95 protein-coding genes (2 of these 95 cut by a window edge) are annotated in these 115,343 nt (G+C 71.0%); 53 read left to right on the forward strand and 42 right to left on the reverse strand.

Features of this window, described 5'->3' with window-relative positions; all coding sequences use genetic code 11:
* Both ACFUO4_RS26035 and ACFUO4_RS26040 read left to right on the forward strand, forming a co-directional pair.
* On the forward strand, positions 1 to 850 hold the 3' portion of the coding sequence (locus tag ACFUO4_RS26035; RefSeq protein WP_383488955.1) for an NAD(P)/FAD-dependent oxidoreductase. 311 nt of this gene lie to the left of the window's left edge; the window shows 850 of its 1,161 coding nt (coding positions 312-1,161); its start codon lies beyond the left edge, outside the window; it ends in the stop codon at positions 848 to 850.
* A gap of 43 nt (positions 851 to 893) precedes the next feature.
* Positions 894 to 2,024, forward strand: a complete 1,131-nt coding sequence (locus ACFUO4_RS26040; protein WP_383488958.1) for an aromatic ring-hydroxylating dioxygenase subunit alpha — start codon at positions 894 to 896, stop codon at positions 2,022 to 2,024.
* Between the two features lie 12 nt (positions 2,025 to 2,036).
* On the opposite strand, the gene ACFUO4_RS26045 is transcribed toward ACFUO4_RS26040, so the two are convergent.
* Entirely contained in the window at positions 2,037 to 2,783 is a 747-nt protein-coding gene (locus ACFUO4_RS26045) for an IclR family transcriptional regulator (RefSeq protein WP_383489788.1), read from the reverse strand.
* 202 nt (positions 2,784 to 2,985) lie between these two features.
* Between ACFUO4_RS26045 and betA the strand changes: the two genes are divergently transcribed.
* Together betA and ACFUO4_RS26055 are read left to right on the forward strand one after the other, a co-directional pair.
* Positions 2,986 to 4,662: a choline dehydrogenase gene (gene betA / locus ACFUO4_RS26050; RefSeq protein ID WP_383488961.1), complete on the forward strand. Its 1,677-nt coding sequence runs from the start codon at positions 2,986 to 2,988 to the stop codon at positions 4,660 to 4,662.
* 3 nt (positions 4,663 to 4,665) lie between these two features.
* Positions 4,666 to 5,502 (forward strand): methylenetetrahydrofolate reductase, encoded by an 837-nt coding sequence (locus ACFUO4_RS26055; protein WP_383488964.1) that lies wholly within the window; start codon positions 4,666 to 4,668, stop codon positions 5,500 to 5,502.
* A gap of 61 nt (positions 5,503 to 5,563) precedes the next feature.
* On the opposite strand, the gene purU is transcribed toward ACFUO4_RS26055, so the two are convergent.
* Entirely contained in the window at positions 5,564 to 6,436 is an 873-nt protein-coding gene (purU, locus tag ACFUO4_RS26060) for a formyltetrahydrofolate deformylase (RefSeq protein WP_383488967.1), read from the reverse strand.
* A gap of 216 nt (positions 6,437 to 6,652) precedes the next feature.
* Between purU and ACFUO4_RS26065 the strand changes: the two genes are divergently transcribed.
* The 9 genes from ACFUO4_RS26065 to ACFUO4_RS26105 all read left to right on the forward strand — a co-directional run bounded on the left by ACFUO4_RS26065 (position 6,653) and on the right by ACFUO4_RS26105 (position 20,825).
* On the forward strand, positions 6,653 to 8,122 hold the full coding sequence (locus ACFUO4_RS26065) for an aldehyde dehydrogenase family protein (protein WP_383488970.1): 1,470 nt from the start codon (positions 6,653 to 6,655) through the stop codon (positions 8,120 to 8,122).
* A 20-nt stretch (positions 8,123 to 8,142) separates the two neighbouring features.
* Positions 8,143 to 9,228, forward strand: a complete 1,086-nt coding sequence (locus ACFUO4_RS26070) for a glycine betaine/L-proline ABC transporter ATP-binding protein (protein ID WP_079312768.1) — start codon at positions 8,143 to 8,145, stop codon at positions 9,226 to 9,228.
* Positions 9,228 to 11,231 carry an ABC transporter permease gene (locus ACFUO4_RS26075; RefSeq protein WP_383488974.1) on the forward strand — a complete coding sequence of 668 codons (2,004 nt, stop codon included), beginning with the start codon at positions 9,228 to 9,230 and terminating at the stop codon, positions 11,229 to 11,231. The genes ACFUO4_RS26070 and ACFUO4_RS26075 overlap by 1 nt, the downstream gene beginning before the upstream one ends.
* Before the next feature lie 13 nt (positions 11,232 to 11,244).
* Positions 11,245 to 12,207 (forward strand): ABC transporter substrate-binding protein, encoded by a 963-nt coding sequence (locus ACFUO4_RS26080; protein WP_079312772.1) that lies wholly within the window; start codon positions 11,245 to 11,247, stop codon positions 12,205 to 12,207.
* Positions 12,208 to 12,402: 195 nt separating this feature from the next.
* Positions 12,403 to 14,841 carry an FAD-dependent oxidoreductase gene (locus ACFUO4_RS26085; RefSeq protein ID WP_383488977.1) on the forward strand — a complete coding sequence of 813 codons (2,439 nt, stop codon included), beginning with the start codon at positions 12,403 to 12,405 and terminating at the stop codon, positions 14,839 to 14,841.
* A gap of 13 nt (positions 14,842 to 14,854) precedes the next feature.
* The gene (locus tag ACFUO4_RS26090; protein ID WP_383488980.1) at positions 14,855 to 15,715 is read left to right on the forward strand and encodes a bifunctional methylenetetrahydrofolate dehydrogenase/methenyltetrahydrofolate cyclohydrolase; all 861 of its coding nucleotides are present in this window, start codon (positions 14,855 to 14,857) and stop codon (positions 15,713 to 15,715) included.
* Positions 15,712 to 16,944 carry a sarcosine oxidase subunit beta family protein gene (locus ACFUO4_RS26095; RefSeq protein ID WP_383488983.1) on the forward strand — a complete coding sequence of 411 codons (1,233 nt, stop codon included), beginning with the start codon at positions 15,712 to 15,714 and terminating at the stop codon, positions 16,942 to 16,944. Before ACFUO4_RS26090 ends, ACFUO4_RS26095 begins: the two co-directional genes overlap by 4 nt.
* A 25-nt stretch (positions 16,945 to 16,969) precedes the next feature.
* A complete protein-coding gene (locus ACFUO4_RS26100; RefSeq protein WP_383488986.1) occupies positions 16,970 to 20,242 on the forward strand; it encodes a sarcosine oxidase subunit alpha family protein in 3,273 nt (1,090 codons plus the stop codon).
* Positions 20,235 to 20,825 carry a sarcosine oxidase subunit gamma gene (locus ACFUO4_RS26105; RefSeq protein WP_383488989.1) on the forward strand — a complete coding sequence of 197 codons (591 nt, stop codon included), beginning with the start codon at positions 20,235 to 20,237 and terminating at the stop codon, positions 20,823 to 20,825. The genes ACFUO4_RS26100 and ACFUO4_RS26105 overlap by 8 nt, the downstream gene beginning before the upstream one ends.
* Positions 20,826 to 20,927: 102 nt before the next feature.
* On the opposite strand, the gene ACFUO4_RS26110 is transcribed toward ACFUO4_RS26105, so the two are convergent.
* Positions 20,928 to 21,725: an IclR family transcriptional regulator gene (locus ACFUO4_RS26110; protein ID WP_383488992.1), complete on the reverse strand. Its 798-nt coding sequence runs from the start codon at positions 21,723 to 21,725 to the stop codon at positions 20,928 to 20,930.
* 184 nt (positions 21,726 to 21,909) lie between these two features.
* Here ACFUO4_RS26110 and glyA point away from each other — a divergent pair, with 184 nt between their 5' ends.
* Together glyA and ACFUO4_RS26120 are read left to right on the forward strand one after the other, a co-directional pair.
* Positions 21,910 to 23,166: a serine hydroxymethyltransferase gene (gene glyA, locus ACFUO4_RS26115; RefSeq protein ID WP_383489791.1), complete on the forward strand. Its 1,257-nt coding sequence runs from the start codon at positions 21,910 to 21,912 to the stop codon at positions 23,164 to 23,166.
* A gap of 70 nt (positions 23,167 to 23,236) precedes the next feature.
* Positions 23,237 to 24,619: an L-serine ammonia-lyase gene (locus ACFUO4_RS26120; RefSeq protein WP_383488995.1), complete on the forward strand. Its 1,383-nt coding sequence runs from the start codon at positions 23,237 to 23,239 to the stop codon at positions 24,617 to 24,619.
* 118 nt (positions 24,620 to 24,737) lie between these two features.
* Here ACFUO4_RS26120 and ACFUO4_RS26125 read toward each other — a convergent pair whose 3' ends face one another.
* Together ACFUO4_RS26125 and ACFUO4_RS26130 are read right to left on the reverse strand one after the other, a co-directional pair.
* Positions 24,738 to 25,280 carry an ATP-binding protein gene (locus ACFUO4_RS26125; protein WP_383488998.1) on the reverse strand — a complete coding sequence of 181 codons (543 nt, stop codon included), beginning with the start codon at positions 25,278 to 25,280 and terminating at the stop codon, positions 24,738 to 24,740.
* A gap of 187 nt (positions 25,281 to 25,467) precedes the next feature.
* The gene (locus ACFUO4_RS26130) at positions 25,468 to 25,791 is read right to left on the reverse strand and encodes a hypothetical protein (protein ID WP_059196871.1); all 324 of its coding nucleotides are present in this window, start codon (positions 25,789 to 25,791) and stop codon (positions 25,468 to 25,470) included.
* A 350-nt stretch (positions 25,792 to 26,141) separates the two neighbouring features.
* Between ACFUO4_RS26130 and ACFUO4_RS26135 the strand changes: the two genes are divergently transcribed.
* Positions 26,142 to 27,275 carry a PLP-dependent cysteine synthase family protein gene (locus ACFUO4_RS26135; RefSeq protein ID WP_383489001.1) on the forward strand — a complete coding sequence of 378 codons (1,134 nt, stop codon included), beginning with the start codon at positions 26,142 to 26,144 and terminating at the stop codon, positions 27,273 to 27,275.
* A gap of 120 nt (positions 27,276 to 27,395) precedes the next feature.
* On the opposite strand, the gene ACFUO4_RS26140 is transcribed toward ACFUO4_RS26135, so the two are convergent.
* Both ACFUO4_RS26140 and ACFUO4_RS26145 read right to left on the reverse strand, forming a co-directional pair.
* Complete coding sequence (locus ACFUO4_RS26140; protein WP_383489005.1) at positions 27,396 to 27,866, reverse strand: SRPBCC family protein; 471 nt, start codon at positions 27,864 to 27,866, stop codon at positions 27,396 to 27,398.
* Positions 27,867 to 27,937: 71 nt separating this feature from the next.
* On the reverse strand, positions 27,938 to 28,750 hold the full coding sequence (locus ACFUO4_RS26145) for a DeoR/GlpR family DNA-binding transcription regulator (protein WP_383489008.1): 813 nt from the start codon (positions 28,748 to 28,750) through the stop codon (positions 27,938 to 27,940).
* Between the two features lie 271 nt (positions 28,751 to 29,021).
* Here ACFUO4_RS26145 and ACFUO4_RS26150 point away from each other — a divergent pair, with 271 nt between their 5' ends.
* On the forward strand, positions 29,022 to 31,307 hold the full coding sequence (locus ACFUO4_RS26150; RefSeq protein ID WP_383489011.1) for a hypothetical protein: 2,286 nt from the start codon (positions 29,022 to 29,024) through the stop codon (positions 31,305 to 31,307).
* Positions 31,308 to 31,314: 7 nt separating this feature from the next.
* On the opposite strand, the gene ACFUO4_RS26155 is transcribed toward ACFUO4_RS26150, so the two are convergent.
* From ACFUO4_RS26155 to ACFUO4_RS26170, 4 genes are all read right to left on the reverse strand, one after another.
* Positions 31,315 to 33,753 carry a right-handed parallel beta-helix repeat-containing protein gene (locus ACFUO4_RS26155; protein WP_383489014.1) on the reverse strand — a complete coding sequence of 813 codons (2,439 nt, stop codon included), beginning with the start codon at positions 33,751 to 33,753 and terminating at the stop codon, positions 31,315 to 31,317.
* A gap of 109 nt (positions 33,754 to 33,862) precedes the next feature.
* A complete protein-coding gene (locus ACFUO4_RS26160; protein ID WP_383489016.1) occupies positions 33,863 to 34,468 on the reverse strand; it encodes a hypothetical protein in 606 nt (201 codons plus the stop codon).
* Positions 34,469 to 34,642: 174 nt separating this feature from the next.
* Entirely contained in the window at positions 34,643 to 35,470 is an 828-nt protein-coding gene (locus tag ACFUO4_RS26165; protein WP_383489019.1) for an MOSC domain-containing protein, read from the reverse strand.
* A 42-nt stretch (positions 35,471 to 35,512) separates the two neighbouring features.
* On the reverse strand, positions 35,513 to 35,947 hold the full coding sequence (locus ACFUO4_RS26170) for a DUF6643 family protein (protein ID WP_383489022.1): 435 nt from the start codon (positions 35,945 to 35,947) through the stop codon (positions 35,513 to 35,515).
* Between the two features lie 296 nt (positions 35,948 to 36,243).
* Here ACFUO4_RS26170 and ACFUO4_RS26175 point away from each other — a divergent pair, with 296 nt between their 5' ends.
* Positions 36,244 to 37,557, forward strand: a complete 1,314-nt coding sequence (locus tag ACFUO4_RS26175; protein ID WP_383489794.1) for a TerD family protein — start codon at positions 36,244 to 36,246, stop codon at positions 37,555 to 37,557.
* A gap of 7 nt (positions 37,558 to 37,564) precedes the next feature.
* On the opposite strand, the gene ACFUO4_RS26180 is transcribed toward ACFUO4_RS26175, so the two are convergent.
* Positions 37,565 to 38,740: a glycosyltransferase gene (locus ACFUO4_RS26180; RefSeq protein ID WP_383489026.1), complete on the reverse strand. Its 1,176-nt coding sequence runs from the start codon at positions 38,738 to 38,740 to the stop codon at positions 37,565 to 37,567.
* Between the two features lie 57 nt (positions 38,741 to 38,797).
* On the opposite strand from ACFUO4_RS26180, the gene ACFUO4_RS26185 reads away from it, so the two are divergent.
* Together ACFUO4_RS26185 and ACFUO4_RS26190 are read left to right on the forward strand one after the other, a co-directional pair.
* Entirely contained in the window at positions 38,798 to 39,583 is a 786-nt protein-coding gene (locus tag ACFUO4_RS26185) for a glutamate racemase (protein ID WP_383489029.1), read from the forward strand.
* A gap of 85 nt (positions 39,584 to 39,668) precedes the next feature.
* Positions 39,669 to 40,214, forward strand: coding sequence for a hypothetical protein (locus ACFUO4_RS26190; protein WP_383489032.1), 546 nt, complete (start codon positions 39,669 to 39,671; stop codon positions 40,212 to 40,214).
* A gap of 2 nt (positions 40,215 to 40,216) precedes the next feature.
* Here the strand turns inward: ACFUO4_RS26190 and ACFUO4_RS26195 are convergent, their stop codons facing one another.
* Positions 40,217 to 41,287 carry an O-antigen ligase family protein gene (locus tag ACFUO4_RS26195; protein ID WP_383489035.1) on the reverse strand — a complete coding sequence of 357 codons (1,071 nt, stop codon included), beginning with the start codon at positions 41,285 to 41,287 and terminating at the stop codon, positions 40,217 to 40,219.
* 348 nt (positions 41,288 to 41,635) lie between these two features.
* On the opposite strand from ACFUO4_RS26195, the gene lnt reads away from it, so the two are divergent.
* The 4 genes from lnt to ACFUO4_RS26215 all read left to right on the forward strand — a co-directional run bounded on the left by lnt (position 41,636) and on the right by ACFUO4_RS26215 (position 46,583).
* Positions 41,636 to 43,246, forward strand: coding sequence for an apolipoprotein N-acyltransferase (gene lnt / locus ACFUO4_RS26200; RefSeq protein WP_383489038.1), 1,611 nt, complete (start codon positions 41,636 to 41,638; stop codon positions 43,244 to 43,246).
* A 9-nt stretch (positions 43,247 to 43,255) separates the two neighbouring features.
* Positions 43,256 to 43,735, forward strand: a complete 480-nt coding sequence (locus ACFUO4_RS26205; RefSeq protein ID WP_383489041.1) for an NUDIX domain-containing protein — start codon at positions 43,256 to 43,258, stop codon at positions 43,733 to 43,735.
* A 54-nt stretch (positions 43,736 to 43,789) separates the two neighbouring features.
* On the forward strand, positions 43,790 to 44,590 hold the full coding sequence (locus ACFUO4_RS26210; protein ID WP_383489044.1) for a 3-hydroxybutyrate dehydrogenase: 801 nt from the start codon (positions 43,790 to 43,792) through the stop codon (positions 44,588 to 44,590).
* 67 nt (positions 44,591 to 44,657) lie between these two features.
* On the forward strand, positions 44,658 to 46,583 hold the full coding sequence (locus ACFUO4_RS26215) for a helix-turn-helix domain-containing protein (protein ID WP_383489047.1): 1,926 nt from the start codon (positions 44,658 to 44,660) through the stop codon (positions 46,581 to 46,583).
* Between the two features lie 43 nt (positions 46,584 to 46,626).
* On the opposite strand, the gene ACFUO4_RS26220 is transcribed toward ACFUO4_RS26215, so the two are convergent.
* The 4 genes from ACFUO4_RS26220 to ACFUO4_RS26235 all read right to left on the reverse strand — a co-directional run bounded on the left by ACFUO4_RS26220 (position 46,627) and on the right by ACFUO4_RS26235 (position 51,412).
* Positions 46,627 to 48,021: an MFS transporter gene (locus ACFUO4_RS26220; protein ID WP_383489050.1), complete on the reverse strand. Its 1,395-nt coding sequence runs from the start codon at positions 48,019 to 48,021 to the stop codon at positions 46,627 to 46,629.
* Between the two features lie 146 nt (positions 48,022 to 48,167).
* Entirely contained in the window at positions 48,168 to 49,190 is a 1,023-nt protein-coding gene (locus ACFUO4_RS26225) for a TolB-like translocation protein (RefSeq protein WP_383489053.1), read from the reverse strand.
* A gap of 82 nt (positions 49,191 to 49,272) precedes the next feature.
* Entirely contained in the window at positions 49,273 to 50,538 is a 1,266-nt protein-coding gene (locus ACFUO4_RS26230; protein ID WP_383489057.1) for an MFS transporter, read from the reverse strand.
* 25 nt (positions 50,539 to 50,563) lie between these two features.
* Positions 50,564 to 51,412, reverse strand: coding sequence for a glycosyltransferase family 2 protein (locus tag ACFUO4_RS26235; RefSeq protein WP_079309868.1), 849 nt, complete (start codon positions 51,410 to 51,412; stop codon positions 50,564 to 50,566).
* A gap of 365 nt (positions 51,413 to 51,777) precedes the next feature.
* On the opposite strand from ACFUO4_RS26235, the gene ACFUO4_RS26240 reads away from it, so the two are divergent.
* The 8 genes from ACFUO4_RS26240 to ACFUO4_RS26275 all read left to right on the forward strand — a co-directional run bounded on the left by ACFUO4_RS26240 (position 51,778) and on the right by ACFUO4_RS26275 (position 63,033).
* Positions 51,778 to 53,217, forward strand: coding sequence for a sugar transferase (locus ACFUO4_RS26240; protein ID WP_383489060.1), 1,440 nt, complete (start codon positions 51,778 to 51,780; stop codon positions 53,215 to 53,217).
* A gap of 41 nt (positions 53,218 to 53,258) precedes the next feature.
* Positions 53,259 to 54,308 carry a Gfo/Idh/MocA family protein gene (locus ACFUO4_RS26245; protein ID WP_383489063.1) on the forward strand — a complete coding sequence of 350 codons (1,050 nt, stop codon included), beginning with the start codon at positions 53,259 to 53,261 and terminating at the stop codon, positions 54,306 to 54,308.
* A 32-nt stretch (positions 54,309 to 54,340) separates the two neighbouring features.
* Positions 54,341 to 55,315, forward strand: a complete 975-nt coding sequence (locus ACFUO4_RS26250; protein ID WP_383489066.1) for an SDR family NAD(P)-dependent oxidoreductase — start codon at positions 54,341 to 54,343, stop codon at positions 55,313 to 55,315.
* Complete coding sequence (locus ACFUO4_RS26255) at positions 55,312 to 56,451, forward strand: DegT/DnrJ/EryC1/StrS family aminotransferase (RefSeq protein WP_383489069.1); 1,140 nt, start codon at positions 55,312 to 55,314, stop codon at positions 56,449 to 56,451. The genes ACFUO4_RS26250 and ACFUO4_RS26255 overlap by 4 nt, the downstream gene beginning before the upstream one ends.
* A complete protein-coding gene (locus tag ACFUO4_RS26260; RefSeq protein WP_383489072.1) occupies positions 56,448 to 57,137 on the forward strand; it encodes an acetyltransferase in 690 nt (229 codons plus the stop codon). The genes ACFUO4_RS26255 and ACFUO4_RS26260 overlap by 4 nt, the downstream gene beginning before the upstream one ends.
* The gene (locus tag ACFUO4_RS26265) at positions 57,134 to 58,255 is read left to right on the forward strand and encodes a DegT/DnrJ/EryC1/StrS family aminotransferase (RefSeq protein ID WP_383489075.1); all 1,122 of its coding nucleotides are present in this window, start codon (positions 57,134 to 57,136) and stop codon (positions 58,253 to 58,255) included. The genes ACFUO4_RS26260 and ACFUO4_RS26265 overlap by 4 nt, the downstream gene beginning before the upstream one ends.
* A gap of 92 nt (positions 58,256 to 58,347) precedes the next feature.
* Entirely contained in the window at positions 58,348 to 61,911 is a 3,564-nt protein-coding gene (locus ACFUO4_RS26270) for a DUF4082 domain-containing protein (protein ID WP_383489078.1), read from the forward strand.
* 75 nt (positions 61,912 to 61,986) lie between these two features.
* On the forward strand, positions 61,987 to 63,033 hold the full coding sequence (locus tag ACFUO4_RS26275; RefSeq protein ID WP_383489081.1) for a glycosyltransferase family 2 protein: 1,047 nt from the start codon (positions 61,987 to 61,989) through the stop codon (positions 63,031 to 63,033).
* A gap of 14 nt (positions 63,034 to 63,047) precedes the next feature.
* On the opposite strand, the gene ACFUO4_RS26280 is transcribed toward ACFUO4_RS26275, so the two are convergent.
* Complete coding sequence (locus ACFUO4_RS26280; protein WP_383489084.1) at positions 63,048 to 63,719, reverse strand: hypothetical protein; 672 nt, start codon at positions 63,717 to 63,719, stop codon at positions 63,048 to 63,050.
* 89 nt (positions 63,720 to 63,808) lie between these two features.
* On the opposite strand from ACFUO4_RS26280, the gene ACFUO4_RS26285 reads away from it, so the two are divergent.
* Complete coding sequence (locus ACFUO4_RS26285) at positions 63,809 to 65,836, forward strand: O-antigen ligase family protein (RefSeq protein WP_383489088.1); 2,028 nt, start codon at positions 63,809 to 63,811, stop codon at positions 65,834 to 65,836.
* The gene (locus ACFUO4_RS26290) at positions 65,833 to 66,732 is read left to right on the forward strand and encodes a glycosyltransferase family 2 protein (RefSeq protein WP_383489091.1); all 900 of its coding nucleotides are present in this window, start codon (positions 65,833 to 65,835) and stop codon (positions 66,730 to 66,732) included. Before ACFUO4_RS26285 ends, ACFUO4_RS26290 begins: the two co-directional genes overlap by 4 nt.
* Positions 66,733 to 66,790: 58 nt before the next feature.
* Here ACFUO4_RS26290 and ACFUO4_RS26295 read toward each other — a convergent pair whose 3' ends face one another.
* From ACFUO4_RS26295 to ACFUO4_RS26365, 15 genes are all read right to left on the reverse strand, one after another.
* On the reverse strand, positions 66,791 to 67,768 hold the full coding sequence (locus ACFUO4_RS26295; RefSeq protein ID WP_383489094.1) for an SAM-dependent methyltransferase: 978 nt from the start codon (positions 67,766 to 67,768) through the stop codon (positions 66,791 to 66,793).
* Positions 67,762 to 68,439 (reverse strand): hypothetical protein, encoded by a 678-nt coding sequence (locus ACFUO4_RS26300; RefSeq protein ID WP_079309877.1) that lies wholly within the window; start codon positions 68,437 to 68,439, stop codon positions 67,762 to 67,764. Before ACFUO4_RS26300 ends, ACFUO4_RS26295 begins: the two co-directional genes overlap by 7 nt.
* Positions 68,440 to 68,496: 57 nt before the next feature.
* Positions 68,497 to 69,282, reverse strand: coding sequence for a glycosyltransferase family 2 protein (locus ACFUO4_RS26305; RefSeq protein ID WP_383489098.1), 786 nt, complete (start codon positions 69,280 to 69,282; stop codon positions 68,497 to 68,499).
* Positions 69,279 to 70,403, reverse strand: a complete 1,125-nt coding sequence (locus tag ACFUO4_RS26310; protein WP_383489101.1) for a hypothetical protein — start codon at positions 70,401 to 70,403, stop codon at positions 69,279 to 69,281. The genes ACFUO4_RS26305 and ACFUO4_RS26310 overlap by 4 nt, the downstream gene beginning before the upstream one ends.
* A 5-nt stretch (positions 70,404 to 70,408) precedes the next feature.
* A complete protein-coding gene (locus ACFUO4_RS26315) occupies positions 70,409 to 72,004 on the reverse strand; it encodes a lipopolysaccharide biosynthesis protein (RefSeq protein WP_383489104.1) in 1,596 nt (531 codons plus the stop codon).
* Positions 71,967 to 72,830: a chain length determinant protein gene (locus tag ACFUO4_RS26320; RefSeq protein WP_079309880.1), complete on the reverse strand. Its 864-nt coding sequence runs from the start codon at positions 72,828 to 72,830 to the stop codon at positions 71,967 to 71,969. The genes ACFUO4_RS26315 and ACFUO4_RS26320 overlap by 38 nt, the downstream gene beginning before the upstream one ends.
* A 48-nt stretch (positions 72,831 to 72,878) precedes the next feature.
* Positions 72,879 to 74,012: a non-hydrolyzing UDP-N-acetylglucosamine 2-epimerase gene (gene wecB, locus ACFUO4_RS26325; protein ID WP_383489108.1), complete on the reverse strand. Its 1,134-nt coding sequence runs from the start codon at positions 74,010 to 74,012 to the stop codon at positions 72,879 to 72,881.
* 3 nt (positions 74,013 to 74,015) lie between these two features.
* The gene (locus ACFUO4_RS26330) at positions 74,016 to 75,275 is read right to left on the reverse strand and encodes a nucleotide sugar dehydrogenase (protein WP_079309882.1); all 1,260 of its coding nucleotides are present in this window, start codon (positions 75,273 to 75,275) and stop codon (positions 74,016 to 74,018) included.
* Positions 75,275 to 76,045 carry a WecB/TagA/CpsF family glycosyltransferase gene (locus ACFUO4_RS26335; RefSeq protein WP_079309883.1) on the reverse strand — a complete coding sequence of 257 codons (771 nt, stop codon included), beginning with the start codon at positions 76,043 to 76,045 and terminating at the stop codon, positions 75,275 to 75,277. The genes ACFUO4_RS26330 and ACFUO4_RS26335 overlap by 1 nt, the downstream gene beginning before the upstream one ends.
* Positions 76,042 to 77,208, reverse strand: a complete 1,167-nt coding sequence (locus tag ACFUO4_RS26340; protein ID WP_383489111.1) for a hypothetical protein — start codon at positions 77,206 to 77,208, stop codon at positions 76,042 to 76,044. Before ACFUO4_RS26340 ends, ACFUO4_RS26335 begins: the two co-directional genes overlap by 4 nt.
* A 283-nt stretch (positions 77,209 to 77,491) precedes the next feature.
* A complete protein-coding gene (locus tag ACFUO4_RS26345; RefSeq protein ID WP_079309885.1) occupies positions 77,492 to 78,085 on the reverse strand; it encodes an acyltransferase in 594 nt (197 codons plus the stop codon).
* Positions 78,086 to 78,212: 127 nt separating this feature from the next.
* A complete protein-coding gene (locus tag ACFUO4_RS26350; RefSeq protein WP_383489115.1) occupies positions 78,213 to 79,070 on the reverse strand; it encodes an SDR family oxidoreductase in 858 nt (285 codons plus the stop codon).
* 130 nt (positions 79,071 to 79,200) lie between these two features.
* Positions 79,201 to 83,427 (reverse strand): FxSxx-COOH system tetratricopeptide repeat protein, encoded by a 4,227-nt coding sequence (gene fxsT, locus ACFUO4_RS26355; protein ID WP_383489118.1) that lies wholly within the window; start codon positions 83,425 to 83,427, stop codon positions 79,201 to 79,203.
* Entirely contained in the window at positions 83,424 to 84,512 is a 1,089-nt protein-coding gene (locus ACFUO4_RS26360; RefSeq protein ID WP_383489121.1) for an AAA family ATPase, read from the reverse strand. The genes fxsT and ACFUO4_RS26360 overlap by 4 nt, the downstream gene beginning before the upstream one ends.
* A 40-nt stretch (positions 84,513 to 84,552) precedes the next feature.
* Positions 84,553 to 86,271, reverse strand: a complete 1,719-nt coding sequence (locus tag ACFUO4_RS26365) for a DUF4062 domain-containing protein (protein ID WP_383489124.1) — start codon at positions 86,269 to 86,271, stop codon at positions 84,553 to 84,555.
* Positions 86,272 to 86,481: 210 nt separating this feature from the next.
* Here ACFUO4_RS26365 and ACFUO4_RS26370 point away from each other — a divergent pair, with 210 nt between their 5' ends.
* Positions 86,482 to 88,542: a discoidin domain-containing protein gene (locus ACFUO4_RS26370; protein WP_383489127.1), complete on the forward strand. Its 2,061-nt coding sequence runs from the start codon at positions 86,482 to 86,484 to the stop codon at positions 88,540 to 88,542.
* Positions 88,543 to 88,599: 57 nt separating this feature from the next.
* The gene (locus ACFUO4_RS26375) at positions 88,600 to 89,193 is read left to right on the forward strand and encodes a TetR/AcrR family transcriptional regulator (RefSeq protein ID WP_079309892.1); all 594 of its coding nucleotides are present in this window, start codon (positions 88,600 to 88,602) and stop codon (positions 89,191 to 89,193) included.
* Here the strand turns inward: ACFUO4_RS26375 and ACFUO4_RS26380 are convergent.
* Positions 89,190 to 90,554 (reverse strand): Tat pathway signal sequence domain protein, encoded by a 1,365-nt coding sequence (locus tag ACFUO4_RS26380; RefSeq protein WP_383489131.1) that lies wholly within the window; start codon positions 90,552 to 90,554, stop codon positions 89,190 to 89,192. The two genes, ACFUO4_RS26375 and ACFUO4_RS26380, sit on opposite strands and share 4 nt — an antisense overlap.
* Positions 90,555 to 90,720: 166 nt before the next feature.
* Positions 90,721 to 92,166, reverse strand: a complete 1,446-nt coding sequence (locus tag ACFUO4_RS26385) for a glyceraldehyde-3-phosphate dehydrogenase (RefSeq protein ID WP_383489798.1) — start codon at positions 92,164 to 92,166, stop codon at positions 90,721 to 90,723.
* A 147-nt stretch (positions 92,167 to 92,313) separates the two neighbouring features.
* On the opposite strand from ACFUO4_RS26385, the gene gndA reads away from it, so the two are divergent.
* The 9 genes from gndA (at position 92,314) to ACFUO4_RS26430 (ending at position 101,737) form a co-directional block, all read left to right on the forward strand.
* Positions 92,314 to 93,753, forward strand: coding sequence for an NADP-dependent phosphogluconate dehydrogenase (gene gndA / locus ACFUO4_RS26390; RefSeq protein WP_383489134.1), 1,440 nt, complete (start codon positions 92,314 to 92,316; stop codon positions 93,751 to 93,753).
* Positions 93,754 to 93,904: 151 nt separating this feature from the next.
* Positions 93,905 to 95,980: a molybdopterin cofactor-binding domain-containing protein gene (locus tag ACFUO4_RS26395; protein ID WP_383489801.1), complete on the forward strand. Its 2,076-nt coding sequence runs from the start codon at positions 93,905 to 93,907 to the stop codon at positions 95,978 to 95,980.
* Between the two features lie 17 nt (positions 95,981 to 95,997).
* Positions 95,998 to 96,456: a (2Fe-2S)-binding protein gene (locus ACFUO4_RS26400; RefSeq protein WP_079311242.1), complete on the forward strand. Its 459-nt coding sequence runs from the start codon at positions 95,998 to 96,000 to the stop codon at positions 96,454 to 96,456.
* A 49-nt stretch (positions 96,457 to 96,505) separates the two neighbouring features.
* Positions 96,506 to 97,978 carry a purine-cytosine permease family protein gene (locus ACFUO4_RS26405; RefSeq protein WP_383489138.1) on the forward strand — a complete coding sequence of 491 codons (1,473 nt, stop codon included), beginning with the start codon at positions 96,506 to 96,508 and terminating at the stop codon, positions 97,976 to 97,978.
* Positions 97,975 to 98,526, forward strand: a complete 552-nt coding sequence (locus tag ACFUO4_RS26410) for a cysteine hydrolase family protein (RefSeq protein ID WP_383489141.1) — start codon at positions 97,975 to 97,977, stop codon at positions 98,524 to 98,526. Before ACFUO4_RS26405 ends, ACFUO4_RS26410 begins: the two co-directional genes overlap by 4 nt.
* Positions 98,523 to 99,227, forward strand: a complete 705-nt coding sequence (locus ACFUO4_RS26415) for a Type 1 glutamine amidotransferase-like domain-containing protein (protein WP_383489143.1) — start codon at positions 98,523 to 98,525, stop codon at positions 99,225 to 99,227. Before ACFUO4_RS26410 ends, ACFUO4_RS26415 begins: the two co-directional genes overlap by 4 nt.
* 10 nt (positions 99,228 to 99,237) lie before the next feature.
* Positions 99,238 to 99,897 (forward strand): hypothetical protein, encoded by a 660-nt coding sequence (locus ACFUO4_RS26420; protein ID WP_383489146.1) that lies wholly within the window; start codon positions 99,238 to 99,240, stop codon positions 99,895 to 99,897.
* A gap of 102 nt (positions 99,898 to 99,999) precedes the next feature.
* Positions 100,000 to 101,229 (forward strand): acyl-CoA dehydrogenase family protein, encoded by a 1,230-nt coding sequence (locus tag ACFUO4_RS26425; protein WP_383489149.1) that lies wholly within the window; start codon positions 100,000 to 100,002, stop codon positions 101,227 to 101,229.
* 103 nt (positions 101,230 to 101,332) lie between these two features.
* Positions 101,333 to 101,737: an SseB family protein gene (locus tag ACFUO4_RS26430; RefSeq protein ID WP_079311238.1), complete on the forward strand. Its 405-nt coding sequence runs from the start codon at positions 101,333 to 101,335 to the stop codon at positions 101,735 to 101,737.
* A 250-nt stretch (positions 101,738 to 101,987) separates the two neighbouring features.
* Here the strand turns inward: ACFUO4_RS26430 and ACFUO4_RS26435 are convergent, their stop codons facing one another.
* The 7 genes from ACFUO4_RS26435 to ACFUO4_RS26465 form a co-directional block, all read right to left on the reverse strand.
* A complete protein-coding gene (locus tag ACFUO4_RS26435) occupies positions 101,988 to 102,983 on the reverse strand; it encodes an AraC family transcriptional regulator (protein ID WP_383489153.1) in 996 nt (331 codons plus the stop codon).
* Between the two features lie 118 nt (positions 102,984 to 103,101).
* A complete protein-coding gene (locus tag ACFUO4_RS26440; RefSeq protein WP_079311237.1) occupies positions 103,102 to 103,491 on the reverse strand; it encodes a MarR family winged helix-turn-helix transcriptional regulator in 390 nt (129 codons plus the stop codon).
* Between the two features lie 46 nt (positions 103,492 to 103,537).
* Positions 103,538 to 103,882: a VOC family protein gene (locus ACFUO4_RS26445; RefSeq protein ID WP_079311236.1), complete on the reverse strand. Its 345-nt coding sequence runs from the start codon at positions 103,880 to 103,882 to the stop codon at positions 103,538 to 103,540.
* Between the two features lie 98 nt (positions 103,883 to 103,980).
* Positions 103,981 to 105,012 (reverse strand): LacI family DNA-binding transcriptional regulator, encoded by a 1,032-nt coding sequence (locus tag ACFUO4_RS26450; RefSeq protein ID WP_383489157.1) that lies wholly within the window; start codon positions 105,010 to 105,012, stop codon positions 103,981 to 103,983.
* Entirely contained in the window at positions 105,009 to 105,914 is a 906-nt protein-coding gene (locus ACFUO4_RS26455; RefSeq protein ID WP_383489160.1) for a carbohydrate ABC transporter permease, read from the reverse strand. Before ACFUO4_RS26455 ends, ACFUO4_RS26450 begins: the two co-directional genes overlap by 4 nt.
* The gene (locus ACFUO4_RS26460) at positions 105,911 to 106,834 is read right to left on the reverse strand and encodes a carbohydrate ABC transporter permease (RefSeq protein WP_383489163.1); all 924 of its coding nucleotides are present in this window, start codon (positions 106,832 to 106,834) and stop codon (positions 105,911 to 105,913) included. The genes ACFUO4_RS26455 and ACFUO4_RS26460 overlap by 4 nt, the downstream gene beginning before the upstream one ends.
* On the reverse strand, positions 106,831 to 108,159 hold the full coding sequence (locus tag ACFUO4_RS26465; protein WP_383489166.1) for an ABC transporter substrate-binding protein: 1,329 nt from the start codon (positions 108,157 to 108,159) through the stop codon (positions 106,831 to 106,833). The genes ACFUO4_RS26460 and ACFUO4_RS26465 overlap by 4 nt, the downstream gene beginning before the upstream one ends.
* A 183-nt stretch (positions 108,160 to 108,342) precedes the next feature.
* Between ACFUO4_RS26465 and ACFUO4_RS26470 the strand changes: the two genes are divergently transcribed.
* The 8 genes from ACFUO4_RS26470 to ACFUO4_RS26505 form a co-directional block, all read left to right on the forward strand.
* A complete protein-coding gene (locus ACFUO4_RS26470) occupies positions 108,343 to 110,364 on the forward strand; it encodes a beta-galactosidase (RefSeq protein WP_383489169.1) in 2,022 nt (673 codons plus the stop codon).
* 134 nt (positions 110,365 to 110,498) lie between these two features.
* Complete coding sequence (locus ACFUO4_RS26475) at positions 110,499 to 112,058, forward strand: glycosyl hydrolase 53 family protein (protein WP_383489172.1); 1,560 nt, start codon at positions 110,499 to 110,501, stop codon at positions 112,056 to 112,058.
* A gap of 192 nt (positions 112,059 to 112,250) precedes the next feature.
* Entirely contained in the window at positions 112,251 to 112,538 is a 288-nt protein-coding gene (locus ACFUO4_RS26480; RefSeq protein ID WP_079311230.1) for a helix-turn-helix domain-containing protein, read from the forward strand.
* 29 nt (positions 112,539 to 112,567) lie between these two features.
* Positions 112,568 to 113,530, forward strand: coding sequence for an SMP-30/gluconolactonase/LRE family protein (locus ACFUO4_RS26485; protein ID WP_383489176.1), 963 nt, complete (start codon positions 112,568 to 112,570; stop codon positions 113,528 to 113,530).
* Between the two features lie 61 nt (positions 113,531 to 113,591).
* The gene (crcB, locus tag ACFUO4_RS26490; protein ID WP_383489179.1) at positions 113,592 to 114,050 is read left to right on the forward strand and encodes a fluoride efflux transporter CrcB; all 459 of its coding nucleotides are present in this window, start codon (positions 113,592 to 113,594) and stop codon (positions 114,048 to 114,050) included.
* Positions 114,047 to 114,445, forward strand: coding sequence for a DUF190 domain-containing protein (locus ACFUO4_RS26495; RefSeq protein WP_079311228.1), 399 nt, complete (start codon positions 114,047 to 114,049; stop codon positions 114,443 to 114,445). The genes crcB (ACFUO4_RS26490) and ACFUO4_RS26495 overlap by 4 nt, the downstream gene beginning before the upstream one ends.
* A complete protein-coding gene (gene crcB, locus ACFUO4_RS26500; RefSeq protein ID WP_383489183.1) occupies positions 114,442 to 114,795 on the forward strand; it encodes a fluoride efflux transporter CrcB in 354 nt (117 codons plus the stop codon). Before ACFUO4_RS26495 ends, crcB (ACFUO4_RS26500) begins: the two co-directional genes overlap by 4 nt.
* Positions 114,796 to 114,843: 48 nt before the next feature.
* Positions 114,844 to 115,343, forward strand: partial view of an undecaprenyl-diphosphate phosphatase gene (locus ACFUO4_RS26505; RefSeq protein ID WP_079311226.1) — the 5' portion only. 337 nt of this gene lie beyond the right edge of the window; only the first 500 of its 837 coding nucleotides appear in the window; it begins with the start codon at positions 114,844 to 114,846; the stop codon falls past the right edge of the window.

The raw sequence follows: 115,343 nt of genomic DNA on the forward strand, positions 1-115,343 counted from the left end.
GACCGGCGCCGCGGCCCGCACCCTGCCCGGCTCCGAGGGCCTCGCCGGGGTGCACACGCTGCGTACCCTGGACGACGCCCGCGCCCTGCGCGACGAACTGGCCCGCGGCGGACGGCTGGTGGTGATCGGCGGCGGGTTCATCGGCGCCGAGGTCGCCTCCACGGCGTACTCCCTCGGCCTGGAGGTGACCGTCGTCGAGGCGGCCCCGACCCCGCTCGCCGGCCCGCTCGGCGAGACGATGGGCGCCGTCGTCTCCGGTCTCCACGCCGACCACGGCGTACGACTGGTGTGCGGCGTCGGGGTGAAGGGGCTGAGCGGCGAGCACCGCGTCGACGCCGTCCTGCTGGAGGACGGCCGCGGCCTGCCCGCCGACATCGTGGTCGTCGGCGTGGGCGCCCGCCCCAACGTCGAGTGGCTGGAAGGCTCCGGCATCGCCCTCGACAACGGCGTCACGTGCGGCGCCGACGGCCGCACCAGCCTGGCCGGAGTGGTCGCGGTCGGCGACTGCGCCAACTGGTACGACCCGCGCGCGGGCCACCACCGCCGGGTCGAGCACTGGACCGGCGCCCGCGAGCGTCCCGACGCCGCGATCGCCACCCTGCTGGCGCAGGGCGCGGTGGAACCGGGGGTGCCCCGGCCTCCGTACTTCTGGTCCGACCAGTACGGCGTGAAGATCCAGTTCGCCGGTCACGCCGCCGTTGCCGACAGCGTGACCGTCGAGGCCGGCAGCGCGGACGGCCGTGACGTGCTGGCCGTCTACCGGCGGGCCGGCGATCCGGTCGCCGTGCTCGGGATGAACCAGCCGAGGCTGTTCACGCGCTGGCGCAAGCAGCTCGCCGCGACCTCTTGACACCGCCCACGTGAATGCCCCCTCCATGACGCAGGAGTGCACTGTGACCTCGACCAGCCTGCCGGACAGTCTGATCGCCACCCTTCCCGGCTCCTCCTACACGGATCCGGCGCTCTTCGCCCAGGAGCAGGAGCGCATCTTCGAGACCATGTGGTTCTGCGTCGCGCGCGCCTCCGAACTGGCCAAGCCCGGCGCGTTCCGCACCGTCGACGTGGGCCGCGAGAGCATCCTCGTCACCCGGGCGCGGGACAACACCGTCCGCGCGTACTTCAATGTGTGCCGCCACCGCGGCGCCAAGCTCTGCACGGAGGAGACCGGCGAGGTCAAGCGGGCCTTCCAGTGCCCGTACCACGCCTGGACCTACGACCTGAACGGCAAGCTGGTCGCGGCCCCCAACCTCACCAAGATGCCCGACGTCGGCCGCACCGAGTACGGCCTGGTGAGCGTGGCCGTGCGCGAATGGCTCGGCTATGTGTGGGTGTGCCTCGCGGAGAACCCCCCGTCCTTCGAGGAGGACGTGCAGGGCGCGGTCGTCGAGCGTCTCGGTGACGTCGAGTCGATCGAGCGCTACGACATCGACAACCTCTCGGTCGGCAGGCGCATCACGTACGACGTGAAGTCGAACTGGAAGCTCATCATCGAGAACTTCATGGAGTGCTACCACTGCGCCACGATCCACCCCGAACTCACCGAGGTACTCCCGGAGTTCGCGGACGGTTACGCCGCCCAGTACTACGTGGGCCACGGTGCGGAGTTCGGCGAGGAGGTGCGGGGCTTCACCGTCGACGGCTCCGAGGGCCTTGACCGCATCCCGGGCGTCGCCGAGGACCAGGACCGCCGCTACTACGCGATCACGGTCAAGCCGCAGGTGTTCATCAACCTCGTGCCCGACCATGTGATCTTCCACCGGATGTACCCGGTGGCCGTCGACCGCACGATCGTCGAGTGCGACTGGCTGTATCTGCCGCATGTCGTCGAGAGCGGCAAGGACGTCAGCCGGTCGGTGGAGCTGTTCCACCGCGTCAACCAGCAGGACTTCGACGCCTGCGAGCGCACCCAGCCCGGGATGAGTTCCCGTATGTATGCCAAGGGCGGTGTGCTGGTGCCCAGCGAGCACCACATCGGTGCCTTCCACGACTGGGTGAACGAGCGCCTGGGCCTGTCCCAGGGCTGACCGCGGGCCGGTTCAGCCCAGGTAGCCCATGCGGTGGCTGATCTCCTCGGCGCCCTTGACCAGCACGGGTGAGAGTTCGTGCAGCCGCTCCTCGGTGAAGCGGTAGGCGGGGCCGGAGGCGCTGAGCGCGGCGATGACCTCGCCGTCCCGGTTGCGGATCGGGGCGGCCATCGCGTGCAGGCCGATCTCCAGCTCCTCCAGGGTGAAGGCGTAGCCGCGCTCGCGCGCCTCGGCGAGGTTCTTCTCCAGCTTGGTCTTCGCGGTGATGGTGTGCGGCGTGACCTTCTTCATCCCGGACTCGGCGAGCAGCGCGGCGCGCTCCTTCGCGGGCAGGTGGGCCAGCAGGATCTTGCCGCTGGAGGTGGCGTGCAGCGGGGTCAGCTGGCCGACCCAGTTGTGCGCGGTGACCGCGCCCGGGCCGCGCACCTGGTACAGGTTGATCGCGTAGTGCTCCTGCATGACGGCGATGTTCACCGTCTCGCCGATCTCCTCGGCGAGCCGCTCGCACACCGGGCGGCCCTGCTGGGTGATGTCGATACGCCCCGTGACCGCGCCGGCCAGGCGCACGATCCCGAAGCCGAGCCGGTACTTGCCCCGCTCGCCGGCCTGCTCGACCAGACCGCGCGCCTCCAGGGCGCCGAGCAGCCGGAACGCGGTGGACTTGTGGACGTCGATCTCACCGGCGACCTCGCTCACGCCCGCCTCGCCACGCTGCGCGAGGATCTCCAGGACGCTGATCGCCCGGTCGACCGACTGCACCCCGCCGGCGTGTGAATTCGACGTTTCCGTTTCACTGCTGTAGTTGCTCACAGTGAAACTATACGCGCAGTAAACAACACGCCTGCAAGTAACGCACCCGAAACCAAGTCGTTTGAAGTTGCGCGGTTCGCAACCTGGTGCGTATAGCGCTACCAGCGTTAGCATGCCTCGCATATCTACGGCGCGAGCGAGACGAGGCACCATGGCTCCTGTGCAGTACGACTTCGTCATCGTCGGCGGCGGGTCCGCCGGCAGTGCACTGGCGAACCGGCTCTCCGCAGACCCGGCCAACCGGGTGCTGGTGCTGGAGGCCGGCCGGTCCGACTACCCGTGGGACGTCTTCATCCACATGCCCGCGGCGCTGACCTACCCGATCGGCAGCCGCTTCTACGACTGGAAGTACGAGTCCGAGCCCGAGCCCCACATGGGCGGCCGCCGCGTCTACCACGCCCGCGGCAAGGTGCTGGGCGGTTCCAGCAGCATCAACGGCATGATCTTCCAGCGCGGCAATCCCATGGACTACGAGCGCTGGGCCGCCGACCCGGGCATGGAGACGTGGGACTACGCGCACTGCCTGCCGTACTTCAAGCGCATGGAGAACTGTCTCGCCGCCGACCCCGACGACGAGTTCCGCGGCCACGACGGCCCGCTGGTGCTCGAACGCGGCCCCGCCACCAACCCGCTCTTCGACGCCTTCCTCAAGGCCACCGAGGAGGCGGGGTACGCGCCGACGAACGACGTCAACGGCTACCGGCAGGAAGGTTTCGCCAAGTTCGACCGCAACGTCCACCGCGGACGCCGGCTGTCGGCCTCGAAGGCGTACCTCAAGCCCGCCCGCAAGCGCCCCAACCTCACCGTCAGGACCCGCGCCTTCGTCACCCGTGTCCTGTTCGAGGGCAAGAAGGCCGTCGGCGTCGAGTACCAGCGCGGCAAGGGCGCGCCCCAGCAGGTTCGCGCCAAGGAGGTCATCCTCTGCGGCGGCGCCATCAACTCCCCGCAGCTGCTCCAGCTCTCCGGCGTCGGCAACGCGGACGAGCTGCGCGCCCTCGGCATCGACGTCGTCCACGACCTGCCGGGCGTCGGCGAGAACATGCAGGACCATCTGGAGGTCTACATCCAGTACGCCTGCAAGCAGCCCGTCTCCATGCAGCCGTACCTGGCGAAGTGGCGCGCCCCCTTCATCGGGCTGCAGTGGCTGTTCCGCAAAGGCCCCGCCGCCACCAACCACTTCGAGGCCGGCGGCTTCGCGCGCAGCAACGAGGACGTGGACTACCCCAACCTGATGTTCCACTTCCTGCCGATCGCGGTCCGCTACGACGGCTCCGTGCCCGCCGGCGGACACGGCTACCAGGTGCATGTCGGGCCCATGTACTCCGACGCCATCGGCTCGGTGAAGATCAAGAGCAAGGACCCGCGCGAACATCCCGCCCTGCGCTTCAACTACCTCTCCACCGAGCAGGACCGGCGTGAGTGGGTGGAGGCGATCCGGGTGGCCCGCAAGCTCCTCAATCAGCCCGCGCTCGCCCCTTACAACGACGGCGAGATCTCGCCCGGCCCGTCCGTCGAGACGGACGAGGAGATCCTCGCCTGGGTCGCCAAGGACGGCGAGACCGCCCTGCACCCGTCCTGCACCTGCAAGATGGGCCCCTCCTCCGACGAGATGGCCGTCGTCGACCCCCTGAGCATGCGGGTGCACGGCGTGGAGGGACTGCGCGTGGTCGACGCCTCCGTCATGCCCTACGTCACCAACGGCAACATCTACGCCCCGGTCATGATGATCGCCGAGAAGGCCGCCGACCTGATCCTCGGCAAGGAGCCTCAGGCGCCGTCGAAGGTCGCGTACTACCGGCACCGCGACGCTCAGAAGCAGGCGGGGTAGACGTTGGCCGCCGCAGGACTCGGGGCGCTGCTGGAGAGCGTCCGTTACGAGGTGCTGCCCGCGAAGGCCACCGAGGACAAGGTCCTCGCCCATGTCCCGCGCGACGTCGTCGTCACCGTGACGGCGTCGCCGGTCAAGGGCCTGGAACCGACCCTGGATCTGGCCGGCCGGCTCGCCGCGCACGGGTACCGCGTCGTCCCGCACGTGCCCGCGCGGCTGCTGCGGGACGACGCCCATCTGAAGGATGTCGTCGACCGGCTGGCCGAGGCGGGCATCGCCGACGTCTTCGTCCCGGCCGGCGACGCCGACCCGCCCGCGGGCGGCTACGACGGGGCGCTGCCGGTGCTGCGCGGGCTCAGCGAGCTGGGCAGCCCGTTCGCCCGCGTCGGCGTCACCGGCTACCCCGAGAGCCATCCGCTCATCCACGACGACGTCACCGTCCAGGCGATGTGGGACAAGCGCTCGCACGCCACGTACATCGTCAGCAACCTCTGCTTCGATCCGCGGGTGCTGGGGGAGTGGCTCGTCCGTATACGGAACCGGGGCATCACCCTGCCCGTCCACGTGGGCGTCGCCGGGCCCGTGCAGCGGGCGAAGCTGCTGGCGATGGCCACGAAGATCGGGGTGGGGGAGTCGACGCGGTTCCTGACGAAGCACGCCTCGTGGTTCGTGCGGTTCGCGACGCCCGGCGGCTACGCCCCCGAGCGGCTGCTGTCCCGCGCCGAGGCGGCCCTCACCGCGCCCTCGGCCGGGGTGGCCGGCCTGCACCTGTTCACGTTCAACCAGATCGCCGAGACGGAGAAGTGGCGGCGGGCGCTGCTGGACCGACTGGGCGCGTGAAGTCGTATACGAAGAGGGGGGCGGGGCCGCGATCGGCCCCGCCCCCCTCGTCACGGGTCGCTCAGCGGAAGACCACCGTGCGGTTGTCGTCCACCATCACCCGGCTCTCGCTGTGCCACTTCACCGCGTGCGCGAGTACCTGCGCCTCCACGTCCCGGCCCACCGTGACCAGGTCGCCGGGGTCGAGCGAGTGGTCCACGCGGACCACGTCCTGCTCGATGATCTGGCCCTCGTCGAGGTCGCTGGTCACATAGTGCGCCGTCGCGCCGATCAGCTTCACGCCGCGCTGGTAGGCCTGGTCGTAGGGCTTGGCGCCCTTGAAGCTGGGGAGGAAGGAGTGGTGGATGTTGATGGCCTTGCCCTCCAGCTGCTTGCACAGGTCGTCCGAGAGGATCTGCATGTAGCGGGCCAGCACCACCAGGTCGACCTCCAGGTCCCGGACGAGTTCCAGCAGCCGTGCCTCGGCCTCCGGCTTGGTGTCCCTGGTGACCGGGACGTGGTGGAAGGGGATGCCGTAGGTCTCCGCGAGCCCCTCGAAGTCCCGGTGGTTGGAGACGATCGCGGGGATCTCGATGTTGAGAGCGCCGGTGCGCTGCCGGAAGAGCAGGTCGTTGAGGCAGTGCCCGAACTTGGACACCATGATCAGCGTCCGGGTCGGTGTCGACGCGTCGCTGAGCGCCCAGGTGAAGTGGTAGGCCTGTGCCACCGGGCCGAACCGGTCACGCAGTTGATCGAGGCCGGTGTCGGGGTCGGAGACGTCGAAGTGGACCCGCATGAAGAAGCGGCCCTGAAGTCGGTCGTCGAACTGCTGGCTTTCCAGGATGTTTCCGGAGTTCCTGACGAGAAAGCCGCTCACGGCGTGGACCAGCCCGGCGCTGTCGGGACAGGAGACGGTGAGGACGTATTCGCGGCCAGGTTGCGGTCGAGGGGACATCGGAGCCTCCGTCGGTGCGTATTGCACAACACAGTGAGCGATACGCAACATAGTTGGCCGGAAGAGGGCTGGCGGTCAAGAGAGAGGGGTCGATGAAGGCCGTGCGAAATCGTCATCAGCCAACCCCTTGACGGCTGTCTGGACATTCGCCAGGGTGTTCCATCACAAGCAATCGGGTGCACAATGCGCAACGGCTTCCCTGGAAAGGCTCGGCGCGTGGCAGACCTGTACGTGGATGGACAATGGCGGGACGCGGTGGCCGGCGGCCACCGGGAGATCCGCTGCCCCGCAGACGGCACGGTCGTGGCGACCGTCTCGGAGGGAACCCGCCCGGACGCGGAGGCGGCGATCGCCGCGGCCCGCCGCGCCTTCGACGAAGGACCCTGGCCGGGCACCCCCGAGCGGGAGCGCGGCGCCCTGCTGCTGCGCACCGCCGACCTGATCGAGCGCGACGCCAAGGAATTCGCCCGCGCCGAGTCGCTGGACACCGGCAAGCGGCTGGTGGAGAGCGAGTACGACATCGCCGACGTCGTCTCCTGCTTCCGCTACTACGGCGGCCTCGGCGGCACCGACGCCGGCCGGGTCATCGACACCGGCCGGGACGACGCCGTCAGCCGCGTCGTCTACGAGCCGATCGGCGTGTGCGGACTGATCACCCCGTGGAACTACCCGCTTCTGCAAGCCAGTTGGAAGGTCGCCCCGGCCCTCCTGGCCGGCAACACGATCGTCCTCAAGCCCAGCGAGCTCACCCCCTCCACCTCCGTCCTGCTCATCCGGGCCCTGGAGGAGGCCGGGCTCCCGGCCGGCGCCGCCAACCTCGTCCTGGGCACCGGCCCCGAGGTGGGCGCCCCGCTCTCCGAGCACGGGGACGTCGACATGGTCTCCTTCACCGGCGGCCTGGAGACCGGCAAGCGGATCATGGCGACCGCCGCGGCGAGCGTGAAGAAGGTGGCGCTCGAACTCGGCGGCAAGAACCCCAACGTCGTGTTCGCCGACGCCGACTTCGAGACGGCCGTGGACTTCGCCCTCACCGCCGTCTTCCTGCACTCGGGCCAGGTCTGCTCGGCCGGCGCCCGGCTGATCGTCGAGGACTCGCTGCACGACCGCTTCGTCGACGAGGTCGTCCGCCGGGCCCGGCTGATCCGGCTCGGCGGCCCCTTCGACACCGAGGCCGACACCGGGGCGCTGATCTCCGCGCAGCACCGGGACAAGGTCGAGGCCTACGTGGCCGCCGGGATCGCCGAGGGCGCCGTCCTGCGCTGCGGCGGCGCACGCCCCACCGAACCGGCGCTCGCGGACGGTCACTACTACCCGCCGACCGTCCTCGACGAGTGCCGCCAGGACATGCGGGTGGTGCACGAGGAGTCCTTCGGCCCGGTCCTCACCGTGGAGCGCTTCGCCGACGAGGACGACGCCGTACGCATCGCCAACGACACCGAGTACGGACTCGCCGGAGCCGTCTGGACGCAGGACGCCGGGAAGGCCCAGCGGGTCGCGCGGCGGCTGCGGCACGGCACGGTGTGGATCAACGACTACCACCCCTATGTGCCGCAAGCGGAATGGGGTGGCTTCGGGCATTCGGGCGTGGGCCGGGAACTGGGACCGACCGGCCTCGCGGAGTACCGAGAGCCCAAACACATCTGGCAGAACATCCGACCCCGGCCGCAGCACTGGTTCCGCGGCTGAACGCCGAAAGAAGGTCGAACGTGACCACACAGACCGAGGTGCCGCAGCGGGGCAGCACCCCTCAGGACTCGGGCGCGACCCCGGTCATCTCCGTGCGCAGGCTGTGGAAGGTGTTCGGACCGAAGGCCGACCAGGTGCCGGACTCCGAGGAACTGTGCGGCCTGACCCGCCGCGAGCTCATGGACCGCACCGGCTGTACCGCCGCCGTGCGTGACGTCCACTTCGACGTCTCACCCGGCGAGGTCTTCGTCGTCATGGGCCTGTCCGGCTCCGGCAAGTCCACCCTGGTGCGATGTCTCACCCGGCTGATCGAACCCACCGCGGGCGAGGTCGTCTTCGAGGGCGAGGACATCCGCCAGGCCGACGCGGCCCGCCTGCGCGACCTGCGCCGCCGCAAGTTCTCCATGGTCTTCCAGCACTTCGGACTGCTGCCCCACCGCCGCGTCGTCGACAACGTGGCCTTCGGACTGGAGATCCGCGGGATGAGCCGGGCCGAACGCACCAAGCGGGCCCAGGAGGTCGTCGAACTCGTCGGCCTCGCCGGCTACGAGAACTCCTACCCCGCCCAGCTCTCCGGCGGCATGCAGCAACGCGTCGGCCTCGCCCGGGCGTTGGCCGGCGACCCGGACGTGCTCTTCTTCGACGAACCGTTCTCCGCCCTCGACCCGCTGATCCGCCGGGACATGCAGAACGAGGTCATCCGGCTGCACCACGAGGTCGGCAAGACCATGGTGTTCATCACCCACGACCTCTCCGAGGCCCTCAAGCTCGGCGACCGCATCCTCATCATGCGCGACGGCAAGATGGTCCAGTGCGGCACCGGTGACGAACTCGTCGGCGCCCCCGCGGACGACTACGTACGGGAGTTCGTGAAGGACGTGCCGCGCGGTGACGTCCTCACCCTGCGCTGGATCATGCGCCCGCCGGCCGACGGCGACGCACTGGACGGCCCCGAGCTCGGTCCGGACGTCGTGGTCAAGGAGGCCACCCGCGCGGTCCTCGCGGCCGACAAGCCGGTCAAGGTCGTCGAGAACGGCAAGCTGCTCGGCATCGTCGGCGACGAGGAGATCCTCGCGGTGGTCGCCGGGCAGGAAGGCGGCCACTGATGACCGTCGCGATCGAGAAGCCGGAGAAGACCGAGAGCGTAGGGAAACCGGCCGCTCCCGCGAAGAGGGAACGCAAGGTCAACCGGTCCACGGTGGTGGCGGCGATCTTCGTCGTCTGGCTGGTCCTCTTCGTCGTGCTGCGCGGCAGGCAGACCCTCGCGCTGGCCGCGGCCGACCTGACCGACCTGCACCGCTGGTTCAACGACGTCAACGACTCGATCGGCGCGAACCGCAACTCCAACCCGCTCTTCCTGTACTTCTTCAACGAGATCCGCCTGGTCATCGACAACCTGGTGACCTTCGTCCAGGACCTGATCTCGCAGCCCACCGGTGACCGCCCGGTCCCGCAGATCGGCTGGCTCGGGGTGGTCGGCATCGCCGGCTATGTCTCCTGGGCCGTGGGCAACTGGCGGGTGGCGCTCCTCGCGGTGGCCGGCTTCACCTTCCTCGGGCTCCAGGGCCTGTGGCAGGCGAGCATGGACACCCTGGCGCTCACCGCCTCCGCCGTCCTCGTGGCGCTGCTGTTCGCGATCCCGCTCGGCGTGTGGGCAGGGCTGTCCGACCGGTTCAACGCGATCATGACGCCCTTCCTGGACCTCATGCAGACGATGCCGACCTTCGTCTACCTGGCCCCGCTGACGCTGTTCTTCCAGATCGGCCCGGCCTCCGCCACGATCGCCACCCTGATCTACGCGGCCCCGCCGACGATCCGCATCACCGCCCACGCCATCCGCTCCGTACCGGAGACGACGGTCGAGGCGGCCGACTCGCTCGGCGCCACCCGACGGCAGTCCCTGATCAAGGTCCTGCTGCCGATGTCCAAGCGGACCGTGGTGATGGGCGTCAACCAGACGATCATGGCCGCCCTGGCCATGGTGACCATCGCCGCCCTGATCGACGCGCCCGGCCTCGGCAAGACCGTCGTCCAGGCCCTGCAGTCGCTCGACGTCGGCACCGCCTTCAACGCGGGTCTGGCCATCGTCGTCCTGGCGATCGTGCTGGACCGGGTCACCACCGCCGCGAGCGCGCGCGAGGAGGCGGCCCGCGGTTCCGGCAGCCGGTTCCTCGCCTGGCGCCGGCCGCTGCTGGGGGCGGGCGCGGCGGTGACCGCCGTACTGATCTACCTGTCGCACACCTACGTGTGGGCGGCCGAGTTCCCCGGCGACGGCAGCCTCGGCAGCAACATCGCGAGCGCCGCCGGCGACGCCACCACCTGGGCGCAGGACAACCTCTCGGGCCTCACCAACGGCTTCCGTGACGCGATCACCAACGGTCTGCTCAACCCGTTCCAGACCCTCCTCACCGACTCCCCGTGGTGGCTCGTCGGCGCCGCCCTCGTCGCGCTCGGCGTCGTCCTCGGCGGCCGGACCGCGGGCATCACCACCGCGGTCTGCGTGGGCCTGCTGGTCGGCACCGGCGTCTGGTCGGACAGCATGACGACACTCGCCTCCACCGTCGTCGCCACCGTCCTGGTCATGGTGCTCGGCATCGGCTTCGGGGTGTGGATGGGACGCAGCCAACTCGTGGACCGGCTGCTGCGTCCGACGCTGGACGCCGCCCAGGTCATGCCGCCCTTCGTCTACCTCGTGCCGTTCCTTGCGCTGTTCGGCGCGACCCGCTTCACGGCGATCGTCGCGGCTGTCGTCTACGCCGCGCCGGTCGCCATGAAGATCGTCGCGGACGGGGTGCGGAACGTGCCCGCCACCACCGTGGAGGCGGCCACCGCCGCCGGGTGCAACACCTGGCAGATCATCACCAAGGTCCAGCTGCCGATGGCCCGCAGTGCCCTGACCCTCGCCACCAACCAGGGCCTGATCTACGTGCTGTCGATGGTCGTGGTGGGCGGCCTGGTGGGGGCGGGCGCCCTCGGCTACGACGTCGTGGCCGGTTTCTCGCAGGGCCAGCTGTACGGGAAGGGGCTCGCCGCGGGGCTCGCCATCGTCCTTCTCGGAGTCATGTTCGACCGGATCACTCAGGCAGCGGCTCGCCGCGCCGGCGCTTAAGGAGCACCACACCATGGCAAGACACTGGCGGGCCGGCGCGGCCGGCATGGCGATACTCGGCCTCACCCTGACCGCCTGCGGCGGGGCGAAGGTCGGCGACGACAGCGCCGGCGGCTCGGGCGAGTCCGGCAAGTGCGGCACCTTCAACCTCGCGGTCAACCCCTGGGTCGGCTACGAGGCCAACGCGGCGGTCCTCGCCTACGTCGCCGAGAACGACCTCCACTGCAAGGTCAACCAGAAGGACCTCAAGGAGGAGATCGCCTGGCAGGGCTTCGGCACCGGTGAGGTCGACGCCGTCGTGGAGAACTGGGGCCACGACGACCTGAAGAAGAAGTACATCACCGACCAGAAGACCGCCGTCGAGGCCGGCGCGACCGGCAACGAAGGCCTCATCGGCTGGTACGTGCCGCCGTGGCTGGCCAAGGCGCACCCCGACATCCTCGACTACAAGAACCTCAACAAGTACGCGGCGAAGTTCAAGACCTCCGAGTCCGGCGGCAAGGGCCAGCTCCTCGACGGCGACCCGTCGTACGTCACCAACGACGAGGCGCTGGTGAAGAACCTCAAGCTGGACTTCAAGGTGGTGTACGCGGGCAGCGAGACCGCCCTCATCCAGGCCTTCCGCAAGGCGGAGAAGGACAAGGAATGGGTGATCGGCTACTTCTACGAGCCCCAGTGGTTCATGTCCGAGGTGCCGCTGAAGAAGGTCAAGCTCCCCGCGTACACGTCGGGTTGCGACGCGAACGCCGAGAAGGTCGCCTGCGACTACCCCGTGTACAAGCTGGACAAGATCGTCAGCGCGAAGTTCGCCAAGTCCGGGAGCCCCGCCTATGACCTGGTGAAGAACTTCACCTGGACGAACGACGACCAGAACACGGTCGCCAAGTACATCGCCGTGGACAAGATGAAGCCCGAGGCCGCCGCGAAGAAGTGGGTCGAGGCCAACCGCTCGAAGGTCGACGCCTGGATCAAGTGACCCGCAGGTCACACCCCGGTCGAACACGCCCGGTGGGCGGCGCGCACCCCCTGCGCGCCGCCCACCGGGCGTTCCCGTTTCCCGGCCGTTCCCCGACGTCACCGGACCTCTTGACACCCACCTGCACGGCAGGCACATTGAGTTGCGCAACCTGAATCACGTTGCGTCAAAAGCAACTCAAGCGGAGGTGCGGCGATGGCGGGACCCCGAGTGGTGATCATCGGAGCGGGTGTCGTGGGAGCGGCACTCGCGGACGAGATCTCCGCGCGCGGCTGGACCGAAGTGACCGTGGTCGACCAGGGCCCGCTGCCCGCCACCGGGGGCTCCTCGTCACACGCCCCGGGCCTGGTCTTCCAGACGAACTCCTCCAAGACCATGACCGAACTGGCCCGCTACACCGTCGAGAAGTTCTGCTCCCTCGACGTCGACGGCAAGCCCTGCTTCCTCCAGGTCGGCGGTCTGGAGGTGGCGACCACCCCGGAGCGCCTCGCGGAACTGCACCGCCGGCTCGGCTGGATCACCGCCTGGGGCATCGAGGCCCGCCTGCTGACCGCCGACGAGTGCGTCGAGCGGCACCCGCTGGTGGACCGCGACAAGGTCCTCGGCGGCCTGCTGGTCCCGACCGACGGCCTCGCGAAGGCCGTCCTCGCCGTCGAGGCGCAGATCCGCCGCGCGACCGAGCGCGGCGTGCGCTTCCTCGCCCGCCACGAGGTCCTCGACATCCTCAAGACCGACGGTGAGGTCACCGGCGTCCTGACCGACCAGGGCGAGATCCCGGCCGACATCGTGGTGTGCTGCGCCGGCATCTGGGGCCCGAAGATCGCCCGCATGGCCGGGATGAACCTCCCGCTGACTCCGCTGGCCCACCAGCTCGCCTGGACCGGCCCGGTCCCCGCGCTCGCCGGCCAGACCGAGGAAGCGGTCCGCCCGATCCTGCGCCACCAGGACGCCGACCTCTACTACCGCGACCGCTACGACGCCATAGGCATCGGCTACTACGGCCACCGCCCCATGCCCGTCTCCGCCGACGACATCCGCGCCTTCGACGACGACGCCGAGATGCCCTCGGTCCTGAAGTTCACCGAGGAGGACTTCGAGCCGGCCTGGGCCGAGACCCAGTCCCTGCTCCCCTCCACCCGCGAGGCGAAGATCGAGGAAGGCATCAACGGCCTGTTCTCCTTCACCACCGACAACTTCCCGCTCCTCGGCGAGTCCCCGGACGTCAAGGGCTTCTGGGTGGCCGAGGCCGTCTGGGTCACCCACTCCGCGGGCGTCGGCCGGGCCATGGCCGAATGGCTGGTCGACGGCCACTGCTCGTCCTTCGACCTGCACGAGTGCGACGTCAACCGCTTCGAGCCGCACCAGCTCTCCCCGGAGTACGTCCTCGCCCGCGACTGCCGGAACTTCGAGGAGGTCTACGACATCCTCCACCCCCTCCAGCCGTCCGGGGACCCGCGCCCGATCCGCACCAGCCCCTTCCACGCCCGCCAGCAGGAGCACGGCGCCTTCTTCCTGGAGGCCAACGGCTGGGAGCGCCCGCAGTGGTACGAGGCCAACGCCCCGCTGGTCGAGGGCCGCACCATTCCCACCCCCAACGACTGGGCCGCCCGGTTCTGGTCGCCCGTCGTCGGCGCCGAGGCGCAGGCCACCCGAGAGACCGTCGCGATGTACGACATGACGGCCCTCAAGCGCCTGGAGGTGAGCGGCCCCGGCGCCGCCGACCTCCTGGAGCGCCTGTGCACCGGCAAGGTCGCCAAGTCCGTCGGCTCGGTGACGTACACCCTGCTCCTCGACCACGACGGCGGCATCCGCAGCGACATCACCGTCGCCCGCCTGGCCCGCGACCTCTTCCAGGTCGGCGCCAACGGCAACCTCGACCTCGACTGGTTCACCCGCCACCTCCCGGCCGACGGCACCGTCCAGGTCCGCGACATCACGCCCGGCACCTGCTGCATCGGCCTGTGGGGCCCGCTCGCCCGCAAGGTCCTCCAGCCCCTGACGGACGAGGACTTCAGCAACGACGGCCTGAAGTACTTCCGCGCCAAGCGCGCCTACATCGGCAGCGTCCCGGTCACGGCCATGCGCCTGTCCTACGTCGGCGAACTCGGCTGGGAGCTGTACACCACCGCCGACCAGGGCCAGAAGCTCTGGGACACCCTGTGGCAGGCGGCCGAGCCGCTCGGCGGCGTCATCGCCGGCCGCGGCGCCTTCAACAGCCTCCGCCTGGAGAAGGGTTACCGCTCCTTCGGCACCGACATGACCTACGAGCACGACCCCTACGAGGCCGGCGTCGGCTTCGCCGTCAAGCTCGACAAGGGCGACTTCATCGGCAAGGCCGCCCTGGAACGCCGCAAGACCGACGTACGGCGCAAGCTCACCTGCCTCACCATCGCCGACCCGCACGCGGTCGTCCTGGGCAAGGAGCCGGTCTACGACGGCGACCGCGCCGTCGGCTACGTCACCAGCGCCGCCTACGGCTACACGATCGGCAAGGGCATCGCCTACGCCTGGCTCCCGACGGAACTGACCACCCCCGGCACGGCCCTGCACATCGGCTACTTCGACCAGCGCGTGGAGGCGGCCGTCGCCGAGGAGCCCCTGTTCGACCCGACCATGTCCCGCCTGCGCGGCTGACCGGGGGGAGACGATGACCGCCCAGCTCCTCGACGGCAAGGCGACCGCCGCCGCCATCCGCCGCGAACTCACCGAGCGTGTCGCCAAGTTGACCGCCCTCACCGGCCGCCCGCCGGGCCTCGGCACCGTCCTGGTCGGCGACGACCCCGGCAGCCACGCCTACGTCGGCGGGAAACACCGCGACTGCGCCCAGGTCGGCATCGCGTCCATCCGCCGGGACCTTCCGGCCGACGCCACCCAGCAGCAGGTCGAGGAGGTCATCGACGATCTCAACGCCGACCCGGCCTGCACCGGCTACATCGTCCAACTCCCGCTCCCGAAGCAGCTGGACGCCAACGCCGTACTGGAACGCATGGACCCGGCGAAGGACGCCGACGGCCTGCACCCCGTCAACCTCGGCCGTCTGGTCCTGGGCGTCGACGCCCCGCTGCCGTGCACCCCGCGAGGCATCGTCGAGTTGCTCCGCCGCCACGACGTCCCCCTCGCCGGCGCCCGCGTCTGCGTGATCGGCCGCGGCATCACGGTCGGCCGCCCCATCGGCCTGCTGCTCACCCGCCGCTCCGAGAACGCCACGGTCACCCTCTGCCACACCGGCACCAAGGGTCTGGCCTGGCACGTCCGCGAGGCCGACATCGTCATCGCCGCCGCCGGCTCACCCGCCCTGATCACCCCCGACATGCTCCGCCCGGGCGCGACCGTCCTGGATGTCGGCATCACCCGCACCGACCAGGGCCTGGTCGGCGACATCCACCCGGACGCCGCCCGGGTCGCCGGCCGGCTGGCGCCGATGCCGGGCGGAGTGGGCCCCATGACCCGCGCGATGTTGCTCGCCAACGTCGTCGAGGCCGCCGAGAGGAACGCGAACACCGTATGAGCCCCCGAACTCCCGGCGCCGAGCTGCCGGAACACCCCGACTGGCTCTGGCGCACACCCGAGCCCAAGCGGTCGTACGACGTCGTCATCGTCGGCGGCGGCGGCCACGGTCTCGCGACCGCCCACTACCTCGCCAGGAACCACGGCATCACCAACGTGGCCGTCCTGGAGAAGGGCTGGCTCGCGGGCGGCAACATGGCCCGCAACACCACGATCATCCGCTCCAACTACCTGTGGGACGAGAGCGCGGGCATCTACGAGCACGCGCTCAAGCTCTGGGAGGGCCTGGCGGACGAGCTCGACTACCCGATCCTCTTCTCCCAGCGCGGTGTGCTGAACCTCGCCCACAGCCTCCAGGACGTCCGCGACAGCGTGCGCCGCGTGGAGGCGAACCGCCTGAACGGCGTGGACGCGGAGTGGCTGGACGCGGACGGTGTGCGCGAGGTCTGCCCGATCGTCAACACCTCGCCGGACGTGCGCTACCCGGTCCTGGGCGCGACGTACCAGCCCCGCGCGGGCATCGCGAAGCACGACCACGTCGCCTGGGGCCTGGCCCGCTCGGCGGACGCGGCGGGCATCGACATCATCCAGAACTGCGAGGTCACGGGCCTGGAGGTGGTCGGTAACCGGGTCGTCGGAGTCCAGACGAACCTGGGCCCGATAGCGGCGGGCAAGGTGGCCCTGTGCTCAGCGGGCCACACGTCCGTCCTGGCGGCCATGGCAGGCATAGAACTCCCGCTCCAGAGCCACCCGTTGCAAGCACTGGTCTCGGAGCTCCTGGAACCCGTCCACCCCACGGTGGTCATGTCCAACGCGGTCCACGTGTACGTGTCCCAGGCCCACAAGGGCGAGTTGGTGATGGGCGCGGGCATCGACGCGTACAACTCCTACACCCAGCGCGGCGCCTTCCACATCATCGAGGAACAGATGGCGGCGGCCCTGGAGCTCTTCCCGGTCTTCGCCCGCGCCCACGTCCTGCGCACCTGGGGCGGCATCGTGGACGTGAGCCCCGACGCCTCACCGATAGTCGGCCTCAGCCCGGTGGACAACCTCTACCTCAACTGCGGCTGGGGAACGGGCGGTTTCAAGGCGACGCCCGGGGTGGGCTGGGTCTACGCCCACACGATCGCCCACGACGCCCCCCACCCCCTCAACGCCCCCTTCTCGCTCGACCGTTTCACCACCGGCGCGCTCGTCGACGAGCACGGCGCCGCCGCGGTGGCCCACTAAGGGATCCTCAAGGGAGCCGAACGACATGCTGCTGATCCCCTGCCCGTGGTGCGGGCCCCGCGACGAGGCCGAGTTCCACTACGGCGGCCAGGCCCACGTGGCCTACCCGGAGACCCCGTCGTCCCTCACCGACGAGGAATGGGCCCGCTACCTCTTCTTCCGCGACAACCCGAAGGGCCCGTTCGCGGAACGCTGGACCCACGCGGCGGGCTGCCGCCGCTGGTTCAACGCGATAAGGGACACGTCGACGAACGAGATCCTGACGGTGTACAGAACGGGCGAGGAACGCCCGGAGACCCCTGAACCGAGGCCGGTGACCTCCCAGCCGAGGCCGGCCATCCCAGCCCGTCCGGCGTTTGAGGACGAGGCCCCTTCAGGGCCGACGGGGGTCCAGGGGGCGGAGCCCCCTGGCGGGGTCGAAGGGGCAGCGCCCCTGGAGGATGGGACGGGTAGGGGCGGCGGGGGCGAGGAAACCCAACCGTTCCGCCACCCCACCCGAGGCCGAATCACCCGCACCACCCCCCTCACCTTCACCTTCGACGGCACCCAATACCAGGGCTATCAGGGCGACACCCTCGCCTCCGCCCTCCTCGCCAACGGCGTCATCCAGACCGGCACCAGCATCAAACTCGGCCGCCCCCGAGGCATCTTCTCCGCCGGCGTCGAAGAACCCAACGCGGTCATCCAGATCGAGGAACCCTTCCCCGAGCCCATGCTGCCCGCGACGACGGTCGAGCTCTACGACGGTCTCGTCGCGACGAGCCTCCCCGGCCAGGGCCGCCTCGCCACCACCCCCGACCCCGCCCGCTACGACGCCGTACACGCCCACTGCGACCTGCTGGTCGTGGGCGCGGGCCCGGCCGGCCTCGCCGCAGCCGCCGCAGCCGCCCGCAGCGGCGCCCGCGTCATCCTCGCCGACGACCAGCCGGAACCCGGCGGCAGCCTCCTCGGCACCGCCGAACACCTCGACTGGGTGAGGGAGACCACCGCCCACCTCGCCACCGCCCCCGAGGTCCGCGTCCTGTCCCGCACCACCGTCTTCGGCTACTACGACGACAACCACCTCCTCGCCGTCGAACGCCGCACCAACCACCTCGGCGCCGCCGCCCCCGAGAAGACCTCCCGCGAACGCGTCTGGCGCATCCGCGCCCGCAGGGTCGTCCTCGCCACCGGCGCCCACGAACGCTCCCTCGCCTTCCCGGACAACGACCGCCCCGGAGTGATGCTGGCCTCCTCCGCCCGTACGCACATCAACCGCCACGGCGCCCTGCCGGGCCGTCGCGCGGTCGTCTTCACCGCCAACGACAGCGCCTACGCGGCGGCGTTGGACATCAAGGCGTCCGGCGTCGAGGTCACCGCGATCGTCGACACCCGTCCGGCGCCGGGGGAGTGGGCCGACCGCGCCCGCGAGGCCGGCATCGAGATTCTCCCCGCCCATGCCGTCGTCGGCACGGAGGGCGACCCGCGCATCACCTCCGTCACCGTCGCCCCGTACGGCGAGTCCGTGGGCCGGCAACAGTTCGCCGTCGACCTCCTCCTGGTCTCCGGCGGCTGGAACCCCGTCGCCCACCTGTTCAGCCAGTCCGGCGGCAAGCTCCGCCATGACGAGGAACTCGGCTCCTTCGTCCCGGACTCCGGCCGCCAGGCGGTCGAGGTGGCGGGCGCCGCGAGCGGAGTGTTCGACCTCGCCGGAGCCCTGGCCCAGGGCGCCGCCGCGGGCACCCGAGCGATCGAGGCCGAGGGCTACACCGCGGAGGCCCCCCGCCTCCCGGCCGTGGCCCCCCAGCCGTCGCCCACCCCGCCCCTGCACGTGTACGTGGTCCCGGGTCCCTCGGACGCGGACGCCTCACGGTTCGTCGACCTCCAACGTGACGTCACCGTCGCCGACCTGACCCGCGCGACCGGTGCCGGCATGCGCTCGGTGGAGCACACCAAGCGCTACACCACGGCCGGCACCGCCAACGACCAGGGCAAGACCTCCGGCGTCCTGGCCAGTGGCGTCGTCGCCGAACTGCTCGGCGTGGACATCTCGACCCTCGGCACGACGACCTTCCGCCCGCCGTACACCCCGGTCTCCTTCGCCGCCCTGGCGGGCCGCGACCGGGGCGTCCTGAGCGACCCGGTCCGCACGACCGCCCTCCACGCGTGGCATGTCGAGCACGGCGCCCTGTTCGAGAACGTCGGCCAGTGGAAGCGCCCTTGGTACTACCCCCAGGACGGCGAGGACATGGAGGCGGCCGTCCTGCGCGAGTGCGCCGCGACCCGCGAGGGCGTGGGCTTCATGGACGCCTCCACCCTCGGCAAGATCGACGTCCAGGGCCCGGACGCCGGCGTCTTCCTGGACCTGCTCTACACCAACATGATGAGCACCCTGAAGGTCGGCATGATCCGCTACGGCGTCATGTGCCGCCCGGACGGCATGGTCTTCGACGACGGCACCGTCATCCGCGTCGCCCAGGACCGCTTCCTGGTCACCACGACGACCGGCAACGCCGCGACCGTACTGGACTGGATGGAGGAATGGCTCCAGACGGAGTGGCCGGAGCTGAAGGTCCACTGCACCTCGGTCACCGAACAATGGGCGACCGTCGCCCTGGTCGGCCCGAAGTCCCGCGAGGTGCTCGGCGCCCTGGCACCCCGACTGGCCGTGGCCAACGAGGACTTCCCCTTCATGGCCTGGCGCGAGACGACGGTCGCCGGCATCGAGGCCCGCGTCTGCCGGATCAGTTTCTCCGGTGAACTCGCCTACGAGATCAACGTGTCGCCGTGGCGGGCGCGCGCCCTCTGGGAGGCGCTGTACGAGGCCGGTGCCCCGTACGGCATCACCCCGTACGGCACCGAGACCATGCACGTCCTGCGTGCCGAGAAGGGCTACCCGATCATCGGCCAGGACACCGACGGCACCGTCACCCCGCACGACCTCGGCATGAGCTGGGCGGTCTCCAAGAAGAAGCCCGACTTCATCGGCAAACGCTCCTTCGCCCGCGCCGACACCGTCCGCCCCGACCGCAAGCACCTGGTCGGCCTGCTCCCCGAAGACCCGGCGGCGTTCCTCCCCGAAGGCACCCACCTGGTCGCCGACGGTGTCCTGCCCGCCCCGCCCGTGCCGATGCTCGGCCACGTCACCTCCAGCTACCGCAGTGCCGCCCTCGGCCGGACCTTCGCGCTCGCCCTGATCAAGGGCGGCCGGGACCGCATCGGCGAGCGGCTCTACGCCCCCGTCGGCGACCAGCTGGTCCCGGTGACCGTCGCAAGCCCCGTCCTCTACGACCCCGAGGGAGCCCGCCGCGATGGCTGACACCGCACTCATCAGCCCCCTGGCCCACGCCACCGGCCGTCTGGCAGCCGCCACCCGCGGCTCCGGCGGCGCCGTCCGGCTGGCCGAACTCCCCTTCCTGACCCAGCTGAACGTGCGCTTCGACGCCAAGGGCCCGGCAGCGGAGGCCATCGGGCTGGCACTGGGCCTTCAGCTGCCCCTGCAACCCAACACCGTGGTGCGCGCGGGGGCGTTGAGGGCGCTGTGGCTCGGCCCGGACGAATGGCTGCTGGTCGGGCAGCCGGGCAGCGAACGTGACCTGGAGACCCGGATCCGGGAGGCTGCGGGCGCCGAACCGGTCTCCGTCACCGACGTCTCGGCGCAGCGCACCACACTCCTGGTCAGCGGCCCCCGCGCCGTCGACCTGCTGGCCCACGGCTGCGCCCTGGACCTGCATCCACGGGCCTTCGGCCCAGGCCGCTGCGCCCAGACCACCCTCGGGCGAACGCAGGTGGTCCTGGTAGCCCGGGACGAACCCCGGGCCGGATTCTGGGTCCTGGTCCGCTCGTCGTTCGCCGGCTACCTGGCGGACTGGCTGCTCGACGCGGCGACCGAATACGTCTGAGCTGCTGCTCGGTCGAGGAGGAGGCGCCTGCCACGCGCTCAGCCGTCCCGGGATCACGGGCGCCTCACATGAGTCGCCCGTCCGACGGCTGATCTCGTGGGCTCAGCCCAGATGGCCCATCCGATGGCTGATCTCCCGGGCGCCTGTCAGGAGCAGCGGTGCCCGTTCGTGAATGCGTTCCTCGGTGAAGCGGTACGCCGGTCCCGAGGCGCTGAGGGCGGCCACGACCTCGCCGTCCCGGCCCCGGATCGGGGCCGCGACGGCGTGCAGCCCGATCTCCAACTCCTCCAGCGTCACGGCGTATCCACGCTCGCGCGCCTGGGCGAGGTCCTTGTCCAGCTCCGCCCTGGACGTCAGCGTGTGCGGCGTCAGCCTCTTCATGCCGGACGCCGCCAGCACGTCGTCGCGCACCTTCTCGGACAGGTGGGCCAGCAGGACCTTGCCGCTCGACGTGGCGTGCAACGGGGTGAGCTGGCCGACCCAGTTGTGGGTGCCGACGGCGCCGGGACCGCGTACCTGATGGAGGTTGACCGCGAAGTGCTCCTGCAGGACGGCGATGTTCACGGTCTCGCCGATGTCCGCACTGAGCCGCTCGCACACCTGCCGGCCCTGCTGAGTGACATCGAGCCGCCCTGTGACCGCACCGGCCAGCCGTACGATCCCGAAGCCCAGCCGGTACTTGCCCCGATCACCGCTCTGCTCCACCAGCCCGCGCGCCTCCAGGGCGCCGAGCAGCCGGAAGGCGGTCGACTTGTGGACGTCGATCTCGGCGGCAACCTCACTGACCCCCGCCTCGCCGCGCTGGGCCAGGATCTCCAGGACGCTGACGGCACGGTCGACGGACTGCACGCCGGCCGACGCCGGAGCCGTTGTTTCGCTATCCGCGTGTGCGTTGCTCATGACGCAACTCTACGCGAGTGACCAGGTCTGGCGTGGGCCGTTGCCGCGACCAACAGGAATAGAGCACGACCGTTCCCTTGACAACCCCTGTGCCGCACAGAAACCATGTTGCGTATAGCGATCGAGGTTGTGTTATACGAGACGACACCGATCAGGAATCCGCATGAGCAGCAGGAGACCGTCGATGACCCTGTTCAACACGCCCCTGCATGAGCTCGACCCGGAGATCGCCGCGGCGGTCGACGCCGAGCTGGTCCGGCAGCAGTCCACCCTCGAGATGATCGCGTCGGAGAACTTCGCTCCGCTCGCGGTCATGGAGGCGCAGGGCTCGGTCCTGACCAACAAGTACGCCGAGGGCTACCCGGGCCGGCGCTACTACGGCGGCTGCGAGCACGTCGACGTGGCCGAACAGATCGCCATCGACCGGATCAAGGAGCTGTTCGGCGCCGAGTACGCCAACGTCCAGCCCCACTCCGGCGCCTCCGCCAACCAGGCCGCCCTGTTCGCGCTGGCCTCCCCCGGCGACACGATCCTGGGCCTGGACCTGGCGCACGGCGGCCACCTCACCCACGGCATGCGCCTGAACTTCTCCGGCAAGCAGTTCAACGTGGTCGCCTACCACGTCGACGACGCCGGTCTGGTCGACATGGCCGAGGTGGAGCGCCTGGCCAAGGAGCACCGCCCGAAGGTGATCATCGCCGGCTGGTCGGCGTACCCGCGGCAGCTGGACTTCGCCGAGTTCCGCCGGATCGCCGACGAGGTCGAGGCGTACCTGTGGGTCGACATGGCGCACTTCGCCGGTCTGGTCGCGGCCGGGCTGCACCCCAACCCGGTCGAGCATGCGGACGTGGTCACCTCCACCACCCACAAGACCCTGGGCGGCCCGCGCGGCGGCATCATCCTGGCGAAGAAGGACTTCGCGAAGAAGCTGAACTCGTCCGTGTTCCCGGGCTTCCAGGGCGGCCCCCTGGAGCACGTGATCGCGGCGAAGGCGGTGTCCTTCAAGGTCGCCGCGAGCGAGGAGTTCAAGGAGCGCCAGCGGCGTACGGTGGAGGGAGCGCGCATCCTCGCCGAGCGTCTGACCGCTGCGGACGCCCGCGAGGCCGGGGTCAACGTGCTCTCCGGTGGCACGGACGTGCACCTGATCCTGGTGGACCTGCGCGAGTCCGAGCTGGACGGGCAGCAGGCCGAGGACCGTCTCCACGAGGTCGGCATCACGGTCAACCGCAACGCCGTCCCCAACGACCCGCGCCCGCCCATGGTGACGTCGGGCCTGCGCATCGGCACCCCGGCGCTGGCCACCCGCGGCTTCACGGCCGAGGACTTCGCCGAGGTTGCGGACGTCATCGCGGCGGCCCTGAAGCCGTCCTACGACGCCGAGGCACTGAAGACCCGGGTCAAGGCCCTGGCCGACAAGCACCCGCTGTACCCCGCCCTGTAACCGTCACCCTCCCTCAGGGGCGTGCCCGCGTGACCCGTCGGCGCGTCCCTCCCGTCCCACGGAGCATGGCGTGGCAATCAGCGTCTTCGACCTGTTCTCCATAGGCATCGGACCGTCCAGTTCGCACACCGTCGGACCCATGCGCGCCGCCGCGCTGTTCGCCGCCCGGCTGAAGACGGACGGCCTGCTCGCCCAGACCGTGGCGGTCCGCGCGGAGCTCTTCGGCTCCCTCGGCGCCACCGGCCACGGCCACGGCACGCCCAAGGCGGTGCTGCTCGGCCTGGAGGGCAACGAGCCCCACACGGTCGACGTCGTCCAGGCCGACGCGGACGTCGAACGCATCCGCGGCACCGGCCGCATCCGGCTGCTCGGCGCGGAGATCGGGCCGGCCCACGAGATCGACTTCGACGCCTCGGCCCACCTGGTCCTGCACCGGCGGCGATCGCTGCCGTACCACGCCAACGGCATGATCCTCTTCGCGTACGACGGCGACGGGGTGCCGCTGCTGGAGAAGACGTACTACTCGGTGGGCGGCGGGTTCGTCGTCGACGAGGACGCGATCGGCGCGGACCGCATCAAGGTCGACGACACCGCCCTGACGTACCCCTTCCGCACCGGCGACGAACTGCTGCGCCTGACGAAGGAAACGGGCCTGTCGATCTCCGCCCTGATGCTGGAGAACGAGAAGGCCTGGCGCACGGAGGACGAGATCCGTGCGGGGCTGCTGGAGATCTGGCGGGTCATGGAGGCCTGTGTCGCCCGCGGGCTGGGGCGCGAGGGCATCCTGCCCGGCGGTCTGAAGGTACGGCGCCGGGCCGCCGCGGCCGCCCGCCAACTGCGCGGCGAGGGCGACCCGTCGGCCCGCGCGATGGAGTGGGTGACGCTCTACGCGATGGCCGTCAACGAGGAGAACGCGGCGGGCGGCAGGGTCGTCACCGCGCCCACCAACGGAGCCGCGGGCATCATCCCGGCCGTTCTGCGCTACTTCATCAACTTCGTGCCGGGAGGGGACGAGGACGGCATCGTCCGCTTCCTGCTCGCCGCCGGCGCGATCGGCATGCTCTTCAAGGAGAACGCCTCCCTCTCCGGCGCCGAGGTCGGCTGCCAGGGCGAGGTCGGCTCGGCCTGCTCGATGGCCGCGGGCGGTCTCGCCGAAGTGCTCGGCGGCTCCCCGGAGCAGGTCGAGAACGCCGCCGAGATCGGCATGGAGCACAACCTCGGGCTGACCTGCGACCCGGTCGGCGGCCTGGTCCAGATCCCGTGCATCGAACGCAACGGCATGGCCGCGGTGAAGGCCGTGACCGCCGCGCGGATGGCGCTGCGCGGCGACGGACGGCACCACGTCTCCCTCGACAAGGTCATCAAGACGATGAAGGAGACCGGCGCCGACATGAAGATCAAGTACAAGGAGACCGCCCGCGGCGGCCTCGCCGTCAACGTCATCGAGTGCTGACGCCGGGCGCCCCGGCTACGGCGGACGTGTGCACGGCGGTCCGACGCCCACGCCGGCGCCAACGCGAGCACCGGCTTCAGCCGGCGTTCCGAGGGTGGCAGGGTCTGTCACCGCCCGGTCAGCCGGCAACGGCCGACCGGGCGGGAGCATGTTCGGCCCTGCGGCCGTCGACGGTGTGTTCGATCTCGGCGAACACCCGCCCGCTCTTCTCCCCGCCCGCGCGCCGCGACGGCCGCGACATGCCGGCGCCCACGACGGCGGGCGCGGACAGCGCGAACCAGACGACCTTTCCCTCGTCGCCCTCCGCGCGCACCCCCCAGCTCTCACTGACGGCGGCCACCATCGCGAGGCCACGTCCACACGTGGCGAGCGAGTCGTCGTCCGTCATGGTGTCCACGGCCGGCAGACGCGGGTCGTGGTCGTGCACCGAGACCGTGAGCCGGTCGAGCAGCAGCTCGATCTCCACGGTGCACATCTTGTCGGGCTGGGCGTGCCGGTGGACGTTCGTGAGCAACTCCGTCACACCGAGCGCCGCCCGGTCTATGAGGGGGTCCAGATGCCAGTAGCGCAACTGCGCAGAGACGATTCTGCGGACCTGGCCGATCCGCGACGGCAGGGCTTGCAGCTCCACCGTGCAGTGCCTGCTTGGGTGACTGATCACGGCTGCGACTCCCCGACTGAAGAGGTCCGGAAGAACACGGAGTTCGGATCGATCCAGCAAGGCGCCTGGTGAGACGGCCGCCTGCTGCCATGCCCGGCGGGCTGGTTCGCAGCGTTATCGCCGGTAAACCCAGAGTGACGTGAGAACAGCGTGGCTCAAGGGGTGAGGTGCCGCAACTCGCGGTGCCTCACCTGTTGCGTCCCGCAGCCTTCCGCACCGCCTCGATGAACCGTCGCGCCGCCGGTGGCCCCGGCTCGCCCGGGGCGGGGTCGTGGTCGCCGAGTGTCAGCAGGTACCGCTTGCCGTTGAGGTCGGCGAGCGCTCGGTCGTCGGCGGCGAACCAGGGCTTGGAGGCCCGCACCGCCTGCACCGGCGCGCTGTCGATCTCGCTGCCGTAGCTGGTGAGCAGTTCCAGTCTGCCGTCGCTGATCCGGACCTGACCGGCCCGGGTGAGGGAGCGCAGCCGCTTCCCGATCCGCACGCCCGTGGCCTTGAACTCAGGTTCCGCCATGCCTCCCCGCCCCCTAGTGCGCCCTCGTCGGTCCGGCTCCTGATCCCGCGCGGGTCGAGAACCGGCTGTCTGCATGATCCAGTGTGCGCCCCCGTGGGGACCTGCGTCCCGTCCGGTGAAGTCTGCCCGCACCAGGCGTCGAGCACCAGTGCGCATGACGGGCTCGCGCCGAGCGCCCGGAGCACTCGCCCGAATGCGCCCCCAGGGCCCTTGCGATGCGCGCCCTACAGGGTGGTCTTTGGGGTCCTCAAAGGAGTGTTTATGCAGGTGAGAAGCGTGCGGAAGCTGTTTATGATCGGTGCGTCGACAGCGCGGTCCGCCGTCGATGCCACCCCCTTAGGAGCCCCGCTGTGAGCACTCCCCAGCAGTCCCGGACGGGCGAGACCCTCGACACCCTCGACGTCGACCGCAGCGACGCGACCTACCGCGGCTGGCTGAAAGAGGCCGTCCGCAAGGTCCAGGCCGACGCCAACCGCTCGGCCGACACCCATCTCCTGCGCTTCCCGCTGCCCGAGCGGTGGGGCATCGACCTGTACCTGAAGGACGAGTCGACCCACCCGACCGGCAGCCTCAAGCACCGACTGGCCCGCTCGCTGTTCCTCTACGGTCTGTGCAATGGCTGGATCCGGCCGGACCGGCCGGTGATCGAGGCGTCCAGCGGCTCGACGGCGGTCTCCGAGGCCTACTTCGCCGGGCTGATCGGGGTGCCCTTCATCGCCGTCATGCCGCGCACGACGAGCGCCGAGAAGATCCGCCTGATCGAGTTCCACGGCGGGCAGTGCCACTTCGTGGACGACTCGCGCAAGATGTACGAGGAGTCGGCCCGCCTCGCGGTCGACACCGGCGGCCACTACATGGACCAGTTCACCTACGCGGAACGGGCCACGGACTGGCGCGGCAACAACAACATCGCCGAATCCGTCTTCCGTCAGCTGGAGCTGGAGCGGTTCCCGGAGCCCGCGTGGATCGTCGCCACGGCCGGCACCGGCGGCACCTCGGCGACCTTCGCCCGGTACGTCCACTACACGCAGCGGGACACCCGCATCTGTGTCGCCGACCCGGAGAACTCCTGTTTCTTCGAGGGCTGGACCACCGGCGATCCGGACGTCACCTGTGACTGCGGCTCCCGTATCGAGGGCATCGGCCGGCCGCGCATGGAGCCGAGCTTCGTGCCCGGCGCCGTCGACCGGATGATGAAGGTGCCGGACGCGGCCAGCGTCGCCGCCGTCCGCGCGCTGGAGAAGGCGATCGGCCGCAAGGCGGGCGGTTCGACCGGGACCGGGCTGTGGAGCGCGCTGAAGATCGTCGCCGAGATGGTGGCCGAGGGGCGGCAGGGCAGCGTGGTGACACTGCTGTGCGACCCGGGCGACCGCTACCTCGACAAGTACTACTCGGACACGTGGCTGGCCGAACAGGGCCTGGACATCGCGCCCTACACGGCGGCGATCGATGCGTTCCTGGAGACGGGGACCTGGCCGAGCTGAGCAGGAGGGCGAAGTCGACGCGGGCCCGGCAGCGCCCCTGAGGGGCGCGGGGCTGTATCGATGTGCGGCTCCGCCGCGTGGGCGCGACCAGCCACAACGGCGCGGCACCCGGCCCCGGCGTCAGGAGGCCAGTCGCCGGTCGAGCGCGCCGGCCGCATCCCTGAACGCCCGCCCCAGTCCCGGAGCGGCGAGCCTCATGACAGCGCGGAACGCGGCCGTGCCGTCCGTGGCGAACGTCCAGCGCACCCGGGTGCCCGCCCCCGCGGGGGTGAGCCGCCACTCCTCGACGAGGGCCCGGACGCCGGGCACGTTGGCGACGTCCACGCAGTAGGCGTACACCTCCGGCTCCTTCGCCGCGATGATCGTCTCCTGGAAGCGGCCGCCGCCCCTGAGGTGTATCTCGCGGGTGGTGCCGTCACCGGTGGGCCGGGCCAGGGTCACCGCGGCGAACCACTCCGTCCAGCCCGGCACGTCATCGGCGAGCGCGTGGAAGACCTTCTCGGGCGGGGCGGACATCTCCCGTGCGAAGACCAGCCGTACGGGTGCGGACTCGGCGAACTCGAGCCCCACCGCGCGCAGTCGGTGCGCCATGGCCGACACCCTCCTCGTGGCGGACGGAGGGTGTCACCGTAGCTGACGCACCATCAACTGTCTGTACCGGATCAGGCCTCTCCGGCCACCACCAGCCGCCGCAGATGCTCGGCGACCTCCTCGCGCGCCGCCGTCGGCAGTCCCTCGTCCGTCACCAGTGTGTCGACCTGCTCCAGCGCCGCGAACGAACTCAGGCCCACCGTGCCCCACTTGGTGTGGTCGGCGACCACCACGACCCGGCGCGCCGACTGCACGAGACGGCGGTTGGTCTCGGCCTCCGCGAGGTTCGGCGTGGACAGGCCGGCCTCGACCGATATGCCGTGGACACCGAGGAAGAGCACGTCGAAGTGGAGCGCCGCGATGGCCTGGTCGGCGACCGGGCCCACCAGCGAGTCGGACGGGGTGCGCACACCGCCGGTGAGCACGACCGTCGCCGCGCCCTGCCGCGGACCGGAGGTGCGCTGTGCCGCGTGGAACACGTCGGCCACCCGCACCGAGTTGGTGACGACCGTCAGATCCGGCACGTCCAGCAGATGCTGGGCCAGCGCATACGTCGTCGTACCGCCCGACAGGGCGATCGCGCTGCCCGGCGCGACCAGTTCGGCCGCCGCGCGCGCGATGTCCTCCTTGGCCGTCAGCTCCAGGCCCGACTTGGCCTCGAAGCCCGGCTCGTGGGTGCTCGCCTCGACCACCGGCACCGCACCGCCGTGCACCTTCTCCAGCACACCCTGCCGGGCCAGCGCGTCGAGATCGCGGCGCACCGTCATGTCCGACACGCCGAGCTTGCGCGTCAGCTCATTGACCCGGACGCCGCCGCGTCGCCGCACCTCGTCCAGGATGAGGGCGCGCCGCTGCTCCGCGAGGAGGTTCTGATTCTCACTCACGTACGCTCCGGTCCTTTCGCCGCAATCCGTCCGACACGCCCGGCGCACCGGCTCCCACCAGCCCGCGGGCGTCCCATCCTCGCACGTGACGGTACGGGCCGCGGCACCGACTGTCACGACGCGCGCATGCCACCTCCACCCCACCGTCCTCCCCGTGTGTCACACGGATCGGGGAGATTCCGTGACGAGGGGTGTACGAGCCCGTCCCGGCGGAGATCCTTGAGCCCGCACGACACATGCCGACGGCGCGTCACGGGGGAAGTGCGAAACAGTGGAACGTGCTCAGGAACGTGCCTCGACGACCGGCTCCGCCCTGGAGCTGCTGGTCCACGGGGTGGGCGGGACGACGCCCGAGAAGATGCTCGACGATCCGCGGACCGTGCGGATCACCGGCGACGACACGGCGGCCGTGTTCCGGCGCGCCGAGGACGTCGACGCCGACACCGGACGACCGGAGGGACGCCGTGCGGAGCCGGTGCCCGAGGCGTACGTCTGGTGCAATCTGACCTCCGGCAACTCCTCCCGCGCGCTGTGGCTGTTGCTGCTGCCGTTCATGGTGGTCAACCTCGCCCACTGGATGCGCCCCAGCGCCCGCGGCCGTACCCGCACGGTCCGTCTGTACGGACTGCTGGTGCGACTCGCCGCCCTGACCTTGACGGTGCTGCTGGTCGCGGCGGTCTGCGAGGTCGCCCTCGACCTGACCGCCTGGCAGTGCGCGGGCACGCGCGCGTGCGCCGACCGGCACTCCTGGCTGGGCTTCCTGTCCCCGACCGTCTCCGACGGCGGCTGGTGGAGCCGCCCCGGCCGCCGCCTCGCCGTCGCCGCCCTGCTGCCCACCGCGCTGACGGGCCTGCTCTGGTACCTGTCCCACCGCACCTGGAACGCGTACGAGTCCCAGCAGCCCCTGACCCACCCGGCCGAGCACGACGAGGACACCGCCCGCACCGCGCTGGGCCGCCCCGGCTTCTGGTACGGCCGCCGGCTGGTGGCCCGGCTGCGCGCCGCGCACACCGCCGCGGCCCTGCTGACCGTCGCCGCGGCGGTCGCCTCGGCGGCGGCCGGCTTCGACCGCCGCACGGGCGGGCCCGCCGCGCTCGACACGCTCGGCCGGCTGCTGCTCCTGGCGCTCGCCGCCGGCGGGGTGGTCGTCGTCTGGGTGGTGTGCCGCCGGGGCCGCAGCGAGCACCGCCTCGACCGGGAGCTCGACGAGCATCTCGTACGACGTCTGCCGCTCGCCGCGCTCGGCCTGCTCCTGCTCACCCTGGTGTACGCGGGCTGGGAGCGGCCGGGGTGGGAGTCGCGGGGACGGCTGCCGGGGGACGCGACCTTCGGCGGCATCGCCCTGGGCCAGGGGCTGATCGTGATCGTCATGGCCGTCGTCGCCCGCCTCCTGTACCGCACGCATCCCGACCCGCGGGCCGCGATGCGCGGCCTCGGCGGCCCCGCGGTCGCGATGCTGGCCTGCGCGCTCGGCGGGGTGATGTCCGGCGGGGTCTCCCAGCGGGTCGCCGACTGGCTGGACGGCACCGGCGCCTCGATCCCCGGCCCGCCGGTCCTGCTGACCTGGCAGGCCTCCGTGATCCCGCCGCTCCTCGTCGTCCTGCTGGTGCTCGGCGGCTGGCTGGGCCGACGCGCCTGGCGGCTGCGGCGGGCCGAGCTGACCGCCATCGACACCGACTACCCGGGGGAACCCAAGGACCGGACCCGCACCCGGAGCATCGCCACCGCCCGGGCCCTGGCCACCCTCACCGACCGGGCCCCGCGCGTCCTGGGCGTCATCTCCGCTGTCACGCTGGTCCTGGGCGCGGGCGCGCTGGTCGGCGCGCTGACGACGCAGGAGGTGCCGGCCGAGGCGGCGGGAGACTCGTACGCCTTCCTCCAGGGCGCCGCCGACACCGCGCAGGCGCTGGGCTCCTGGCTGATCGGGTTCGGCTTCATACTCTTCGTCACCTGGGGCAGGCGCGCCTACAAGGACCCCTCCGCGCGCCGCACCATCGGCATCCTGTGGGACGTCGGCACCTTCTGGCCGCGCGCCGCCCACCCCTTCGCACCGCCCTGCTACGCCGAGCGCGCGGTACCCGACCTCACCTGGCGGGTGGCCACCTGGACCCGCGCCACCGGCGGCCGCCTGGTGATCTCCGGGCACTCCCAGGGCAGCGTCCTCGCCGCCGCGGCGGCCTGGCAGCTGACCCCCGCCGACCGGCGGCGGGTCGCCCTGCTCACCTACGGCTCACCGCTGGAACGCCTCTACGGCCGCTGGTTCCCCGCCCACTTCGGGCCGGCCGCACTGAGCGCCCTCCACCACGACGTCGCCTGCTGGCGCAATCTGTACCGGCCCACCGACCCGATCGGCGGCCCCATGCGCCTGTCCGGCGACTGCGGCCCCGAGGTCGACCACGAACCCCTCAAGGACCCCCTCGCCTACGGCCGCACCGACCAGCATCCGCTGCCCGCCCCGATCCTCGGCCACTCCGACTACCAGGCCGACCCGGCGTTCGCGCAGGAGCGGGCGAGACTGCTGGCGAGGCTGCGACCGGACGTACCGGCGCAGCGATAACGCCAGGTCAGGGCAGTTCCGGCAGGTCCTCCGCGAACAGCAGCGTCAGGTCGTCCTTGCTCGGCTCCTCGACCTGGGCGACTCGGCTCGCGTGCCGTTCCACCATCGCCTCGAAGGTCTGGCGGGCGGTGCGGCCGTTGCCGAACGCGGGGCCTTTCGGGATCGCCGTGAAGTACTTCAGGAGGGCCTCCGGCGCACCCGGGGCCAGCCGGTACTCGTGCTCGTCCGCCTGCTGCTCGACGATCCTCAGCAGTTCGTCGGGCGCGTAGTCGCCGAAGGTGATGGTCCGCGAGAAGCGGGACGCCACACCGGGGTTGACCGACAGGAAGCGCTCCATCTCGGCCGTGTAGCCCGCGACGATGACGACGACCGCGTCCCGGTGGTCCTCCATCAGCTTCACGAGCGTGTCGATGGCCTCCTTGCCGAAGTCACGGCCGGAGTCCTCCGGTGACAGCGCGTACGCCTCGTCGATGAACAGCACTCCGCCGCGCGCCCTGTCGAAGGCCTCCTGGGTGCGGATCGCCGTCGAGCCGATGTGCTCGCCGACCAGGTCGACGCGGGACACCTCGACGAGATGGCCCTTCTCCAGCACCCCCAGGGAGGCGAGGATCTCGCCGTAGAGCCGGGCGACGGTGGTCTTGCCGGTGCCGGGGGAGCCGGTGAAGACCAGGTGGCGTTTGACGGACGCCGCCTTGAGGCCCGCCTGCTGCCGGCGGCGGCCGACCTCGATCATGTCGGTGAGGGCCCGCACCTCGCGCTTGACGCTGTCCAGGCCCACCAGCGCGTCGAGTTCGCCGAGGACGGCCTTCGAGGTGCGCGAGGGCTGCTCCGGCTCGGCCGGGGTGGCCGGCGGCTCCTGCTCGGTGGTGCGCTGCCCGGGGATGCTGCCGAGCAGGCCGGGGGACTGGCTCGCCGTCTGCACGGCGGTCTCCAGGGCGGCGGGGGACCTGAGCCCCGTGCTCTCGTCGCTGGTGCAGTCCTTGACGACCGGGCCGGTCCCGGAGCCGGTGTCGGGCCCCGCGTCCGCGAACTCGTAACCGCCGCGCGCGCACCGCTCCGTGCGGCATTTGCGCAGGGTCGCGCGGCAGCCGTCTATGACGTGGAAGCCGTAGCCGGAGCTGCCCGTGACCCGGCAGTTGAGGAAGCTGCCCCGGCCGCCCGCGGAGACGTAGAAGCCGGCCTCGGCGGGGGAGTCGACCGTGCAGCGCTCGATGGTGGGGTCGGCGCCCTTGGTGACGATCACTCCGGTCTGGGTGCCGTCCACCGTGCAGTTGTTGAGGGTGCCGCCGCTGCCGTGGTCGCGGAACCAGGCGCCGGTCGCGGCGTCGCGGATGCGGCAGTCGTCGAGTTGGGCGGTGGCGCCGTCGCTCACCGACACGGCCGTGTTGCGGACCTGGGAGAGGTCGCTGTCGACGACGTCCGCGCGGGAGCCGCGGTCGAGGACGAACAGCGCGTCCGGCACGTCGTGCACCCGGCAGGAGTCCAGCACCGCGGTCGCGCCGTCGCTGACCCACACCGCCGGGTAGTCGCCGGTGCTGTCGAAGATCTCGCACTGGTTGGCGTCCACGCGGGTGCCCGGGTCCCACACCGACAGGCCGTTGCGCCCGAACTGACGCACGGTCGTGCGCGTCAGCGTCAGGACCGAGCGCGAGCGCAGGTCCACCGCGTTCTCGGGGATGTCGTGGATGCGGCAGTCGGCCAGGGTCAGCACGGCGTCCGTGTCGAGGGTGACCCCGTCGGCGGTGGTGCGGTGCACATCGCAGTCGGTGAGATGCGCGGTGGCCCGGCCGGTGACCTGGACGCCGCTGCCCCGCACCTCGTAGATCTCGCAACCCACCGCTTCCAGCGCGGAGTTGTCGCCGGTCGCCGAAAGACCCACCCCCGAGGCGTGGTGCACCCGGCAGCGCTCCAGTCGCGGGTGGGCGCCGCCGCGGACCGCGACCCCGGCCTGACCGGCGGCGACGACCTCGCACTCCTCGAACACCCCGCCCCCGCCGTCGAGTACGGCGATGCCGACCCCGGCCGGGTTGTCGACCGTGCAGCGCCGCACGGTCGGGCGGGCGCCGCCGCGCACCTCGATGCCGGCCGCGGACCGGGTGACGATCCGGATGTCCGTCAGCTCGGGAGTGCCCTCCTCGACGAGCAGTGCCGGTGCCGCCGCGTCCTGGCCCTCCACATGCAGGTCCTGCACCACGGCTGAGGCCCGCACGGTGAGCGGCACCCCGTCGACCGGCGCGATCCGCACCGAACCGGGCGAGCCCTCGGGACCGCGCAGGGTCACCGCCCGCTGCACGACGAGGTTCTCCCGGTAGGTGCCGGGGGCGACGGTGAGGACGTCGCCGTCGGCCGCGGCCTCCAGGGCGGCGGCGAGCGACGCGTACTCACCCGTGCGGCGCCGCCACCGCGATGTGCCGGTGTGCGTCACCTGGACCGTGCCCTGTGCCATGGCGTTGCTGTGCCCCCACCTCGTGGTACGCGGGTCTGGATGCCGAATGCCTCGGCCGGTCCACCGTAGCGTGCGTGCGGGTGGTGGGTTGACCAGAGTGGGAAGGCTGTCAGCTGCCCGTCCCGGTCCTGCCCCAGTCCGGGCCCGCCTTGGCCCAGGCCTGGTCCCAACGGGCGTACCGGCGACGGACCATGCGCCAGACGATCAGCCGCCTGCAGGTCTCGACGAGACCGATGCCGAGCAGGGCCGCGCCGACCCCGGCGAGGACCGCGTGCGTGGTGGCCGTCGCGGAGTCCAGCGGGCGGGCCACTATGCGGCCGTGGGCGTCCGTCCACAGGGAGAAGTGGTCGCCCCTGTGCGGGTGTTTGAGGTTCGCCAGCGCCGGGCCGTGCTGTGCGGTGCCGTCCGGCGCGGTCCAGTCGGCGAGGACCCGGCTGCGCAGATCCCTGCCGGTGGTCGTCTCGGGATCGGCGTCCAGCGGGGAACGGCCCAGCGCGCGCGTCACGGTGGCCGTGACCTCGTGGCGGGACGTCTGCTGCTGCCGGACGGACCGCTGCAGGGCGTCCTGGGCCACGCCGCCGACGACAGCGCCGGTCAGTGGTGTGACGACCAGGATCAGCAGCAGTGCCACGAGTGCGACCCAGGCCTCGGCGAGGTCGGTCGCACGGCGCAGCGGATTGTGCCGCCAGCGCCAGAGTCCCTTGATCGCTCGCACCGTCCGCACCCCCTTCCCGCTCCGTGATAACTCTCGGGACGGCAGAACACCCGCGAGGCCGGGCGAAGAGAGAGCGAAATCACCCCGCCGGGCCGTTCTAATGAACTTCTCACACCTGCCAACGCCATGCCCCTCGGCGGTAGTTCCCGCGAGCGGTCCTCGAACGGATCTCTTCTACTCCAGGACCGTGACCGGGTCGCCGACGCGGATCACGCCCGGTGCGAGGGGGACGAGGTTCTGTCCGAAGACCAGCTTGCCGCCCAGGCGCCGATGGCGGCCGAGCGTGAGCAGCGGCTCGCGGCCGCGCTCGGCGCTGTCCTGGTCGGTGGTGGTCACGACGCAGCGGCCGCAGGTCTTGGCGACGCGGAACTCGACCTCGCCGATCGCGAGGCGCGACCAGTGGTCCTCGGCCCAGGCCTCGGTGCCGGACACGACCGCGTTGGGCCGGAACCGGTTCATCGGCAGCGGTCCCTCGGCCGCGTGATCACCTTGCGCGATCAGGGAGTTGAGGGCGTCGAGGGAGGCGGTCGTGGTGACCAGCAGCGGATAGCCGTCGGCGAAGCTGACGGTCTCGCCCGCGCGCGCGAACTCGGGGTCGACGGGCCGGCGCGTCGCGGGATCGTCCATGTGCACCAGCCGGACGTCCGCGCCCAGATAGGCGCTGCACCAGGCGTGCGCGGCCGGGTCCTCGGCCGGGACCGCCTCCACCTTGTCCCGGAAGATCTGCATCGGCACGGTACCGGCCTGTCGCGGCACCGGCACCGACAGCGGCTCCATGCCGGGTGCGGACAAGCGAACGCCGCCGCCGGGCAGAAGCTCGGCGGCGGCGAGCGCGATACGCGGTTGCTGCCGTTGCGTGACGACCTTTCCCCCGTCGTCGATCAGCGCCCAGCGCCGATCCCCGGCCAGCCCCCAGGGCTCCACGACGGCTTCCCGGGGCGCCAGGCCCCGGAACGCCTTGACCGGATGGACGTGAATCGACTGCAGCTGCGCATTCCCCATGCACCCATCGTGCCAGCAGGCACGGACGGGTCCGGGGTCGGCTCAGTAGCCGCGGTACTGCTGGTTGTTGTACGGCTCCTGGTAGGGCGCCGGAGCGGGCCGGGGAGCCGCGGGGCGCATCGCCTCGTAGCCCATGCCCTGGTTCATGGGACGCGGCGGCTGCTGCTGCGGCCCGGGGTAACCGCGAGGCGCGGAGGCCTGCTGCGGGATGTAGGCGGCGGGCGCCTGCTGCAGCGGCGAGGGCTGCTGCGCCTGCGGATAGCCGTAGGAGGGCTGGGACGGTCCCGCCGGGAGGGCGGGCAGCGCGGACGGCAGCGCGGGCAGATTGCTGCTGCTCGGCATGGCGTACTCGGCCGGGACCCGGATCGGGGCGATCTGCGGGGTGCCCCGCTCGGCCACGAGCGAGTCATAGATCGGAGTGTCCGGGAAGGAGGCGGAGTAGTAGCCGCCGCCATAAGTGGAGCGGGGGGAGGTCATGGCACATAAGTTAAGCCCACGATGTGCTGGTTGGGGAGACCGATAAGAGGGTTGTTTTCCGTGTCGGCAGTGACCCGGGATCCCCAATGCGAGCGAACTCGGCAAAAAGGGACTGCGACCTGCGTTCGGATCCTGTAAAGGCCGAGTTCCGGGCGGGTTACCGGCGGTTGGAGAACGATCTTTCTGTGCGCGCCATGGGAGTTCGCTGTCGCGGGGAATAGGTTGACCCTGTAGAGCATCAATGGGCTGCCGGGACATGCCTGGCGCGGTGACACGTGATGGGGGCGGACATGTCAATGCCGAAAGGATCCAATACTCCGGTGCCGGCCACGGCGCTGCGGGTCGAAGTGGGCTGGAGCACCGGGCCGGGGGTGCCCGACGCCGACGCGTCGGCGCTGCTCCTGGTCGGCGGGAAGGTGCGCTCCGACGGCGACTTCGTCTTCTACAACCAGCCCGCGCACTCCTCCGGCGCGGTCCGGCACGAGGGCAAGCGCAACGCCGGCGGTCAGGTGACCGACACGCTGCTCGTCGACCTCGCGCGCGTGGAGCCCGCGGTCGAGACGATCGTGCTGGCCGCCTCCGCCGACGGCGGCGCGTTCGGACAGGTGCCGGGCCTCCACATCGAGGTCAAGGACGCCGACCGGGGGACCTCGGTCGCCCGCTTCGACAGCACCGGCGCGACCGTCGAAACGGCCTTCGTGCTGGGCGAGTTCTACCGCCGTCAGGGCGCCTGGAAGTTCCGCGCGGTCGGCCAGGGCTACAGCAGCGGACTCGAGGGACTGGCCACCGACTTCGGCATCACCGTGGACGAACCCCAGCAGGCCGCAGCCCCGGCACCGACCGCGCCACGCGCCCCGGTGGCACCTCCGGTCACCGCACCCCCGGTCACCGCACCCCCGCCCATGCCCCCGGTGACCATGCCGCCGCCCGCCGCACCGCCGACGGCCCCTCCGGCAACCGCGGCCCAGCCCGTCCGCCTGACCAAGGTCACGCTCACCAAGGCCGCCCCCTCGGTCTCGCTGACCAAGCAGGGCGGCACCTCCGGCGCGATGCGCGTCAACCTCAACTGGGAGGTGCGCAAGCAGTTCTCGGGGTGGGCCAGCAAGCTCGGCCGCCCGGTCGCCATGCACAACGACCTCGACCTCGACCTGTGCGCCCTGTACGAACTCACCGACGGCAGCAAGGGCGTCGTCCAGGCCCTCGGCAACGCCTTCGGCGCCCTGCACCGGCCGCCGTTCATCCACCTCGACGGCGACGACCGCACCGGCGCCGTCGCGAGCGGCGAGAACCTCACGATCAACCTCGACCACAAGCAGCTCTTCCGCCGCATCCTGGTCTTCGTCACGATCTACGAGGGCGCGCGCTCCTTCGCCGACCTGCACGCCACCGTGACCCTCCAGCCGCAGTACGGCGCCCCGATCGACTTCTCGCTCGACGAGTGCACCGTCCCCTCGACCGTGTGCGCGCTCGCCCTCATCACCAACACCGGCTCCGACCTCGTCGTCCAGCGCGAGGCCCGCTACCTGGTGCCCGAGCGCGGCGTGAGCCCGCAGCGGACCGTCGACTACGCCTACGGCTGGGGCATGAACTGGACCCCCGGCCGCAAGTAGCCCACGTTCATCCCTCCTCCGGGACGGTGTCCGGACGTGCGTAGGTGCGGCCCTTCCAGGCCGCACCGCGCCCCCGATAGTGCTGTACGGCGGAGTCGACCGTCATCAGCAGATAGAGGAACGCCGTGAACGGCAGCAGCGGAGCGAGCCACAGCGGCTGCCGGTAGTAGCGGAGCATCGGCACGTACGTCCCCGTCATCACCAGCCACGCCGCACCGCCGAGCACCGCGGCCGTGGCGTCTCCCGCCGCGAGCCCCGCGACCAGCGCCACGGGCGGCACCAGATAGACCAGGGCCAGCCCCGCCACCGTGCCGGTCAGCAGCAGGAGGCTGTGCCGCAGCTGCGCGTACGCACTGCGCGACACCATGCGCCACAGGTCGTGCAGCCGCGGATACGGCCGCACGCTGTCCACCCGCTCCGCCAGCCCCAGCCAGATGTGACCACCCGCGCCCTTGACCGCGCGCGCGAGCGCCACGTCGTCGATGACGGCGTGCCGGATCGCGTCCGGGATCCGCGCCCGCTCGGCGGCGTCGGCGCGCAGCAGCACACAGCCGCCCGCCGCGGCCGCCGTACGCGCCCCCTTCTTCCCGATCCGGCGGAACGGGTACAGCTGGGCGAAGAAGTAGACGAAGGCCGGCACCACCAGGCGTTCCCAGGTGCTCTCCACCCGGAGCCGCGCCATCAGGGAGACGACGTCGAACCCGCCGGTGCGCGCCGCCGCGACCAGAGCGCGCAGGCTGTCGGGGGCGTGGGCGATGTCGGCGTCCGTCAGGAGCAGGTACTCCGGGTCACGCGCGCGTGCCAGGCCGATGCCGTGGCGCACCGCCCACAGCTTGCCGGTCCAGCCCGCGGGCGGTTCGCCCGGCGAGCCGACCGTCAGCGGCAGCCCGCCGTGCCGCCGGGACAGCTCCCGGGCGAGGTCCCCCGTGTCGTCCGTGCTGCCGTCGTCGACGAGGAAGATCTCGGCCCGTCCCGGATAGTCCTGGGCGAGCAGTGACGGCAGGCTCGCGGGCAGCACCTCGGCCTCGTCGCGCGCGGGCACGACGACACAGACCGACGGCCAGGCGTCCGGCTCCCGCCGTGCGGGGAGCCTGACGTCCGTGCGCCAGAAGAAGCCCTGGCAGAGCAGCAGCCACAGCCAGGCGGTGAGGGATACGGCGGCGGTCCACGCGATGGCGCTCACGGGCGCAGTCTGCCCCACGGCGGCGGCCCGGAAGGGCTCATCGTCTATCGTGGCCGGGTGAAGATCGCGCTCATGGACTCCGGACTCGGCCTCCTCCCCGCCGCCGCCGCGGTACGCCGGCTGCGGCCCGACGCGGATCTCGTCCTGTCCTGGGACCCCGACGGCATGCCGTGGGGACCGCGCACCCCCGAGGACATCACCGAGCGGGCCCTTGCCGTCGCCGCGGCCGCCGCCGAGCACAACCCCGATGTCCTGATCGTCGCCTGCAACACCGCGTCCGTGCACTCGCTGCCCGCCCTGCGCGCCCGCTTCGAGCCGGACCTGCCGATCATCGGCACCGTCCCGGCGATCAAGCCGGCCGCGGCCGGGGGCGGCCATGTCGCCATCTGGGCGACCCCCGCCACGACCGGGAGTGCCTACCAGCGCGGCCTGATCGAGCAGTTCGCCGTCGGCGTGGACGTCACCGAGGTGCCCTGCCCCGGGCTCGCGGACGCCGTGCACCACGCCGACGAGGCGGCCGTCGACGTCGCGGTCGCCGCCGCGGCCGCGCTCACGCCCGAGGACGTCACGACCGTCGTCCTCGGCTGCACCAACTACGAACTCGTCGCCGAACGCATCCGGGCGGCCGTCCAGCAGCCCGGCCGCCCGCCGCTGATCCTGCACGGCACGGCCGGTGCCGTGGCGGCCCAGGCCCTGCGCCGCATCGGAGCGGCCCCCGCACCGGACGCCGCCGCGGAGGGCACGCTCACCGTCCTGCTCAGCGGACGCCGGGAAGCCCTGCCGGAGACCGCCCTGACGTACGAAGAAGGAAGGTTCCTCCAGGCGGTCACCCCCGCCCGGTGACGGAGGGCGGCCAAAGGCCCTGCCCGGACCGGTCACTCTGCGCGACGCGCTACCCGCGCGGCGAAACCTGAGTAACCTCATAGGCATGAGGGACCACCCCCACGGCGACAACGTGCCGCATCCCCCTGTCTGGACCGGCCGGGCCACCAACCGGTTCCAGTGGCTGCTGGCGCTCGTCGGCGCCGCCTGCCTGGCGCTCGGCATCGAGCTAGCCGTCGACTCGGCCTGGACCACCGGCATCGCCCCGCTCGCGATGGCCGTCGTCGGCTGCATCGCGGCCGGACTGCTGGTCCTGTTCGGCACGCTCGCGTTCGTGCACGTCGCCCTGAAGGTCGACGAGGAGTCCCTGGAGGTGCGATGCGGCCACATCGGCCTGCCGCGCCGCCGCATCCCCCTGTCGTCGGTCGCCGGCGCCGAGGTCGACCCGCATGTCACCCCGCGGCACTGGGGCGGCTGGGGCTACCGCTGGCGGCCCGAGAAGGGCACCGCCGTCGTCGTCCGCCGCGGTGAGGGCGTCCGCCTGAGCCTGTGGGACGGACACACGTTCACGATCACCGTGGACGACGCGGAGGCCGCCGTGCAGATCATCCGGGACCGGCTGCGGCCGCGGACGCCCGGCGCGGCGCACTGAGGTCACGGAGTCAGCCGGTCGCCCGCGGGGCGTGTCTCCGCCGCCTGAGGCAGTGACTCGTCCGTGAGCGGTCGGGCCGTGGCCAGTCCCGCCAGCAGTCCGGCGCCCACCGACACCGTCGTGAAGCTGAGGGCGTTGCCCACCGAGGCGATCGCCGCGAGCGCCGTCAGCGCCGCCCCGGCGGTGAGCACGACCGGTGCCGGGCGCCGGGAGCGCCACAGCGTGTAGAGCATCCAGCAGAACACCGCGGCCAGCAGGAGCAGGCCGACGACGCCTTGTTCCGCCACCTGTTGCAGCGGTGCCGAGTGCGGCTTGCCGTCGGACAGCAGGGTGCGGGTCGCGGTGGTGCTGAGCTCGCCGAAGCGGCCGGGGCCCACGCCCAGCGCGGCGTCGTGGTGCGCCAGATGCAGGGCGTCGTGCCACAGGTCGATCCGGTGCCGGGTGAACTGGCCTTCCAGCGACAGGGCGAGCCCTTCCGGCAGCGCCTTCCCGGCGATGGCCCAGGGCAGCGCCGAGGTGAGCACCGCCGTCAGAGCCAGCCCGGCGAAGCCCGCGCCCCGATGGTCGCGCATCCGGCCGGCGGCGAGCGAGGCCAGCAGCACCGAGGCGCTCGCCACGCAGCCACCGACCGAGCCGAGCACCCCCGCCGTCACGACGAACCCGGCGGCCGCACCGCGCAGCGCGAGCCGCCATGCCGGCGTGTGCGCGGCCCACGCCGCGCAGCACGCCGCACCCGTGGACAGCGTCAGCACGGCCGCGGTGCCGCCGGCATGACCGAGCGGCGCCACGATCTCGGGCCCGGGGGACAGCCGTGGCGTGGCCACCACCAGGACGACCCCGGCGGACGCCGCCGCACACAGCGCCGCGACCGGCAGGAGCGCACCGCAGATCCGCCCCGCCGCGTACCCGGCGGCCACCGCGAGGACCGCCAGCAGCACACCCTCGGGGCGGCCGTCGTGTACGGCCGCCGTGACCAGCGCCCACACGGCGCAGGCCCCCAACACCGCGACACCCGCCGCGTCAGAAACGTTTCGTCTGTCGCAGTCCTCCCCAGGACCGGACGCAGACGTCATCCCTGTGGATCCCACCCGATCCCCCGAACCGGTCTCCCCGCGAGACCTGTGCCGGGCCCGCTCGTACGGCCGCCTGACCGGCCGCACGCCGTCGCACCGCCGCCTGACCGGCCGCACGACAAAGGCTCCGGCACACCGTAACCGCTGATGGGCGGTTTGTGGACGAGTTGTGCAGGACGGATGAGGTGCGGGCGGTCCGGGACGGTCCGGGCCGCGACAGCGGACAGACAGCAGACAGGCAGCGGGCGAACAGGGGACCGACAGGGGACGGACGGAGGAGGGGCGAGGGCGGTGCTGCCATCTGGACCGCGCTGTCCGTGCCCAGGTCACCCGCCGTACACTCCCCGAGTGACCGTCACCGCAACATCCGTGGACGAGTCGGACCAGGCTCAGCCGCTCGCCGCCGCCCCGCGCGGGGCCCGCCTCGTGCGCTTCGTCCCGGCCCTCGCCGCCGCGCTCTCCGGAGTGCTCCTCTACGTCAGCTTCCCGCCCCGCACCCTGTGGTGGCTCGCGCTGCCCGCCTTCGCCGTCCTCGGCTGGGTGCTGCGCGGCCGCAGCTGGAAGGCGGGCCTGGGCCTCGGCTACCTCTTCGGCCTCGGCTTCCTGCTGCCGCTGCTGGTGTGGACCGGCGTGGAGGTCGGCCCCGGGCCATGGATCGCGCTGGTGGCGATCGAGGCGATCTTCGTCGCGCTGGTCGGCGCGGGCATCGCCACCGTGTCGAAGCTGCCCGGCGCGCCGCTGTGGTCGGCGGCCCTGTGGATCGCCGGCGAGGCGGCACGCGCGCGGGTGCCGTTCAACGGCTTCCCCTGGGGCAAGATCGCCTTCGGTCAGGCCGACGGCGTTTTCCTGCCCCTGGCCGCGGTGGGCGGCACGCCGGTGCTCGGCTTCGCGGTCGTCCTGTGCGGTTTCGGGCTCTACGACGTCGTCCGCGTCGCCGTCGCCAAGCGCCGCGGCCAGGACATCCGCAGGTCGGCCGCCGCGGTCGCTCTGCTGAGCCTCGCCGTCCCCGTCCTCGGGGCGCTGGCCGCCCGTCCGCTGGTCAGCGACAAGGCCGAGAACGGCACCGTGACCGTCGCCCTCATCCAGGGCAACGTGCCCCGCGCGGGACTCGAGTTCAGCGCCCAGCGGCGCGCTGTCCTCGACTACCACGCGCGGGAGACCTTGCGACTGGCAGCGAAGGTGAAGGCCGGCAAGGTGCCCAAGCCGGACCTCGTGCTGTGGCCGGAGAACTCCGACGACGTCGACCCGTTCGCCAACGCCGACGCGCACGCCGTCATCGACGGTGCCGCCAAGGCGATGGGCGTGCCGATCTCGGTCGGCGGTGTCGTCGAACGCGACGGCAAGCTCTACAACGAGCAGATCCTGTGGGACCCGGTGAAGGGTCCGACCGACACCTACGACAAGCGGCAGATCCAGCCCTTCGGCGAGTATCTCCCGCTGCGCTCGCTCGTCGGCGCGATCAACAGCGACTGGACGTCGATGGTCCGCCAGGACTTCAGCCGCGGCACCAAGCCGGGCGTGTTCACCATGGCGGGCGCCAAGGTCGGACTGGTCACCTGCTACGAGGCGGCCTTCGACTGGACCGTGCGCTCCGAGGTCACCGACGGCGCCCAGCTGATCTCCGTGCCCAGCAACAACGCCACCTTCGACCGCAGCGAGATGACCTACCAGCAGCTCGCCATGTCCCGCGTCCGCGCCGTCGAGCACAGCCGGACCGTGACCGTGCCGGTCACCAGCGGCGTCAGCGCGATCATCATGCCGGACGGGCGGATCACCCAGAAGACCGGCATGTTCGTCGCCGACTCCCTCGTGCAGAAGGTGCCGCTGCGGTCCTCCGAGACCCCTGCCACCAAGCTCGGCACCCTGCCCGAGATGCTGCTGGTCCTGGTGGCCGCAGGCGGACTGGGCTGGGCGATCTCCGCGCGCGTGCGCAACAGGCGGGTGGGAGCGGCCGGTTAGGGTCGGGGCATGGCTACTCCCGACTTCATCCGTGATCTCCGCGCCTCCGTCGGTCATCAGCTGCTGTGGCTCCCCGGAGTCGCCGCCGTCGTCTTCGACGACGAGGGCAGAGTGCTGCTGAACCGCCGCTCCGACACCCGTCGGTGGTCGCTGATCGGCGGCATCCCGGAGCCGGGGGAGCAGCCCGCCGCCTGCGCCGTGCGCGAGGTGTTCGAGGAGACGGCGGTGCGCTGCGTCGCCGAGCGGATCGTCCTCGTCCAGGCGCTGGAACCGATCACCTACCCCAACGGTGACGTCTGCCAGTACATGGACATCACCGTGCGCTGCCGGGCCGTCGAGGGCGATGCCCGGGTCAACGACGACGAGTCGCTCGAGGTGGGCTGGTTCGACGTGGACGCCCTGCCGGAGCTGAACGAGTTCGGGAAGTTCCGCATCAAGCAGGCCCTGGCGGACGCACCCACATGGTTCGACCCCACTGGATCCGGCTGAAGTATGGGCTGCGGCCACATGGGGTGAGGTGCGGCGGGTGCCTAGGGTCGTGTCATGACAGCTGCTCGCGCCCTCCCGGCACCCCACGCCCCCACGCTCGACCTCGGCGGCCGTACCGCCCTCGTCACCGGCGCCGCCGGCGGCATCGGGCGCGCCTGCGTGCTGCGGCTCGCCGCGGCCGGCGCGAAGGTGAGAGCGGTGGACCGGGACGCCGCAGGGCTGGAGGAGCTCGTCGACGCGGCCCGCGGCCTGGCGGGCGCCGTCGAACCGCACGTCCTCGACCTCACCGACCTGGACGCCGCCGAACTCGCCGCCGCCGGGACCGATGTCCTGGTCAACAACGCCGGGCTGCAACTGGTGCGCCCCATCGAGGAGTTCCCGCCCGACGTCTTCCACACGGTGCTCACCGTGATGCTGGAGGCCCCGTTCCGGCTCGTGCGGGGCGCCCTGCCGCACATGTACGGGCAGGGCTGGGGCCGCATCGTCAACATCTCCTCGGTGCACGGGCTGCGCGCCTCCCCGTTCAAGTCGGCGTACGTGGCCGCCAAGCACGGACTGGAGGGCCTGTCCAAGACCGCCGCGCTGGAAGGCGCCCCGCACGGCGTCACCTCCAACTGCGTGAACCCCGCCTATGTGCGCACCCCCCTGGTCGAGAAGCAGCTCGTCGACCAGGCGCGGGCGCACGGCATCCCCGAGGAGCGCGTCCTGACCGAGGTGCTCCTCCAGGACAGCGCGGTCAAGCGGCTCATCGAGCCGGCGGAGGTCGCCGACGCCGTCGCGTATCTGTGCGGCCCGCACGCCTCGTTCGTGACCGGCACGTCCCTGGTGCTGGACGGGGGCTGGACGGCGCACTGAGCCGTCGGCCCTCCGGGGTTTTCCACAGGGCTGACGAGGTGAGCGTGCGATGAGGAATCCTGTGAGCATGTCCCGCGATCACGTGCAGTCCGCCGAACGCCCGACCGGCAGCGCCGAGGCCCCGTTCCTCGCACTGCTGGCCCGGGGCGCGTCCGCCGACGCCTACGAGCAGCCGGTGCTGCTCGCCCGTGCCGAGGGACACCCCGCCGAGCGGATCGCCGCGCTCGAGGAGGCCAAGCTGATCGCGCTGCGCGTGCGCTCGGAGCTGGAGGGCAGGCGCCGCCGCGAGGCCGAGCTGTCCGCGCTCTTCGAGACCGCGCACGACCTGGCGGGACTGCGCGACCTCGACGCCGTCCTGCGGGCGATCGTCCAGCGCGCCCGGTCACTGCTCAACACGGATGTCGCCTACCTCAGCCTCAACGACCCGGCCCGGGGCGACACCTACATGCGGGTGACCGAGGGCTCCGTGGCCGCCCGTTTCCAGCAGCTGCGGCTCGGCATGGGGGAGGGGCTCGGCGGCCTCGTCGCCCAGACCGCCCGCCCCTATGTCACCGACGACTACTTCAAGGACGACCGCTTCCAGCACACCCGCACCATCGACGCCGGCGTGCGCGACGAAGGCCTGGTGGCGATCCTCGGTGTCCCGCTGACCCTGGGGGACCACGTCATCGGGGTGCTGTTCGCCGCCGACCGGCGTGCCCGGGTCTTCGAGCGGGAGCAGATCGCGCTGCTCGGCTCCTTCGCCGCGCTGGCCGCGGCCGCCATCGACACCGCGAACCTCCTCACCGAGACCCGCTCGGCCCTCGCCGACCTGGAGCGCGCCAACGAGATCATCCGCGACCGCAGCGGTGTCATCGAACGCGCCTCCGACGTCCACGACCGGCTCGCCGAACTCGTCCTGCGCGGCGGCGGGGTGCACGACGTGGCGGCGGCCGTCGCCGAGGTCCTGCACGGCACGGTCGAGTTCCTGGACGCCGGCGCCGCGCCGGCCGACGCCCTGGAGACCTCCCGCGCCGAAGGACACGCGGTACGGCACGGCGACGACTGGATCGCCGCCGTCGCCGCAGGCGGTGAACTCCTCGGCGCGCTCGTCCTGCACGGCCACCCCGGACTCGACCCCGTCGACCAGCTCACCCTGGAGCGCGCGGCGATGGTCACCTCGCTGCTCCTGCTCGCCCGACGCTCCGCCGCCGAGGCCGAACAACGCGTCCGCGGCGAGCTCCTCGACGACCTCCTCGACGCCCGCGACCGCGACCCCCGCCTCCTGCGCGAGCGCGCCGCCCGTCTGCACGCCGACCTCGACGCCACCCACGTGGTCCTCGCCGCCCGCCTCGACGGCACCACCGCCGACGCCGAGCAGGAGGCCGACGCCCGCAGACGCCTGTGGTCCGCCGCCTCCCACCTCGCCGCCACCCGGCACGGCCTGGCCGCCGCCCGTGACGGCGGCACCGTCCTCCTGCTGCCCTTGAAACCGGGCGACACCGCGACCGACCTGGCCCGCCGCACCGCCCGCCATCTCGGCACGGCCGTCCACGAGGCCGTCACCGTCGGCGCCTCCGCCCCCGTCGAGGACCTGGCCACCCGCCCGGACACCGTGACCGCCGCCTACGAGGAGGGCCGGCGCTGCCTCGACGCGCTGCGGCTCCTCGGCCGCACCGGGGACGGGGCGGCCGCCGAGGACTTCGGGTTCCTGGGCCTGCTGCTGGCCGGCGACCGGGACATCACCGGCTTCGTCGACCGCACGATCGGCCAGGTCGTCTCGTACGACCGACGACGGGGCACGGATCTGCTGCGCACCCTCGACGCCTACTTCGCCTGTGGCATGAGCCCGGCCCGCACCAAGGACGAACTGCACGTCCATGTGAACACCGTCGCCCAGCGCCTGGAGCGCATCGGCCGGCTCCTCGGCGACGACTGGCAGAGCCCCGCCCGCGCGCTGGAGATCCAGCTCGCGCTGCGGCTGCACATACTCTCCGCACCCGCACAGCACTGACCCCCGTACGCGCGGCGCGTACGGGGGGCCGGTGGGCAGGTGATCAGACGGTGCGCGCGTCAGCGGTCGCGGCCGTCACGGATTCCGCGTCGGCCGCGGACTCGACGTCGGCCAGGTCCCGGTTGCGGGTCTCCTTGGCCACGCCCACCGCGATCAGCGTCAGCACCGCCGCGGCGATCACGTACAGGGCGATCGGCGTGGAGCTGTCGTAGTCGTCCAGCAGCGCGGTGGCGATGAGCGGTGCCGGGGCGCCCGCCGCGACGGAGGCGAACTGGGCGCCGATCGAGGCACCCGAGTAGCGCATCCGGGTCGCGAACATCTCGGCGAAGAAGGCGGCCTGGGGCGCGTACATCGCACCGTGCAGCACCAGACCGACGGTGATGGCGAGGATCAGGTTGCCGAAGTCGCCAGTGTCGATGAGGGAGAAGAACGGGAACATCCACAGTCCGATGCCGGCCGCGCCGAGCAGATACACCGGGCGCCGGCCGATGCGGTCCGACAGCGCGCCCCACAGCGGGATCACCGCGAAGTGCACCGCCGAGGCGATCAGGACCGCGTTGAGGGCGGTCTGCTTGGAGACGTCGGCGGCGGTGGTGGCGTAGACGAGGATGAAGGCGGTGATGACGTAGTAGCTGATGTTCTCGGCCATGCGCGCGCCCATCGCGACCAGGACGTCACGCCAGTGGTGGCGCAGCACGGAGACCAGCGGCAGCTTCTCCGCGCCGGTGTCCTGCTCGGCCCTGCGGGCCTCGGCCTGCGCCAACGCCTGCTTGAACACAGGCGATTCATCGACAGAGAGACGAATCCACAGACCGACCATCACCAGGACGCCGGAGAGCAGGAACGGTATCCGCCAGCCCCAGCTGGTGAAGGCGCTGTCCGAGAGGACCGCGGTGAGCAGGGACAGCACACCGGTGGCCAGGAGCTGGCCGGCGGGTGCGCCGGTCTGCGGCCAGGAGGCCCAGAATCCGCGTCGCCTGGCGTCGCCGTGCTCGGACACCAGCAGGACGGCGCCGCCCCACTCGCCGCCGAGCGCGAAGCCCTGGACCAGACGCAGCGCCGTCAGCAGCACGGGAGCGGCCGAACCGACCGTCGCGTGCGTCGGCAGCAGACCGATCGCGAAGGTCGCCCCGCCCATCAGCAGCAGGCTCAGCACCAGCAGCTTCTTGCGGCCGAGACGGTCGCCGTAGTGCCCGAAGACAAGGGCACCGAGCGGCCGGGCGGCGAAACCGACGGCGTAGGTGAGGAACGACAGCAGGGTGCCGACCAGGGGGTCGGAGTCCGGGAAGAACAGCTTGTTGAAGACGAGGGCGGCGGCGGAGCCGTAGAGGAAGAAGTCGTACCACTCGATGGTCGTGCCGATGAGGCTGGCGGCGACGATGCGCTTCAGGTTGCCCGGCGTGGTGGGCGTGGGCGGAGCGGATGCTGCGGAGGCCATGAGCGCCACTTCCTCGTGTGCTGTGGGGACGGGTACGTGACGCACACCGTAGAAACACGCAGGTCAGGCGCACATGTGGCGGGACAACATAGTTCGGGGCACGGTTATCCGTCAGACCACCATGCTCGGGCGGGGAAACGCCGCGCCTACAGCGGGGCCGGGGACGACGCGCCCGCGATCAACAGGCGCGGCTCGCCCTTGCCGTCGGCCGGCACGCTCCACAGATCGGTGCTGCCGACCTTGCCGTCCGTGGGCAGGGCGTAGGCGACGGTGTCGTCGTCGAGCCAGGTGGCCTGGTCGTCGACGCTGTGGCGTTCGGCGAGCGGGGTCTCGCGCAGGGTGCGCAGATCGAGGACGTATTCACGCCAGAGGTCGGTGCGCGACAGCACCCGCTTCTTGAAGGCGACGCGGGTGCCGTCGGGGGAGAGGGAGGGGCACTCCACGTTCTCGACGAGCGTGGTCACCGACTTTCCCGAGATCGAACCCCGCACCAGGTATGTCTTGTCGGCGGTGTTGAGGGTGGCGTAGAAGGTGTCGTCGTCGGAGGCGAAGGTGACGCCCCAGAAGTTGACGTCCGCGGCCTTGTACGGCTTGCCGTCCAGGGTGATCGAGAAGGTCTCCAGGCTGGGGATCAGCTTCATCGTGCGGGTGTCGAGGAGCGAGGTGCGGGTGGAGAAGAAGGCGGACGCGTACGACTCGCCGGAGACGAACACCGTCCAGGCGACGAAGCGGCCGCTCGGCGAGACCCGGGCCCGGCTCGGGATGCCCGCGAGCGGGAAGGTCCGTACGGTGCGCAGCTCGGCGTCCAGGAGCAGGGCGCGGTTGCTCTGCTTGAGGACGCCGGTGTCGGACTGGAGGCAGATGCCGGTGCCCGCCGCCGCGTAGAAGCGGGCGCACTTCAGGTCGGACGCGGTCCGGCCGGCTCCCGGGTCGGCGGACGGCACCGCGGCGACGGCCGTGCGGTGCGGGCCGGCGGCCGCGTTGACGAACGTCAGGAGGTTCTTGCGGTCGAGCGTCAGCTTGCCCGAGCTGACGGCGGGGCCGCCGGCCTGCGGCCGGTTCGCCTTGTCCGCGCGGTCGGCGGCGTGCAGGACCAGGCCGGTCGCCAGACCCGCGAGCAGGACGACCGCCGCGACGAGGACGAGCAGGCGGCGGCGGAGCGAAGTCATGGGGTTCCTTGCAGCGGTTGTCGGTTCCGTGGTGATGCGTGAGGGAGGAGGGGGCGTGGTGGTGTCTGAGGGACGTGCGGCGTCATCGTGGCCCGCCGGACGGCCGTAGCACCACGCCCGCGACCGCCGCACAGCACAGCAGACCGATCGCCGAGCCGGCCAGTGCCGTGCCGTCACCCCACATGGTCCAGGCGGCGCCGAAGGCGAGCGAGCAGCAGAACCGGGCCAGCGCCTGGCTGGTGCCGACGATGGCGAGGCCGCTGGCGCGCAGGTGCTCGGGCACCACCCCGGCCAGCGCGGCCGGCAGTACCCCGTCGGTGGCCGCGTAGAACGAGCCGTGCAGGGCGAGCACGGCGGGCACCAGCAGCGGTGTGTCCGGCGCCCACAGCAGCAGGGCGTACGCCGTCAGCAGGCCGACGTGGCCGGCGAGGAACACCGTGCGGCGCCCGATCCGGTCCGCCAGCGCGCCCAGCGGCACGGCCAGCAGCAGGAACACCACCGCGGTGCCCAGCGGCAGCAGCGTGAACCACTCCTCGCCGACCCCTGCCCGGCGCTGCAGCAGCAGATAGACGAACGCGTCGCTGACGGTGGTCAGCCCGAGCAGCGCGGCACAGCCCGCGAGCGCCCGCAGCCGCGGCAACCGCAGCAGGGCGAGGGCCTCCTTGACCCGGACGGGCGGCCTCGGCTCGGCCCCGGCACCGTCCGGCGTCTCGCGCCGCCTGCCGGGCACGAACAGCAGGAGGACGACCACGCCCAGCACCGCGACGCACGCGCTCACGCCGAACACGGCGTCGTAGCCGTCGGCCGCGGCGCGCAGGATGAAGAAGGCGGCCAGCGGACCGAGCATCGCGCCGGTGGTGTCCATCGCCCGGTGCACACCGAAGGCCCGGCCCTGCCGCTCGACCGGAGTGGACAGGGAGATCATCGCGTCGCGCGGGGCGGTGCGCAGGCCCTTGCCGGTGCGGTCCAGGGCCAGGACGGTGCCGAGGGCGCCGATGCTGCCGGCGAGCAGGAGCAGCGGCTTGCACAGCGCGGACAGGCCGTAGCCGAGCCCGGCCAGCAGCTTGTGGTTGCGGACCCGGTCGGCGAGGTGGCCGCCGGTGAGCTGGACCAGGGCGCTGACGCCGTTGTAGACCCCGTCGAGGGCGCCGAAGCCCAGCGGGCTGAAGCCGAGTGTGGTGACGAGGTACAGCGGGAGGACGGCGGTGACCATCTCCGAGGAGACGTCGGTGATCAGACTGACCGTGCCCAGCACGAGCACGACCGGGGCGACCTTGGGCCCCGGGCCGCGTCTTCGGGCCGGGGAGGTGTCCGCCTCCGGCGTGGCGGAGCGGTCGGTGAGGTACATGATCAGGACTCCTGGTGCGGTGTGCTCAGTTCTGCCGGCTGCTGTCGTCCCGCAGCCAGGTGTCGAAGTCCCTTGCCCGGATGGCCTTCTGGGCCTGTCGTCGGGCGACGACGGCCGCCGCGGCGAAGACGACGACACTCGTGATCAGCTTCGGCTCCTTGCGGAGCATGGCTTTGAGGTCCGCCGTGCTGGTGCGTGCCGACGCCTCCTGCGGCCTGCGGTGCTCCTCCACCTGTGCCGTGGAGACCATGGCCCGGATCCGCCGTTTGATCAAGTCCTGCCAGGTGCGCGGCGGATGGACCACGACCCGTGCCCCGCCGACCACGCGGCGCTCCTCGGCGGTGAAGGCCAATGACGCCGCCAGGTCGTCCGCCATCAGCGGAGGCAGCGCGGCGATCCGGGCGTGCCCCTCCTTGGAGACCGCGATGACACCCCGGCCGAACAGGCCCTCGCGCACCGCCGGGAGGCGTTGCCACACCCGGTAGTAGGCGCGCACCCGCCAGGCGCAGCCGGCCAGCGGGAGGTGACGTTCGGGGGCGGTGGCGAGAATGCCCGAGGCGCCGTCGGCCAGGGGCTCGGCGAGGGCCCGTACGTCCGCGCCCGTGAGGACGACGTCGGCGTCCACGTAGACCCGGGGGAAGCCGAGCGCGTGCTCGTCCCCCGCGCGCAGCGCCGCGTGCTTGGAGGGGACCGGGATCTCCACCACCCTGACACGCGGGCCGCGTTCGGATGCGATCCGGGCGGTGTCGTCGGTGCAGCCGTTGCACACGACGACGATGTCCGCCCCGTCGTCCGCGGGGTCGTCCAGCAGCGAATCGAGGAGCCGGCCGATGACGCGCTCCTCGTTGTGCGCCGGGATCACGATGCTCGTCACCTGGGCAGTATGACGTCGGTGTCGCGATTGCGACGTGTGTTTCGTCCAACTGTTCCCGTGGCTGTGGTCAATGCTCTAGATTGAGAGCCGCCGGGCCGACGAGGACAGGAATGTGCCTCTGAAGGCAGGTCAAGGCGCCGCCTTGGTAACCGGATGGGAAACTCTCATTGACCAACTCGTAAAGGGCATGGGGCGGTTGGGGAACCGTCGCAGGCCTTCTTGATTGCTTCTCGGCTCTGCTTTCTTGATTCCGGTGTCGCTGTGTGGAGGAGACACGACGGCACTGATCCAGCCCTGCCGCGGACGTGCGACGGTATGTCCTGATCTCTTGCGGCGAGGGGTAGCTGCGCCTGTGGTGGGGGGCCATGACCATTGAGGTCACGCATGAGCACCTGGATGCGGAACTTAGACGTCCGGTAGCTCGACGAAGACCCTGGGACCGTAAGTACCGGACCGTTCTGCTGGTCGCGGACGGCCTCGCGGCCGTGGCCGCGGCGTTGGTGATCCACGGAGCCTACGGCCGCTGGGCGGTGGCTCTTGTGCTGCCGCCGACGTGGATCCTGGCGATGCTCGCGCATCGCACGTACGACCGCAGTGCGCTGGGACAGGGCACCGAGGAATACCGCAGGGTGCTGCGCGGCGCCGTCGCACTGCCGGCGCTGGCCGCGGCCGCGTACGGGCTGTTCACGCACGATTCGGCCCTTCTCCATGACATGACCATGGCCGCGATACCCGCTGTCGTCATCGCCCTGCCGGTCCGGCACCTGCTGCGCCGCGGACTGCTCCGGCGCTGGGCCCGCGGCCGGGACCGCAGCTCGACCCTTCTGGTCGGGCCCTCGCGCGGCATCCTGGAGCTGGTCGGCGTGCTGCGCCGCGGCGGCGCACAGGAGCTGCAACTGGCCGGAGTGTGCCTGACCGATCCCGAGAACGCCACGGACATCCGCAAGCTGGGCATTCCCGTCCTCGGCGGCGTCGACGACATGAACGACGTCGTACGGGCCATGGGCGTCAACGCCATGGTGGTGCTCCCGGCGCCCGAGCTCGACGCGTTCGTCCTACGCCGGATGTCCTGGACGGCGGCAGCCCAGGGCGTCGACTTCCTGCTGGCCCCGACGCTGGCCGACGTGTCCGCCGCCCGGCTCGCGGTCCGGCCCACCAACGGCGTGCCGCTGGTGCGGATCCAGCCTCCGAACCTCTCCCGGTTCGCCCGGCTGCCCAAGGAACTGCTGGATCGTTCCCTCGCCGCTGTACTGCTGCTTCTCCTGGCGCTGCCCCTGCTGGTCATCGCGCTCGTCGTACGGCTGGACAGCTCCGGCCCCGCACTCTTCCGCCAGCAGCGGGTGGGCCGGTACGGCGACCACTTCACCATGCTCAAGTTCCGGACGATGCGGCCCGATTCGGAGGCCCTCAAGGCGGAGCTGGAGCACCTCAACGAGAACAGCGACGGCCTGCTGTTCAAGGTGAAGGAGGACCCGCGCATCACCCGCGTCGGCGCGTTCCTGCGCCGCAGCTCGCTCGACGAACTGCCCCAGCTCCTCAACGTGGTGCGGGGCCACATGTCGCTCGTCGGCCCCCGGCCCCCGCTGCCGGCGGAGGTCGAGGAGTACACCGCGGACATCAAACGGCGCCTGCTCGTCAAGCCCGGCCTCACCGGGCTGTGGCAGGTCAGCGGCCGCTCCGACCTGCCCTGGGACGAGGCCGTACGGCTCGATCTCGGATACGTGGACAACTGGTCGATGGGCCTCGACCTGACCATCCTGCTGCGCACCGGGTCCGCGGTGGTGCGCGGAACGGGGGCCTACTGATGAGCCGGGACCTGTCGAAGAACCGAGGAAAGAGGAGCGCAGTGACGCAGGAGCCGATGGGGGTCGCGGTCGTCGGGGCCGGTTACTGGGGCCCCAACCTCGTACGCAACTTCCAGGCCAGCGACCGGTTCCGGCTGCGCTGGCTGTGCGACCTCGACGTCGACCGGGCCCAGCGGGTCCTCGGCGGCTACTCCACCGTCCAGGCCACCGCCGACTACACGGCCGTCCTCGCCGACCCCGAGGTGGCCGCCGTCGCCGTGGCCACCCCCGCCGGCACCCACCTCGACATCGCCCTGGCCGCCCTGCGCGCCGGCAAGCACGTCCTGGTCGAGAAGCCGCTCGCGGCGACCTACGCCGACGGGATGCGCCTGGTCGAGGAGGCGGAGGAGCGCGGCCTCACCCTGATGTGCGACCACACCTACTGCTACACCCCCGCCGTGGGCCGCATCCGGGACATGGTCCACTCCGGGGAACTCGGCGAGATCCACTTCGTCGACTCCGTACGCATCAACCTCGGGCTGGTCCAGAAGGACATCGACGTCATGTGGGACCTGGCCCCGCACGACCTGTCGATCCTGGACTTCATCCTCCCCGCGGGCGTCGAACCGGTCGCCGTCGCCGCCCACGGGGCCGACCCGATCGGCGCCGGACAGGCCTGCGTCGCCTATCTGACGCTCACCCTCAACACCGGCGCCATCGCCCATGTGCACGTCAACTGGCTCTCCCCGACCAAGGTCCGCACCACCATGGTCGGCGGCGCCAAGCGCACCCTCGTCTGGGACGACCTCAACCCCCTTCAGCGGGTGGCCGTCTACGACCGGGGCGTCGACCTGGCCTCGCCGCAGGAGATCGGCGCGGACGAACGCCGGGACATGCTCGTCTCCTACCGCTCCGGCGACATGGTCGCGCCCGCCCTCGGCGAGAAGGAGGCGCTGCGCAGCATGGTCGACGAGTTCGGCGACGCCATCAGGGAGCAGCGGGCGCCGCTGACCGACGGCAGGGCGGGCCTGCGGGTGCTGGACATCCTCGAAGCCGCCTCCCGGAGCCTCGAGTTCAAGGGCGCGGTCGTCGGCCTGCGCGCCGGGCGTTGAAGCAAGTCACCACACGTGAGAGGGCACAGCAGTTGAGCAGTGTTCGTGGCAAGAAGATCCTGGTCACCGGGGGAGCCGGCACCATCGGCTCCAACCTCGTCGACCTCCTCGCCGAAGGCGGCGCCCGCGAGATCGTCGTACTCGACAACTTCGTGCGCGGGCGGCGCGCCAACCTCGCGCAGGCCCTGCCGAGCGGGGTGGTGGAGGTCGTCGAGGGCGACGTCCGCGACATCGACACCGTGAAGAAGGTGACCGACGGCGCCGACCTGGTGTTCCACCTCGCCGCGATCCGTATCACCCAGTGCGCGGAGGAGCCGCGGCTCGCCAACGAGGTACTGGTCGACGGCACGTTCAACGTCCTGGAGGCGGCGGCCGCGGCGGGCGTGTCCAAGGTGATCGCCTCGTCCTCGGCGTCCGTCTACGGCATGGCCGAGGACTTCCCGACGACCGAGCGGCACCACCCGTACAACAACGACACCTTCTACGGCGCCGCGAAGGCCTTCAACGAGGGCATGCTGCGCAGTTTTCACGCCATGTACGACCTGGACTACGTGGCGCTGCGCTACTTCAACGTCTACGGCCCCCGCATGGACATCCACGGCCTGTACACCGAGGTGCTCATCCGCTGGATGGAACGCATCGAGGCGGGCGAGCCGCCGCTGATCCTCGGCGACGGCACGCAGACCATGGACTTCGTCGACGTCCGTGACATCGCGAGGGCCAATGTGCTGGCCGCCGAGTCGGACCTCACCGACGAGGTGTTCAACGTGGCCAGCGGCACGGAGACCTCCCTGAAGGAGCTCGCCGAGGGCCTGCTGGAGGCCATGGGCGCCACGGGACTTGAGCCGGTGCACGGCCCCGCACGCGCCGTGAACGGCGTGAGCCGCCGCCTCGCCGACACCTCCCGGGCCGCCGAACGGCTCGGGTTCACGGCACAGATCGATCTGCGTACGGGCCTGAAGGACCTGGTCGAGTGGTGGCGCGCGGAGCGGGAGGCCGCCAAGTGAGCACCGACCGCATCCCGGTGATGATCCCGTGGCTCGGCGAGGAGGAGGCCCAGGCCGCCTCCGACGCCGTGCTGTCGGGATGGGTCGCCCAGGGCCCACGCGTCGCCGCCTTCGAGAAGGCCTTCGCCGAACGGGTCGGCGCCGAGCACGGCATCGCCGTCAGCTCCTGCACGACCGCCCTGCACCTGTCCCTCGTCGCCCTCGGCCTCGGGCCCGGTGACGAGGTCGTGGTGCCCTCGCTGTCGTTCATCGCCACCGCGAACGCCGTACGGTACGTCGGTGCCGAGCCGGTGTTCGCCGACGTCGACCTCGCCACCGGCAACCTGACCCCGGCCACCGTGGACGCGGTCCGGACGCCGAGGACCAAGGCGGTGCTGGCCGTTCACCAGGGCGGCGTCCCCGCCGACGTGACCGCCCTGCGGGCCGCCTGCGCCGACTGGGACCTGCCCCTGGTCGAGGACGCGGCCTGCGCGATCGGTTCCACGGTCGGCGGCAAGCCGGTCGGGCACGGGGCGCTGCTCGCCGCCTGGTCCTTCCACCCGCGCAAGCTCGTCACCACCGGTGAGGGCGGCATGCTCACCACCGACGACGCCGAGTGGGCGGCCCGGCTGCGCCGGCTGCGCGAGCACGGCATGAACGCCTCGGCGGCCGAGCGCCACGCCAGCAACAAGCCGGTGCTGGAGAGCTACCTGGAGGTCGGCTTCAACTACCGGATGACCGACGTCCAGGCCGCGATCGGCATGGTCCAGCTCGGCAAGCTCGACGCGATGATCGCCCGCCGCCGTGAACTGGCGGCCCGCTACGACGCGTTGCTGCGCGACGTGCACGGCCTCACCCTCGTACGCGATCCCGAGCACGGGCAGTCCAACTTCCAGTCCTGCTGGGTGCTCCTGGACGAGGACTTCCCCGTCGGCCGCGACGAGCTGCTCGGCGCGCTCGCCGACGCCGGGGTCTCCGCCCGGCGCGGGATCATGGCCGCCCACCTCGAACCCGCCTACGCCGACCACCCGCACGCCCCGCTGCCCGTCACCGAGCGCATCACCCGCGACTCGCTGATCCTGCCGCTGTTCCACACGATGACCGAGGCCCAGCAGGACCGCGTGGTGGCCGCCCTGCGCGAACAGGCCCGGAGATGACCGGACTCGTGATCGTCGGCGCCGGTGGCTTCGCCCGGGAGACCGCACAGGCCGTGCGGGACGCGGGCGAGTTCGAGCTGCTCGGACACCTCGACGACAACCCCGCGCTGCACGGCACCGAGGTGGACGGCGTGCCCGTGCTGGGCGGCGGCGACCTGGTCCACGACCTGTCCGAGGCCCGGGTCGTGGTGTGCGTCGGCAACCCGCGGGACTACGCGGCCCGCGCCCGGCTGGTCCGCCGGTTCGGTCTGCCCGAGGAGCGGTACGCCACCGTCGTCCACCCGACGGCCGCGGTCTCCGGCACCTCGGTGATCGGCCCCGGCTCGGTGCTGCTCGCGCACTGCGTGCTGACCGCCGCCGTGCGCGTCGGCGCGCATGTCTCGGTGATGCCGCACGTCGTCCTCACCCACGACGACGTGATCGAGGACTTCGCGACGCTCACCGCGGGCGTCCGGCTGGGCGGGGGAGTACGGCTGGAGCGGGGGGCCTACGTCGGCTCCGGCGCCCTGGTCAGGGAAGGCACCACGATCGGCGCCTGGTCGCAGATCGGCATGGGCAGCAGCGTGCTCGGCGACGTACCGCCGGGCGAGGTCTGGGTGGGGAGCCCGGCCCGGCGGCTGCGCGAGGCGGGCGCTGCGGCGCTGGCAGAACTTGTGACGCGAACTATGGGGGGACCGGCCACGTGAACAACCAGATTCCGCTCGTGGACCTGAAGGCGGCCCACGAAGAGGTCGCCGAGGAGGTGCGGGCCGGCTTCGAACGGATCCTCGCCCGCACCGCGTTCATCGGCGGCGACGAAGTACGCCAGTTCGAGCGGGAGTACGCCGACTTCGGCGGGGTCGGACACGTCGTGGGCGTCGCCAACGGCACCGACGCCGTCGAACTCGCCCTGCGCGCAAGCGGAGTAGGGCCCGGCGACGAGGTCGTCGTGCCCGCCAACACCTTCATCGCCACCGTCGGTGCGGTCGCCAGGATCGGCGCCCGTCCCGTCCTCGCGGACTGCCTGCCCGACACCCATCTCCTCGATCCCCAGGCCGCGTTGGCCGCGGTCGGCCCGGCGACCCGGGCGGTCGTGCCGGTGCACCTGTACGGCCAGATGGCCGAGGTGGACGCGCTCCGGAGCCAGGTGCCCGACCATGTGACGGTCATGGAGGACGCCGCCCAGTGCCAGGGCGCCACCCACGACGGCCGCACACCCGGCAGCGGCGGCATCGCGGCCACCAGCTTCTACCCCGGCAAGAACCTGGGCGCCTACGGCGACGCCGGGGCCGTCCTCACCGACGACGACTCGGCGGCCGACTTCGTCCGCGCGATCGCCAACCACGGCGGCGTCGCCAAGTACCGCCACGACGTCCCCGGGTTCAACAGCCGCCTCGACGGACTCCAGGCCGTCGTCCTGCGGGCCAAGCTCAAGCGGCTCGCGGACGGCAACGCGGCCCGGCGGGCGGCGGCGGCCCGCTACGACGAGCTGCTCGCCGGGCTCGCCGAGGCCGGCCGGATCCTGCGGCCGGTGACGGCACCCGGCAACGTCCACGTCTGGCACCTGTACGTCGTCCAGGTCACCGACGCCGACCGCGACGCCCTCGTCGGCAAGCTCAACGCCGAGGGCATCGGCGCCGGGGTGCACTATCCCGCCCCCGTCCACCTCACCCCGGCGTACGCCCACCTCGGCCACGAGCGCGGCGACTTCCCCCACGCCGAGAAGGCGACGGACCGCATCCTGTCGCTGCCGCTCTATCCGCAGATCACCCCCGACCAGCAGCAGCGCGTCGTCGAGACGCTCACCGACGCGCTCGCCGGCTGACTGGTCCCCGTTCCACCCCGACCGCACGGGTCGGTCCTGCACAGCACCGCTGAGAGGTACACATGAACAGATGGAGCAGACGGTTCCGGGGCGTGCGCCTGGCCGTCGCAGCAGCATTGATATGGGCGGTGCTCCCACAGGCCGGAACCGCCCAGGCGGCCGCCGATCCGTGCGGATCGGGCTCGAATCCGATCGTCTGCGAGAACTCCAAGGCGGGCAGCCCGTCGACGGACTGGTACTCGCCCAACTCCTACGGTGACATCAAGGGGTTCACCACCAAGGAGAGCGTCCAGGCGGGGGACACCGTCCAGTTCAAGGTCCAGTCGAAGACCTCGTACCGCATCGAGATCTACCGGCTCGGCTGGTACGGCGGTGACGGTGCCCGCCTGATGTCCACGGCGGCGCAGGCGGCGACGACCTATCCCGCCAACTACACGTCCAACCCGGCGAGTTGCACCAAGAAGACCAGCACCGGCCTGGTCGACTGCGGCAACTGGCCCGTGACGGCGAGCTGGACCGTGCCCAGCGACGCCGTGTCCGGCCTGTACATCGCGAACCTGACGCAGACCGACGGCGACGGTCTGATGCCCTACCCGTTCGTGGTCCGCAAGGACTCCAGCACCTCCGACATCGTCGTCCAGACCAGCGACCAGACCTGGCAGGCCTACAACGACTACGGCGGCCAGGACCTGTACGGCGGCGCCGGGCCCGCGCCCGACGGCCGTGCCTACGAGGTCAGTTACAACCGGCCGCTGGACATCGGCGGCGACAACGGCATCTACGGCTCCGAGTACATGATGCTGGCCTGGCTGGAGCGCAACGGCTACGACGTCAGCTACCTGTCCGGCGTGGACGTGTCGACCCGCGGCGAGACCCTGCTGAAGAACCACAAGGTGTACCTGTCCTCGGGGCATGACGAGTACTGGACGCAGGACCAGTACTCCAAGGTCCTCGCCGCCCGGAAGGCCGGAGTGCAGCAGGCCTTCTTCAGCGGCAACGAGGTCTTCTGGAAGACCCGCCTCAGCCCGAGCATCGACGGCGCGAACACCGCCAACCGCACCCTGGTCTGCTACAAGATGACCAAGATGGCGCAGAACAACGGCGTCGCCGACCCCAGCGGCCAGTGGACCGGCACCTGGATGGACCCGACCAGCACCCAGTACGGGCAGTCCTACCAGCCGCCGAACATCCTCACCGGCTCCATGTTCACGGTGAACGGCTACCGCGCCGACGCGATCACTGTCCCCGGCTCGTACGGCAAGAACCGGCTGTGGCGCAACACCTCCATCGCCAACCTGACCTCCAGCCAGACGGCGACCTTCCCGGAGGGCACCCTCGGCTACGAGTGGGACAGCGACATCGACAACGCCACCCGACCCGCCGGGGCCATCGACCTGTCGTCCACGACCGTGGACATCAACGACGGCAAGCTGCGCATGGACTGGGGCAACACCTACGGCAACGGCACCGCCAAGCACAGCCTCGTCGCCTTCCGCGACCAGGACTCCGGCGCCCTGGTCTTCGGGGCGGGGACCGTCCAGTGGTCGTGGGGCCTGACCAATCTGCCGACGTACGACCCGGCGGACCAGGTCGTCACCGAGGACGCCCGCATGCAACAGGCGACGGTGAACCTCCTCGCCGACATGGGCGTCCAGCCGCTGACCCGGCAGAGCAACCTCGTCGCCGCAAGCAAGTCCACCGACACCACCGGCCCGACGATCACCGTGTCCAGCCCCGCCTCCGGGGTCACCGTGCCCGCGCTGAAGCCGGTCACCGTCAAGGGCACCGCCACCGACTCCGGCGGTGTGGTCGCCCGCGTCGAGGTGTCCACGGACGGCGGCACGACCTGGCAGGCCGCGACCGGGCTCGGCTCCTGGAGCTACAGCTGGACCCCGTCGACGCCGGGCTCGGCGTCCATCAAGGTCCGCGCGGTCGACGACAGCGTCAACATCGGTGCCGTCACCACGATCCCGATCACGGTCGGCCCGCAGGCCTGCCCGTGCACCATCTGGCCGGCCACGGCCGTGCCCGGCACCGTCAACGCGGGCGACGGGGGCTCGGTCGAGCTCGGCGTCAAGTTCCGTACCACGGTGGCCGGTTCGGTCACCGCCGTCCGCTTCTACAAGTCGCCCTACAACACCGGAACCCACAAGGGCAACCTGTGGACCAAGGACGGCAAGCTGCTCGCCACGGGCACCTTCACCGGCGAGTCGGCCTCCGGCTGGCAGCAGCTCAACTTCGCCACCCCGGTCACCGTGAAGGCCAACACCACCTATGTCGCCTCGTACTTCGCGCCCAACGGCGGCTACTCCTTCGACACGACCTTCGCCGGCAGCGACGCCGGCCTCGCGCCGCTGACGGCCCTGAAGTCCGGCACCGACGGCGGCAACGGCCTCTACCGCTACACCTCGACGAGCGCCTTCCCGACCTCGGCCGCCTCCGGCAGCAACTACTGGGTCGACGTGGTCCTGGACACCTCCACGGCCAGCACCACCCCGCCCACCGTCACCTCCACCTCCCCGACCTCGGGGGCGACCGACGCCGCGATCACCGCGTCGGTGTCGGCCGTGTTCAGCGCGTCCGTCGACCCCGACAACCTGACGTTCACGCTGAAGGACCCGGACGGCAACACCGTGCCGGGATCGGTGACGCTGCCCGCGGCCAACAAGGCGACGTTCACCCCGTCGACCGAGCTGTCGCTGCACACCAAGTACACGGCGACCGTCCAGGCCTCCGACGTGTGGGGCAACGCCATGACGGACCCGGTGACCTGGTCGTTCACCACCAGCGCCACCCCGCCCGCGGTCACCTGCCCCTGCACCCTGTGGAGTTCCTCCGCGGTGCCGTCCACGACCGACATGACCTCCGACCCCAACTCCCTGGAGCTGGGCACCCGGTTCACGTCCTCGGCGGCCGGCTGGATCACCGGCGTCACCTTCTACAAGGGCGCCGGCAACACGGGCACCCACACCGGCAGCCTGTGGACCGACTCCGGGACCCTGCTGGCCAGCGGCACCTTCACCAACGAATCGGCGACCGGCTGGCAGACGCTGACCTTCGCCACCCCGGTGGCGGTCACCGCTGACACGGCGTACGTCGTCTCCTACCACGCGCCCAACGGCCACTACGCGGTCGACGGCGGCTACTTCGCCTCGGCCCACCAGTCCTATCCGCTGACCGGCACCGCCGACACCACGGCCCACCACAACGGGCTCTACCGGTACGGCGCCGACTCCGCCTTCCCGACCGGCTCCTACGGCTCGGCGAACTACTGGGTCGGCCCGGTCTTCACCGCCACCAACCCCAGCGGGTCGCTGGCGGCGGAGACGGCGTCCGAGGAGGGCGCGTCCACGGTCACCTACACCGCCGACGCGAGGCATCCCCTCGTCATGGCCGTCTCCGACCAGCTCAAGGTGGCGGACGTCGACGCGCGGCTGACCATCCTGAAGGGCACCAAGGCCGCCAAGAAGCTGCATGTCACGGCTGTCGTCTCCTACAACCGCGCCACCCACAAGGTGTCCGTCCATCTGACCGGTCCGCTGCCGGACGGCACGAAGTTCAAGGTCACGGTCACGGCCGAGGACAAGCACCACGCGAAGGTGAAGTCCCACAGCTGGACCCTGACCAGCAAGACCGTCCGCACCAAGAAGAACTGACCGACGAGAACCCACCGGTGGTGGTCTCCCGCGCCCGACGGGGAGACCACCACCGGGGATTGGCTACCCCCACCGATGAGCAGCGTCAGTGTTGTCATCCCGTGCTTCAAGTACGGCCATTTCCTCGCCGACTGCGTGAGCAGCGTTCTGGACGAGAACCCCGGCGTCGACCTCCGGGTGCTCATCATCGACGACGCCTCGCCCGACGACTCGGCGGACGTCGCCCGCAAGCTGGCCGCCTCCGACCCGCGGATCGAGGTGCACGTCCACGAGACGAACAAGGGCCACATCGCCACGTACAACGAAGGCCTGCTGGAGTGGGCCGACAGCGACTACGTGGCCCTGCTCTCCGCCGACGACCGGCTCGTCCCGGGCGCCCTGGCCCGCGCCGCCGCGCTCCTGGACGCCCACCCCGAGGCGGGCTTCGCCTACGGGCGCCCCCTGCGCTTCCAGCACGGCGGTCCGCTGCCCAAGGCCCGTACCCGGAGCACCGGTTCGGTCGTCTACCCCGGCCAGTGGTGGCTGGAGCGGCGCTTCCGGGAAGGCACCGGCTGCATCACCTCGCCCGAGGTCGTCGTCCGCACCGACCTCCAGCGCAAGGTCGGCGGCTACGACCCGGCCCTGCCGCACGCCGGCGACATCGAGATGTGGATGCGGCTCGCCGCCCACGCCGACGTCGGCTACATCCGCGGCGCCGACCAGGCCTTCTACCGCGTCCACGGCAACAACATGTCGACGACCGACTTCGGCGGCCAGCTCGACGACCTGCGCCAGCGCCTGATCGCCTACGACTCCGTGCTCGCCAAGTGCGGCGACCGGCTCCCGCACGCCGACCGGCTCGCCGCCCAGGTCCACACCCGCCTCGCCCGCTACGCGCTGCGCCGCGCCTACCGCGCCTACGACCGGGGCCGCACCGCTGTCGTACCGGTCGACGAGTGCGTGGCGTTCGCCGAGGAGTGCCTGCCCGGCTACCGGACGCTGCCCGAGTACCGCGCCCTGCGGCTGCGCAGAAGGATCGGCCCGAAGGCGATGCCGTACCTCCAGCCGCTGGTGTGGTCGGCCGTGGCCGAACGCGGGCGGGAGTGGCTGTGGTGGGAGTCCTGGAAGCGCCGCGGAATCTGATGCCCGTGAACCACTCAGCCCGCCACCGCGAGCTCCTCCACCGGAAGCGGCTGCTCCGGGGAGCCGTCCTTCCGGCTCCTGCGACGCGACGCGAACTGGTCGAACCACAGCGTGGCCAGCAGGCCGCCGATGCTCCCGAGCAGGGCCGTCCCCGCCAGGGCGCGGGTCCGGGTGCCCTGTACCGGGGCCGCGCTGGGCGCCACCAGGACGGACGCGCTGATCCGCGACCCGGCCGCGATCCCCTGCGCCTCCTGCAGCGCGGTCACATGCCGGGTGTACACGTCGATGACCCGGCTGACCGCCGTGTCCGCCTCCGCGGCGCTCGACCCCTTCACCTGCACCTGGAGCGAGGGAATGAGATAGCGGGGCGTCGCGCTGGTGCCGCTGTTGCGCGGGATCAGCTGGTACGCCCCCTGGACGCCGGCGGCCGCCAGCTCCCTGCGCCCGGCGGGCGACTCCAGCTGCTGGACGACGCCGTACGAGAGCGTGGCGAGCGGCGGTTGCAGGTTCGTCAGCTGGTTCGGCTGGTTCCCCGTGACCGGGGGCTTGAGGACTACCACCGCCGAACTGAGGAACTGCGGGGCGGGATGCAGCACTTGGTACGCTCCGGCGGCCGTCAGCACGAGCGCGAACACCAGCACGTACCAGCGGCGCAGCAGCGCTTCGGCGACCTCACGAGGCGACACAGCAGTGATTCCTTCCGTCGCCAGCGATACTCGCATCAACCGGGGCAAGTCGCCACCGGATCACACGGGTTGCGTCGAGGGGAGGGGTCATGAGCCTCGGTGACCTCCTGGCGATCATGCGCAGGCGCTGGTACTGCATGGTGCCGCTCACCCTGCTCAGCATCCTCGCCGGCGGCTATCTCTTCCGTACCGTCCCCGTGTCCTACGAGTCGCAGAGCTCCGTCACCCTGCTCGACTCCACGGCGATCGCCGAACTGGCGCCGACCTTCGGCAACCCCCTGTCGAACGCCGGGGGATCGCTCGTCGTCACCGCCGACGTGCTGATCAGGACGCTGCAGTCGAGCGACTCGGCCAAGGAGCTGCACTCCCGAGGCGTCACGGACCGCTACACGGTCGGCTTCGCCCCGAACGCCGACAGCCCGCTGCTCACCCTCAGCGTGACCGGCACCGACCGGGCGAAGGTGCTCCGTGAGACCACCACCCTCACGAAGTTCACCGGCGAGCAGCTGAAGGCCCTGCAGGCCGCCTCCAAGGTGCCGTCGGTGTACGCGGTGCAGGCCGCGCCGGTCGTCCTGCCCCAGACTCCGGTCTCGCAGCCCAAGAGCCGCTACCAGAACATCGCGGCGGTCGTCATCGTCGGCATGGTCGCCGCGTTCCTGCTCTCCATCCTGGCCGAGGGCGTCGCGGTGGTCCGCCGCCGGGGCCGCGCCCAGCCCGGATACGTCCCCCGGCGCCACCGGGCCAGTCCCCCCGAGCGCCCCAAGGGCCTGCTGTCGCGGCGCCTGGACGCCACGACGATCCTCACCGGCTATCTCGCCCTGGCCTTCTTCGTCCCCTCGAACCTCACCCTGCCCGCGCTGGGCGGTGTCGGTACACCGGCCAACGTCTTCGCCCTCCTCGGCCTCCTCTGGTACCTCGCGACCTGGCTGGGCGGCCGCATCCTGCCCGCCCGGGGCACGAGGCTGGTGCGCGTGGTGATGTGCCTGCTCGCCGCGGCCGTACTCCTGTCCTACCTCGCGAACGCGAGCAGGGAGAGCAGCCACGAGGAGGTCCTCGGGGCCGACCGCGGCCTCATCGGGCTCGGGGTGTGGGTGGCGCTGGTGGTGCTGGCCTCGGCCGGCATCCAGGAGCGCAGCCGTCTGGAGACCCTGATGCGCCGTCTCGTGGTGATGGGCACGGTGGTCGCGCTGATCGGCTACTACGACTTCTTCGCCGCCACCAACATCGCCGATTCCATCCACATCCCCGGCCTCCAGTCCAGCACGGCCGGCATCAGCGCGATGGACCGCGGCTCCTTCACCCGGCCCCGTTCCACCACGGCCCACCCGCTGGAGTTCGGCGGCATGCTGGCCATCCTGGTCCCCTTCGCCGTCCACCAGGCCTTCGATCCGGTACGACGACACGTGAGCGCGTGGCGCCGCTGGGCACCGGTGGCGATCATGGCGGGCGCCCTTCCGCTGACGGTGTCGCGGACGTCCATCATCGGTGCCTTCATCGTCATCCTGGTGATGGTGCCCCGCTGGAAGCCGCAGCGCCGCTGGGCCGCGATCGGCCTGATCCTGGGCTCGGTGGCCGGCTTCAAGGTGATCATCCCGGGCCTCATCGGCACCATCACGAACCTGTTCGCCAGCTTCCTGTCCAACTCCGACAGCAGCACGCAGGCGCGCACGGTGAAGTACAGCGCGATCGTGCCGTACTTCAACGAACACCCCTGGTTCGGGCGCGGGTTCGGCACCTTCACGCCCGACCTGTACTTCTTCACGGACAACCAGTACATGCTGACCCTGGCCGAGATGGGCGTCCTGGGCCTGATCGCCCTGTTCGCCCTCTTCATCGCCGGCATGCACACCGGCGGCGCCATCCGCCGCCTCGCCCGCACCGAGTCCGACCGCGAACTCGGCCAGGCCTTCCTCGCCTCGGCCCTGGTCGCCCTGGTCATCAGTGCCACGTTCGACGCGCTCAGCTTCCCCATGTACGCGGGGATGTTCTTCCTGGTCCTCGGAGCGGGCGGCAGCTACCTGGGCTTCGTGCGCGACGAGGCGAAGACGATCGCCGAACCGCCCGTCCGGCGTACGCCGACCGAGACCAAGGTCCCCCAACTCGTGGAGTCCCGATGAGCACCGTCGCCGTCATCGTCGTCACCTGGAACAGCGCCGCGGTGCTCCCCGGGTTCCTCGCCGCCCTGCCCGACGGGATGGCGGGGCTGGACTGGCGCCTCGTGGTCGCCGACAACGACTCGGCCGACGACACGGTCGAGGTGCTGAGCACCCTCGCCCCGGAGGCGACGGTCGTCCAGACCGGCCGCAACGCCGGGTACGCGGCCGGGATCAACGCGGCGCTGGACGCGGCGGGGGAGTACGGGGTCGCCCTCATCTGCAACCCCGACGTACGCATGCGGCAGGGCTGCGCCAAACGTCTGGTGGACAGCCTCGGAGGCGGCGTCGGGATCGCCGTACCCCTGCTGTACGAGGAGGGGAGCGACACGCCTCATCGCTCCCTGCGCCGGGAGTCGACCGTGCTGCGGGCGCTCGGCGAGGCCGTCATCGGCAACACCCGGGCCGGCCGCTTTCCGGCCCTGAGCGAGCTGGTGACCGACCCGGCCGCGTACCAGCACCCGACGCGCGCGGACTGGGCGACGGGCGCGTTGATGGCCATTTCCGGGGAGTGCATGGCCGCGTGCGGCAAGTGGGACGAATCCTTCTTCCTCTACTCGGAGGAGACGGAATTCTGCCTGCGGGCACGGGACTTGGGATACGCGACCCAGCTGGAGCCGAGCGCCGAGGCGGTGCACCTGGGGGGCGACTCCCAGGTGTCACCCCGCCTGTGGACGCTGCTCACCTTGAACCGGGTCCGCCTGTACGGCCGTAGGCATGGCCGCGTGTCGACGGCAGCCTTCCGTATGGCGGTCCTGCTCAGGGAGACCTCACGGGCAGTGTTGGGCCGCCCGGCGAGCAGGGCGGCAGCGGCGGCGCTGGTCCGACCGGGGGCCCTGCATGAAACGCCGGGCCCGTGACGCGCCCTTAAGGGGCGCGGGGAACTGCGCGACCAGCCCCCACGCACCCGCAGACGACCTACGGCCGACGTCGGCACACCATCGCAACGAAGTCATGCCCCACCTCAGGAAGTGCAGCGTCCTCCATCGCAAAACACCGCTCCAGCAACTCCAACGTCTCCGGCGACTGATCCCGGAAGTTGTGGGCGATCCCGGAGAACGCGATGTGCAGCAGCGTGCCCCCGTACGGCCGTTCCTCCAGGACCTCGAACTCCCGCCGCAGCCCCGGCAGCAAGGCCGCCGCGTCCACCGCCTCGGAGGGGTCGTCCAGCACCATAGCCATCCGGCTGGGCCGCACGACCCGCCGCTTGATGCGTCCGTCGGCCAGCCGCCGCCGTTCCTCGGGAAGACGCGCGAGAAGCGCGTTCGCCGCGTCGAGTTGCGCGTCGGTCCACTGGAACCGCGTCGGCCCCACGAACTCGTCGATCACGAACAGCCCGTCCGGCTCGATGAGTTCGGCCAGCCGGGGCAACGTCTCGTTGAGATGGTCGAAGTGGTGCAGCGACTGCAGGCCCAGCAGCACGTCGAAGCGCTCACCGTCCGCCGTCATCTGGTTGACGTCCGTGACCCGGAAGCGCAGGACGTCGGCCAGCCCCTCGTCCGCGGCGGCCCGGGTCGCGAACTCGATCCGCTCCGGCGCCACGTCCACCCCCTCCAGCAGGGAGAACGCGCCGGTCTTCGCCCACAGCAGCTCGTTGCCGCCGGTCCCGCAGCCCAGCGACAGCCCGCGCAGATCGGTGCGCGGCGCGAAGTGCTTGGCGGCCACGTACTGCGGGAAGGACACCTCGGCGTCCCCGGTCATCAGCAGATTCCACCGCTTGATCACCGAGGGGATCGCCCACCACTCGGTCAGCGACGGGTCGACCTGGGACCAGTGCTCGACCACCCGGGCCCCGCCCCGCACCCGCAACTTGGCCAGCACCGGGTTGAGTTCGAGTTTGCGCACCTTGCGCAGGAGCCGGTCCGCGTCATGTCTGTTGACCAGGTTGTTCAGCATGCGGTCTCCGTTCTCACGGCGATGAGCGACTTGGGGGCACCGAGCACCCGCTCGCTGAGCAGCACCGACCGCGGGAACAGGTAACGCATCTCGGTGCGGGTGAGCAGCTCGATGTTGATCACGGCGTTCATGGCCGACTCGGGGCTGTCCGGACGGCTGTGGACCAGCGGCCAGCGCCGGACGAGGCGGGCCCGGGCGGCCAGCGGCAGGAACTGGAAGCCGGGTGCCACGAAGTGCGGCTCGACGGGGAAGTAGCGGTACGGTGTCTGGATCCAGTGCAGCGGGGCGAGCTGCTCGACCGCGGCGACGAACTTCTGCCGCTGGCTGTGGCCGCCGACGTGCTCGATGGTCGAGTTGGAGAACACCAGGTCGTAGCCGCCCTGGGCGCTCAGCTCGGCGGCCACCTCCGGGTCGGTGACGTCGGCGTTCTCCGCGGTGATCCAGTCGGGCAGGTCGGTGGGGTGCGCCTCCAGGTTGATCAGGTGGACGTGCTTGGCACGCACCGGCGCCCGCAGCCACATCTCGGCCGTGCCGCCCAGGTCCACGACCCGCATGCCCTCGATGCCGGGGAAGCAGCCCCGGAACCGCTCCCAGCGGGCGACACGCATCCGTTCGCCCAGCGAGCCGGGTGCGTCGACGAACTTGTTTCTGAGGGCGCGGGATCGGGGCATCGGGGCAACCACCTGAGGTCGGAGCGGAACGGTAGGAGGAGTGGAGGGCACGGTCTGTCACCAGTCCGTGTAGAAGCTGGCGGGGTTCACCAGGTACCGCACGGTCGGGTGCGGCACATGCCGCACCCGGTGCCGTCGGGCGTACCGGTGGATGAGCTCCCAGTCCTCCCGGGGCAGCACCTCCGGGGTGCGGCGCAGGCGGCTGAAGTGCAGGGAGCGGGTGCGGCGGGCGACGAAGGCGTTGGTGTCCAGGAAGGATTCGCGGGCGGCGCGGCGCCGGTCGTACGGGACCGACAGGATGTCCTTCTCGCTGCCGTCCGGCAGGACGCGGCGCAGCGCGGTGTAGACACCCGCGGGCGCGTCGGCGGACTCCAGGGCCGCCAACGCGCGTTCCAGATGGTCGGGTTCCCACAGGTTGTCGTCGTCGAGGAAGGCGACGTACCGCGAACGCGTGAGCCGGATGCCGACATTGCGCACGACCCCCGCCACGCCCGTGTTGCGGGCCAGTGAGACCGCGAACAGCCGTGGGTCGTGCGGGAGTTCGGGGAGTCCGGCGCCGTCGTCGACCACGATCACCACCTGGTCGCGCACGGTCTGGGCCAGGGCCGAGCGGACGGCGGCGCGCAGGGCGTCCGGGCGCCGGTGGGTGGCGATGACGGTGGCGACCAGGGCCGAGGGCGGTGTCGGCAGACCGGCCGACAGCCGCCGGACCTCGGCGTCCTCGATCCGGCGCAGCCGCACCGCGGAAGGCGCCAGCAGGACCTTGTTCCTGGCCTCGAAGAGCACCAGCCAGCCGAACACCGCCTTGAGCAGCGTCCACGGCAGCCGCACGACGCGCCTCACGAGGCGGGCTCCGGGGTGACGAGACGGCCGTCGGACAGCCGGTTGTTGCGCCACACGTTCCCCGCGCCCTTGTCGTTCCAGTGCGCGACGACGCCGTAGCCGCCCGAGGCGGGGTGGAACTCCGTCGAGAAGATGTTGTCGGTGACCTTGATCCCGGTGGCGCCCGTGGAACCGCCGTAGAGGGCGTACGCGCCGCCGGCGATCCAGTTGTCGTCGACGGTGACGTTGCGGACCACGCCGACGTCCGCGAACAGGCCGATGCTGCCCGAGGCGCCCTGCTTGAGGCTGGTCTCGTTGAGCAGGGTGTTGTGGCGGATGGTCAGGTGTCCGGTGTTGCCGCCGCCGCTGATCACCGCGTTGGTGTGCTGCCATTCGCCGCCGAGGTTCACGAACGGCGCGATGTCGTGGACGTAGTTGTCGTGGATGTCGCCCTGCCCCATCGACAGGGCGTCGCCGAACACCGAGATGTCGCACCAGCCGACCTCGATGGAGCTGCCGCCCATGTTCGACACCGCGTAGTCCACACCGCCGTTGTCCGGGCCCGTGCCGGGGACGGCGGTGATGGTGGAGTGCAGGACCCGCAGACCGCTGAAGCCGGGGCGCAGGTTGATGCCCCACCAGCTGTCCGAGGTGATCTTGGTGTCGATGATGGTGACGTTGTTCGCGTAGATGTCGAGGGAGCCGGTGATGTCCTGGCCGCGGATGACCGTGCCGTCGGTGCGGATGGTCTTGTAGCCGGTCTTCTTGGGGGTGAGGCGGGTGCGCGGGCCGGTGGTGCGGGCGTCGGGGAAGCCGCAGGCGCCGGGGGAGGCGCAGCCGGTCCGGGCGGCGGGCGTGCCGCTCGGGGCGGGCGCCTTCGCCGACGCGGACGGGCGGGGCGACGGGGACGACGAGGGCGAAGACGAGGCGGCCGGGGTCTTCGTCGCCTCGCCGATCTCGGCCGACGGCGTGGCGCTCGACGCCTTCGGGGAGGCGCTCGTACGGCAGGACGGCTGGTCCTTCGGGCAGCCCGCCGAGGCGGACTCGTCCGATCCCGATCCCGAGCAGGCGGCGCTCGCGACCGTCAGTAAGGCCGCGAGCAGCAGCCCCTGGAGTGAGCGTCGGCGGGTGGGCCGTGACATCGGGGTCACCTCAAGTCCTGTCGGGGAGACCGGACCGGTGCGGTCGCCCGGTGCCGGCCGTGGCGGGGCCGGTCGACGCCGCGCAGGAAGTCGCGGCTGGGCAGGACGCACACCGTGTAGCCGGCCAGGGCGATCGTGCCGATGGTGAGCAGGGCGAGCGGGCCGTCACCGAGCAGGGGCTCCAGGCCGAGGACGACCGCGGCCATGACGGCCCCGCCGAGGAAGGGCCACGCGCAGGCCCGGGCGACCCGGGCGACGCCGATGCCGCCCCGGCCGAGAGCGATCAGGAACACGGGCACCACCAGGCCGCCGGCGACCAGGACATGGCCCTGGGCGACCCCGGCGGTGCCGTTGACACGGGCGGCGACGAGCAGGACCGGGATCAGGGCGACCAGCCACAGACCCTGCACCAGGAAGAGCGAGCGGCGCTGGCCGACCGCGACGAGACAGTCGTAGGCGAGTTCGCTGCAGATGCGGATCAGGCCGAGGGCCATCAGCCACGGCAGTGCCCCGGCGGCGGGTGCCCACCGGTCGCCGTAGATCAGGCGGATGACGGGTTCCGCGAGGCCGGCGAGCAGGACGCACAGCGGGACGGTGCCGGTCATCAGGACGCCCAGGGCGCGGCTGAAGCCCTGCGCGAGGGCCTGCGGTGAGTCGGCGAGGCGGGAGAAGCCGGCGAAGGAGACCCGGCGGGCGGCCTCGGAGATGATCCGCACCGGCCAGCCGGAGATGTTGAAGGCGAGCACATAGAAACCCAGCGCGATGTTGCCCAGCGTCGCGCCGACCACCATGGTGTCGACGTTGACCACCGCGAGCGCCAGCATGCTCGCCCCGGCGAGCGGAAGCCCGAACCGCAGCAGCGCCCGGGCCTGTTCGGGGTTCCAGCCGTACTTGAGGGTGCCCGGCGCGGCCAGCGCGCAGCCGATCAGTGTCACCACGTTCCCGGCGACGGCCCCCACGGCGAAGCTCATCGCGCCCCAACCCGCGAAGGCCAGCACCAGGGTCACGCCGGTGCCGACGACGAAGTTGAGCCCGTCGATGACCATCCGCTTGCCCTGGGCGAACTCACGGGTGAGGAAGCCGCCCGGCACCTGGGCCACGCCGTCGATGAGCACGCACAGGCACATCACCCGCAGCACGCCCGCGGCGTCCGGCGAGTCGAGCAGACCGGCCACCGTCGGTGCGGACGCGAACAGGGCCACGTACAGCAGCCCGCTGGAGAGGGTGCTGAGGGTCAGCACGGTCGGCGCGAACCGCCGCGCGTCCCCCTCCCAGCGCACGATGGCCAGGCCCACGCCCAGTTCGTTGGCGGACAGCAGCACCAGCAGCACGGTCTGGGCGATGCCGTACACGCCCCATTCGGCGGGGCCGAGGGCGAAGCGGGCCAGGACGATGCCGGTCGCGAAGTTGCCCAGTCGCAGGACGACGGTGTTGATCAGGCTCCAGCGGGCGGCTGAGCGGACCTTCCGGCCGAGAGAGGGTGCGGCGGGTACTGCGGGTACTGCGGGTTCTGCGGGTTCGACGGGTTCTACGGCAAGGGGAGGAGCGGGCGCGTCGCTCGTCTCACCGGTCGCGCTGTCCGGTGCGCGGGCGATGTCCATGGGTCGACTCCTCGTCGCGCGGCTCTGCGGCGGATGCTCCGGCCATGACGGGCCGTGGTTCTTGGGGCTGGGCGGCGCTCCGCTCGTTCCCGGTGGGCTGTGACCAGCTCGGCGGCCTGCGGATGGCCAGCGTCTCCTCCACGACCGGCACGTCGGCCGCCGCGTCCCGGTCGGTGGTCTCCGCGTCCCGGTCGGTGGTCTCCGCCTCCGCCGGTGCGTCGGGCCGCCGCGGCCTCCTGCGTGCCTCCACGTAGAAGACGGCGACCAGGCTGAGCACCAGCCCCGCGCCGCCCGCCATGATCATGTACTCGAGCCGGGTCTTGGTCTGCGCCACCGGGGTCTGCGGGGCCACGATCGTCGTCATACGGATCATGGCCTTGGGGTCCACCGACTGGTCCCGCTGGAACTGGTCCAGCCGCTCCTTGGCATAGGCGGTCAGGATCTTGTCCGAGGACAGGACGGACGCCTGGTCGGTGCCGGTGACGGTCAGCCAGAGCAGCGGCCCCTGCGCGTTGTCGGCGAGCTTCGCCTCGAACGTTCCCTTCGCGCCACGGGACTTGAGTTCCCGGAGCGAGTCGTCGGAGTTGAGGTTGCGCGCCAGGCTGTCGGCCATGCCGGTGAGCGAGGTCTGGGTGCTGAGGAAGGGATTGCCGTCATAAGCCCGGGTCGCCTTCTGGGAGTTCAGCAGCACCACCGTGCTCTGCGACTGGTAGGTCACGTGAACCAACCGGGTCACGCCGAAGACCAGGCCCGCGGTCAGCAGCAGCCCCGGCAGCAGGACGTGCCAGCGCCTGCGCATGACTCGGAAGATCTCAGCGAGATCCATGGTCCCCCCTAGTGACCAGACGTTCGACGAGCGTATGTTGCAAGCGGATCATATGGGGAGCGTTCGGTCCGTGGGTCTCGGTTGATCAGTGGGTCTCGGCCGGGTGCCGGCGGTGCCTCCCTTCACGAGCACCTCGGCGATGCGTTCGCTGGCCCGGCCGTCCCAGAGTTCGGGGCGGCGCGGCGCCGGTGGGGCGTCCAGGACTCGGTTGACCGTGGCGACGATCCGGGCGGGATCCCGTCCGGCCAGCACATTGGTGCCCTGCTCGACGGTGATGGGCCGCTCGGTGTTGTCCCGCAGCGTCACGCACGGCACCCCGAGGGCGGTGGTCTCCTCCTGCACACCGCCCGAGTCCGTGAGTACGACGCGGGCGGCGTCCTGCAGGGCGATGAAGTCCAAGTACCCGGCGGGCGGGACGAGCTGGATGCCCCCGGGCACGCCGAGCTCGGCCAGCCTGCCGGCCGCGCGGGGATGCACGGGCAGCACGAGCGGGCAGCGGCCGGCGATCTCGCCCAGGGCTTTGAGGAGCCCCGTGAGCACCTCGGGGTCGTCCACGTTGGCGGGGCGGTGCAGGGTGACCAGGCCGAACTCGCCCCGGGTCAGACCGAACCGGTCCAGGACGTCGGAGGCGCGGGCCCGCTCCAGGTTGGCCAGCAGGGTGTCGATCATGACGTTGCCGACGAGGTGGATCTGGTCCTCGCGGTACCCCTCCGCCCGCAGGTTGTCGGCGGCGTCGGGGGAGGGGGCCAGCAGATAGTCGCTGACCCGGTCGGTGGCGACCCGGTTGACCTCCTCCGGCATGCTCCAGTCCCGGCTGCGCAGCCCGGACTCGACATGCGCGAGCAGCGGCCCCGCCTTGGCGGTGACCAGGGCGCAGGCGAGCGTGGAGTTGATGTCGCCGACCACGACGACGATGTCCGGCGCGACCTCCTCAAGGAGCGGCTCGAAGGCGGTCATCACCCGCCCGGTCTGCTCGGCGTGGCTGCCGGAGCCGACGCCGAGGAAGCGGTCGGGCGGCCGGATGCCGAGGTCGGCGAAGAACACGTCGTTCATGGCCGGGTCGTAGTGCTGGCCGGTGTGGACGAGGAGCACCTCGGCGCCGCGGCGCTCCAGGGCGTCCATCACCGGTTTGATCTTCATGTAGTTGGGGCGGGCCCCGGCGACGCAGACGATCCGCGGCATGGTTCAGAGCACCTCGATCGTGGGGCCGGGGGACAGGCGGCGACGGCAGTCGAGGACGAACGGGGCCTGCTCGGCGATGAGTTCGTAGTCGAAGCCGTCGTGGTCGGTGAGCAGGACCACCACGTCGGCGGCGGCCAGCTCCTCCGCGTCCGGCTCGACCCGGACCAGCCGGGCGTCCACCGGGAGGCTCTCGACGACATGCGGGTCGGCGGCTCGGACCTGGGCCCCCATGTCGAGGAGCAGTTGGGAGATGCGCAGGGCCGGCGACTCGCGGGCGTCGCCGGTGTTCTTCTTGTACGCCAGGCCGAGCAGCAGGATGCGCGAGCCGTTGACGGATCTTCGTCTGGTGTTGAACAGGTCGGTGATGCGCCGGGTGACGTACTCCGGCATGTGGTTGTTGATGTCGTTGGCCAGCTCCACGAACCGGAAGCTCTGGCCGAGTTCGCGCTGCACCCGCCAGGACAGATAGGACGGGTCGATGGGCAGGCAGTGCCCGCCGACCCCCGGTCCCGGCGTGAACTTCATGAAGCCGAAGGGCTTGCTGGACGCGGCCTCGATGGCTTGCCAGACGTCGATGTCCAGGTGATGGGCGAACATCGCGATCTCGTTGACCAGTGCGATGTTCACATGCCGGAAGGTGTTCTCCAGGAGCTTGGCGAGTTCGGCTTCCTTGGGTGAGCTCACCGGCACGGTGGTGTCGACGAGTTGGGCGTAGAAGCCCTCGACCGCCTTCAGGGAGGCCTCGTTCACACCGGAGACGACCTTCGGCGTCTCCTTGAAGCCCCACACCGCGTTGCCGGGGTCGATCCGCTCCGGGCTGTACCCGAGATGGAAGTCGGTGCCCGCGGCGAGACCCGAGCCCTCCTCCAGGAGCGGCGCGAACAGCTCCTGGGTGGTGCCCGGGTAGGTGGTCGACTCCAGGATCACCGTGGCGCCGGGGCGCAGATAGCGGCCGAGGGTGACCGCCGACTCCTTGATGTACCGCAGGTCGGGGGTGCCCTCGTGCAGCGGGGTCGGCACCGTCACGACGGCGACGTCGAAACCGCCGCAGTCGCGGGCCGACTCGCTCGCACGGTAGGTGCCGTTGTCCAGCGCCGCCCGGATGCGCTCCGAGGAGACGTCCTCCACGAAGGACTCACCGGCGGCGAGGCTCTTGACCCGGCGTGAGTCGACGTCGTACCCGATGACGTCATGTCCGACCTCCGCGGCCCGGATGGCCAGCGGCAGCCCGACGTATCCCTGTCCCACCACGACGACACGCATCAGTGACTCCTGTTCGCGGGAGCGGTCGACGGGGTGAGCCGGAAACGCTCGCGCGCCGTCATGAGGAGGAAGGCAGCATTGGTGGTGAGGTAGCGCCGGCCCAGGCGGCGCGGCTCCTGGAGCACGCGGTAGAGCCACTCCAGGCCCCAGCGCTGCCAGGCCTTGGGGGCTCGCTTGGTGATGCCGGCCAGGATGTCGAAGGAGCCGCCGACGCCGTGCACCACGCGAGCGCCGGTGCGCTCCCCGTAGGCCGCGGTGAAGATCTCCTTCTTCGGCGAGGTCATGCCAAGGAAGAGCATCTGGGCGCCGCTCGAGGCGATCGTGTCGGCGATCGCCGCCTGCTCGGAGTCGTCGAAGTAGCCGTTGCGGTGGCCGGCCACCTTCAGGCCGGGGAAACGCGCGGCCACCCGCCGCACCATCTCCTCCAGCACGTCCTCCTTGGCGCCGAGGAAGTACACCGAGATACCCACCGACTCCGCCTCGGCCAGCAGCCGCAGGAACAGGTCGATCCCCGCCACCCGCTCCGGCAGCGGGGCCTTCAGCACCCGCCCGGCCCACACCACGGCCTGTCCGTCGGCGAGGACCAGATCGCAGCCGGACACCGCCTTGGCGAGCCGCTCGTCGCGCCGCATGTTGACCAGCTTCGCGGCGTTGACCACGCCGATCTCCAACTGCCTGCCGCCCCGCACCGCTTCGAGGCAGCGCTCGACGGTCTGGTCCATGGTCAACGGGTCCAGCTCGACACCGAACAGAGTCTGACGCCCCGTCATATCCGGCCCCCCTGCCAGGCGTGAAGCATCCAGCCGAACTCGTACGGCCGGCACTCGCGGTCCACGGACAGCGGCCGGTACACCCGGTCCAGGGAGGCGAGCCGAAGCCCCGGTAGGGCCCGGGTGGTCAGTCCCCGGACAGCGCGGACGGCCTTCTTCGGGTCACCCCGGTAGACCTTGCGCCAGGTCACGCCGAGCTCGTCGAGGATCAAGGGCTCACGGACGTCCGGGTGCTCGGAGAACTCGGACACCTCCGTCATCCAGCGCAGGCCCTTGCGGATCGCCGCGCCGAAGTCGCTGCCGCCGGCGTCCGTGAGATCGAACAGGGCGGTCGGCGCCATCGCGTGCTGGTGGACGCTGTAGACGGGGTAGCCCTCGATGACTCCGCCGGTGCGCGCGTCGTAGTGCCACCACCACTGCCCGCCGTCACCCTGCAGCTCGCAGATCCGCCTCGCGCAGGCCTCGGACGCGGCGAGCGCCTCGGCGTCCCCGTCGCCGCTCGCGTGCGCGAGGGCCAGTGCCTGGAGCGGATACGTCTGGTCGGCGAAGCAGCTGACATGCGCCCGGTACCAGGGCAGCAGGCCGGGCGCGGTCGCGTGCGGGAACAGTGGGCTGGTGCCGATGCGGGCCTTCAGCAGCCGGTCGCGCGCGGAGGTGAAACGTCTCTCCACATCGACCGTCTCGCGGGCCGCCGCGTAGGCGGAGAGCACCCAGGCCGCCTCGACCGTGTACTGCGGCTTGTCGTACGCGTCCAGCGCCTCGACCCGCCCGAGAGCGTCGGACAGCTTCGGGTGCCCGGTCTCCGCGGCCGCCCAGGCGATGAGTGCCGCGTCCCCGAGGTTGGTCACCCCGGGCAGCGACTCCACCAGCAGACCCGTGAATTCCTGGGCGGTGCGCCCGCCGAGCGCCGCCCGCTGCCGGTCCTCGGGCAGGAAGCGCACGCCGAGTGCGGTGATGGCCGCGTACCGGGTGCTGGTCCCGCGCCGGTCCAGGGCCCAGGAGTCGTCCGGGGCCCGGCGTCCGGCCAGGGTGAAGGCGAAGGCCTCCTTGCCGGGCAGCAGCATCGCCGGCAGGCCCAACTCCGCCACCGTGAGCAGGCGTTGGGCGAGGGCTAGCAGCGACGGTTCCTCACGACCGAGCGCGGCCAGACGTGAAATGGTCATCTTTCGGACACACCAACCCCCCTGTGGGCCCTGTTGTGGACAGACTGGTGAAACGTCGGGCCACAATCGGCCTACGACGGAAGGCGGACGTCAGGCGCCGGAGCGGCTCTCACTTCCTGGACGCGGGCACAGGTGTCCCCACCACCCCGTAACCCCCCCTGGGCACTACTGGCTCGTGTGGTCATTGTGCATGGCCTGCACACTTCGCACACATGTTATGCCTGTAAATGTTCGAGGATCTGTCATTCGAGGGAAACAATGCGGAACGGGCTGGAAACAAGCGTCAGGCCCGCTCGATCAGTTCGCCGTCCTTCTCGTCGTACAGCCCGCCCGTCCGCGGGCACTCCCACGTGCCGGGTTCGCGTTCCACCAGGCGTACGCCGGCCCGCCCGACCCAGCCGATCCGGCGTGCCGGCACACCCGCCACGAGTGCGAAGTCCGGGACATCCTTGGTCACCACGGCCCCCGCCGCGACCAGCGCCCAACGACCGATGTGGACCGGCGCGACACAGACCGAACGCGCCCCGATGGACGCCCCTTCGGCCACGGTGACGGCCACGGCTTCCCAGTCACCGCCGCGCTTCAGCTTCCCCTCGGTGTCCACGGAACGGGGGAAGTAGTCGTTGGTGAACACGGCCGCCGGGCCGACGAACACCCCGTCCGCGAGCACGGCCGGTTCGTACACCAACGCGTAGTTCTGCAGCTTGACGTTGTCGCCGATCCGTACGCCCGGGCCGACGTACGCGCCGCGGCCCACGATGCATCCACCGCCCAGCCGGGCGTCCTCCCGGATCTGGGCCAGATCCCAGACGGTCGTGCCCTCGCCGATCGTGGCCGTCTCGTCGACCTGGGCGGTGGGCTGGATTCTGACGTTCATCGGGCGGAACCCTTCGTAAAGTCGCACGGAGCGCTCATCATCGATCACCGATCGCGCTCTGGCTACGGGTTGCAGGGTTCCGTCGCGTCAGGACGGCAGATCCGGCCATCTCCCCCCGGCGCTGAGCTCAGCCCTCCGCCGACCGGACGACGTCCGCGAGGGCCGTGGCGGGCCGGCCGGTGAGGCGGGGCACGGCGTCGCTGACACCGGCGAGTTCACCGGCCGCGATCGCCGTGTACGTCGACACCCACGCGTCGACCTGCCAGGACGGGGCGCCGTAGGAGGCGCGGGAGGCGTAGGCCTCCTCGACCGTCTCCGGGTGATAGGTGACCGTGCGGCCCCGGACCTCGGTGAGGATCGCCGCGGCCTCCGCCAGCGACAGGGACTCAGGACCGGTGAGGTCGTACACGGCGCCGGCGTGGTCGTCCGGCCGGGCCAGGATCGCCGCGGCGGCCTCCGCGATGTCGTCCTGGGCGACGAACGCCGCCCGCCCCTCACCGGCCGGGCCCCGGACGACCCCGTCCTCGCCCACCAGGGCCGGTACGAAGTCGGCGTACAGGTTGTCCCGCAGGAACGTGTACGCCAGCCCGGTGGCGCGGATGTGCTCCTCGGTGTGGAAGTGGTCGCGGGCCAGCGTGAACGTGGCGTCGGGTGCCGCGCCGAAGAAGGAGACGTAGACGAGGTGGCGTACCCCGGCCTCGACGGCGGCGTCCACGAACGTCTTGTGCTCGGCGAGCCGGTCCGCGCTCTCGGACGCCGACACCATGAACACGGTGGCGACACCGTCGAGTCCGCGGACGACCGCCTGGTGGTCGGCGTACTCCGCCTGTACCGCGGTGGCACCGGAGAGCGAAGGTGCCCGCTCCGCGCTGCGCACCAGGAGCCGCTGCGCCGCGCCCCGCCCGGCCAGGAGGCGGGCGACGCGCCCACCGAGGCGACCTGTGGCGCCGGTGACGACGAGCGGTTGTTCCGGCGTGGTGGTCATGGCTTGTTCACGTCCCTCGGTGAGCGCTTTCAGGGGTCCGCCCGCAACCTACTCCCCGGAGGGGGCGGGCAAGGGGACGCCCAGGGGTGCCGGTGCGCCGAAGTTCGGGGCCCGGGAGACACAGAATGGGTCAACGGCGGGGATCACGGGAGGAGTTGCGTTTACCTCGGAGGCCCAGGAGCTGCTGGGCTTTGTACAACATCCCCATCGCCCGGTAGGTGGCGGCAAGGTCCTGGACGATGCTTCCCGTGATCGGGTGGTCGGCGCCGAGCACCCGGTGGCTGCGTTCGAGGGTGTCCTCCAGGACCCCGGCGGCTTCGTGGTGGTGATCGCCGAGCCGGTCCAAGATGACAGCCAGGACGCGTGCCGCTTCGAGTGTCGTCGGATGGTCCTCGCCCAGGGCGCGGCGGAGTCTGGGCAAGCAGTCCTCGGCCAGCTGTCGTGCCTCTGCCTGCTCGCCGAGTTCGCTCACCGCAACGGCGAGAGCGGTGGAGACGGCGAGGGTACTTGGGTGGTCGTCACCCAGGATGCGACGGCGGCGCTCCAGTAGGTCCTGAGCCAGCAGGCGGGCCTGATGAGGTTCTCGTAGCGCGCTGAACGTGACAACAAGGGCGTACGCCGAGCTGAGGGTGTCGGGGTGGTCTTCGCCCAGAACTCGACGCTGCCGCTCAAGGACATCTTCGAGCAGTCGGCGTGCGTCCTCGGGCTCATTGAGCGCGACGAGGGTGTTGGCCAGGCTGGCCACGGTGGCGAGGGTGGAGGGGGCGTCCTCGCCGAGAATCCGCCGACTTCGCCTGAGAGCGTCTTCGTACAGTCGGTGTGCCGCCTCGTACTCGCCGAGGTGGGTGAGGAGTTCGGCCACGCTGTTCGTGCTGGCCATGGTGTCGGGATGGTCGTCGCCGAGGACGCGGCGGCGGCGTTCGAGGACGTCCCGGGCCAGTTCTTGAGCATGGGCGTACTGACCGATCGCTGCCTGCACCTCCGCATGCGAGGCGGCCCACGCGAGGGTGTCGGGGTGATCTGCACCCAGGCGAGCGTTCCACAACTCGTGGAACTGTGTACTCACACGCTGGGCCTCCAGGAATCGGCCGCTGTGCGTCAGATAGCGGACCGACCCCAACAGTGTGTGGCACAGGGCGAACTGGTCGGATTCGTCAGGGCGCGGGCGTCCGAGGAGGTGCGCGGTCAGGACTTCCCACTGAGGCCAGAGTTCGGGGAGGTCGGGGGAGCCAGGCGTGGCTGCCTCCAGGATGAAGGTGACCAACTGGCGCAGTGTGGCTTCCCGTTCCGGTTTCACCTGGTCCCGCAGGACGGCCTGCGTCAGACGATGGATCTGGAAACTGTTCTGGTCGACACGGACCAGCCCGTAGCGCGCGAGGGGCATCAGGACATCGCTCGGCCACCCGACGTCGCCGGTATCGGCGGAGAACACCCCGCGCGTGTGCTCCAGCCAGGCAACGGGAATCGGATCAGAGCCGAAAAAGGCACCGAGGTAGAGGATTTGGGCGGACTCGGGATGGTTGAGGGCGAGGCGCTCGGTGGCGAGAGTCACCGCAGCCGTCAGGGGCACCGGATAGTCGTGGGCCTCACCGAGCCGCAGTACCTTTGCCTGGCCGGACAGGAGGTGCTCTTGGTAGGTCTCCACCGGCATGCCTTGGGCTATCACGCGGACAGCCTGAGTGAGGGCCAGCGGCAGGTCACCGAGTTCCTCGGCCAGCGCAGTCGCCTGCGCTTTGCTGATATCCGGCAATTGGTCCGCCAGATAGCGCAGGGAGTCGGCGCGGGAGAAGGTGTCCAGGGCGACGCTGCCCGAGAGGCCGCGCCAGGAGGGGTTGCGGGACGTGATGAGGACATGGCCTGGGCCTTCGGGGAGCCAGGGCCGCAGGTCGGAGGGGTCTTCGGCATTGTCGAGGATGATGAGCCAACGGCCGTACTCACGCAGGTGATCCAGCACAGTTCGGGCGTAGTGCTCGATCCCCGTCTCCTGGAAGGTGAGTCCCAGTCGGTCCGCCAACTCGGCGTATGCGCCGGGTAGTCGAGGCGTCTGTTCGGCGTCGATCCACCAGACGACGTCGTACTGACGGGCGAAGCGATGGGCGTACTCCACCGCGATCTGGCTCTTGCCGACCCCGCCCAGACCGTGCAGCACCTGAATCGCGGGTCGGCTGTCTTCGAGCAGTGCCTCCCGTACATGCCTGAGCACGTCCTCACGGCCGACGAAGTCGGGGTTGCGGCGTCGGACGTTCCACGCACGAGGCACTTGCACGGCGCTCGGGAGCCTCGGCGCCATCGAGAGACTCCGCTCGGGCGCGGCGGGGAATCGAGGGCGTTCCGTCGGAGTCGTCGGGTCCGAGACGGCTCTCAACAGCACTGAGAGCGCCTCCGGCTCCTCAAGGCCGTGGAGGTCGCTGCGGATACGGGCAGCCAGCAACGCCGGAATTTCGTCGTGTGCCAGAGGTTCGACCACCAGGGGGATGAGGCAGCCCCTGTGGGCGGCAGCCGAAAGCGCCTCCATTTCCGTCCAACGCCCTGGTTCGAAATAGGCCCTTGAGAACAGCGCCACCACCTTGTGCGCACGCGCGAGCGCCTCAGCCGTCCGCATGGCGAGGCTGTCCCCTACCGCCCAGTGCCAGACGTCGAGTTCCACCTCGAACCCCGCCTCTTGCAGATGCCAAGCCACCCACTCGGCCCAGTCGCGGTCCGACCCTGCGTAGCTGATGAACACCCTCTCCTGGTCGCCACCCTCGTCGCCGGACTCCTCCTCGTGCTCCTCCTCCCGCCCCTGCGCCGCGTCAACCGTTGCCCCCATCCGCACAAGGTCCCCGCGAGAGGCCCGCGCATACGCCTCCCCCTCCGCCACCACCGTCACGCCCTGCCGCGCCGGGCCGGCCACCACACCCGGCACACTGCGTGGGCTCCCGAAGCGAGGCCGCAGATAGGCGGTGACCTGAGTCCGCACCAGCTCCCGAACCGCTTCGACGTCGTCCCGGTACTGCGCGCCGAGCAGCGCCTCCCGTACCTCCGGATGGAACTCGAACCGCAGCTCACCGAGCACGGATGGTTCCGCCGCGCGCCGCAGAAGTCCCCCGAGGAACACTTCGGCCAGATCCCCACGCGACGCGTCCCCCAGCAGTGCCCGCTGCACCAGCCGGGCCAGCGGAACGGTCACCGGCGAGTGCGCGGACAGCAGTCCCGCCAGCTTCCAGGCGCGCGGAGACGCGGTGACGCGGAACCGCCGGATCGTCTCCGCCGCCCCCGCCGGTACCACGGAACGCCGAGGCCCGCCCCGGCCCACCCCCGGCACGAACAGCGTGGCCGACTTCGTCCATCTGCCACTGCCGGAAGTCATCTCCGCCCAGGCGCGCAAGGACCGGGGTTCGAGATCCACCACCGGCACGGGGATGCCCTTCGGGCCGGGGTCGCTCGGCACCAGGCATCCGGTTCGCCATCGGCTGTTGGGCAGCCCCGGCTGCGGAATGTGGAGGCGGGCGGGCGTGGGCGCCAATCCGACGCGGCTCCACAGCGCCGCGGGGAGCAGATGGGCGAGGGCCACCTGGGAGTGCCGGGCCCAGTCGGCCAGCAGCCGGTGTGCCGCGCCGGTACGCCACATCGCCCCGGCCGTGTCGCTGAGGACGACGATCAACTGGGCGCCCGCCGGATCGACGACCTCCCTCGGGTGTCGGGCGGGACGGCCGGCGGCGGGATGCGGGCGCAGTTCGACGGTGTCGCCGTCGGCCGAGGGCAGCAGGTTCCAGCGGCGCAGGTTGCGGAAGGCGCCCAGCCGCGCCACCTCGTGCTGGAGCTCATGGATCTCGTCCTGCCACAGGCTCATGGAGGGACCGGAGTCGACCACGAGTGCCAGGCTGAGCCACCTCGCGGGTTCGGGGCGGAGAACGGGCAGCAGGATGTCCTCGTCCACCAGCCGTGCCACGGTGGCCTCTTCATCGAGCTCGAAGGCTGTCCGGGACGGAACCTTGCGGGTGAGCGGCTTCAACGCCCTGGTCAGCGCGAGGGCGTGGGGGAGCGCGCCCGCAGCCGGGACCAGAACGGGTGCGCCGCCGGGCCCGGCGGAGTCCTCGTCGTGGTCGCCGCCGGGGACATGGATGTCCACGAGGTCCTCGTCCGCGGGTACCGCTTCATAGTCCGGTCCGGATTCCGTCTCCGCCGGGGTGTGCTCGGTGGGTCCCCCGGGTGCGGAGCCGGACGCAGATGCCTCGTCCGTCCCGTCGCCCGCGTCCCCGGGCGCCCGTCCCTGCGGCAGCACTCGCTGGGCCAGCCACAGGATGTCCGCCAGCTCCTCGGGTGTCGGGTCGTCCACCCCGCCCTGGGCCAGCAGTGACAACAGGTCGGAGATCACTGGGCGTCGGGTCCGCTCAGCCGGTGCATGGTCGCCTCGGCCAGCCGGCCGAGGTCCCCGGGGGCCGTCCAGGCGCCGGCGAGCCGGAGCTGTACCGCGTTGAGGAGCTGGTCGGTCGCCAGCTCACCGCTGCTGCGCCGCTTGAGGAAGGTGTCGATGACTCCGCCCTCGGCCCGGGCCGCGTCGGCGGCCTCCTGACCGATGCGGCGTACGAGGATGCGGTGGAGCTTGTCCTCGTTGGGCAGGGGCAGGTTGAGCCGGATGCAGCGGCGTAGGAACGCGGGCGGGAACTCACGCTCGCCGTTGCTGGTGAGGACCACGATCGGGAACGCGTGGCAGCGCACCCTGCCGTTCGTGATCCGGGCCAGGCCCGACTGGTCGTCGGTGCTTACGGAGACCTGCGGCGAGTCGTCCGACATGCGCACGAGTTCTGGGATGTCGAAGTGTCCCTCCTCCAGTACGGTCAGCAGGTCGCCCGGCAGATCGATGTCACCCTTGTCGATCTCGTCGATGAGCAGGACACGAGGGCGCGCGGTGGGTACGAACGCGGTGCCCAGTGGTCCGAGTTGGAGATATCGGCCGATGCCCGACGTGCCCTCCGCACCGGGCTCCCATTCGATCCTCCGCCAGCGCGCTCCCTCCAGTCGCCGTAGGAGTGAGCCTTCTCGCCGCCGCCGTCCAGGAGCCGACAGCCGTCGAAGGTTCGCGTCCTCAAGCCGGCGCAGGGCGTCGTACCGGTACAGCCCGTCCCGCAACGTGGTCCGACTCGTGACCGTCCAACGCAACACTGGACCGAGCCCCAGATCCTCCGCGATGCTGTGCGCGAGCGTTGACTTTCCGACCCCCGGCACCCCGGTGACCAGCAGCGGACGGCGCAGCAGAAGCGCGGTGTTGACGAGGTCGATCTCCGGTGCTTCGGCGATGTAGCCGGCGCCCCGCTCCTGGTCGGCCTCGCTGAGCACGGGAACCGTGTAGTCCTCGTCGATCTCGCCGTCGAACACGCGCCAATCCGGCCGGTGTACGGCGAGTCGGTCCAGCCGCTTCTCGGCCTGGCCCTCGCCCTTGTAGATCCACCAGTCTTTCACGGCACCTCCGGCCATGGGCGTTTCACGTGCGGTCGGGCTTTCAGCCGAAGCTCGCGTCGGAGTAGGGCATGTTCTTCAGGGGGTGGTTCGGATCGTCCCAGAGGAGGACGAGGCCGGGATCGTCGTGACTTCGGCGCAAGGTCCGTATGGACTGCGGCAGTTGTCTGACGTGCTCGGTGCTCTCAAGGGTCAGCAGTTCCGGCAGCGCCTTGGCCCCGGAGTGGCCGGTCCGCCGCCACACGACAACGGGCATGCCGAGATGGAGCGCGGCGCGCCGAGCCGGCCCGGCTTCCTCCGCCGCAATCGCCACGCAGGCGGGGTGGTGCTCCCACTGCTCCCAGTTGTCGCGATGCGTGCTCAGCCGGTCGAGCTCCTCGGCATCGAGCCAGTGGGCGGCCGGTTTGTCGTCCTGCGCATCCGGATCGTTGAGCCACTCCCAGCGGGCCCACCACAGATCGTGGAAGTGCGCGATGTTGTTCCGGGCCTCGGGGCAGCTGACCACCACGTCGAACCGCGCCCCCAGCTTCCACGGCTCGTCCACGCCGAGCTTGCACAGCCATTGGTCGAAATCGGTCTCCAACAATGTCTCGCTGACCGCGAATTCGATGCCCTTGAGCTCCAGGGGTCGACGGCAACCGGCCTCCTCGCCGCGCAGTGCCCGGGCGTGGCGCTGAAGGCCGTCCAGGCACTGCTCCATGAGGTTGGGCACGCTGTCGAGCGGGACGCTGAGGCCTCCGGAGGCGTCCTCCTGAGGTTGCACCCGCTTCCACTGCGCGGGGTCGGACGGCGAGTACAGCGAGATGTCGACGAACACCTGGGCTGGATCCTGCGGATCCTGATCGAGCTGCACGAACAGCGCGACTTCGAATGTGGTGAGGTTCGGCACCCGAGGCAGTTCGCCGAGCCCGAAACGTCCCCTGACCTCACGCACCCACGCACGCAACGCACCTGCACGTCTGGCGCCTTGGGGCCCCCCGCCGGTCCAGAACCCGGCCGCGAGGGCGTGCGCGAAGGCCACCACCTTGGGCATCGCGGCATCGGACTGCTCGCGCGCGTCCAGGTCCCGGGCCCAGTCGTAAAGGTCCTCGGTGGACGGTGGAAACGGCGCGGCCGCCCCAGCTGCGTCCCCATGTACACCGAAGGACCATCGGTACGCCTTCTCGGCCCAGACCGGCGGAATCGCGCCGCGCAGCTGGTCTTCGAGCCTTTGCCAGGCTTGTACGTCCAAGGTCGCGGGTGCACGTGGGGTGTCGACTGCCACTGGCTCCGGAGGGAGGGCCAAGAGCGCGTGCAGCAGCTTCTCTCTGAGGTCTTGCGGGCTGCTGATCTCCTTCAGCATGAGCCCCTCGTCGCGAAGCAGCTCCTTCCTGAACTCCTCCTGCCGGTCCCCGTGTTCGCACTTGAAGGCGCTCCGCGGCAGCCTCAGTTCCTGGCTGTCTTCCGAGAGCAGGAACACAAGGCGAGGTCTCCCGAGCTTCGTGGCCTCGCGGAACTCCAGCTGGGTGTAGGAGAGATGCTCCTCGTCGCGCACCGGCGACCCGTAGCGGAAGCCGATGATGCCCACGTACACGTCGGACTCGCCCACCTTCTCGCGGCAGGCCTGGGCGGGCGCCTGGTCGCGAGCGGGGAAGTACGCCATGTCGATGCATGCGTCCTGAGCCGAGCTGACGGCCTCCTCTGCCGCCGCCACATACGACAGGTCACCGGGATACAACCGCAACTCCGAGGTATGACTGAGGAACACCAGCCGCCTGGTCACGCACCCACCCTGTCGTCAACGCCCCACCTGAACTGCCCCGTTCACCAGGCTAACCACTGATCGACCCCCATGTGTACGAGATGTGCACACCCACCATCAGGTCAACTGTCCCGGACCCTTGACTCATAACTCGCCAGTAGCCATCCTCGTCCCACAGATTTGCGCCGGTCATGACAAAGACGCATGGCCGCCGACCGAGGGACGTGGGTCATGACCAAACCTCGACGCCCGTACGGCAGACGCAAACACGTCACCGTCGTGTCGCTCCTCCTCCTCGTGCTCGCCATCGCCCTCGGCCCCACCCCGAGCTCCGCGGCCGCGAGCGACTGGTGGAACCCGACCGCACGTCCCGCGCCGGACGCCCAGATCGACGTCACCGGCGAGCCGTTCACCGGCACCAACTCCGCCGGTGAGGTACGGGGGTTCGTCGACGCCCACAACCACCTCTTCTCCAACGAGGCCTTCGGCGGCCGCCTCATCTGCGGCAAGGTCTTCTCCCCGCAGGGCGTCGCCGACGCGCTCAAGGACTGTCCGGAGCACTACCCCGACGGCACCCTCGCGATCTTCGACTACATCACCCACGGCGGAGACGGGCGGCACGACCCGGTCGGCTGGCCGACGTTCAAGGACTGGCCGGCGTACGACTCGATGACGCACCAGGCCAACTACTACGCCTGGATCGAGCGCGCCTGGCGCGGCGGGCAGCGGGTGCTCGTCAACGACCTCGTCACCAACGGCGTGATCTGCTCGGTCTACCCCTTCAAGGACCGCAGTTGTGACGAGATGACCTCGATCCGGCTGCAGGCCAAGCTGACGTACCAGCTCCAGGACTACATCGACGCGATGTACGGCGGCCCCGGCAAGGGCTGGTTCCGGATCGTCACCGACACCGCCCAGGCCCGGCAGGTGATCAAGGCGGGCAAGCTCGCCGTCGTCCTCGGCGTCGAGACCTCCGAGCCCTTCGGCTGCAAGCAGATCCTCGACATCCCGCAGTGCAGCAAGGCGGACATCGACAAGGGGCTCGACGAGCTCTACGACCTCGGCGTGCGCAGCATGTTCCTGTGTCACAAGCTCGACAACGCGCTGTGCGGCGTCCGCTTCGACGAGGGCGCGCTCGGAACGGCCATCAACGTCGGGCAGTTCCTGTCCACCGGCACGTTCTGGAAGACCGAGAAGTGCAAGGGCCCGCAGCACGACAACCCCATCGGCACCGCCTCCTCCGCCGCGGAGAAGGATCTGCCCGCGGGCACCGAGGTGCCGGCCTACGACGCCGACGCGCAGTGCAACGTCCGCGGGCTCACCGACCTCGGTGAGTACGCCGTGAAGGGCATGATGCAGCGCAAGATGATGCTCGAGATCGACCACATGAGCGTCAAGGCCACCGGCCAGGCCCTCGACCTGTTCGAGGCCGCCGACTATCCCGGCGTGCTCTCCTCGCACAGCTGGATGGACCTCAACTGGACCGAACGCGTCTACTCCCTCGGTGGGTTCGTCGCCCAGTACATGCACGGCTCCGAGGGCTTCGTCGCCGAGGCCGCCCGCACCGACGCGCTGCGCGAGAAGTACGGCGTCGGCTACGGCTTCGGCACCGACTTCAACGGTGTCGGAGACCACCCCGGGCCGCGCGGCGCGAACACCTCCAACCCGGTGAAGTACCCGTTCAAGAGCGTCGACGGCGGCTCCGTCATCGACAAGCAGACGACCGGCTCACGCACCTTCGACTACAACACCGACGGCGGCGCCCATGTCGGCATGATCCCCGACTGGATCGAGGACATCCGCCAGGTCGGCGGGCAGGGCGTCGTCGACGACCTCTTCCGGGGCGCCGAGTCCTACCTCGACACCTGGGGCGCCACCGAGCAGCACCAGGCCGGCGTCAACCTCGCCAAGGGGCGGACCGCGACGGCCAGTTCCTCGGAGTGGAACCCGTTCACCAGCTACCAGCCGGGCCGCGCCGTCGACGGCGACGACGGCACCCGCTGGGCCAGCGACTGGAGCGACGACCAGTCGTGGCAGGTGGACCTGGGCGCCACCCACCTGGTCTCCCGCGTCACGCTCGACTGGGAGCGGGCGTACGCCAAGTCGTACCGGATCGAACTGTCCACCGACGGCACGAACTGGACGACCGCCTGGTCCACCACCTCCGGCGACGGCGGCCTCGACACGGCCAAGTTCACCGGGACGCCCGCCCGTTACGTCCGGGTCCACGGGCTCGGCCGCGGCACCGACTGGGGATACTCGCTCTACGAGGTCGGCGTCCACAGCGCCTGACAGGACCGCTACGGAGTCGGCGTCACGGCGCCCGACACCACCACGGGGGACGCGCACATGGCACGCATGCCGTCGGCACAACGGCGTCGGCAGCTCACCGAGGCGGCGATCCGGGCGATGGCCCGGGACGGCGTGGCCCGGACCACGACCCGTTCCATCGCCGCCGAGGCGGGCGTCTCCCTGAGCGTCTTCCACTACTGCTTCGACTCCAAGCAGGAGCTGGTCGAGTCGGTCATCACGACCATCACCGACCACTACGTCGGCATCGTGCAGGAGGCCCTGAAACCCAGGGCCTCCCTGGAGGAGACCGTCCGGGCCGGCTTCCAGGCCTACTGGGACCATGTGCGCGCCCATCCCGACGAGCACATGCTCACCTACGAACTCACCCAGTACGCCCTGCGGCAACCGGGGTTCGAGCATCTGGCCCGACGCCAGTACGAGCTCTACGGCGAGCTCTACACCGACATCATCGAGCGGCTGTCCACCACCATGGGCTTCCAACTCCGCGTCCCGGTCCCGGCGTTGGCCCGGTACCTCGCCGCCATGACGGACGGCCTGACCCTCAACTACCTGGTCCTCGGCGACGAGGACGCCTGGACGGACATCCTCGACACCGTCACCGCCCATATCGCCGGACTGGTCTCCGCCTAGGCGCGCAGCGGGTTGGTCCCGGTCGCCGCCAGCAGGTACCAGGCGGTCGCGCCCGTGTGCCGGTACGGGTAGTAGCCGAAACCGAAACCGGTGTCGAGCGGGCTGCTCGCCGAGACGACGCCGGACCCGGCGGCCACGGGGCGGGAGCCCAACGTCTGCCCGTCGCCCAGCAGTTCCTGGGCCCGCTCGATGGAGGCGAGGAGGTTCCGGGCGCGCTTGTCGTCCCCGGCGGCACAGCGGTCGCGCAGGGCCAGAGCCAGGTGGGCCGTGCCCTCGAACCACACGCCGTTGCGGTCCGGCCTGGGCTGGCCGGAGGCGATCGGGGCGTCCTCGTTCGCCCGCAGGCTCGCGGAGCTGAAGGTCACTCCCGTGTACGACTGGCCCGCCGGGACCGTGCTGTTGGGGCGGTCGGCCGAGTCCAGGACGGCGAGTTCGCGCGCGGCCCAGTCCAACGAGCGTGCGTGGGCGGGGGAGTCGAGGGCCAGGTGGGTCCAGGTCTGGGTGTCCTCGGGAATGGGGGACTTGTTGATCGTCACACCGTCGTTGGTGCCGGTGTAGAAGAAGCCGCCGTCCGGCTCCCACATCGTCTCGACGAACTTCCGTGCCACCGACCGCCGTTCCCGCCACACCCGGTCCCCGGTCAGCCGTGCGAGCTGCCCGAACAGGCCGACCAGGTCGGTGTTGTGCTCGGTCGAGGTGAAGGGCAGCTTCGCGTTCGTCCCGTCGACCCCGAACTTGAAGCCGCCGAGCGGCTCGTCGGTGCGGCCCACCCGGTCGATCCACTCGCCGATCCGCACCGCGCCCGTCAGGAACCGGCGCTCCCCGGTGCGGCGGGCGAGCGCGGCCAGTGCGATCCCGGCCCAGGCCATGTCACCCACCGCCGTACCGGTGAAGCCGAACTGCCGACCCACGTTGGCCTTGCCGTCTGCCCGGACGAACCCGTCCGGCTGCGGGGAACCGTCGTAGAAGGTGTACGGGCCCACGTTGTACGCCTGTCGGAGGCGACCGTCGTCGTGGTCGGGGTCGTTGGCCTGCGCGTACAGGAGCGCGTCGCCGAGCACCGCGGCACGGGACGTGCCGTCCCCCGAACGGCCCGCGAGCAGCGCCAGGATCGTCAGCGCGTTGTCGTAGGTGAACGCCGTGCTGAACAGGCCGGCTTGATCGGTGTAGCTCTGCGCCAGCCGGATCGTGCCGTGCTCCGGATAGGCGTCCATGGCGGCGGCGAGGAAGGCCCGCGCGCGATGCCGGGCGGCGCCCGGGCGCTGCGGCGATGCTCCCGCCGTACCCCCACCGGCCGCGGTGAGGACCGCGGCGCCCGCGCCGAGTCCGGTCCCGATGAGTGCGCGACGGCTGAGGGTCATGGGTCTCCTAGAGGGGATGCACGAAGAGGTCTGAGAGCGCTCTCAAAGGCGCGCGCTCATTCTGCTGTCACCGCTCGCCCCGGTCAACGGATGTGCACGGCAGACAAGTTGAGGCACACGAAAGCGGCCCCGGGAACACCCGGGGCCGCTTCGCGAGGAACGTGGATCAGACCGCCGTCGACGGGAACGTCGGGTACTCCACCCCGGAGACGTGCTGCACGACCCGGATCACCTGGCAGGAGTAGCCGAACTCGTTGTCGTACCAGAGGTAGAGGATCGCGTTGTCGCCGTCGACCTTCGTGGCGCCGGCGTCGACGATCGACGCGTGGCGCGAGCCGACGAAGTCCATGGAGACGGCGTCGGGCGCGGTGGTGAAGTCGATCTGGCGCTTCAGCGGCGAGTTCAGCGAGACGTCGCGCAGGTAGCCGAGGACCTCCTCACGGGTGGTCTCGCGGCCCAGACGCAGGCTGAGGATGGCGATCGACACGTCCGGCACCGGCACGCGGATGGAGCTGCCGGTGATCGGGGCCTTGAGGTCGGGCAGTGCCTTGGCGACGGCCGAGGCGGCGCCCGTCTCCGTGATCACCATGTTGAGCGGCGCGGAACGGCCACGGCGGTCGGCCTTGTGGTAGTTGTCCAGCAGGTTCTGGTCGTTGGTGAACGAGTGGACCGTCTCGACATGGCCGCGCAGCACGCCGTACTCGTCGTCCATCGCCTTCAGCGGCGGCACGATCGCGTTGGTGGTGCAGGACGCGCAGGACAGGATCTGCTCGTCCGGCTTCACGGTGTCGTGGTTGACGCCGTGCACGATGTTCGGGACGTCGCCCTTGCCGGGCGCGGTGAGCACGACCTTGTCGATACCGGGACGCAGGTGCTGCGAGAGGCCCTCGCGGTCGCGCCACTTGCCGGTGTTGTCGATGAGGATCGCGTTCTTGATGCCGTACGCCGTGTAGTCGACCTCGGACGGGTCGTTGGCGTAGATCACCTTGATCGCGTTGCCGTTGGCGGTGATCGTGTCGGTCGCCTCGTCGACGGTGATCGTGCCCTGGAACTGGCCGTGGATCGAGTCGCGGCGCAGCAGGGAGGCGCGCTTGACGAGGTCCTGCTCGCCGCCGCCGCGGACCACGATGGCGCGCAGCCGCAGACCGTTGCCGGAGCCGGACTTCTCGATGAGCAGGCGGGCGACGAGGCGGCCGATGCGGCCGAAGCCGTACAGGACCACGTCGCGGCCCTCGCCGCGCTCGATCTTGTTGGCGCCGGTGGCACCGGCGACGGCCTCGGCGGTGAAGGCCTCTACCGTCAGGCCGCGGTCGTCGGCGCGGTAGGTCGCGGCGAGCATGCCGATGTCGATCTGGGACGGGCCGAGGTCGAGGGTGGTGAGCGCCTGGAGGAAGGGCAGCGTCTCGGTGACCGACAGCTCCTCGCCGGCGATCTGCCGGGCGAAGCGGTGGGTCTTGAGGATGCTGACCACCGACTTGTTCACCAGGGAGCGGCTGTGCAGCAGGACGGTGACGTCCCGCTCGCGGTGCAGCTTCCCGATGATCGGGATCATCGACTCCGCGATCTCCTCGCGGGTCTTCCAGTTGGTGAACGAGTCCTCGTTGACAGTCACAAGATCCATCTTTCGAGCTAGGCAGCGCTCATATGTTAACCACATGTTCGTTTGACCCCTTGAACGGGGTGGGGCCTCCCACGCGTACCAGCGGGCACGGGGCCGCGTGCCCCGCCAGACCACGCCACGATCCAAGGGACGGACCACATGAACGCAAGCGCATCCATCGGTGTCACCGGACTGGGCGTGATGGGCCGCAACCTGGCGCGGAACTTCGCCCGCCACGGGGCCACGGTCGCCGTCCACAACCGCTCGGCCGGACGGACCCGCGCGCTGGTCCAGGAGTTCGGGCACGAGGGCACGTTCGTGGCCGCTGAATCGGCCGAGGAGTTCGTCGCCGCGCTCGAACGCCCCCGGAAGCTGATCATCATGGTGCAGGCCGGCCCCGCCACGGACGCGGTCATCGAGGAGTTCGTCCCGCTCCTGGAGCCGGGCGACATCGTCGTCGACGGCGGCAACGCCCACTTCGCCGACACCCGCCGCCGCGAGGCCGACCTGCGGGAACGCGGCCTGCACTTCGTCGGCACCGGCATCTCCGGCGGCGAGGAGGGCGCGCTCAACGGCCCGTCCGTGATGGTCGGCGGGTCCACGGAGGCGTACGCCGTACTCGGCCCCCTCTTCGAGGGCATCAGCGCACACGTCACCGGCGAGCCCTGCGCCGCCCACATCGGCACCGACGGCGCCGGGCACTTCGTGAAGATGGTCCACAACGGCATCGAGTACGCCGACATGCAGCTCATCGCCGAGGCGTACGACCTGCTGCGTCAGGTCGCCGGGTACACGCCGGCCGAGATCGCGGCCGTCTTCCGCCGGTGGAACGCCGGCCGCCTCGGCTCGTACCTGATCGAGATCACCGCCGAGGTCCTCGCCCACACCGACCAGGCCACCGGCGCGCCCTTCGTCGACGTCGTCGCGGACGCCGCGGGCCAGAAGGGCACCGGCCGCTGGACGGTCCAGACGGCCCTGGACCTCGCCTCCCCCGTCACCGCGGTGGCCCAGGCCACCTTCGCCCGCGCGGCCTCCGGACAGTCCGACCTGCGCGCCGCCTACCGGGGCCTCCCCGGCGGCACCACCCCGCCGCTCAGCCGCACCGAGGCCGATCGCTTCACCTCCCAGGTGGAACACGCGCTGTACGCCTCCAAGGTCATCGCCTACGACCAGGGCTGGACGATGATCCAGGACGCCGCCGCGGAGTACGGCTGGAAGATCGACCTCGGTTCCGTCGCCCGCATCTGGCGCGGCGGCTGCATCATCCGGGCCGCCTTCCTGGACCGCATCCGCGCGGCCTACGCCGCCGACCGGGACCTGGTCAGCCTGCTCGGCGAGATGGAGTTCGCCATGGAGATCACCGACGCCCAGGTCCCCTGGCGCGAGACGGTCGCCTCCGCGACCCGCCGGGGCATCCCCGTCCCGGCCATCTCCGCGGCCCTGGCCCACTACGACACCCTCCGCGCCGAACGCCTCCCCGCCGCCCTCCTCCAGGGCCAGCGCGACTACTTCGGCGCCCACACCTACGCCCGCGTGGACCGCCCGGGCGCATTCCACACCCACTGGGCCACACCGGGCCGCCCGGAGACGGCGAACTGACGGCAGCGCTCCCCGGCTCCCCGGGCAAAGGGAAGCGCCCCGCCAGGCAACCAGCGCAGGCGCAGCGCCCTCCTAACTGCTGAACCACATCGCAGACACAGGACGTTCACAGGGGGAGTGCGCCGTGGCAGAGCTGTCCCGCCGCCGGTTCGTGGTCTACACACTGGCGGCGTCCACGCTGACCGTCGCGGCCCCCCTCGGCTGCGACGCGCCGGCGGCCGAGGGTGCGACGGCCCGCCGGTCCGACGTCGTCGTGACCGGCACCGACGACGAGATGCTGGTCCTGGAGATCACCCGGGACAACAAGGTCGTCGTACGCCTGCCGCGCGTCGAGGTCGGCCAGGGGGTCACCACCGCCGTCGCCATGATGATCGCCGAGGAGCTCGACGCCCGGCTCACCGACATAGACATCCCGCTGGCCGAGGCCCGGACCAAGGGCAACCAGTTCACCGGCGGCTCCAACTCGGTCAGTTCGCTGTACGGCCCCGCCCGCAACCTCGCCGCCACGGCCCGCGCCCGCCTCGTCACCGCCGCGGCGCGGCGCTGGCGGCTGCCCGCGCGCGTGCTGCGCACCCGGGACACCATGGTCGTCGCCCCGGACGGCCGCACCGCCACCTTCGGCTCGCTCACCGAGACCGCCGCCCGGGTCCGCCGCCCCCGCGTGTCCAGCAAGCCCAAACCGGCGTCCCGGCACCGCGTGATCGGACACCCGACGACCCGCATCGACGCCCGTGACATCGTCACCGGCCGCGCCCGCTACACCGGCGACCTGACGGCGGCCGGTGCGAAGCCGACCGTGGTGGCCCGCCCGCCCACGCTCGGCGGCAAGGTCGTCGCGATGGACGACCGCGCGGCCCGGGCCCTGCCCGGCGTCCTGGAAGTGGTCAGGATTCCCGGGGGAGTCGCCGTGGTCGCGGAGTCCTTCCACTACGCCTTCAAGGCACGAGACAAGCTGAGGATCACCTGGTCCGACGGACCTCTGGCGGGGCTGTCCGACGCGGCCATCCGCTCACGGTTGCGGGCCGCGGTCCCGCCGCTCGGCAGACCGCCGCGCGGATCGGCCCAGCTGGAGGAACGGTTCGAGTTCGCCTTCGTCGGCCACGCCCCGATGGAGGTCCTCACCGCCGTCGCGGACGTGCGGGCCCGCCGTGCCGAGATCTGGTTCTCCTCCCAGTCGCCGATGGGCGCGCGGGAGGACATCGCCTCGGCGGTCGGGCTGCCGTCGTCCGCCGTACGCGTCCATGTCGTGCGCGGCGGCGGCTCGTTCGGGCGTCGGCTGGACCACGACGCGGCCATGGAAGCGGCCCTCATCTCCAAGAAGGCACGCCTCCCGGTGAAGCTGATGTGGAGCCGCGCCGACGACATCAAGCACGGGCGGATGCGCCCCGCCTTCCAGCACCGCATCCGGGTCAGCCACGCCCAGGGACGGGTCGTCGCCTTCGCCCACGCGACGGCCTCGGTGAGCGAGGCGTGGGAGGGGAAGTCCGCGCAGGGCGGGATCAGGGGGGCCGCCCTTTCTGCCGCCCGCTCCCCGGTGCCCAGCGACAGCGGCCTCTACAACTTCGGGAAGCTGTCCGGGGACTCGGGCTCCGTCGAGCTGGCGATGCCGCTCGGCGCCTGGCGGTCGGTGGACTCCGGGACCGTGCGCACGGCCGAGGAGATCGTCGTCGACGAGATCGCCCGGACCCTGGGCGAGGACCCGGTGGCGTTCCGCCGTACGACCCTGCGAAGCAAGGCCGTCAGAGCCGCCCTCGACAAGGTCGCCAGTGCGGGACAGTGGGGCCGGACGATGCCCGCCGGACAGGGCCAGGGCGTCGCCGTACACGAGGAGTACGGGTCCTGCGTGGCCTGCCTGGTGGAGATCGACGCCGCCGATCCGAAGAACCCGCGGGTGACCAAGGTCGTGATGGCGGCCGACGTCGGGACGGCCGTCAACCCGCGCGGACTGGAGGCCCAGCTCATGGGCACGGCGGTCGACGGCATCTCCACGATCCTGCGGGCCGGCCTCCACATCGACCGCGGTGCCGTCCGCGAGAGCAGCTACGCCGACTTCCACTGGGCCCGCCAACGCCACGCCCCCCTCCACTTCGAGGCGCACATCCTGCCCACGGGCGGCGAGCCGGGCGGCGCCGGAGAACTCGGCGTCCCCGCGGCGGCCGGTGCCGTCGCCAACGCCTACGCCCGCGCCACCGGCACCAAACCGCGTCGCTTCCCCCTCAACTTCTGATCGCTGGAAGGCCTCTGATGCCCCGTCACACCTTCGTCCTGAACGGTGAGTCGATCACCGTCGACGCCCCCGACGACATGCCGCTGCTGTGGGTGCTGCGCGACCTGCTGGACGTCACCGGCCCCAAGTACGGCTGCGGCGTGGGCGTCTGCCGCGCCTGCACGAGCCATCTCGACGGCGCCGAGATACAGCCCTGCGTCGTCCCCGTCGCCGACTGCGCGCGGCGCGAGGTCACCACCATCGAGGGTCTCGCCGACGGCGACACCCTGCATCCCGTGCAGCAGGCCTGGCTGGACTGCGACGTCTCCCAGTGCGGGTTCTGCCAGCCGGGCCAGATCATGGCCGCCGTCGCCCTGCTGAAGAGGACGCCCGAGCCGACGGACGCCGACATCGACGCGATCGAGAACGTGTGCCGCTGCGGGACGTACTCCCGCATCCGGGAGGCGATCAGGAAGGCGGCGACCGCCGGGGACTGAGTCACCTGGGTAAGGTCCACTCAGCCACAAGTGGACAGGTAGGTCACTGATGACGAACGCCCGGGAATCCCTCGACAACAGCCCGAGACAGCTCCAGGTGGAGACGCACGGCCTCGACGTGATCGGCGACGCCGAACGCAAGGGCACCCCGCGGACGCTGTTCTGGCCGTGGTTCGGTGCCAACGTCTCCATCCTGGGACTGAGCTACGGCGCCTTCGCGCTCGGCTTCGGCATCTCCTTCTGGCAGGCCCTGATCGCCGGCGTCGTCGGCATCGTCTTCTCCTTCCTGCTGTGCGGCTTCGTCGCCGTCGCGGGCAAACGCGGCTCCGCCCCGACGATGGTGCTCAGCCGGGCCGCCTACGGCGTCCGCGGCAACCGGCTGCCGTCGGTGATCTCCTGGGTCCTCACGGTCGGCTGGGAGACGGTCCTGTGCGCCCTCGCCACCCTGGCCACCGCGACCGTCTTCGACCGGCTCGGCTGGGGCGGCGGCACCGGGACCCAGGTGGTCGCCCTGATCGTGGTCGCCGGGCTCACCGTCGTCGGCGGGGTCATGGGCTTCGACGTGATCATGCGGCTGCAGACCCTGATCACCGTGGTCACGGGCGTGCTGACGGTCGTGTACGTGGGTCTCGTCGCCGACCACATCCACTGGAGCACCGTCAGTGACATCCCGGCGGGCTCCGCGCAGGAGTTCATCGGCGCGCTGGTGTTCATGATGACCGGCTTCGGCCTCGGCTGGGTCAACGCCGCCGCGGACTACTCCCGCTATCTGCCGCGCACCTCGTCGAGCCGGGGCGTGATCGGCTGGACGACGTTCGGCGCGTCGGTGGCACCGCTGCTCCTGCTGGTGTTCGGGCTGCTCCTGGCGGGCTCGTCGACCGCTCTGAACGCGGCCGTCGCCGCCGACCCCATCGGCGCGCTGACCACGATCCTGCCGACGTGGTTCCTGGTCCCGTTCGCCGTGGTGGCGGTGCTGGGCCTGGTCGGCGGCGCGGTCCTGGACATCTACTCGTCCGGTCTGGCGCTGCTGTCGGCGGGCATCCGCATCCCGCGTCCGCTGGCCGCCCTCGTCGACGGCGTGCTCATGATCGCGGGCGCCGTCTACATCGTCTTCTTCGCCGATGACTTCCTGGGACCGTTCATGGGCTTCCTGACCACCCTCGGCGTCCCGATCGCCGCGTGGTGCGGGATCATGCTCGCGGACCTCCTGCTCCGCCGCCGCGACTACGCCGAGCCCGACCTCTACCGGCCCGACGGCCGCTACGGCGACGTCCCCCTGACGCCCCTGCTCCTCACGCTGGCGGCGACCGCCGTCGGCTGGGGCCTGGTCACCAACGCGGCCGCGGACTGGCTGACCTGGCAGGGCTATCTCCTCGACCCGCTGGGCCTGGGCGGCAAGTCGGGCGCCTGGGCCTACGCCAACCTGGGCGTCCTCGCGGCGCTGGCACTGGGTTTCCTGGGCACGCTCGCGCTGCGCCGGGGGCGGGTGCGGGAGCAGGAGGCGCAGGTGGACGCCGTATGACCACCGGCCACCTGACGGTCATCGACATGCAGCGCGTCTTCGCCGCCCCGGACAGCCCCTGGGCCACGCCGCGTTTCGCCGAGGCCGCACAGGGCGTACGACGCCTGCTGCCGGCCTTCGGCGACCGGGTGACGTTCACCCGCTTCGTGGCCCCGGAGCAGCCGGCCGGCGCCTGGCAGGCCTACTACGCACAGTGGCCGTTCGCCCTGCAACCCCCGGACGCCCCCCTCTGGCACCTGACGGACGACTTCGCCGCAACGGCCCAACACGTCGTGGACGCCCCGACGTTCGGCAAGTGGACCCCACAACTGGCCGCACGCGCAGGCCTGGAAGGCCCCCTGTACCTCGCCGGCGTCAGCACCGACTGCTGCGTCCTGTCCACGGCGCTCCCGGCGGCGGACGCGGGCGTGGAGGTGGTGGTCGTCGCCGACGCGTGCGCGGGAGCGGACGACGAATCCCACGCGAAGGCGTTGCAACTGCTGAGCCTGTACCGGCCGCTGGTGAGGGTGAGCACGGTCGCGGAGGTGCTGGGGGAGACGGCGGCATGAGCGAGACCCAGGTGGCGCTGCTGGGCGGCGGGTTCTCGACGGACGACGACGGCCTCCTCGACGACTGGATGCTCGGTCACGCCCGCACGTCCCGGCCCCGGGTCTGCTTCCTGCCGACGGCGAGCGGCGACGCGGCGGGGTACGCGGAGATGTTCCTCACCGCCTTCGCACCACGCAGGAACTGCACCCCTTCCGTCCTGTCCCTGTTCCGCAGGGAATTCGACGACGAGGCACTGCGCGGCCATCTGCTGGCGCAGGACGTGATCTACGTGGGCGGCGGCAACACGGCGAACCTCCTCGCGGTCTGGCGCACCCATGGCGTGGACCGGCTGCTGCGGGAGGCGTACGACCGCGGCACCCTGCTCTGCGGTATCAGCGCGGGCGCCAACTGCTGGGCGCAGGGCTCCCACACGGACTCCTTCGGCCCGCTCACCTTCCTGTCCGACGGCCTGGGCCTGCTGCCCGGCTCGGTCTGCCCGCACTACGACTCCGAGCCCGGCCGGCGCCCCTCCTACCAGCGGTCCGTGGCCACCGGCGCGCTTCCCGGCGGCTGGGCGTTGGAGGACGGAACAGGCGCGCTCTTCACCGACGGCCAGGTCACGGAGGTCGTGACACGAGACCCGGCCGCCCACGTGTACCGCGTCGAACGGGACGCAGCGGGCGGTGTCCGGGAGCGGCCTCTGCCCAGCCGCCTCCTGTGAGACTGTAAGGGTGACCGAGCCCAGACCAGTGGTGTCCGCCGACGAGATGCACGCCTATCTCGTCGACCAGTTGAACCACGCCCTCACCCGCCCCGGCATGTTCGGCGGCGAGCCCGCGATCCTGATGCTTCTCGAGCACCTCCTCTTCATGGAGGGGCAGCCCGGGGCCCGCTGGGACGTGGTGATCGAACCTCTCCGGGAACGGGGCGCGTTCACCGCCATCGGCGTCAAAGGCGTCTTCCGCGAGCTGATCCGAGGCAGCCACGACGGCGACGTGAGCTCGGTGCACGCCGAGTTCGCCCACCGGCGTGGCTGGCTCAAGCCGGACCGGCTGCTCGACTCCCGTACCCATCAGGCCCTCATGGACCGGGTCCGTGACTGGGCCGCCGAGGACAGGCAATGGCCTGATGTCGTCGCCGAGTTCGGGGAGCCGTCGGTTCTCTTCGGCAGCACCAACCCGAGGTACGGCAAGACCCTCGCCTACGTCAGCGAGGACCGCGATCAGCCGATGGTGTTCTTCCACCTCTGGAACGGCAACCTGGACGAGGCGTCGCCCGTGTGGGAACCGGCGTACGAGCAACCCGTCCTGTGGGCCGTGCGCTTCGGTGACGCGCGCTTCGACGAGGCCTTCGTCCGCACCCCGGCCGGACACCGCCTCCGTCCCGAGTGACCTCACTGTTGGCGTTATTCGGTGGGTACAAGAGCGGCGGTTGCCGTGTTCAATCACTCCTGTCGCGACACGTTCGGACGTCCCCACACGTCAGGAGGCACCGTGATCGCCGCTCCCGAACCGGAACTCACCGCGGAAGACGTCATCGGACGGGCCGTGCGGCTGCGGCCCGTGCTGCTCGAACGCCAGCCGGAGACCGAGAGGCTGACCCACTATCCGAAGGACACCCACGACGACTTCCTGCGGGCCGGCTTCTACCGCATGCTCCAGCCCCGCCGGTACGGCGGCTACGAGTTCGGCCTGCCCGTCTTCTACCGCGTGATCACCGAGATCGCCCGCGGCTGCCCCTCCACCGGCTGGGCCCTGTCCCTCACCGCCGCCCACGTCCTCCAGGTCGCCGGGTTCTTCGAGGAGCGGGCCCAGGACGAGATCTTCGGCGCCGACGGCGACTTCAGGGCGGCGTCCACCGTCGCCCCCGTCGGCGTCGCGCGTCCCGACGGCGACGGCCATGTCGTCCTCGACGGCACCTGGCCGTACTCCTCGGGCGCCCCCTACTCCACCCACTATCTCGGCCAGACCCTGGCGGCCGGTGATCCGCCCGGCCCCGTGCTGCTGTTCGTCGCCCCCCGCTCGGAGTTCACCGTGCTCGACGACTGGCACGGCGTCCTCGGCCTGCGCGGCAGCGGCTCCCACAGCGTCCACATGGAGAACGCCCGCATCCCCGCGTACTTCACCCGCGAGGCCAGCCTCGCCGACCTGCCCGTCGAGGGCGGCAGCGTCGGCTCGAAACTGCACGGCAACCCGATGTACGCCCACCGGGCGCCGAGTTTCTACCACGGCGAACTGGCCGCCGTCATGACCGGCATCGGATACGCGGCGGCGGACGAGTACGCGCGCGTCCTGTCCGGCCGTCCCCTCCTCCTGGAGCCCGACCGCACCCGCGCCGACCTGCACGACTACCAGCGTCACCTCGGCGAGGCACTCGGGCTGATCCGCACCGCGGAGGCGGCGCTCCAGCACACGGCCGCGGACTGGATGGAGACCTGCCGCCGCGGCGTGGCAGGTGAGGCGCCCTTCACCATGGCGGAGGACAACCGGCTCGCCCTGATGTTCCTCAACGCCGGACGCCTGGCCTGGGACGCCCTGCAGAACATCCTCTTCCGCACGGCCGGCTCCCGGCACGCGCGCGACGGCGAGCGCATGCAACGCTACTTCCGGGACGCCGCCACGTACTGGACGCATGTCGGCCCCAGCATGGCCGAGCCCCTCTACCGCAGGGTCGGCTGCGACCGCCTCGGTCTGCCCTCGGACCACATCCCGCTGATTCCCTGAGCCGTAGGGGAGTGTCACACTCCGGATCGGGTACGCGACCAGGACGCGCCCGGGACCGAGCGCCCGGGCGAGCCGTACGACCACCGCTACCAGGGGATTCACCATGGACACACCCGCGCACGACAACACCACACCGGCCCGGCGGGCGCTGGACGCGCTGGCCGAGAACACCGAGGACACGGTGGCGCTGGACACGCTCGTGGGCAGTGACGTCCTCGTGCCGGTGCCGGACGATGCCAGCGAGGAGGACGCCGACAACCCCACGACGGTGGCCCTGCCGGTCATCGAGCAGCCCGGCGGCGATCCGGTGGTGCCGGTGTTCACCTCGGAGGACGAGATGGCCGGTCTGCTGCCCTTCGTCTCCCGCTACCGCCTGGTGCCGCTGGGCGCGCTCGCCGCGGAGTGGCCGACGGACGATCTGGCCCTCACCATCGACGCCGCGTCCGCGCACCCGCTGACGCTCACCTCGGAAGGCGTGCGCACCCTGCTGGGCCGCTCGCACGGCTGACCGGAGGGCCGGGCCCGGCCACCGGTGACTCGAGGGGGAGCGGCCGGGCCCGATGGACGGAGCGCGGGCCTCTCCCGCTGCCGCGCTCCGGACGACGACAAGGTGCCGCTGAGGGAGGAACGGCGCCGACTCCGCTCCTCCCCGGACGTCCACGATCGACGTGATGTGACGATATGACCACGGGGCGGTGTCGTCGCTCCGGGATGCGCGGCACCTGTCCGCAAAACGCGGAGGATTGCGGCGGCCCGGCTCACGTGCCGCGCAGCGTGCGTGAGGGCGTCTCGCCGAACCGCTCCCGGTACCGGGACGCGAAGCGGCCCAGATGCACGAACCCCCACCGGTGCGCCACGTCCGACACGGTCATCGCCCCCGGCCCGCCGGCCCGCAGCTCGGCGCGCACCCGCTGCAGGCGCACGTCGTACAGGTACGCCATCGGCGGCATCCCGACGTGCCTGCGGAACGCCTCCTGGAGCGTGCGCACACTGACCTGCGCGATCCCCGCCAGCCGGGCGGCGTCGTACGCCTCGGCCGGCCGCTCCTGCACGGCGTCCATCACCCGCTTGACCGAGGCGGGCCGCATCGCCGGCGGCGCGGGAGCCTCCAGCTCCTCCCGGTAGCTGTGCTCGGCTGCCAGCAACACCCCTTCGAGCAGACTCTGTTCGATGCGCGAGCGGATCAGCGGCCGCTCCAGCAGCCCGAGCGAGGTGTCCTTCTCCAGCAGCGCCCAGGTGGCCAGCTGCGCCCAGCTGCGGCCGGGTCCGTCCCGCACGTCGACCGACGGCCCGAAGACCGGCGGGCGGGACACCGGCCGGCCGAGCAGGGACTCCAGGGCGAGATGGAGAGCCTGTTTGTCGATCTTCACGGTGAGGGCCTGGCAGTCCGGTGACCAGGCGTCGACCCGGATGTGCCGGGACGGATCGAAGAAGACGGCGTTGCCCGTCGTCGCGAACACGACGTCCCCGCAGCCCTGTTGGAGGCTGAAGCACCCCCGCACCGGGACGGCGACATGATAGGAGCCGGGCGCGGCCCATCCGCTGCGGATCTCGGTGCCGAAACAGATGTCGCCGACCGTGAGCGAGCCGAGGCCGAGCACGTTCAGCCTGGTCGCGAAGTCCTCGGTGGGGCCCACGACCTGCAGATCCATGTCGTAGTAGTGGGCGGCGATCGCATCGTGCGCCTCCTCCACGGAGCGCGTCACGTACGAGCTGAAGTCGGCCGCCCGGCCCGGTACCGGTACCACGGTCACTGCGGAGTCTCCGATCTGCGCGCGCAGTACTCCGTTCAGCATGGCCAGGCGCCCGGCCGTGTACACCCCGCCCGGTTCCGGATTTCACAGCCTCTTCATCAGCGCCCGGCGCCGGGCCTCAGTCGCCCAGCATGCGCCCCAGCGCCTCCCGCTGCAGCGGCAGGACCTCGGCGTGCAGATCGCGTCCCTTGCGGGTCAGCGCCACCCACACCCCACGCCGGTCCTCCATGCACACGGAGCGTTCCACCAGGCCGTCCTTCTCCAGCCGGCCGATCAGCCGGGAGAGCGCGCTCTGGCTGAGATGGACCCGGCCCACCAGGTTCTGCACCCGGCACAGGTCGCCCTCCGCCGGGGCCTCGGCGGCGAGGAGGTCGAGCACCTCGAAGTCGCTCGCGCCCAGCCCGTGCGGGTGCAGGACCCGGTCGATCTCACACATCGTGCGCGCGTGGACCGCCAGGATGTCCCGCCACTGTTCCTCGAGCCGGGCCCCGGCCGCGTTCACTGCCATGCACCCATGTTAATGCGCATGCATCCATACCGGGGCAGGGGCGGTCTCAGCTGTCCTGGGTGATCCCGACGAGGTTGCCGTCCGGGTCCTTCACGGACGCGATCAGCTTGCCCCCGCCGACGTCCGTGACGTCCTGGAGCAGCTCGGCGCCCGCGTCGAGCAGCGCGGCGAGGCGGGCCCGGATGTCGTCCACGTGCCAGTACGGGACCGGACCGGTCATGCCCCGCGCGTGCCCGTTGGGGTCGAGGCCCACGTCCTGCCCGGCGTCCTTGAAGCCGACGTAGTACGCCTCGTCGGCATACGGCTCGGTCTGCAGCAGGGCGCTGAACACGGCCTTCGCGCGGGCGACGTCCTTGACGGGGTAGATGATGGTCTTCAGGCCGGCGGTCATGGTGTGCTCCTCCGTGGGGTTTTCGTCGGTGGTTTCACCGTAGGGCGGGGGAGGAGGAACCGCTTCTCCGATCCTGACCGCTTGCCGGGACACCCTCGTCACGTCGAGTCGCGTTTCACCAGCTCCGTCGGCAGGATCACCGCCATCGGGTCCTCGCCGTTGATCTGCCCGAGCAGCACCCGCACCATCTCGGCGCTGATCCGGTCGTAGGGCTGGCGGATCGTGGTCAGGGCCGGGGTGGCCTCCAGCGCCGCCACGGAGTCGTCGAAGCCGCCCACGGACACGTCCTCGGGCACCCGCCGGCCCGCCCTGGCCAGCGCGGCCAGGGCACCCTGCGCCATCAGGTCGGAGGCCACGAACACGGCGTCCAGGTCGGGGGCCTGTGCCAGCAGCCGCTCGGCCCCCGCCTCGCCGCTCGCCCGGCTGTAGTCGCCGGAGACGATGAGCCGCTCGTCGATCGCGATGCCCGCGTCCGTGAGCACCTCCTTGTAACCGGCGAGCCGGTCGACACCGCCCGGGGTGTCCAGCGGGCCGCTGACCATGGCGATCCGCCGCCGCCCCAGCGACAGCAGATGGCGCACCATGTCACGGGCGCCGTCCCGGTCGTCCGCGGCCACGTAACTCACCCTGGCGCCGGGCCCCATCGGCTTGCCGCACTGCACGAGCGGTACGCCCGCCTCGCGCAGCTCCTCCGCGACCGGGTCGCCGGAGTGGCTGGAGACCAGCAGCACCCCGTCGACGTGACCGGCGGTGATGTACCGCGTGATGCGCCGCCGTTCGTCCTTCGTGCCCGCCAGCATCAGCAGCAGCGGGATGTCGTGCGCGGCCAGCGCCTGGGTGCAGCTGCTGAGCAGGACGTTGAAGTTCGGGTCCTCGAAGAACCGCTCCTGAGGCTCCGTCAGCAGGAAGCCGATGGAGTCCGAACGTCCGGTGATCAGCGAGCGGGCGTGGCGGTTGACGACGTAACCCGTCTTGCGGATCGCCGCGTTGACCGCTTCCTGGGCGGCCGGGCTGACGTAGTGGCCGCCGTTGAGCACCCGCGACACCGTGCCGCGCGAGACCCCGGCCTCGCGCGCCACGTCGTGGATCGTCGGCGGTCTGCGGCGGCCCCCCGTGTTGCTCATGGTCATGACTTTACGGCTCCGGACAGCAGATCGAGACTCCAGAACCGCTGGATGACCAGGAAGAGCGCGATCAGCGGGAACACCGCGAGGAACGCGCCGGTGATCACCAGGGTGTACAGCGCCGGGGTGTTGGCGCCCTGCTCCAGGAGCGTGTACAGACCGAGCGTGATCGGGAACTTCTCGTCGTCGCTCAGCATGATGTACGGGAGCAGGAAGTTGTTCCAGATCGCCACGAACTGGAACAGGAACACCGTGACCATGCCGGGGATCATCATCGGCAGCGCGACCCGGCTGAAGATCCGCCACTCGCTCGCCCCGTCCATCCGCCCGGCCTCCACCACGTCCGCGGGCACGGCGGCCTGGGCATAGATCCGGGCGAGGTAGACGCCGTACGGCGAGAGGATCTGCGGCAGCAGCACGGACAGGTAGGAGTCCGTCAAGTCCGCCTGCGCCAGCAGCAGATACTGCGGTACGGCCAGGATGACCGGCGGCATCAGCACACCGGCGAGCAGCACGTTGAACATCGTCTCGCGGCCGCGGAAGCGGTAGATCGCCAGCGCGTAGCCGCTGAACGCCGACACCACCGTCGACAGCAGCGCGCCGCAGCCGGCGTAGAAGGCGGAGTTGCCCATCCACTGCCAGTAGACGCCGTCGCGGTAGGCGCTCAGGTCCTGGAGATTGTCGACGAAGCCCGAGCCCGGCAGGAACGTGAAGGTCGAGAACAGCTCCTCGCCGGACTTGGTCGACGCGATGACCACCCAGGCGACCGGCAGCAGCGTGTACAGCGCGCCGATCAGCAGGGTGAGGGTCGGGACGAGCGCGATCCGGCGGCGCAGCGGCGGGCCCTGGGTGGCGCCGGGCGTGGTGCCGGCGGCCGGCTCGGCCTTGCGGACGGCAAGAGAACTCATCGTGCTGCCTCCTGCTTCTGGCGACGGTTCGCGGCCCGCAGGAACCCGAAGGACAGCAGCAGGGTGGCGAGCGCGATGATCACGGCCTGGGCGGCCGCCGCGTAGATGTCGTTGGTGCCGAACGCGTCCCGGTAGACCTTCATCAGCGGGCTCCACGTCGTGGACACCGAGTTGGTCAGCGGCTTGAGGGTGGTCGGCTCGTTGTACACCTGGAGGGTGGCGATGATCGAGAAGAAGAAGGTCAGCACCAGCGAGGGCGCCACCATCGGGATCTTGATCTTCAGTGCGACCTGGCGCGGGGTGGCCCCGTCCAGCTTCGCCGCCTCGTACACCTCGGCCGGAATGGCCTGGAGTGCGGTGTAGATGACGATCATGTTGAAGCCGGTGCCGCCCCACACGGCGATGTTCGACAGCGCGAGGTACAGCGGACCGCCGCTGAGCAGGTCGGGCTGCGGCAGGCCGAGCTTGTCGAGCACGTAGGAGAAGGGGCTGACGTCCGGCAGGTACAGGAAGCCCCACAGCATGGCCGCCACGACGCCGGGGACGGCGTACGGCAGGAAGATCGCGAGGCGGGTGAAGGGGGTGAACCGGACCTTGTCGCTGTCGAGCATCAGCGCGAAGAGCAGGGCGAGGCCGAGCATCACGGGGACGACGATGCAGCCGTAGCCGAGGACGCGCAGCGCGCCGTGCAGCAGTTCGCTGTCGTGGACGGCGTCTGTGTAGTTCGACAGACCGGCCCAGACCTCCTCGCGGGCGCCCTTCCCGAGGCCGAGGCCCGAGACGTGCACCTTGCGGAAGCTGAGCCAGACCGCGTACCCGATGGGCAGCGCGAAGAAGACCAGGAACAGGACCGTGGCGGGGATGAGGAAGGCATACGGGGCCCCCTTGACCCCGTACGGCTTCCGGCGTGCGCTCGTCACTCGGAGACCCCGAAGCCCTGCTTCTTGAGGTCGGCGACGGTGGCGGCCTGCATCGTGTCCAGGGCGGCGCTGAAGTCCGACTTGTTCTTGGCGGCGGCGCCGAAGGCGTCGTTGAAGGCGGTGTAGGCGACGTTCACGTTCGGGCCCCAGGCGGAGGGGGCCGTGGTCTTCGCGATCTCGGCGGCCTTGGTGTAGAAGTCGGCCTGGTTCGAGAAGTACGCCGGCGGCTCGGCGAAGGCGCCCGAGGTCTGGGCGTTGGTGGCGGCCGGGTAGATGCCGCTCTCCTTGGCCAGCGCGGTCAGGGCCGCGCCGTCCGTGTTCAGCCAGGCGGCGAACTTGGCGGCGGCCTCCTGGTGCTTGGAGTCCGTCGTCACGGCCGTCGAGGAGCCGCCCCAGCTGCCGGTCCTGTTCTCACCGGCGGTCCACTGGGGGAGCGGGGCCATCGCCCACTTGCCCTTGGTGTCCGGCGCGGCCGTGGTCAGCGTGCCCGGCGCCCACACGGCGGAGACCCAGGCGATCTGCTTGCCGGTGTTGAGCGCCTTGTTCCAGGCCGGGGTGTACATCGGCTGGTTGTCGATGGCGCCCTCCTTGACGAGGCCGCCCCAGAAGTCGGCGACCTTCTTGGTGGCCGCGTCGTCGATGCCGACCTTCCACTTGTCGCCCTCGGTGGTCCACCACTTGGCGCCGGCCTGCTGGGCCAGGCCCGCGAAGAGGCCGGAGTCGTTGGCGGAGAACGTGGTGAGGTCCGTGCCGGGGGACTTCTTCTTCAGGGCACGGGCCGTCTCGGCGAACTGGTCCCAGGTGGTGGGGACGGTCAGGCCGTACTTCTTGAAGAGGTCCTGGCGGTAGTAGAACATCATGGGGCCGATGTCCTCCGGGACGGCGTAGACGGCGTCCGTGCCCAGGGTGGTCTGCTGCCAGACGCCCTCGGCGAACTTGTCCTTCGCGTCGCCGACGTTCTTCGCTATGTTGGCGAGGGCGTCGTTGCTGACCAGCGTCGGCAGCGCCTGGTACTCGGCCTGGACCAGGTCGGGGGCCTTGCCGGCCTTGTGCGCGGTGAGGATCTTGGTGACCAGCGTGTCGCCGGACGCCTGCTTCTTCACCGTGACGGTGATCTGGTCCTTCTTGCCCTGGCCCTTGTTCCAGAGGTCGACGACCTTGTCCATGCCGGGGGTCCAGGTCCAGTACGTCAGCGAGACCGGCCCCGATTCGGTCTTCGAGTCGCCGTCGTCCGAACCACAGGCGGCGAGTGCGGTGGCGCCGAGGGCGACGGCGACGGTGGAGGCTGCCACTCTGCTGAGCCGGCTGCGCTTCGTGATGGGCATGGATCTCTCCCCTGACCTGGGTCCCCGCCTGCTGCGAGAACCTGCCATGCTTCTGTGAGCGTTCACAGTAGAGAAACATCCCGGACACTTGTCAATGGTTGTTGCTGTGCGGTTATGTTGGGCTCACAGCGCTGATCAAGTCTGTGCACGTTCCCAAATGATCGATTTCAACGGGAGAGATCCATGCCGGAGACCAGCCCCAAGGGCCTCACCAGGCTCGCCTTCGGTGGGGACTACAACCCCGAGCAGTGGCCGGAAAGCGTGTGGCAGGAGGATGTCCGCCTGATGCGTGAGGCCGGCGTCACCATGGTGAGCGCCGGAATCTTCTCCTGGGCGCTCCTGGAGCCGTCCCCGGGGGTGTACGACTTCGGATGGCTCGACCGCCTGCTTGATCTGCTCCATGAGAACGGCATCCGCGTCGACCTCGGCACCCCCACCGTGGTGCCGCCGGTCTGGTTCTACCGGGCCCACCCCGACGCCCTGCCGGTGACAGCGGAGGGTGCGCGTTACGAGTTCGGCTCCCGCGGCGCGATCTGTCACAGCAACGCCGACTACCGTGCCGCCGCCGCGAACATCACCACCAAGCTGGCCGAGCGCTACGCCGACCACCCGGCGCTCGCCATGTGGCACGTCCACAACGAGTACGGCGTCCCCGTCTCGGCCTGCTACTGCGACTCCTGCGCCGCCCACTTCCGCCGCTGGCTGGCATCGACGTACGGCACGGTCGACGCCGTCAACGCGGCCTGGGGCACGGCGTTCTGGGGCCAGCGCTACGGCGGTTTCGAGGACATCAACCCGCCGCGCCTGAGCCCCACCGCCGGCAACCCGGCCCAGGCGCTGGACTACAAGCGCTTCGCCGACGCCACCATGCGCGAGAACTTCGTCATGGAGCGGGACATCCTGCACCGCCTCGCGCCCGGCATCCCGGTGACGACCAACTTCATGACCGCCCTCAGCCAGTGCGACTCCGTCGACTACTGGGCCTGGGGCCGCGAGGTCGACATCGTCACCAACGACCACTACCTGATCACCGACGGCCGCCGCACCCACGTCAACCTCGCGATGGCCGCCGACCTCACCCGCTCGGTGGCCGGGGGAGCGCCCTGGATCCTCCTGGAGCACTCCACCTCGGGCGTCAACTGGCAGCCCCGCAATCCCGCCAAGGCGCCGGGCCAGATGGCCCGCAACTCCCTCGCCCACGTGGCGCGCGGCTCCGAGGGCGCCATGTTCTTCCAGTGGCGCCAGTCCCAGCGCGGCGCCGAGAAGTTCCACTCCTCGATGCTCCCGCACGGCGGCACCGACACGCGCGTGTGGCGCGAGGTCGTCGAACTCGGCGCCTCGCTCGACTCGTTGAGCACGATCCGCGGCACCCGCACCGAGGCCGACGTCGCCGTCCTTTGGGACTGGCACTCCTGGTGGGCGCAGAGCCTGGACTGGCGTCCCAGCGAGGACCACGACGCCCGCGAGCGCGCCGACGCCTTCTACGAGACGCTCTACGACCGCCACCTCACAGTCGACTTCGCCCATCCCGAAGCCGACTTGTCGAGATATCCCCTTGTCGTCGTACCGGCCCTGTACCTGATGACCGAGGCGGCCGGGAACAATGTCCGGGAGTACGTCGAGAACGGCGGCACCCTCGTCGTGTCGTACTTCTCCGGCATCGTCGACGAGCACGACGCCGTGCACGAGGGCGCCTACCCGGGCCCGTTGCGCGACGTCCTCGGCCTGACGGTCGAGGAGTTCTCGCCGCTGCTGCAGGACCAGTCGGTGCGCCTCACCGGCCCCGACGGCTCCGAGCTCAGCGGCGACGTCTGGACGGAGTTCGTCGTCCCGCACGGCGCCGAGACCGTGTGGACGTACGCCGACGGCCTCACCGCCGGCCACCCGGCCGTCACCCGGCACCGCTTCGGCCAGGGCTCCGCCTGGTACGTCTCCACCCGCCTCGGCGCGGAAGGCCTCGACGCCCTGCTGGGCTGGGCCACCGAGGACGCCCGGATCGCGCCGCGCGCCGACCTGCCCCGCGATGTCGAAGTGGTGCGCCGCACTGGCGAGTCGGGCACGTACGTGTTCGCGATCAACCACACCGCGTCGGACGCCAAGGTGCCGCTGGACGTGGCCGGCACCGAGCTGCTGACCGGCGAACGCGCCGCGGGCCGCCTGGAGGTCCCGGCGGGCGCCGTCAGGGTCGTACGACTCGACGGCTGAGCGCGGCCGCGGGCCCCTGGGTCCCACCGACTCCCCTCCGCCCGTGCGAGCCGCGAGCCGCGGGTGGAGGGGACCTTCGCCGTCCTCGGCGAAGGCACCCCCAACCCCATTTGTCGAAGGGACGACGGACGACGATGTTCCATCCCAGACGCACCCTGCGAGCCCTGCTCCTCCCGCTCACCGCGGGGCTCGCCCTCACCGCCCTGCCCGCACAGACCGCCCAGGCGGCGAGCACGCTGACCAACGGCGGGTTCGAGTCCGACGGCGCGGGCGTGGCCGTCCCCGCCGGCTGGTCCGAGTACGGCACGACGGCCGCCTCCTACACCGAGTCCGGCGGCCACGGCGGCAGTTACCGCCTCACCCACTACTCGTCCTCCGCCTACAAGGTGGAGACGTACCAGTACCTGTCGGGGCTGACCAACGGGAACTACAAGCTCACCGCGTGGGTCCGCTCCGGCGGCGGCCAGAACTCCGCCTACATAGCCCTGAAGAACTGCGGCGGCACCGACCAGCGCACCGACCTGCCGGTCTCCCCGAGCGGATGGCTGCACATCGTCGTGCCGGTCAAGGTGACCACCAACCAGTGCACGATCAGCATCAACAGTGACGCGAACGCCGGCAACTGGATCAACGTGGACGACCTGACCTTCGCGTCCGGTACGTCCAGTACGTCGATCAAGGGTTCCGACGTCTCCTCCCTCGCCAAGAGCGAGGCCCTGGGCGGCACGTACCGGACCAGCTCCGGCACCACCGGCGACGCGCTCGCCATCCTCAGGTCCGCCGGACAGAACTACGCGCGCGTCAAGGTCTGGGTCAACGCGGCGGACGGCTACAACGGCAAGACCCAGGTCCTGGCGATGGCCAAGCGCATCAAGGCGCAGGGCATGAAGCTGCTGGTCGACTTCCACTACTCCGACACCTGGGCCGACCCGGGCGCCCAGACCGTGCCGTCCGCGTGGTCGGGCCACAGCTACAGCCAGTTGAAGACGGACGTCTACAACCACACCTACGACGTCCTCAACGCGCTGAAGGCGCAGGGCACCACGGCCGACATGGTCCAGGTGGGCAACGAGATCAACGGCGGCATGCTGTGGTCGGCGGGCTCCACCGACAACTGGTCGCAGCTCGCCGGGCTGCTCAACTCCGGCTACAGCGCGGTCAAGGCGGTCAGCTCCTCCACCCAGGTCGCGCTCCACCTCGCCAAGGGCGGCGACCTGAGCGGCACCCGCTGGTGGTTCGACAACGCGGTGGCCAACGGCGTGAACTTCGACGTCATCGGCCTGTCCTACTACGGCTACTGGCACGGCTCGCTCTACGACTTCCAGACGACCCTGGACGACGCGGCCGCGCGCTACGGCAAGCCGGTGTTCGTCGCCGAGACCGCCTACCCCTTCCGTCTCGACAGCGACGACTCCTACGAGAACATCATCGACCTCTCCGGTGAGCTGGTCTCCGGCTACCCCGCCACCACGGCCGGCCAGACCCGCTGGATGAACGACGTCGCCGGCATCGTGGAGGCCGTACCCAACGGCCGTGGCCTCGGCGTCTTCTACTGGGAGTCGACCTGGACGGCGGTCACCGGCAACGGCTGGGACCCGACCGACTCCTCGTCCGGCAACGGCTGGGAGAACCAGGCCCTGTTCGACTACGACAACAAGGCACTGCCCGCGATGGCGTGGTTCGGCCACCGGTAGTCCTCGGCAGACAGGGGGCCCGGCCGCGCACCCGCGGCCGGGCCGCTCCGTTGTCCTGTGCGAGTACCGAACTGCCTTTTCCCGCAAGTGCGTTCGGTACCGGACAAGGTGTGAGAAGTCCAACCATGACGGCGTCGACTGCGGGACAGTGGGAACACGCGGTCTCGAGGAGGTCGAACGGAGGGGCACGACATGCTGAGGACTCCCGTCAGCCAGCGCCGGCTGGACATCCTGGAGTGGCTCAAGGACCCGGTCACGCACTTCCCGGCCCAGCGCCACGGCTGCCCGGCCGAGGACGGCGTCACCGCGGACGCCGTCGCCGCCAAACTGGGCGTACGGCGCCAAGCCGCCGACACCCACCTGGAGTTGCTCGTCGACATCGGCCTGCTGCGCACCAAGCGGATCCGCCGCCGGGTCTACTACCGGCGCGACGAGGTGCGGATAGCCGAGGTGGCCCGCATGTTCGAGAAAGGCTGGTAGACAGAACAGCGCGAGAAGGGCGGTAGTTCGTGGAGCATGCACAGAAGCTGGTCCCGCACCGGTACGTGGCCATCGGCGGCCACGGCCCCGAGGACGTCGTCGCCGACAGCCGGGGCCGCGTGCTGACCGGTGTGGCGGACGGCCGCATCCTGCGCCTGGACGGCCTCGCCGATCGGGCCGCGACCCGCGTCGAGGTGCTCGCCGAGACCGGCGGCAGGCCACTCGGCCTCGAACTCCTCACGGACGACGACCTGTTGGTCTGCGACGCCGAACTCGGCCTGCTCCGCGTCGACCTCACCGACGGCCTCGTACGCATCCTCGCCGACTCGGTGGCGGGGGAGCGGCTGCGGTTCTGCAGCAACACCGTCGCCCTGTCCGACGGCAGCATCTGCTTCACGGTCTCCAGCCGCCGCTACCCGCTCCACCAGTGGATCGGCGACATCGTCGAGCACACCGCCACGGGCCGGCTGCTGCGCCTCGCGCCCGGCAGCGAGCGGCCCGAAGTCCTCGCGGAGGGACTGCAGTTCGCCAACGGACTGGCCCTGAGCGCCGACGAATCGTTTCTCGTCGTGGCCGAGACCGGCGCCTGCCGCCTCACCCGCCACTGGCTCACCGGACCGCACGCGGGGCGCACCGAACCCTTCGCCGAGAACCTCCCCGGCATGCCCGACAACCTCTGGCGGGCCGGCCCCGACGGACCGATCTGGGTCTCCCTGGCCGGCCCCCGCGTCCCCCCGCTCGGCCTCCTGCACCGCGCCGGCCCGGCCGCCCGGCGCTCCGCCGCCCGCCTGGCGGTCCGCGCCCCGTTCCGCCCCTCCGGCACCATCGGCGTCCTCGCCGTCGACGAACACGGCGGGATCGTCCACCACCTCACCCGCCGCCACTCCGGCTTCCGCATGGTCACCAGCGTCTGCGAGGCGGCCGGCCAACTGGTCCTGGGCAGCCTGTGGGAGCGGGGCATCGCCCTGTGCGAGCCGCCTAGCGGTAAGTGACCCTGGCGTTACCCTGTTGACCGGCCATGATCAGGCCGTCCAGGCAGGGAGACGTACGACCATGACAGCCCCGGAGACCGAGAGCCTCCGCGTTCCCGCGCCGCGGCGACCGCCGGTGCTGCGCGGTCAGGCGTCCGTCGTGGCCGTGGTCGCGCTCGGCGGCGCCCTCGGGGCGACCGCCCGCTACGCGCTCTCCCTCCGGTGGCCCCTCCAGCCGGGCGGATTCCCCTGGGCGACCTTCTGGACCAATGTGATCGGCTGCGCGGTCATCGGCGTGTTCATGGTGGTCATCACCGACGTCTGGGCCGCCCACCGGCTGGTCCGGCCGTTCTTCGGCACCGGCGTCCTCGGCGGCTTCACCACCTTCTCCACGTACGCCGTCGACATCCGCAAACTGATCGGCTCCGGTCATCCCGGCACGGGACTGGCCTACCTCGCCGCGACCCTCCTCGCGGCCCTCACCGCGGTGTGGCTCGCCGCGACCGCCACCCGCCGCGTCCTGAAGCGGAGGCAGCCATGACGAGGCTGACCGGAAGTGCCCTGCGCGTGACCGTGTTCGTCGGCGAGAACGACACCTGGCACCGCAAGCCCCTCTACAGCGAGATCGTGCACCGCGCCCACGCGGCGGGCCTCGCCGGTGCCAGCGTCTTCCGTGGCATCGAGGGCTTCGGCGCCTCCTCCCTGATCCACACCTCCCGGTTGCTGTCCCTGAGCGAGGACCTGCCCGTCGCGATCGTCGTCGTCGACACCGAGGACCGGGTACGGGCCTTCCTGCCCCAGCTCGACGAACTCGTCACCGAGGGCCTGGTCATCCTCGACCACTGCGAGGTCATCCGGTACGTCGGCCGTGACGCCGACGCCGGCTCGGGCTCCGGCTCCGGCAAAACGGACGGCAAGGGTAAGAGGTCGTTGTGAACTGGCTGCTGGTCGTCGCGGGTGCCATGGTCGGCGCCCCGCTGCGCTACCTCACCGACCGCGCGATCCAGTCCCGCCACGACTCGGTCTTCCCCTGGGGCACCTTCGCGGTCAACGCCGCCGGCTGCCTGGTGCTGGGCCTGGTCAGCGGGGCGGCGGGACCCCACCTGCAACTGCTGCTCGGAACGGGACTGTGCGGGGCGCTGACGACGTACTCGACCTTCTCGTACGAGACGCTGCGGCTGGCCGAGACCGGGGCGGGGCTGTACGCCCTCGCGAACATCGCAGGGAGTCTGGTCGCCGGTCTGGGGGCGGCGTACGCGGGCGTGGCGCTTGCCCGAGCGATGTAAGACTGTGCCCGCCTTGTCTCGTCCTCCCTGCCGGAAGAACTGGATCCCATGAGCGTCATCAGCGTCGGTCAGGCCGTCGTCCTCGGAGCCGTCGAGGGGGTGACCGAGTTCCTGCCCGTCTCCTCCACCGGTCATCTGAAGATCACCGAGGGACTCATGAACATCCCCGTCGACGACGACGCCGTCGTCGGGTTCTCGGCCGTCATCCAGGTCGGCGCGATCGCCGCCGTGCTCGTGTACTTCCGCAAGGACATCGCGCGGATCGTCTCCGCCTGGTTCCGCGGACTGCGCGACAAGGAGGAGCGGTACCACCACGACTACAAGTTCGCCTGGTGGGTCATCTACGCGACCATCCCGATCGTCGCCGTGGGCCTGGCCGCCAAGCCGCTCATCGAGGGGCCGCTCGCCTCCCTGTGGGTCGTGGCCGGCTCGCTGATCGCGGGCAGTGGTGTGATGTGGGCGGCCGACCAGATGGGCCGCCACAAGCGGGGCGAGGACGACACCACGTTCAAGGACGCGATGCTCGTCGGCAGCTCCCAGATCCTCGC

Source organism: Streptomyces sp. NPDC057280 (assembly GCF_042668605.1).
GTDB lineage: Bacteria > Actinomycetota > Actinomycetes > Streptomycetales > Streptomycetaceae > Streptomyces.

Excerpts from the sequence above, each read along its gene's own strand:
- betA (WP_383488961.1), top strand. The coding sequence starts at position 2,986 with ATGGCTCCTGTGCAGTACGACTTCGTCATCGTCGGCGGCGGGTCCGCC.
- purU (WP_383488967.1), bottom strand. The coding sequence starts at position 6,436 with ATGTCCCCTCGACCGCAACCTGGCCGCGAATACGTCCTCACCGTCTCC.
- ACFUO4_RS26075 (WP_383488974.1), top strand. The coding sequence starts at position 9,228 with ATGACCGTCGCGATCGAGAAGCCGGAGAAGACCGAGAGCGTAGGGAAA.
- ACFUO4_RS26080 (WP_079312772.1), top strand. The coding sequence starts at position 11,245 with ATGGCAAGACACTGGCGGGCCGGCGCGGCCGGCATGGCGATACTCGGC.
- ACFUO4_RS26085 (WP_383488977.1), top strand. The coding sequence starts at position 12,403 with ATGGCGGGACCCCGAGTGGTGATCATCGGAGCGGGTGTCGTGGGAGCG.
- ACFUO4_RS26090 (WP_383488980.1), top strand. The coding sequence starts at position 14,855 with ATGACCGCCCAGCTCCTCGACGGCAAGGCGACCGCCGCCGCCATCCGC.
- ACFUO4_RS26095 (WP_383488983.1), top strand. The coding sequence starts at position 15,712 with ATGAGCCCCCGAACTCCCGGCGCCGAGCTGCCGGAACACCCCGACTGG.
- ACFUO4_RS26100 (WP_383488986.1), top strand. The coding sequence starts at position 16,970 with ATGCTGCTGATCCCCTGCCCGTGGTGCGGGCCCCGCGACGAGGCCGAG.
- ACFUO4_RS26105 (WP_383488989.1), top strand. The coding sequence starts at position 20,235 with ATGGCTGACACCGCACTCATCAGCCCCCTGGCCCACGCCACCGGCCGT.
- ACFUO4_RS26110 (WP_383488992.1), bottom strand. The coding sequence starts at position 21,725 with ATGAGCAACGCACACGCGGATAGCGAAACAACGGCTCCGGCGTCGGCC.
- glyA (WP_383489791.1), top strand. The coding sequence starts at position 21,910 with ATGACCCTGTTCAACACGCCCCTGCATGAGCTCGACCCGGAGATCGCC.
- ACFUO4_RS26130 (WP_059196871.1), bottom strand. The coding sequence starts at position 25,791 with ATGGCGGAACCTGAGTTCAAGGCCACGGGCGTGCGGATCGGGAAGCGG.
- ACFUO4_RS26140 (WP_383489005.1), bottom strand. The coding sequence starts at position 27,866 with ATGGCGCACCGACTGCGCGCGGTGGGGCTCGAGTTCGCCGAGTCCGCA.
- ACFUO4_RS26155 (WP_383489014.1), bottom strand. The coding sequence starts at position 33,753 with ATGGCACAGGGCACGGTCCAGGTGACGCACACCGGCACATCGCGGTGG.
- ACFUO4_RS26165 (WP_383489019.1), bottom strand. The coding sequence starts at position 35,470 with ATGGGGAATGCGCAGCTGCAGTCGATTCACGTCCATCCGGTCAAGGCG.
- ACFUO4_RS26170 (WP_383489022.1), bottom strand. The coding sequence starts at position 35,947 with ATGACCTCCCCCCGCTCCACTTATGGCGGCGGCTACTACTCCGCCTCC.
- ACFUO4_RS26175 (WP_383489794.1), top strand. The coding sequence starts at position 36,244 with ATGCCGAAAGGATCCAATACTCCGGTGCCGGCCACGGCGCTGCGGGTC.
- ACFUO4_RS26190 (WP_383489032.1), top strand. The coding sequence starts at position 39,669 with ATGAGGGACCACCCCCACGGCGACAACGTGCCGCATCCCCCTGTCTGG.
- ACFUO4_RS26195 (WP_383489035.1), bottom strand. The coding sequence starts at position 41,287 with ATGACGTCTGCGTCCGGTCCTGGGGAGGACTGCGACAGACGAAACGTT.
- ACFUO4_RS26205 (WP_383489041.1), top strand. The coding sequence starts at position 43,256 with ATGGCTACTCCCGACTTCATCCGTGATCTCCGCGCCTCCGTCGGTCAT.
- ACFUO4_RS26210 (WP_383489044.1), top strand. The coding sequence starts at position 43,790 with ATGACAGCTGCTCGCGCCCTCCCGGCACCCCACGCCCCCACGCTCGAC.
- ACFUO4_RS26215 (WP_383489047.1), top strand. The coding sequence starts at position 44,658 with ATGTCCCGCGATCACGTGCAGTCCGCCGAACGCCCGACCGGCAGCGCC.
- ACFUO4_RS26220 (WP_383489050.1), bottom strand. The coding sequence starts at position 48,021 with ATGGCCTCCGCAGCATCCGCTCCGCCCACGCCCACCACGCCGGGCAAC.
- ACFUO4_RS26225 (WP_383489053.1), bottom strand. The coding sequence starts at position 49,190 with ATGACTTCGCTCCGCCGCCGCCTGCTCGTCCTCGTCGCGGCGGTCGTC.
- ACFUO4_RS26230 (WP_383489057.1), bottom strand. The coding sequence starts at position 50,538 with ATGTACCTCACCGACCGCTCCGCCACGCCGGAGGCGGACACCTCCCCG.
- ACFUO4_RS26240 (WP_383489060.1), top strand. The coding sequence starts at position 51,778 with ATGACCATTGAGGTCACGCATGAGCACCTGGATGCGGAACTTAGACGT.
- ACFUO4_RS26260 (WP_383489072.1), top strand. The coding sequence starts at position 56,448 with ATGACCGGACTCGTGATCGTCGGCGCCGGTGGCTTCGCCCGGGAGACC.
- ACFUO4_RS26275 (WP_383489081.1), top strand. The coding sequence starts at position 61,987 with ATGAGCAGCGTCAGTGTTGTCATCCCGTGCTTCAAGTACGGCCATTTC.
- ACFUO4_RS26285 (WP_383489088.1), top strand. The coding sequence starts at position 63,809 with ATGAGCCTCGGTGACCTCCTGGCGATCATGCGCAGGCGCTGGTACTGC.
- ACFUO4_RS26290 (WP_383489091.1), top strand. The coding sequence starts at position 65,833 with ATGAGCACCGTCGCCGTCATCGTCGTCACCTGGAACAGCGCCGCGGTG.
- ACFUO4_RS26295 (WP_383489094.1), bottom strand. The coding sequence starts at position 67,768 with ATGCTGAACAACCTGGTCAACAGACATGACGCGGACCGGCTCCTGCGC.
- ACFUO4_RS26300 (WP_079309877.1), bottom strand. The coding sequence starts at position 68,439 with ATGCCCCGATCCCGCGCCCTCAGAAACAAGTTCGTCGACGCACCCGGC.
- ACFUO4_RS26310 (WP_383489101.1), bottom strand. The coding sequence starts at position 70,403 with ATGTCACGGCCCACCCGCCGACGCTCACTCCAGGGGCTGCTGCTCGCG.
- ACFUO4_RS26315 (WP_383489104.1), bottom strand. The coding sequence starts at position 72,004 with ATGGACATCGCCCGCGCACCGGACAGCGCGACCGGTGAGACGAGCGAC.
- ACFUO4_RS26320 (WP_079309880.1), bottom strand. The coding sequence starts at position 72,830 with ATGGATCTCGCTGAGATCTTCCGAGTCATGCGCAGGCGCTGGCACGTC.
- wecB (WP_383489108.1), bottom strand. The coding sequence starts at position 74,012 with ATGCCGCGGATCGTCTGCGTCGCCGGGGCCCGCCCCAACTACATGAAG.
- ACFUO4_RS26330 (WP_079309882.1), bottom strand. The coding sequence starts at position 75,275 with ATGCGTGTCGTCGTGGTGGGACAGGGATACGTCGGGCTGCCGCTGGCC.
- ACFUO4_RS26335 (WP_079309883.1), bottom strand. The coding sequence starts at position 76,045 with ATGACGGGGCGTCAGACTCTGTTCGGTGTCGAGCTGGACCCGTTGACC.
- ACFUO4_RS26340 (WP_383489111.1), bottom strand. The coding sequence starts at position 77,208 with ATGACCATTTCACGTCTGGCCGCGCTCGGTCGTGAGGAACCGTCGCTG.
- ACFUO4_RS26345 (WP_079309885.1), bottom strand. The coding sequence starts at position 78,085 with ATGAACGTCAGAATCCAGCCCACCGCCCAGGTCGACGAGACGGCCACG.
- ACFUO4_RS26350 (WP_383489115.1), bottom strand. The coding sequence starts at position 79,070 with ATGACCACCACGCCGGAACAACCGCTCGTCGTCACCGGCGCCACAGGT.
- ACFUO4_RS26370 (WP_383489127.1), top strand. The coding sequence starts at position 86,482 with ATGACCAAACCTCGACGCCCGTACGGCAGACGCAAACACGTCACCGTC.
- ACFUO4_RS26375 (WP_079309892.1), top strand. The coding sequence starts at position 88,600 with ATGGCACGCATGCCGTCGGCACAACGGCGTCGGCAGCTCACCGAGGCG.
- ACFUO4_RS26380 (WP_383489131.1), bottom strand. The coding sequence starts at position 90,554 with ATGACCCTCAGCCGTCGCGCACTCATCGGGACCGGACTCGGCGCGGGC.
- gndA (WP_383489134.1), top strand. The coding sequence starts at position 92,314 with ATGAACGCAAGCGCATCCATCGGTGTCACCGGACTGGGCGTGATGGGC.
- ACFUO4_RS26400 (WP_079311242.1), top strand. The coding sequence starts at position 95,998 with ATGCCCCGTCACACCTTCGTCCTGAACGGTGAGTCGATCACCGTCGAC.
- ACFUO4_RS26405 (WP_383489138.1), top strand. The coding sequence starts at position 96,506 with ATGACGAACGCCCGGGAATCCCTCGACAACAGCCCGAGACAGCTCCAG.
- ACFUO4_RS26410 (WP_383489141.1), top strand. The coding sequence starts at position 97,975 with ATGACCACCGGCCACCTGACGGTCATCGACATGCAGCGCGTCTTCGCC.
- ACFUO4_RS26415 (WP_383489143.1), top strand. The coding sequence starts at position 98,523 with ATGAGCGAGACCCAGGTGGCGCTGCTGGGCGGCGGGTTCTCGACGGAC.
- ACFUO4_RS26430 (WP_079311238.1), top strand. The coding sequence starts at position 101,333 with ATGGACACACCCGCGCACGACAACACCACACCGGCCCGGCGGGCGCTG.
- ACFUO4_RS26440 (WP_079311237.1), bottom strand. The coding sequence starts at position 103,491 with ATGGCAGTGAACGCGGCCGGGGCCCGGCTCGAGGAACAGTGGCGGGAC.
- ACFUO4_RS26445 (WP_079311236.1), bottom strand. The coding sequence starts at position 103,882 with ATGACCGCCGGCCTGAAGACCATCATCTACCCCGTCAAGGACGTCGCC.
- ACFUO4_RS26450 (WP_383489157.1), bottom strand. The coding sequence starts at position 105,012 with ATGACCATGAGCAACACGGGGGGCCGCCGCAGACCGCCGACGATCCAC.
- ACFUO4_RS26455 (WP_383489160.1), bottom strand. The coding sequence starts at position 105,914 with ATGAGTTCTCTTGCCGTCCGCAAGGCCGAGCCGGCCGCCGGCACCACG.
- ACFUO4_RS26465 (WP_383489166.1), bottom strand. The coding sequence starts at position 108,159 with ATGCCCATCACGAAGCGCAGCCGGCTCAGCAGAGTGGCAGCCTCCACC.
- ACFUO4_RS26470 (WP_383489169.1), top strand. The coding sequence starts at position 108,343 with ATGCCGGAGACCAGCCCCAAGGGCCTCACCAGGCTCGCCTTCGGTGGG.
- ACFUO4_RS26475 (WP_383489172.1), top strand. The coding sequence starts at position 110,499 with ATGTTCCATCCCAGACGCACCCTGCGAGCCCTGCTCCTCCCGCTCACC.
- ACFUO4_RS26480 (WP_079311230.1), top strand. The coding sequence starts at position 112,251 with ATGCTGAGGACTCCCGTCAGCCAGCGCCGGCTGGACATCCTGGAGTGG.
- crcB (WP_383489179.1), top strand. The coding sequence starts at position 113,592 with ATGACAGCCCCGGAGACCGAGAGCCTCCGCGTTCCCGCGCCGCGGCGA.
- ACFUO4_RS26495 (WP_079311228.1), top strand. The coding sequence starts at position 114,047 with ATGACGAGGCTGACCGGAAGTGCCCTGCGCGTGACCGTGTTCGTCGGC.